This window comes from Shewanella gelidii, from assembly GCF_014647855.1.
GTDB lineage: Bacteria > Pseudomonadota > Gammaproteobacteria > Enterobacterales > Shewanellaceae > Shewanella > Shewanella gelidii.
On sequence record NZ_BMPZ01000006.1, the window covers coordinates 57672 to 173014 of the forward strand.

Annotated in this window: 105 protein-coding genes, 11 tRNA genes and 4 pseudogenes (2 of these 120 cut by a window edge); 67 read left to right on the forward strand and 53 right to left on the reverse strand. The window is 42.8% G+C overall.

The window, feature by feature from the left end:
- The 6 genes from IEY18_RS11690 to ruvB all read left to right on the forward strand — a co-directional run.
- Window positions 1–146, forward strand: partial view of a transporter substrate-binding domain-containing protein gene (locus tag IEY18_RS11690; protein WP_188921034.1) — the 3' portion only. The gene continues 2656 nt to the left of window position 1, outside the view; the window shows 146 of its 2802 coding nt (coding positions 2657–2802); the start codon falls outside the window, past its left edge; its stop codon occupies window positions 144–146.
- Window positions 147–323: 177 nt separating this feature from the next.
- The gene (gene aspS / locus IEY18_RS11695; protein WP_188921036.1) at window positions 324–2111 is read left to right on the forward strand and encodes an aspartate--tRNA ligase; all 1788 of its coding nucleotides are present in this window, start codon (window positions 324–326) and stop codon (window positions 2109–2111) included.
- 73 nt (window positions 2112–2184) lie between these two features.
- Window positions 2185–2931 carry a YebC/PmpR family DNA-binding transcriptional regulator gene (locus IEY18_RS11700; protein ID WP_188921038.1) on the forward strand — a complete coding sequence of 249 codons (747 nt, stop codon included), beginning with the start codon at window positions 2185–2187 and terminating at the stop codon, window positions 2929–2931.
- A 2-nt stretch (window positions 2932–2933) separates the two neighbouring features.
- The gene (gene ruvC / locus IEY18_RS11705; protein ID WP_188921040.1) at window positions 2934–3455 is read left to right on the forward strand and encodes a crossover junction endodeoxyribonuclease RuvC; all 522 of its coding nucleotides are present in this window, start codon (window positions 2934–2936) and stop codon (window positions 3453–3455) included.
- The gene (gene ruvA / locus IEY18_RS11710; protein ID WP_188921042.1) at window positions 3452–4069 is read left to right on the forward strand and encodes a Holliday junction branch migration protein RuvA; all 618 of its coding nucleotides are present in this window, start codon (window positions 3452–3454) and stop codon (window positions 4067–4069) included. Before ruvC ends, ruvA begins: the two co-directional genes overlap by 4 nt.
- 19 nt (window positions 4070–4088) lie before the next feature.
- Complete coding sequence (gene ruvB / locus IEY18_RS11715) at window positions 4089–5099, forward strand: Holliday junction branch migration DNA helicase RuvB (RefSeq protein WP_188921044.1); 1011 nt, start codon at window positions 4089–4091, stop codon at window positions 5097–5099.
- 78 nt (window positions 5100–5177) lie between these two features.
- Here the strand turns inward: ruvB and gloA are convergent, their stop codons facing one another.
- From gloA to IEY18_RS11785, 14 genes are all read right to left on the reverse strand, one after another.
- Complete coding sequence (gene gloA, locus IEY18_RS11720) at window positions 5178–5588, reverse strand: lactoylglutathione lyase (protein ID WP_188921046.1); 411 nt, start codon at window positions 5586–5588, stop codon at window positions 5178–5180.
- 105 nt (window positions 5589–5693) lie between these two features.
- Window positions 5694–6335 (reverse strand): endonuclease III, encoded by a 642-nt coding sequence (gene nth / locus IEY18_RS11725; protein ID WP_188921049.1) that lies wholly within the window; start codon window positions 6333–6335, stop codon window positions 5694–5696.
- Between the two features lies 1 nt (window position 6336).
- Complete coding sequence (locus IEY18_RS11730; protein ID WP_188921051.1) at window positions 6337–7038, reverse strand: electron transport complex subunit E; 702 nt, start codon at window positions 7036–7038, stop codon at window positions 6337–6339.
- A complete protein-coding gene (gene rsxG, locus IEY18_RS11735) occupies window positions 7031–7663 on the reverse strand; it encodes an electron transport complex subunit RsxG (protein WP_188921053.1) in 633 nt (210 codons plus the stop codon). The genes IEY18_RS11730 and rsxG overlap by 8 nt, the downstream gene beginning before the upstream one ends.
- A gap of 15 nt (window positions 7664–7678) precedes the next feature.
- The gene (rsxD, locus tag IEY18_RS11740; RefSeq protein WP_188921055.1) at window positions 7679–8728 is read right to left on the reverse strand and encodes an electron transport complex subunit RsxD; all 1050 of its coding nucleotides are present in this window, start codon (window positions 8726–8728) and stop codon (window positions 7679–7681) included.
- Window positions 8725–11187, reverse strand: a complete 2463-nt coding sequence (gene rsxC, locus IEY18_RS11745; RefSeq protein WP_188921057.1) for an electron transport complex subunit RsxC — start codon at window positions 11185–11187, stop codon at window positions 8725–8727. The genes rsxD and rsxC overlap by 4 nt, the downstream gene beginning before the upstream one ends.
- On the reverse strand, window positions 11181–11750 hold the full coding sequence (rsxB, locus tag IEY18_RS11750) for an electron transport complex subunit RsxB (RefSeq protein WP_188921059.1): 570 nt from the start codon (window positions 11748–11750) through the stop codon (window positions 11181–11183). The genes rsxC and rsxB overlap by 7 nt, the downstream gene beginning before the upstream one ends.
- Before the next feature lies 1 nt (window position 11751).
- Entirely contained in the window at window positions 11752–12330 is a 579-nt protein-coding gene (gene rsxA, locus IEY18_RS11755; protein WP_188921061.1) for an electron transport complex subunit RsxA, read from the reverse strand.
- Between the two features lie 106 nt (window positions 12331–12436).
- Window positions 12437–14356: an EAL domain-containing protein gene (locus tag IEY18_RS11760; protein WP_188921063.1), complete on the reverse strand. Its 1920-nt coding sequence runs from the start codon at window positions 14354–14356 to the stop codon at window positions 12437–12439.
- A gap of 324 nt (window positions 14357–14680) precedes the next feature.
- Window positions 14681–14756, reverse strand: a tRNA-Asn gene (locus IEY18_RS11765).
- Between the two features lie 25 nt (window positions 14757–14781).
- Window positions 14782–14857 (reverse strand) — tRNA-Asn (locus tag IEY18_RS11770).
- A gap of 30 nt (window positions 14858–14887) precedes the next feature.
- Window positions 14888–14963, reverse strand: a tRNA-Asn gene (locus IEY18_RS11775).
- A gap of 33 nt (window positions 14964–14996) precedes the next feature.
- Window positions 14997–15072 (reverse strand) — tRNA-Asn (locus IEY18_RS11780).
- Window positions 15073–15128: 56 nt separating this feature from the next.
- Window positions 15129–15204, reverse strand: a tRNA-Asn gene (locus tag IEY18_RS11785).
- An 899-nt stretch (window positions 15205–16103) separates the two neighbouring features.
- Between IEY18_RS11785 and uvrB the strand changes: the two genes are divergently transcribed.
- On the forward strand, window positions 16104–18134 hold the full coding sequence (gene uvrB, locus IEY18_RS11790; RefSeq protein WP_188921066.1) for an excinuclease ABC subunit UvrB: 2031 nt from the start codon (window positions 16104–16106) through the stop codon (window positions 18132–18134).
- Window positions 18135–18590: 456 nt separating this feature from the next.
- Here the strand turns inward: uvrB and rrtA are convergent, their stop codons facing one another.
- Both rrtA and queC read right to left on the reverse strand, forming a co-directional pair.
- Window positions 18591–19196 (reverse strand): rhombosortase, encoded by a 606-nt coding sequence (rrtA, locus tag IEY18_RS11795; protein WP_229779845.1) that lies wholly within the window; start codon window positions 19194–19196, stop codon window positions 18591–18593.
- 4 nt (window positions 19197–19200) lie between these two features.
- Window positions 19201–19896, reverse strand: a complete 696-nt coding sequence (queC, locus tag IEY18_RS11800; RefSeq protein ID WP_188921070.1) for a 7-cyano-7-deazaguanine synthase QueC — start codon at window positions 19894–19896, stop codon at window positions 19201–19203.
- A 155-nt stretch (window positions 19897–20051) separates the two neighbouring features.
- Here queC and queE point away from each other — a divergent pair, with 155 nt between their 5' ends.
- Complete coding sequence (queE, locus tag IEY18_RS11805; protein ID WP_188921072.1) at window positions 20052–20720, forward strand: 7-carboxy-7-deazaguanine synthase QueE; 669 nt, start codon at window positions 20052–20054, stop codon at window positions 20718–20720.
- 11 nt (window positions 20721–20731) lie between these two features.
- Here queE and IEY18_RS11810 read toward each other — a convergent pair whose 3' ends face one another.
- The 4 genes from IEY18_RS11810 to IEY18_RS11825 all read right to left on the reverse strand — a co-directional run bounded on the left by IEY18_RS11810 (window position 20732) and on the right by IEY18_RS11825 (window position 22488).
- Window positions 20732–21787, reverse strand: coding sequence for a PLP-dependent cysteine synthase family protein (locus tag IEY18_RS11810; protein WP_188921074.1), 1056 nt, complete (start codon window positions 21785–21787; stop codon window positions 20732–20734).
- 373 nt (window positions 21788–22160) lie between these two features.
- A tRNA-Tyr gene (locus IEY18_RS11815) sits at window positions 22161–22245 on the reverse strand.
- Between the two features lie 43 nt (window positions 22246–22288).
- Window positions 22289–22373 (reverse strand) — tRNA-Tyr (locus tag IEY18_RS11820).
- A 30-nt stretch (window positions 22374–22403) separates the two neighbouring features.
- A tRNA-Tyr gene (locus tag IEY18_RS11825) sits at window positions 22404–22488 on the reverse strand.
- 125 nt (window positions 22489–22613) lie between these two features.
- Here IEY18_RS11825 and IEY18_RS11830 point away from each other — a divergent pair.
- From IEY18_RS11830 to IEY18_RS11840, 3 genes are all read left to right on the forward strand, one after another.
- Window positions 22614–23093 (forward strand): VC2046/SO_2500 family protein, encoded by a 480-nt coding sequence (locus IEY18_RS11830; RefSeq protein ID WP_188921076.1) that lies wholly within the window; start codon window positions 22614–22616, stop codon window positions 23091–23093.
- Window positions 23094–23210: 117 nt separating this feature from the next.
- Window positions 23211–23498 (forward strand): DUF406 family protein, encoded by a 288-nt coding sequence (locus IEY18_RS11835; protein WP_188921078.1) that lies wholly within the window; start codon window positions 23211–23213, stop codon window positions 23496–23498.
- Between the two features lie 168 nt (window positions 23499–23666).
- Window positions 23667–25826 carry a sensor domain-containing phosphodiesterase gene (locus IEY18_RS11840; RefSeq protein WP_188921080.1) on the forward strand — a complete coding sequence of 720 codons (2160 nt, stop codon included), beginning with the start codon at window positions 23667–23669 and terminating at the stop codon, window positions 25824–25826.
- Between the two features lie 184 nt (window positions 25827–26010).
- Here IEY18_RS11840 and IEY18_RS11845 read toward each other — a convergent pair whose 3' ends face one another.
- Both IEY18_RS11845 and IEY18_RS11850 read right to left on the reverse strand, forming a co-directional pair.
- Window positions 26011–26508, reverse strand: a complete 498-nt coding sequence (locus IEY18_RS11845; protein WP_188921083.1) for a YchJ family protein — start codon at window positions 26506–26508, stop codon at window positions 26011–26013.
- Window positions 26505–27065, reverse strand: a complete 561-nt coding sequence (locus IEY18_RS11850; protein ID WP_188921085.1) for a YybH family protein — start codon at window positions 27063–27065, stop codon at window positions 26505–26507. Before IEY18_RS11850 ends, IEY18_RS11845 begins: the two co-directional genes overlap by 4 nt.
- 321 nt (window positions 27066–27386) lie before the next feature.
- On the opposite strand from IEY18_RS11850, the gene IEY18_RS11855 reads away from it, so the two are divergent.
- Together IEY18_RS11855 and smrA are read left to right on the forward strand one after the other, a co-directional pair.
- Window positions 27387–29105, forward strand: a complete 1719-nt coding sequence (locus tag IEY18_RS11855) for a hydrogenase maturation protein (protein WP_188921087.1) — start codon at window positions 27387–27389, stop codon at window positions 29103–29105.
- 63 nt (window positions 29106–29168) lie between these two features.
- Window positions 29169–29756 (forward strand): DNA endonuclease SmrA, encoded by a 588-nt coding sequence (smrA, locus tag IEY18_RS11860; protein WP_188921089.1) that lies wholly within the window; start codon window positions 29169–29171, stop codon window positions 29754–29756.
- An 88-nt stretch (window positions 29757–29844) separates the two neighbouring features.
- On the opposite strand, the gene IEY18_RS11865 is transcribed toward smrA, so the two are convergent.
- Window positions 29845–31716 carry a M2 family metallopeptidase gene (locus tag IEY18_RS11865; RefSeq protein ID WP_188921091.1) on the reverse strand — a complete coding sequence of 624 codons (1872 nt, stop codon included), beginning with the start codon at window positions 31714–31716 and terminating at the stop codon, window positions 29845–29847.
- A 223-nt stretch (window positions 31717–31939) separates the two neighbouring features.
- On the opposite strand from IEY18_RS11865, the gene psrA reads away from it, so the two are divergent.
- Complete coding sequence (psrA, locus tag IEY18_RS11870) at window positions 31940–32584, forward strand: TetR family transcriptional repressor PsrA (RefSeq protein WP_188921093.1); 645 nt, start codon at window positions 31940–31942, stop codon at window positions 32582–32584.
- Window positions 32585–32586: 2 nt separating this feature from the next.
- The gene (locus IEY18_RS11875; RefSeq protein WP_283103745.1) at window positions 32587–34866 is read left to right on the forward strand and encodes an acyl-CoA dehydrogenase; all 2280 of its coding nucleotides are present in this window, start codon (window positions 32587–32589) and stop codon (window positions 34864–34866) included.
- 73 nt (window positions 34867–34939) lie between these two features.
- Here IEY18_RS11875 and pyk read toward each other — a convergent pair whose 3' ends face one another.
- Entirely contained in the window at window positions 34940–36379 is a 1440-nt protein-coding gene (gene pyk, locus IEY18_RS11880; protein WP_188921095.1) for a pyruvate kinase, read from the reverse strand.
- A 180-nt stretch (window positions 36380–36559) separates the two neighbouring features.
- Window positions 36560–37414 carry a MurR/RpiR family transcriptional regulator gene (locus IEY18_RS11885; RefSeq protein ID WP_188921098.1) on the reverse strand — a complete coding sequence of 285 codons (855 nt, stop codon included), beginning with the start codon at window positions 37412–37414 and terminating at the stop codon, window positions 36560–36562.
- A gap of 314 nt (window positions 37415–37728) precedes the next feature.
- On the opposite strand from IEY18_RS11885, the gene zwf reads away from it, so the two are divergent.
- The 4 genes from zwf to IEY18_RS11905 are packed head-to-tail and all read left to right on the forward strand — an operon-like array spanning window position 37729 to window position 42409.
- On the forward strand, window positions 37729–39201 hold the full coding sequence (zwf, locus tag IEY18_RS11890) for a glucose-6-phosphate dehydrogenase (protein WP_188921099.1): 1473 nt from the start codon (window positions 37729–37731) through the stop codon (window positions 39199–39201).
- A 9-nt stretch (window positions 39202–39210) separates the two neighbouring features.
- Entirely contained in the window at window positions 39211–39909 is a 699-nt protein-coding gene (gene pgl / locus IEY18_RS11895; protein WP_188921101.1) for a 6-phosphogluconolactonase, read from the forward strand.
- Window positions 39910–39918: 9 nt separating this feature from the next.
- Window positions 39919–41760, forward strand: a complete 1842-nt coding sequence (gene edd, locus IEY18_RS11900) for a phosphogluconate dehydratase (protein ID WP_188921104.1) — start codon at window positions 39919–39921, stop codon at window positions 41758–41760.
- 1 nt (window position 41761) lies between these two features.
- Window positions 41762–42409, forward strand: a complete 648-nt coding sequence (locus IEY18_RS11905; RefSeq protein ID WP_188921105.1) for a bifunctional 4-hydroxy-2-oxoglutarate aldolase/2-dehydro-3-deoxy-phosphogluconate aldolase — start codon at window positions 41762–41764, stop codon at window positions 42407–42409.
- Between the two features lie 293 nt (window positions 42410–42702).
- On the opposite strand, the gene gap is transcribed toward IEY18_RS11905, so the two are convergent.
- Window positions 42703–43713: a type I glyceraldehyde-3-phosphate dehydrogenase gene (gene gap / locus IEY18_RS11910; RefSeq protein WP_188921107.1), complete on the reverse strand. Its 1011-nt coding sequence runs from the start codon at window positions 43711–43713 to the stop codon at window positions 42703–42705.
- Window positions 43714–43894: 181 nt separating this feature from the next.
- Window positions 43895–44689, reverse strand: coding sequence for a DUF2989 domain-containing protein (locus tag IEY18_RS11915; RefSeq protein ID WP_188921109.1), 795 nt, complete (start codon window positions 44687–44689; stop codon window positions 43895–43897).
- Between the two features lie 269 nt (window positions 44690–44958).
- Between IEY18_RS11915 and IEY18_RS11920 the strand changes: the two genes are divergently transcribed.
- From IEY18_RS11920 to IEY18_RS11935, 4 genes are all read left to right on the forward strand, one after another.
- Complete coding sequence (locus IEY18_RS11920) at window positions 44959–46392, forward strand: glyceraldehyde-3-phosphate dehydrogenase (protein ID WP_188921111.1); 1434 nt, start codon at window positions 44959–44961, stop codon at window positions 46390–46392.
- Between the two features lie 172 nt (window positions 46393–46564).
- Window positions 46565–48577, forward strand: a complete 2013-nt coding sequence (locus IEY18_RS11925; RefSeq protein WP_188921113.1) for a RecQ family ATP-dependent DNA helicase — start codon at window positions 46565–46567, stop codon at window positions 48575–48577.
- 9 nt (window positions 48578–48586) lie between these two features.
- Entirely contained in the window at window positions 48587–48862 is a 276-nt protein-coding gene (locus tag IEY18_RS11930; RefSeq protein WP_188921115.1) for a hypothetical protein, read from the forward strand.
- A 114-nt stretch (window positions 48863–48976) separates the two neighbouring features.
- Window positions 48977–49534 carry a GNAT family N-acetyltransferase gene (locus tag IEY18_RS11935; protein ID WP_188921117.1) on the forward strand — a complete coding sequence of 186 codons (558 nt, stop codon included), beginning with the start codon at window positions 48977–48979 and terminating at the stop codon, window positions 49532–49534.
- 56 nt (window positions 49535–49590) lie between these two features.
- Here IEY18_RS11935 and IEY18_RS11940 read toward each other — a convergent pair whose 3' ends face one another.
- From IEY18_RS11940 to eco, 3 genes are all read right to left on the reverse strand, one after another.
- Window positions 49591–49992: a hypothetical protein gene (locus IEY18_RS11940; protein WP_188921119.1), complete on the reverse strand. Its 402-nt coding sequence runs from the start codon at window positions 49990–49992 to the stop codon at window positions 49591–49593.
- A 63-nt stretch (window positions 49993–50055) separates the two neighbouring features.
- Window positions 50056–51663: a S41 family peptidase gene (locus IEY18_RS11945; protein WP_188921121.1), complete on the reverse strand. Its 1608-nt coding sequence runs from the start codon at window positions 51661–51663 to the stop codon at window positions 50056–50058.
- Between the two features lie 125 nt (window positions 51664–51788).
- Complete coding sequence (gene eco, locus IEY18_RS11950) at window positions 51789–52334, reverse strand: serine protease inhibitor ecotin (protein WP_188921122.1); 546 nt, start codon at window positions 52332–52334, stop codon at window positions 51789–51791.
- Between the two features lie 461 nt (window positions 52335–52795).
- Here eco and IEY18_RS11955 point away from each other — a divergent pair, with 461 nt between their 5' ends.
- Window positions 52796–53839 (forward strand): GGDEF domain-containing protein, encoded by a 1044-nt coding sequence (locus IEY18_RS11955; protein WP_373290744.1) that lies wholly within the window; start codon window positions 52796–52798, stop codon window positions 53837–53839.
- Window positions 53840–53906: 67 nt separating this feature from the next.
- On the opposite strand, the gene IEY18_RS11960 is transcribed toward IEY18_RS11955, so the two are convergent.
- From IEY18_RS11960 to IEY18_RS11975, 4 genes are all read right to left on the reverse strand, one after another.
- Window positions 53907–56600 (reverse strand): bifunctional acetate--CoA ligase family protein/GNAT family N-acetyltransferase, encoded by a 2694-nt coding sequence (locus IEY18_RS11960; RefSeq protein ID WP_188921124.1) that lies wholly within the window; start codon window positions 56598–56600, stop codon window positions 53907–53909.
- 136 nt (window positions 56601–56736) lie between these two features.
- Window positions 56737–56813: transfer RNA gene (locus IEY18_RS11965), tRNA-Val, on the reverse strand.
- 28 nt (window positions 56814–56841) lie between these two features.
- Window positions 56842–56918, reverse strand: a tRNA-Val gene (locus tag IEY18_RS11970).
- A 148-nt stretch (window positions 56919–57066) separates the two neighbouring features.
- Complete coding sequence (locus IEY18_RS11975; RefSeq protein ID WP_188921126.1) at window positions 57067–58413, reverse strand: MATE family efflux transporter; 1347 nt, start codon at window positions 58411–58413, stop codon at window positions 57067–57069.
- Between the two features lie 29 nt (window positions 58414–58442).
- Here IEY18_RS11975 and IEY18_RS11980 point away from each other — a divergent pair, with 29 nt between their 5' ends.
- Window positions 58443–59057, forward strand: coding sequence for a riboflavin synthase subunit alpha (locus tag IEY18_RS11980; RefSeq protein WP_188921128.1), 615 nt, complete (start codon window positions 58443–58445; stop codon window positions 59055–59057).
- 12 nt (window positions 59058–59069) lie between these two features.
- Here IEY18_RS11980 and IEY18_RS11985 read toward each other — a convergent pair whose 3' ends face one another.
- Together IEY18_RS11985 and IEY18_RS11990 are read right to left on the reverse strand one after the other, a co-directional pair.
- Entirely contained in the window at window positions 59070–59270 is a 201-nt protein-coding gene (locus IEY18_RS11985; RefSeq protein ID WP_188921130.1) for a CPXCG motif-containing cysteine-rich protein, read from the reverse strand.
- On the reverse strand, window positions 59267–60010 hold the full coding sequence (locus IEY18_RS11990) for a pteridine reductase (RefSeq protein ID WP_188921132.1): 744 nt from the start codon (window positions 60008–60010) through the stop codon (window positions 59267–59269). Before IEY18_RS11990 ends, IEY18_RS11985 begins: the two co-directional genes overlap by 4 nt.
- A 414-nt stretch (window positions 60011–60424) precedes the next feature.
- Here IEY18_RS11990 and thrS point away from each other — a divergent pair, with 414 nt between their 5' ends.
- From thrS to rplT, 4 genes are all read left to right on the forward strand, one after another.
- Window positions 60425–62353, forward strand: a complete 1929-nt coding sequence (thrS, locus tag IEY18_RS11995) for a threonine--tRNA ligase (protein WP_188921134.1) — start codon at window positions 60425–60427, stop codon at window positions 62351–62353.
- A gap of 3 nt (window positions 62354–62356) precedes the next feature.
- Entirely contained in the window at window positions 62357–62896 is a 540-nt protein-coding gene (infC, locus tag IEY18_RS12000) for a translation initiation factor IF-3 (protein ID WP_188921263.1), read from the forward strand.
- Between the two features lie 83 nt (window positions 62897–62979).
- Window positions 62980–63174, forward strand: a complete 195-nt coding sequence (rpmI, locus tag IEY18_RS12005) for a 50S ribosomal protein L35 (RefSeq protein ID WP_011496149.1) — start codon at window positions 62980–62982, stop codon at window positions 63172–63174.
- A gap of 18 nt (window positions 63175–63192) precedes the next feature.
- The gene (rplT, locus tag IEY18_RS12010; protein WP_188921136.1) at window positions 63193–63549 is read left to right on the forward strand and encodes a 50S ribosomal protein L20; all 357 of its coding nucleotides are present in this window, start codon (window positions 63193–63195) and stop codon (window positions 63547–63549) included.
- A 111-nt stretch (window positions 63550–63660) separates the two neighbouring features.
- Here rplT and trxB read toward each other — a convergent pair whose 3' ends face one another.
- Both trxB and ald read right to left on the reverse strand, forming a co-directional pair.
- A complete protein-coding gene (gene trxB / locus IEY18_RS12015; protein ID WP_188921138.1) occupies window positions 63661–64617 on the reverse strand; it encodes a thioredoxin-disulfide reductase in 957 nt (318 codons plus the stop codon).
- Between the two features lie 144 nt (window positions 64618–64761).
- Entirely contained in the window at window positions 64762–65874 is a 1113-nt protein-coding gene (gene ald, locus IEY18_RS12020) for an alanine dehydrogenase (RefSeq protein WP_188921140.1), read from the reverse strand.
- A 179-nt stretch (window positions 65875–66053) separates the two neighbouring features.
- On the opposite strand from ald, the gene lrp reads away from it, so the two are divergent.
- From lrp to serS, 6 genes are all read left to right on the forward strand, one after another.
- Complete coding sequence (lrp, locus tag IEY18_RS12025; RefSeq protein ID WP_188921142.1) at window positions 66054–66557, forward strand: leucine-responsive transcriptional regulator Lrp; 504 nt, start codon at window positions 66054–66056, stop codon at window positions 66555–66557.
- A 315-nt stretch (window positions 66558–66872) separates the two neighbouring features.
- Entirely contained in the window at window positions 66873–69476 is a 2604-nt protein-coding gene (locus tag IEY18_RS12030; protein WP_188921144.1) for a DNA translocase FtsK, read from the forward strand.
- Window positions 69477–69505: 29 nt separating this feature from the next.
- Window positions 69506–70150: an outer membrane lipoprotein periplasmic chaperone LolA gene (gene lolA / locus IEY18_RS12035; RefSeq protein ID WP_188921146.1), complete on the forward strand. Its 645-nt coding sequence runs from the start codon at window positions 69506–69508 to the stop codon at window positions 70148–70150.
- Between the two features lie 11 nt (window positions 70151–70161).
- The gene (locus IEY18_RS12040) at window positions 70162–71493 is read left to right on the forward strand and encodes a replication-associated recombination protein A (protein WP_188921148.1); all 1332 of its coding nucleotides are present in this window, start codon (window positions 70162–70164) and stop codon (window positions 71491–71493) included.
- Window positions 71486–71860 carry a fluoride efflux transporter CrcB gene (gene crcB / locus IEY18_RS12045; protein WP_188921149.1) on the forward strand — a complete coding sequence of 125 codons (375 nt, stop codon included), beginning with the start codon at window positions 71486–71488 and terminating at the stop codon, window positions 71858–71860. The genes IEY18_RS12040 and crcB overlap by 8 nt, the downstream gene beginning before the upstream one ends.
- An 18-nt stretch (window positions 71861–71878) precedes the next feature.
- Window positions 71879–73165, forward strand: a complete 1287-nt coding sequence (serS, locus tag IEY18_RS12050; RefSeq protein WP_188921151.1) for a serine--tRNA ligase — start codon at window positions 71879–71881, stop codon at window positions 73163–73165.
- 103 nt (window positions 73166–73268) lie between these two features.
- On the opposite strand, the gene IEY18_RS12055 is transcribed toward serS, so the two are convergent.
- From IEY18_RS12055 to punR, 6 genes are all read right to left on the reverse strand, one after another.
- Window positions 73269–73607, reverse strand: coding sequence for a TusE/DsrC/DsvC family sulfur relay protein (locus tag IEY18_RS12055; protein WP_188921265.1), 339 nt, complete (start codon window positions 73605–73607; stop codon window positions 73269–73271).
- Window positions 73601–73885: a sulfurtransferase complex subunit TusB gene (tusB, locus tag IEY18_RS12060; RefSeq protein WP_229779846.1), complete on the reverse strand. Its 285-nt coding sequence runs from the start codon at window positions 73883–73885 to the stop codon at window positions 73601–73603. Before tusB ends, IEY18_RS12055 begins: the two co-directional genes overlap by 7 nt.
- Window positions 73882–74238, reverse strand: a complete 357-nt coding sequence (gene tusC, locus IEY18_RS12065) for a sulfurtransferase complex subunit TusC (protein ID WP_188921153.1) — start codon at window positions 74236–74238, stop codon at window positions 73882–73884. Before tusC ends, tusB begins: the two co-directional genes overlap by 4 nt.
- Window positions 74238–74627, reverse strand: a complete 390-nt coding sequence (tusD, locus tag IEY18_RS12070) for a sulfurtransferase complex subunit TusD (protein WP_188921155.1) — start codon at window positions 74625–74627, stop codon at window positions 74238–74240. The genes tusC and tusD overlap by 1 nt, the downstream gene beginning before the upstream one ends.
- A gap of 75 nt (window positions 74628–74702) precedes the next feature.
- Window positions 74703–75362 carry a Bax inhibitor-1/YccA family protein gene (locus tag IEY18_RS12075; RefSeq protein WP_188921157.1) on the reverse strand — a complete coding sequence of 220 codons (660 nt, stop codon included), beginning with the start codon at window positions 75360–75362 and terminating at the stop codon, window positions 74703–74705.
- Window positions 75363–75577: 215 nt separating this feature from the next.
- The gene (gene punR / locus IEY18_RS12080) at window positions 75578–76480 is read right to left on the reverse strand and encodes a DNA-binding transcriptional activator PunR (protein WP_188921159.1); all 903 of its coding nucleotides are present in this window, start codon (window positions 76478–76480) and stop codon (window positions 75578–75580) included.
- Between the two features lie 338 nt (window positions 76481–76818).
- Between punR and IEY18_RS12085 the strand changes: the two genes are divergently transcribed.
- The 4 genes from IEY18_RS12085 to IEY18_RS12100 all read left to right on the forward strand — a co-directional run bounded on the left by IEY18_RS12085 (window position 76819) and on the right by IEY18_RS12100 (window position 79001).
- Window positions 76819–76908 (forward strand) — tRNA-Ser (locus tag IEY18_RS12085).
- Between the two features lie 78 nt (window positions 76909–76986).
- A complete protein-coding gene (locus IEY18_RS12090; RefSeq protein ID WP_188921161.1) occupies window positions 76987–77694 on the forward strand; it encodes a hypothetical protein in 708 nt (235 codons plus the stop codon).
- A 446-nt stretch (window positions 77695–78140) separates the two neighbouring features.
- Complete coding sequence (locus IEY18_RS12095) at window positions 78141–78551, forward strand: hypothetical protein (protein ID WP_188921163.1); 411 nt, start codon at window positions 78141–78143, stop codon at window positions 78549–78551.
- A gap of 120 nt (window positions 78552–78671) precedes the next feature.
- Window positions 78672–79001 (forward strand): hypothetical protein, encoded by a 330-nt coding sequence (locus IEY18_RS12100; protein ID WP_188921165.1) that lies wholly within the window; start codon window positions 78672–78674, stop codon window positions 78999–79001.
- An 81-nt stretch (window positions 79002–79082) separates the two neighbouring features.
- Here IEY18_RS12100 and IEY18_RS17535 read toward each other — a convergent pair.
- Window positions 79083–79346 (reverse strand): annotated as a pseudogene (locus IEY18_RS17535) (IS4 family transposase); the annotation flags it as partial.
- Window positions 79347–79398: 52 nt separating this feature from the next.
- Window positions 79399–79632 (reverse strand): annotated as a pseudogene (locus IEY18_RS17540) (IS4 family transposase); the annotation flags it as partial.
- A 213-nt stretch (window positions 79633–79845) separates the two neighbouring features.
- On the opposite strand from IEY18_RS17540, the gene IEY18_RS12110 reads away from it, so the two are divergent.
- The 8 genes from IEY18_RS12110 to IEY18_RS12145 all read left to right on the forward strand — a co-directional run bounded on the left by IEY18_RS12110 (window position 79846) and on the right by IEY18_RS12145 (window position 90241).
- A complete protein-coding gene (locus IEY18_RS12110; protein ID WP_188921167.1) occupies window positions 79846–80325 on the forward strand; it encodes a hypothetical protein in 480 nt (159 codons plus the stop codon).
- A gap of 326 nt (window positions 80326–80651) precedes the next feature.
- Complete coding sequence (locus IEY18_RS12115) at window positions 80652–82058, forward strand: TolC family protein (RefSeq protein ID WP_188921169.1); 1407 nt, start codon at window positions 80652–80654, stop codon at window positions 82056–82058.
- Entirely contained in the window at window positions 82055–83353 is a 1299-nt protein-coding gene (locus IEY18_RS12120) for an efflux RND transporter periplasmic adaptor subunit (protein WP_188921171.1), read from the forward strand. Before IEY18_RS12115 ends, IEY18_RS12120 begins: the two co-directional genes overlap by 4 nt.
- The gene (locus IEY18_RS12125; RefSeq protein ID WP_188921173.1) at window positions 83353–86553 is read left to right on the forward strand and encodes an efflux RND transporter permease subunit; all 3201 of its coding nucleotides are present in this window, start codon (window positions 83353–83355) and stop codon (window positions 86551–86553) included. The genes IEY18_RS12120 and IEY18_RS12125 overlap by 1 nt, the downstream gene beginning before the upstream one ends.
- Before the next feature lie 95 nt (window positions 86554–86648).
- A complete protein-coding gene (locus IEY18_RS12130) occupies window positions 86649–87353 on the forward strand; it encodes a response regulator transcription factor (protein WP_188921175.1) in 705 nt (234 codons plus the stop codon).
- Window positions 87353–88609 carry a sensor histidine kinase gene (locus IEY18_RS12135; protein ID WP_188921177.1) on the forward strand — a complete coding sequence of 419 codons (1257 nt, stop codon included), beginning with the start codon at window positions 87353–87355 and terminating at the stop codon, window positions 88607–88609. Before IEY18_RS12130 ends, IEY18_RS12135 begins: the two co-directional genes overlap by 1 nt.
- 196 nt (window positions 88610–88805) lie before the next feature.
- Entirely contained in the window at window positions 88806–89225 is a 420-nt protein-coding gene (locus IEY18_RS12140) for a VOC family protein (protein ID WP_188921179.1), read from the forward strand.
- An 83-nt stretch (window positions 89226–89308) separates the two neighbouring features.
- Window positions 89309–90241, forward strand: coding sequence for a YeiH family protein (locus IEY18_RS12145; protein WP_188921181.1), 933 nt, complete (start codon window positions 89309–89311; stop codon window positions 90239–90241).
- 446 nt (window positions 90242–90687) lie between these two features.
- Here the strand turns inward: IEY18_RS12145 and IEY18_RS12150 are convergent, their stop codons facing one another.
- The 3 genes from IEY18_RS12150 to IEY18_RS12160 form a co-directional block, all read right to left on the reverse strand.
- Entirely contained in the window at window positions 90688–93876 is a 3189-nt protein-coding gene (locus IEY18_RS12150) for an efflux RND transporter permease subunit (protein WP_188921182.1), read from the reverse strand.
- Between the two features lie 3 nt (window positions 93877–93879).
- A complete protein-coding gene (locus tag IEY18_RS12155; RefSeq protein WP_188921184.1) occupies window positions 93880–95085 on the reverse strand; it encodes an efflux RND transporter periplasmic adaptor subunit in 1206 nt (401 codons plus the stop codon).
- A gap of 310 nt (window positions 95086–95395) precedes the next feature.
- Complete coding sequence (locus IEY18_RS12160) at window positions 95396–95734, reverse strand: PBPRA1643 family SWIM/SEC-C metal-binding motif protein (protein WP_188921186.1); 339 nt, start codon at window positions 95732–95734, stop codon at window positions 95396–95398.
- Window positions 95735–95911: 177 nt separating this feature from the next.
- Between IEY18_RS12160 and IEY18_RS12165 the strand changes: the two genes are divergently transcribed.
- Window positions 95912–96832: a manganese-dependent inorganic pyrophosphatase gene (locus IEY18_RS12165; RefSeq protein WP_188921187.1), complete on the forward strand. Its 921-nt coding sequence runs from the start codon at window positions 95912–95914 to the stop codon at window positions 96830–96832.
- 179 nt (window positions 96833–97011) lie between these two features.
- Window positions 97012–97761 (forward strand): DUF4197 domain-containing protein, encoded by a 750-nt coding sequence (locus tag IEY18_RS12170; RefSeq protein ID WP_188921189.1) that lies wholly within the window; start codon window positions 97012–97014, stop codon window positions 97759–97761.
- 45 nt (window positions 97762–97806) lie between these two features.
- On the opposite strand, the gene IEY18_RS12175 is transcribed toward IEY18_RS12170, so the two are convergent.
- Window positions 97807–98427: a hypothetical protein gene (locus IEY18_RS12175; protein ID WP_188921192.1), complete on the reverse strand. Its 621-nt coding sequence runs from the start codon at window positions 98425–98427 to the stop codon at window positions 97807–97809.
- Window positions 98428–98775: 348 nt separating this feature from the next.
- Between IEY18_RS12175 and IEY18_RS12180 the strand changes: the two genes are divergently transcribed.
- The 4 genes from IEY18_RS12180 to IEY18_RS12195 all read left to right on the forward strand — a co-directional run bounded on the left by IEY18_RS12180 (window position 98776) and on the right by IEY18_RS12195 (window position 103704).
- Window positions 98776–100098, forward strand: a complete 1323-nt coding sequence (locus IEY18_RS12180) for a DEAD/DEAH box helicase (RefSeq protein WP_188921194.1) — start codon at window positions 98776–98778, stop codon at window positions 100096–100098.
- A gap of 101 nt (window positions 100099–100199) precedes the next feature.
- The gene (locus IEY18_RS12185) at window positions 100200–100862 is read left to right on the forward strand and encodes a glutathione S-transferase (RefSeq protein ID WP_229779848.1); all 663 of its coding nucleotides are present in this window, start codon (window positions 100200–100202) and stop codon (window positions 100860–100862) included.
- 254 nt (window positions 100863–101116) lie between these two features.
- Window positions 101117–102703, forward strand: a complete 1587-nt coding sequence (locus tag IEY18_RS12190) for a GGDEF domain-containing protein (protein WP_188921196.1) — start codon at window positions 101117–101119, stop codon at window positions 102701–102703.
- Between the two features lie 578 nt (window positions 102704–103281).
- A complete protein-coding gene (locus IEY18_RS12195) occupies window positions 103282–103704 on the forward strand; it encodes a GFA family protein (protein WP_188921198.1) in 423 nt (140 codons plus the stop codon).
- A 212-nt stretch (window positions 103705–103916) separates the two neighbouring features.
- Here IEY18_RS12195 and IEY18_RS12200 read toward each other — a convergent pair whose 3' ends face one another.
- Window positions 103917–104903: an ABC transporter substrate-binding protein gene (locus IEY18_RS12200; RefSeq protein ID WP_188921200.1), complete on the reverse strand. Its 987-nt coding sequence runs from the start codon at window positions 104901–104903 to the stop codon at window positions 103917–103919.
- 178 nt (window positions 104904–105081) lie between these two features.
- On the opposite strand from IEY18_RS12200, the gene IEY18_RS12205 reads away from it, so the two are divergent.
- The 7 genes and pseudogenes from IEY18_RS12205 to IEY18_RS12235 form a co-directional block, all read left to right on the forward strand.
- Entirely contained in the window at window positions 105082–105546 is a 465-nt protein-coding gene (locus IEY18_RS12205) for a beta-barrel domain-containing protein (protein WP_188921202.1), read from the forward strand.
- A gap of 186 nt (window positions 105547–105732) precedes the next feature.
- The gene (locus IEY18_RS12210) at window positions 105733–105924 is read left to right on the forward strand and encodes a hypothetical protein (protein WP_188921204.1); all 192 of its coding nucleotides are present in this window, start codon (window positions 105733–105735) and stop codon (window positions 105922–105924) included.
- Window positions 105917–106060, forward strand: coding sequence for a hypothetical protein (locus IEY18_RS12215; protein ID WP_188921206.1), 144 nt, complete (start codon window positions 105917–105919; stop codon window positions 106058–106060). Before IEY18_RS12210 ends, IEY18_RS12215 begins: the two co-directional genes overlap by 8 nt.
- 73 nt (window positions 106061–106133) lie before the next feature.
- On the forward strand, window positions 106134–106610 hold the full coding sequence (locus IEY18_RS12220) for a hypothetical protein (protein ID WP_188921208.1): 477 nt from the start codon (window positions 106134–106136) through the stop codon (window positions 106608–106610).
- Complete coding sequence (locus IEY18_RS12225) at window positions 106595–106975, forward strand: type II toxin-antitoxin system YafO family toxin (RefSeq protein ID WP_188921210.1); 381 nt, start codon at window positions 106595–106597, stop codon at window positions 106973–106975. Before IEY18_RS12220 ends, IEY18_RS12225 begins: the two co-directional genes overlap by 16 nt.
- Window positions 106976–106997: 22 nt before the next feature.
- Entirely contained in the window at window positions 106998–107642 is a 645-nt protein-coding gene (locus tag IEY18_RS12230; RefSeq protein ID WP_188921212.1) for a hypothetical protein, read from the forward strand.
- A gap of 141 nt (window positions 107643–107783) precedes the next feature.
- Window positions 107784–107990 (forward strand): annotated as a pseudogene (locus IEY18_RS12235) (ISAs1 family transposase); the annotation flags it as partial.
- A 36-nt stretch (window positions 107991–108026) separates the two neighbouring features.
- Here IEY18_RS12235 and IEY18_RS12240 read toward each other — a convergent pair.
- A pseudogene (locus tag IEY18_RS12240) lies at window positions 108027–108496 on the reverse strand (IS4 family transposase); the annotation flags it as partial.
- A 129-nt stretch (window positions 108497–108625) separates the two neighbouring features.
- On the opposite strand from IEY18_RS12240, the gene IEY18_RS12245 reads away from it, so the two are divergent.
- The 4 genes from IEY18_RS12245 to IEY18_RS12260 all read left to right on the forward strand — a co-directional run bounded on the left by IEY18_RS12245 (window position 108626) and on the right by IEY18_RS12260 (window position 112929).
- On the forward strand, window positions 108626–109270 hold the full coding sequence (locus tag IEY18_RS12245) for a hypothetical protein (protein ID WP_188921214.1): 645 nt from the start codon (window positions 108626–108628) through the stop codon (window positions 109268–109270).
- 107 nt (window positions 109271–109377) lie between these two features.
- Window positions 109378–110937 (forward strand): ankyrin repeat domain-containing protein, encoded by a 1560-nt coding sequence (locus IEY18_RS12250; RefSeq protein WP_188921216.1) that lies wholly within the window; start codon window positions 109378–109380, stop codon window positions 110935–110937.
- Between the two features lie 24 nt (window positions 110938–110961).
- A complete protein-coding gene (locus IEY18_RS12255) occupies window positions 110962–111252 on the forward strand; it encodes a hypothetical protein (protein WP_188921218.1) in 291 nt (96 codons plus the stop codon).
- Window positions 111253–111555: 303 nt separating this feature from the next.
- Window positions 111556–112929 carry a hypothetical protein gene (locus IEY18_RS12260; protein WP_188921220.1) on the forward strand — a complete coding sequence of 458 codons (1374 nt, stop codon included), beginning with the start codon at window positions 111556–111558 and terminating at the stop codon, window positions 112927–112929.
- A 506-nt stretch (window positions 112930–113435) separates the two neighbouring features.
- On the opposite strand, the gene IEY18_RS12265 is transcribed toward IEY18_RS12260, so the two are convergent.
- The gene (locus IEY18_RS12265; protein ID WP_188921222.1) at window positions 113436–113633 is read right to left on the reverse strand and encodes a hypothetical protein; all 198 of its coding nucleotides are present in this window, start codon (window positions 113631–113633) and stop codon (window positions 113436–113438) included.
- Window positions 113634–113999: 366 nt separating this feature from the next.
- Between IEY18_RS12265 and IEY18_RS12270 the strand changes: the two genes are divergently transcribed.
- The 3 genes from IEY18_RS12270 to IEY18_RS12280 form a co-directional block, all read left to right on the forward strand.
- Window positions 114000–114170: a hypothetical protein gene (locus IEY18_RS12270; RefSeq protein ID WP_188921224.1), complete on the forward strand. Its 171-nt coding sequence runs from the start codon at window positions 114000–114002 to the stop codon at window positions 114168–114170.
- 12 nt (window positions 114171–114182) lie between these two features.
- Window positions 114183–114779 (forward strand): hypothetical protein, encoded by a 597-nt coding sequence (locus IEY18_RS12275; RefSeq protein WP_188921226.1) that lies wholly within the window; start codon window positions 114183–114185, stop codon window positions 114777–114779.
- 556 nt (window positions 114780–115335) lie between these two features.
- Window positions 115336–115343, forward strand: the start of a protein-coding gene (locus IEY18_RS12280) for a hypothetical protein (RefSeq protein ID WP_188921228.1). Its footprint extends 304 nt past the window's final position; only the first 8 of its 312 coding nucleotides appear in the window; its start codon is at window positions 115336–115338; its stop codon lies off the right edge, out of view.

Genomic DNA, 115343 nt, shown 5'->3' on the forward strand with positions numbered 1-115343 from the left:
ATCGTCCGCTAGTGATCCGGCCGTGTATTGGAATCGCTGTGTTCCCGAGCGATACGGATAACCCTAACGAGTTACTTGAATGTGCTAAATCGCTTAGCCAGCAGGTTAAAAGCGAAGCAGGAATGGGTTACCAAGTCAGCCAATAGTAAAAATATTGTATCTCTGGGGCATTGAAACCACCTTAAAGCGAAATAATTGCACGATACTTCACCGACTAATGGTGAAGTACTTTGGTAATTGCGCTTAATTCTCTATAATGCCGCTTACAAAAAAGTGTCACATTGCCAATTTTGCCGGAATCCGGATTAAAGGAAAGAGTTTAAATGCGTAGTCATTATTGTGGAGACGTGAACAAGTCTCACGTTGGAGAAGAAGTAACCCTTGTTGGATGGGTCAACCGTAGTCGTGATTTAGGCGGGGTTATTTTTTTAGATCTTCGAGATCGTGAAGGCTTAATCCAAGTGGTTTACGATCCAGATTTGAATGATGTATTTGAGCTTGCTAGTACGCTTCGTGGCGAATTCTGCGTACAGGTTAAAGGTCTTGTTCGCGCACGCCCTGACAGTCAAATCAACAAAGATATGAAAACTGGCGAAATTGAAATCCTCGGCAAAGATCTGACGATTATCAACACAGCCGCGCCTTTACCATTAAGCATGGATAATCATCAAAATAACAGTGAAGAGCAGCGCCTTAAATATCGCTACCTTGATTTGCGTCGTCCCGAAATGGCTGAACGACTCGTGTTTCGCTCAAAGATTACCAGTGCTGTTCGTCGTTTTCTGGATGGCAATGGCTTTTTAGATATCGAAACGCCAATTTTGACCAAAGCAACACCAGAGGGAGCGCGCGACTATTTAGTACCGAGCCGTACTTATAAAGGTCAATTTTTTGCGTTGCCACAGTCTCCTCAGTTGTTTAAGCAATTGCTGATGATGTCGGGTTTTGATCGCTATTACCAAATCGTGAAGTGCTTCCGAGATGAAGATTTACGTGCCGATCGCCAACCTGAGTTTACTCAGATTGATATTGAGACATCTTTCATGACCTCTGACCAAGTGATGGCGAAAACAGAGGAAATGGTGCAATCGCTATTTAAAGAATTACTCAGTGTCGATTTGGGTGAATTCCCACGTATGACTTATGAAGAAGCGATGCGTCGTTTTGGTTCTGATAAGCCTGATCTGCGTAATCCGCTGGAGCTGGTTGACGTAGCAGACCTACTGAAAGACGTTGATTTTAAGGTGTTCCAAGGCCCTGCGACTGATCCTGACGGGCGTGTTGCGGTCATCCGTGTCCCTGGTGGTGCTAGCTTATCACGCAAGCAAATAGACGAATGTACTAAGTACGTTGGTATATATGGTGCGAAAGGCTTAGCTTGGATGAAGGTCAATGACCTTGATGCGGGTATGGAAGGTGTCCAGTCGCCAGTTCTGAAATTCCTGAATGAGCAAGTCGTCAGTGACTTGCTTCAGCGTACTGGCGCGCAAAGTGGCGATATCATTCTCTTCGGTGCTGACAAAGCAAATGTTGTCGCGGAAGCGATGGGAGCACTCCGCCTGAAGTTAGGTGAAGATTTCAACTTGGTCAGTGATGAGTGGCGTCCGCTTTGGGTTGTCGACTTCCCAATGTTTGAAAAGATTGATGGTGGCTACCATGCCGTTCATCATCCATTTACCGCCCCTACGGGTGTTACAGCTGAAGAATTAGAAGCAAATCCAACAGAAGCGCTATCAGATGCTTACGATATGGTACTGAATGGTTGTGAGTTAGGTGGCGGTTCTGTTCGTATTCACAATCAAGAAATGCAATCAGCAGCATTTAGAGTGCTGGGGATTAGTGACGAAGAAGCGCAAGAGAAGTTTGGATTCCTACTGGAAGCACTTCGTTATGGAACGCCACCACACGCAGGTCTTGCTTTTGGTTTAGACCGACTCGTCATGTTGATGACGGGTACACAGTCAATTCGAGACGTAATGGCATTTCCAAAAACCACCACTGCGGCATGTCCATTAACGAATGCGCCCGGATATGCTAACCCAGTTCAGCTTGCTGAGCTCGGTGTTGCCGTTATCGAAAAAGAAAAAGCGAAAGACGAACCGACAACTTAAATTAAATCGAGTGAATAAGCCGAGCAATGTCTCGGCTTAGTTTTTTGGGGAACTCTATTCAGAGGGAGTAGTTATGGCAGGTCATAGTAAATGGGCCAATATCCGGCACCGTAAAGCCGCACAAGACTCTAAGCGCGGCAAGCTATTTACCAAGTTTATCCGTGAATTAACTGTCGCAGCGCGTGAAGGGGGCTCAGATCCTGATTCTAATCCACGCCTTCGCGCAGCCATTGATAAGTCGCTTTCTAATAATATGACCCGCGATACTGTGGAAAGAGCGATCAAGCGCGGCGCCGGTGAACTCGATGGACAAGTTCTAGAAACAATCATGTATGAAGGCTATGGTCCTGGCGGAACAGCTGTGATGGTTGAAACCATGACAGATAACCGTAACCGCACAGTGTCAGGCGTCCGCAATGCGTTTAGTAAATCAGGCGGTAATTTAGGGACTGACGGCTCGGTTGCTTATTTGTTTGAAAAGCGCGGCGTGATTTCTTTTGCGGAAGGGACGGATGAAGATGCCGTGATGGATGTCGCATTGGAGTCAGGCGCTGAAGATGTGGTGACTAATGAAGACGCTTCTGTCGATGTTTATACAACCCCAGAAGATTTTGGTGCAGTTAAAGATGCCCTTGATGCAGCAGCGCTTAACGCAGTCAATGCAGAAGTGACGATGGTGCCGTCTACAAAAGCTGAGCTTGATGCCGCAACAGCGCCTAAGTTTTTACGACTAATTGATAATCTTGAAGATCATGACGATGTGCAAGAGGTCTATCATAATGCTGAAATTTCTGATGACATCATGGAAAACTTAGAATAACCATGGCGATTATTCTCGGGGTTGATCCAGGGTCTCGAATAACTGGCTATGGGGTTATTCAGTGCCAAGGCCGGCAGCAAATTTATTTGGGTAGCGGTTGTATTCGCACCTCGTCTGAAGATTTTTCGATTCGTCTGAAACAGATCTTTGATGGGTTAAGCGAAATTATTCGGCAATATCAACCCACTGAATTTGCAATTGAGCGCGTTTTTATGGCGAAAAACCCCGACTCTGCACTAAAGCTAGGTCAAGCGCGAGGTGCGGCGATAGTTGCTGCGACCCACGCAGATTTACCTGTAGCGGAATATAGTGCGACGCAAATTAAAAGTGCAGTAGTGGGCACGGGGCGCGCTCAAAAAGCACAAGTCCAGCACATGATTCAACAAATTCTTGCACTCCCTGCAGCGCCGCAAGCGGATGCTGCTGATGCGTTAGGAGTTGCAGTATGTCATTATCATACCTGTCAAAGTCTAGTGTCACTTGGCGGCCGAGCCAGTGCCAGAACCTATGGAAGATATAAATGATTGGAAGGCTAAGAGGCACACTGTTAGAAAAACAAGCGCCTGAAATATTGATAGAGGTCAATGGTTTAGGTTATGAAGTGCAAATGCCGCTCACAAGTTTTTATGAGTTACCCGAGCTTCATCAAGAAACTATCGTGTATACACACTTTGTTGTCCGTGAAGATGCACAGTTGCTCTATGGGTTTATTACTAAGCAAGAGCGGGCACTTTTTCGGTTATTGATTAAAACAAATGGAGTCGGACCGAAACTTGCTTTAACCATTCTTTCGGGGATGACCGCAGCAGAGTTTGTCACTTGTGTTGAGCGAGATGATATTGCGACATTGGTTAAGTTGCCAGGCGTGGGTAAAAAGACCGCTGAGCGCTTGTTGGTCGAAATGCGCGATAAGTTAAAGAGTTTAATGGAAGCTTCTCAAGGATCAGAGCGTGAGTTCGTGCTCCAAACAGAATATAAACCTGCGCCGGTTGCGAATACCGCAGAAGAAGATGCTATTAGTGCGTTATTAACGCTAGGATACAAACCCGCGCAAGCGAGCAAAGCTGTGTCAGCCGCATTTGAGGATGGGATTGACTCTGAATCACTGATTAAAGCGGCTTTAAAGTCGATGTTATAAAGCGCAAAAAGGAAATGTCATGATTGAGGCCGACAGGCTGATCCAGCCACAGGTACAAAGTGGTGGTCAAGATGAAGCCGTTGACCGCGCTATGCGCCCCAAATTGCTTGACGAATACACGGGCCAAGATGATACGCGTAGTCAGCTTAAAATATTTATCGAAGCCGCCAAAAAGCGCGGTGAAGCGCTAGATCATATGCTGATCTATGGCCCCCCAGGTCTTGGTAAAACAACCCTGGCGATGATCGTTGCGAATGAAATGGGCGTAAATATAAAGTCAACGTCTGGGCCTGTGCTTGAAAAAGCAGGGGATCTCGCCGCGCTACTCACTAATTTAGAGCCCCATGACGTTTTGTTTATTGATGAAATCCATCGATTAAGCCCCGTGGTCGAAGAGATATTGTATCCAGCGATGGAAGATTATCAGCTGGACATAATGATAGGTGAGGGACCAGCAGCCCGGTCTATTAAGCTGGACTTACCGCCGTTTACTTTGGTTGGTGCAACGACAAGAGCGGGTGCTTTGACTTCGCCGCTCCGTGCTCGATTTGGTATTCCCCTTCGCTTAGAGTTCTATAACGTCAAAGATCTGAGTACGATTGTGGCGCGCTCAGCTAAAGTGATGGAGCTAGACATCGATGAAGCAGGAGCCGTTGAGATAGCCAGACGTTCTCGAGGCACACCGCGTATAGCGAACCGTTTATTGCGTCGAGTAAGAGACTTTGCTGAAGTTAAACACGATGGCAATGTGACTCAAACGATTGCTGAGCAGGCATTAGATGTACTGGATGTCGATGCAGAAGGTTTCGACTACATGGACAGAAAACTGCTGTTAGCAATTATTGATAAGTTTATGGGTGGGCCAGTTGGGCTGGACAATTTAGCTGCGGCGATTGGTGAAGAGCGAGAAACCATAGAAGATGTGCTTGAACCGTTTTTGATCCAACAAGGGTTTGTACAAAGAACACCAAGGGGACGTATCGCTACGCCACGTTCCTATCAGCACTTTGGTTTGATTAAACCTGAGTAGTACGAATAGCGATGAAAAAAAGAAGCCGTGAAGGCTTCTTTTTTATTTGAGTCTTATTGATTTAAATGGAGCTGTCGCTCATCCGAGACCTTGTTCGGCTGATTTCATTTGAATAAATTCAATTTTATAGCCATCGGGATCTTCAACAAACGCTATTTCAGTGCGACCGCCAGCAACGGGACCGGGGGCTCTTGTGATGATCCCACCAGCAGCTTCAATTGTGGCACATCTTTGATAGATATCTTCTTCGCCAATAGCAAGATGACCAAAGCCTGTCCCTAGATCATATTCGGTTGTATCCCAGTTATAGGTTAATTCAACCACGGCTTGCCCGCTTGATTCTTCAGCAAAGCCGACAAACGCGAGTGTATAGCGGTATTCTGGGTTTTCCGATTTTCGCAAAAGCTTCATGCCAAGCACTTTCGTATAGAATTCGATGCTTCGTTCCAAATTTCCAACTCGAATCATAGTGTGAAGTAACTGAGCCATTTGGGTTCCTTAATTTTATTAGAAACTATCGTTGTTATATGGGTTAATTTAACAAAATCAATCCATTGCACAAGATGAGTTGTTGTAGTTTTCCGTAATAATTAACTATTCGTCTGGATAAACTTTATCTTTGTATTCACATAAATCTTCGATAATACAACTGCCACATCGAGGTTTACGCGCGATGCAGGTATAACGTCCATGAAGAATGAGCCAGTGGTGAACATCAACTTTGAACTCTTTAGGAACAACCTTAAGTAGTTTTTGTTCGACTTCTACCACGTTCTTACCCATGGCAAATTTAGTGCGGTTTGAAACGCGGTCGATATGCGTGTCGACAGCAATTGTTGGCCAGCCAAACGCGGTGTTCAGTACAACGTTTGCTGTTTTTCGTCCAACGCCCGGCAGTGCTTCTAAAGCTTCTCGGTTTTCGGGGACTTGCCCTTGATGTTCTTTGAGCAAAATTTCACAGGCTTTGACGACGTTTATTGCTTTATTGTTATACAGACCAATGGTTTTAATATATTCCTTTAGGCCATCGACACCTAAGTCAAAAATTGCCTGAGCTGTATTTGCAACAGGAAATAGTTTATCTGTCGCCTTGTTGACACTCACATCTGTGGCTTGTGCGGAAAGCGTTACAGCAACTAACAATTCAAATGGACTTGAGAAATTAAGCTCAGTCTCCGGTTTTGGATTGTTATTTCTAAATCTTGTGAGTATTTCTAATCGTTTTTGAGCATTCATGTTAGCTTACCTTGGTGATCCGAGCTCGGGTAATAACAGGTGCTGTTTCATCTTTGTTTTTACGACGCTTTTCAAGTCGTTGATCGATGATGTTTTTAACTGCGATTAAAAAGCCCATGGCAAAAAACGCACCTGGGGGGAGCATGGCAATTAGGAATGGCGTATCGACTTGCCATACCTGAATTGTCAAGCCAGCAGCCCAAGGCCCTAGAAGAAGATCGGCTCCATCAAAGAGAGTGCCTTGTCCTAATATTTCTCGAACAGCGCCAAGGGCAAGCAATACAAGGGTAAAACCAATGCTCATCATTAATCCATCATAAGCCGACTTCGCTACAGTATTGCGGGATGCAAAAGCTTCAGCGCGTCCAATGATGACGCAGTTGGTAACGATTAATGGTAAAAAGATACCTAAAGACAAGTAAAGGCCATAGGCATAGGCGTTGATAAGTAGCTGTACCGCTGTTACAAGTGCTGCGATGATCATCACAAATACCGGAATGCGAATTTCTTTTGGAACATAGTTTCGTATTAAAGAGACCGAAATATTTGAGCCAACTAGAACCAGCAAAGTTGCCAGCCCAAGACCAAGCGCATTAGTCACAGTTGCAGTTACAGCAAGGAGTGGGCATAGACCTAATAACTGGACTAAGCCTGGGTTATTCTTCCAAAGGCCTTGCCATGCAATTTCTTTAAACTCACTCATAATTTGCCTCGCAGTTTGGCGTTTGTGCAAATAATAGATTCTTATTGGTGTCAAAGTAATTTAGGGTTCGGTAAATTGCTCCAACATATGCGCGCGGTGTAATGGTGGCACCGGTAAACTGATCAAAGTCGCCACCGTCTTTTTTAACCTGCCACTGTTCTTCTGATGTGTTGGCTAGTGAGCGTCCAATAAAATGATTAACCCAAGACGATTTTCTAAGGTCAATTTTGTCACCGAGGCCTGGGGTTTCTTGATGTGATAGCGTACGAACACCAAGAATTTCACCTTGAGCTGTGATGCCAATAATTAATTTGATTTTGCCGTTATAGCCGTCAGGTGCGATGGCTTCCATTGCGATAGCTGTGGCCTGGGATTGATGAGTAGCTATATATGCTGACAATGGTTGTTGTTCACTAGGTTCAACATTAAAACGGATGCAGGCTTTGAAAGGCTCATTATCAAAACTCTCACTAGGTATTAATTGAGAGAGGGTTGAGATCAGTTGTTGCCTCTCTTGTAGTTTGATTTGGTCTTTTGTTGATTCAAAAACAATGGCGACTAGCGCAGTGCATATCAACGCAAAAATCCCTAGTAAAAAACCATTTTTAAGCATGGATTGATTCAATTGCTTCTCCGTTACTTAATAATTAATTCTATGGCCGTATGTCTTCGGACGGACATAATGGTCAATGAAAGGCGCACATAGGTTTGCGAGTAAAACTGCGAAAGCGAATGCATCTGGGTAGCCACCAAAGGTGCGAATGACATACACCAGTATTCCAATAATTGCCCCAAAAATAAGCCGTCCTTTGTTGCTCGTCGCGGCTGTAACTGGATCCGTTGCGATAAAAAAAGCGGCAATCATAGTTGCACCAGAAAACAAGTGGATCAATGGACTTGGATGGGTATCAGGACCGAACATGAAACCAAGGGTTGAACAAATTGCAAGCGAACCGATTCCTGCGGTGCTGATCTGCCAGCGGATCACTTTTAATTTTATCATCATGATGCCACCAGCTAAGTAGGCTAGATTGACATAAAACCAACCTTGGCTGACACCATTCATAAAGAGTGGTTTAGCAAGGATTTCTGTACTTGTTAGCCCCATCGTGAGATCGGTTTTAAAAGTATCTAATGGTGTTGCCATGGTTACACCATCTATCCCTTGACTAAATTGCGCGACAACCAGCGCTTTGAGCTCAAATATAACTTGTAACGTTTCCATCAAGCTTGGGGAGGCGAGGGCAATGTTGGAGGGTGCGACCCAGCTGGTCATTTGTACTGGAAACGACACTAATAAAAGAACATAAGCCGCCATTGCAGGATTAAACAAGTTGTGGCCAAGCCCGCCATAAAGGTGTTTTACGATAACAATGGCAAATGCGATACCAATGGCCATTAACCACCACGGTGCAAGAGGAGGTAAAGCAAGGCCAAGTAATAAACCGGTGACGATGGCGCTGTAATCTTTCAGGCTTATCAATATTGGACGATTACGCAGTTTGAGGATACAAGCTTCGAAGCCGACAGCAAGTGAAATAGCGAGTATCACTTGAATGAGGTTGCCCCAGCCAAAGCATACAATTTGAGCCAACAATCCGGGAAGCGCACACAAGATCACGCGTTGCATGACCGTGCCGGTTTGCAGCTGTACTGAAATGTGCGGAGATGACTTAATTTTAAATGTCATGACTCGGCGTCTCCATTGTCGATTTGGCTTGAAACCTTTTTTGCTTTGGCTTTTGCAACAGCAGCAGCGATACGGGCTTTCTTACGTTGTTCAGCACTTTGTTTTGCCGCGTCTTCCGTCTCGACAGTTGTAGTTCCATGATGGGGATGCTCGTCTAATTGGTTTTGCTGTTTCTTCGCTTTCGCTTTAGCTACTGCGGCTGCAACTCGTGCTTGTTTATCGATATTATTGGTTTGCTTTGACTCTGAATCCAAATGTGGCAGCTCTGTCTGAGCATCACTTTCAATTTCATCGCCCTCTGGTTCCACATCAACTTGGCTGATTTGTTTTTTGGGCTGAGCTGTATCTGCAGCGGTCTTTTTCGCTTTTGCTCGCGCTACGGCAGCGGCAATTCGAGCTTTTTTGTGTTCTTTTTCTTCAAAGTCAGTACTTTTATCGCTGGCGTTAGACGTTACGACTGGCTCTGCGAGCGCTGAAGACCCTGTGTGTGTTGTTTCAGCATCCGGGACCGTTTTGGCGGAATTTTTGGCTTTCTTCGCTTTTGCTCGCGCAACCGCAGCTGCAATTTTGGCTTGTTTAGAGCTCGCCTCATCAGTGTTCGCTTCCCCAAAAGCCGCTGGCGTGTTTGTTATAGAATTATTTTGGGAGGTTTGTATCCCTCCGCTGCTTTGCGCTTTTTTGGCTTTAGCCCGAGCGATAGCCGCTGCTACCTTTGCTTTCTTATCGTTGCTGCCATTCAGCTGAATATCTATATTACTTTCTTCTGACGATTTGGTTTCTGTTGGCTGTGAAGCTGTTTCTAGGCCTTTGTGTGGCCGATGCTCTGCTTGTTTTGCTTTCTTGGCCTTAGCCCGTGCAATTGCGGCTGCCACGTTTTGCTTTTTATCAGTTTTGGGCTCCGAATCTACAGGCTTTAGCTTCGCTTGTTTGTTCTTTATTCGTGCCATTGCTTCTGCGACTTTGTCCTTGTCATTGCCGGACATTGAAGCTTGACGTTTTTCTGCTGCCTTTTTCGCTTTTGCTTCTCGTTCTTGTTTCTCAGCTTCAAGCCGTTTGAGTCTGGCCTCGAAATGTATTTTGGCTTGTTCTGCAGCCGCTTTTTCTTCGGTTTGAAGTTTTATTGCAGCTTTGGCCTTTCGGTAATATTCCACAAGTGGGATGTCACTTGGGCACACATAGCTACAGCTGCCGCATTCTATACAGTCTCTTAAATTGTAAGAGCTGGCTTTATCGTATTCTTTAGCTTTGGAGTGCCAAAAAAGCTGTTGAGGTAAAAGGCGTGCTGGGCATACTTGCGCACACTCACCACAACGAATACATGCTTGTTCACTACTTTCCGTTGCAATCTCATCTGGCCCGGGGACTAAAAAGCAATTACTTCCTTTTACGACCGGAACATCTATGCCTGGTAGCATGTGTCCCATCATTGGTCCTCCAGCAATTACTTTGTGCAATTGCTGGCCTTGCTCAATTATGCCGCAATGCTCAATAAGATGGGGGAGTGGTGTACCGACGGGAACCCAGTAGTTTCCAGGGGCTTTAACGCCATTGCCGGTGACAGTGACAACTCTTTCAATCAGAGGTTTGCCAACATTCACTGCTTGGTGAATGGCAAATGCAGTCCCCACATTTTGCATTACGATACCAAGTTGTGCTGGTATCGCGCCTGAAGGTACTTCTTGGCCTGTAATGATTTGAATGAGTTGTTTTTCACCACCTGAAGGGTATTTTGTGGGAATGCTGGTAACACGCACTGCTTTTTTCGGTAATTGGCTTTGTTGTACCGCACGCTGCATCGCTTGAATCGCGTTCGGTTTATTATCTTCGATAGCGATAATAATCCGTTTGGGTTGCAGTAAACGGTGGATAATTTCAATACCACTTTGAATTTCGTTAGCATGTTCTTGCATTAAACGATCATCTGCGGTGATATAAGGCTCACACTCAACGCCGTTGATGATAACCAATTCAATGTCGCTACTCGGGTTTAATTTGATATGAGTCGGAAATGCTGCGCCACCTAAACCGGCAACGCCACTAAGTCGAATCCTATCTAGGATTGTATCTGTGTCTGCAGCATCTAAATCGATCGGTTCAAAGTTCGTTTGTTGTTGCGTGTCATCACTTTCAATAATGCAACTAATGACAGGAAGGCCCGATGGGTGATTTGCTCGTATTTCTTTTACAGCAGTGATGGTGCCAGAGCAGGGCGCGTGCACCGGTAGATATTGCGGGTTGATCCCAGCGGTTAGTTGCTCACCTTTCAATACCCGGTCACCAATATTAAACTTAAGGGTGCAAGTATCTTGTAACCCTGGCACAGGCACCCAATATTCTTTTGCTAATGGCAGCGTTTGGATTTCACTCTGACTGGTGAGGGCCTTCGTTTCGGGAGGATGGATGCCACCTGGAGAACGCCAAAGGTTACCTTTATCTATCTGTTCAAGTAGCGTTAACACGTTTTTTCCTCAAGAACGACTTTCACCGGAATTTGATTGAGTTGCCAATCCCAATTGTTGATAGTGGTTTTTACCGGGATCATATCAATACAGTCAACAGGACAAGGTTCGACACATAAATCACAACCTGTACAGTCTGCCGTTATCACCGTGTGCATTAATTTCCCAGAGCCGACAATGGCATCAACAGGACATGCTTGAATACACTTAGTGCAGCCGATACATTCATCTTCTCGAATGTACGCCACTTTCTTTGTCAGCATTTCTTCAGAAGCATCTAAAGGTTCGGGATCGACTCCCATTAACTCCGCGAGCTTTTCCATCGTGGCAGTACCACCAGGCGGACACTTATTGATATGCTCGCCATTGGCAATGGCTTCAGCATATGGTCGACACCCTGGGTAGCCGCACTGCCCGCATTGTGTTTGCGGTAAAACAGCCTCTAACTGGTCGACAATCGGGTTACCTTCAACTTTAAATTTTTGCGCGGCAAAGCCTAAAACTAAGCCAAAAATTGTAGCTAAGATGCCTAAAATGATAATGGCAGTAAAAATCGCGCTCATGTTATTTAACTAGCCCCGTGAAGCCCATAAAGGCCAGTGACATTAATCCTGCGGTAATCATAGCAATAGCTCCTCCCCGAAAAGGCAGAGGGACATCAGCTGCAGCAAGCCTTTCTCGCATAGCTGAAAAAAGGATTAGAACCAGAGAGAACCCAACAGCGGCGCCGAATCCGTAGATGGCTGACTCAATGAAATTGTGCTTCTCATTGACGTTTAGAAGTGCGACACCTAAAACGGCACAATTGGTTGTTATGAGGGGGAGGTATATCCCAAGCGCCCTATGCAAAGATGCACTTGTCTTTTGTACCAGTAGTTCTGTGAATTGAACTACCACGGCGATGACTAAGATGAAGCTCATTGTTCGTAAATAGCTTAACTCAAAAGGGATGAGTAGATACTGATTGATGAGGTAACTTAAAACTGAGGCAAGCGTCAGCACAAAGGTTGTCGCCATAGACATACCGATTGCGGATTCAAGTTTACTGGAAACACCCATAAATGGGCACAAACCGAGGAATTTTACTAATACAAAATTATTGACCAGCACAGTGCTGATCAATAAAAGGAGATATTCACTCATCTCAGATCTTGGTCAATTGATTCTGCAGGCTATTATCGGCTTTTCCAAGTCCATAAACAACATATAGAATGCAGGGTTAACCATAATTGGCTAAATATAATACGAACTATGATTGCTTTTCAGCTTTCTTGCTTATCGGAACGATTGCTTGGGGCTGTGCAACGTAGTAACCCTGAAGTCCATCAACCAATAATTTTTCAAGGACTAGCTTTTCTTCTTGTCTTTCAACGCTGGTTGCGATGACCTGAATATTAAGCCTTCGCGCAATATCAACAATCATGCGGACAAAGAATTTGTTGTTGGTATCTTGATCGATCGATTCAGAATAGCTACCGTCCAGTTTGATGTAATCTGGTCGAACTTCTCTAAAGAATTTAAATGAGGCAAAACCCATTCCGAAGCGTTCGACACTCACCCGAGATCCTGCTCTATGAACCGCTCTGACGAAATTGTAACTGCCAATGATATTGCCTTGCATGCCGGCTTCATTCACTTCGAATACAATTCTCGATGCGATGGCTTGTTGTTTGGTAAGAATGTCCGTTAGCCAAGCGACAAAGGCCTCTTGATGTGCAGAAACGGTACTGATATTAACACCGAATACGCCAGTTAAATGGGGCGATTCATGTAACATCCTGATGGTATTTAAAATGACAATTTTATCTATTTCAGTTATCGCGCCATGGCGCTCTGCCATTGCGATCACAGTTGCGGTCGGAAGGAATTTCCCTTCACTGTTATAGAACCTTGAGAGTAACTCGTTGTATAACTTAACTTCGCTTTGACATGGCTGAATCGGTTGATGATAGAATTTGATCGCTTGGCGTTTAATTATATCCTCAATAGCAATTCTCCAGCCATCATCTCCAAATAAATTATCGCCATTTAGTTTTTCTAATACGTGGAAGCTATTAGGACCTAATGTTTGTGCGATACCAATCGCTGTTTCCGCCAGGCTAAGAATATGAACAGGATCATCGCCACTTTTAAACGGAACCAGCCCTGTATAGGCAATAGAGTCCGATTTTATTTGTCCCTGGTATTCGTCAAATAATACCTTCAATTGATCTAGGAAGCGTGTTGCTTCTTTCAAGGCAAGACCATGAATAAAAATAACAAAATCTGAACTTGAGACACGGTAACAATCGGAGTCAGGAAAGTGTTCTAAGGCTTTACGAATACAGCTCACTACTTTAACTAAATAGTCATCTCCTGAGTTCCTACCATACAGTTGGTTGATTTGGTTTAACTCAGTTGCCTTAATTGTCGCCATTACACCGATAGCTTCTTTATCAATATTTGAAATGCTCTCTAATTTTTCGGTAAAACGTACACGAGTCCCAAAGCCGGTAACTGGATCTTGGAATACAACTCGCGTGAGTTTTTCGTTTTCATGGGTGATTTCGTCAAGTTTAGCTTTGAGTTGGGTGCGGCATTCGGTTAATGCTGTCGTGACTGGTCTAAGCTCGCCGTTGAGTTTAGACGCTTGAATTGCTTGAAATGAGAATTCAGGGATTGAATGAATATAGTCGGCTGCATATCGAATTGCTTTTCTATGTTTTAAAGACAGCACACCAAACACGATGGCTAAAAATAAGTAAATAACGCCGATAACGCCAATTTGTATTGCAAGATCTTCGATCGCATTCTTGCCATATATTTCACAATCTAATTTAACTTGTAAACGTGCATTTTCGAGCTCAACACTGTTCGATAGCGTCAGTGGGAACAACTTTGAAAATAAGCTGGGTTCACTATTGATTAAAGCACCGTGAGTGAAATTAAGTGTGCCGTCTTCAACGTGTATATATTGAAAAAACTGAAAAGAAAACTCATCTGTGAGTTTGTCATAGAGTGGGGAACCGTGATCTGCCCAACTTTTATATTCGTTGATTGTCGTTTTATAGCGAGCTAAATCAGCATGAGCATTCTGGGTAATTTCATCGCGTTTAAATAGGTAGGCTCCGGCGGCAAGACCGAAAAAAAGTACAAACAAAAATATTTGGTAAGATCTTGAGATGCCCATATCGATTCCATTCTGACTAGCATTTAAGTCAGCCATCAAACAACATTAAAACGTTGCACAATAGAATATAACTTCTACCGAGATAACTAATTCAATTATTTTAACTTTTTTAGCTTAGCACAAGATGCAAGTGCAACTCGAACAATCGTTGATGATCTTGCGATATTATCGGCTTCTCAAAATGATTTAAGATTTTGATCTAGAACGCCGTACTTTAGTTTAACGTGTTAGGGATAAATGCCAAGGAAAAAGCTTATAAATCAATCTTTGAGATTAACTTGAAGTTGTGGAAGTGTGCGGTAGGTCAATAAAGAATGCTTGAATTGGCTCCCCAGACTGGACTCGAACCAGTGACATACGGATTAACAGTCCGCCGTTCTACCAACTGAACTACAGGGGAATCGCATAAGATAATTGTTCTAGAGTGGCTCCCCAGACTGGACTCGAACCAGTGACATACGGATTAACAGTCCGCCGTTCTACCAACTGAACTACAGGGGAAGTGCTCTAAAACTACATGATAACAAAATTTGGCTCCCCAGACTGGACTCGAACCAGTGACATACGGATTAACAGTCCGCCGTTCTACCAACTGAACTACAGGGGAATAAATTTTAAACTTACTATCAAGCTAACGTATTGGCTCCCCAGACTGGACTCGAACCAGTGACATACGGATTAACAGTCCGCCGTTCTACCAACTGAACTACAGGGGAATCGTTATACGTTTACTATTTACTAAGTAACTGTTATCACGATATTTAATTAAGGTTGGCTCCCCAGACTGGACTCGAACCAGTGACATACGGATTAACAGTCCGCCGTTCTACCAACTGAACTACAGGGGAATAACTCTTAATTACGTCTCGATGAGAACGGAGCGCATAGTAAATCGGTAACACAAATGAGTCAACTCGAGTTACAAAAAAAAGTGTAAAACTGTCGTTGATTGCTCATCTAATGGTCATCGTGATGGCAAAACCATCATATCCAGTCGTTTATACCTAGGGGTTACAAAAGATTATGGCGTTTTTTTGATGGTTTCTAATATGTTGACGCTTGTTTGACTCGATGCTCTTTTGTTTGGTGGGTTAGTATGAGAACGGAGATTCACCTTCCTGACAGCAAAATGGTAAAAACACAACGCTTAATATTAAAACTTGAGATATCCACAGTGATTTTTGTCGGGTTTAGTTATGGAAACGACGGCAGTAAAGGGATGCACAGTTTGGCGTGAAAAAGTATGGATTGTTCTTAATGTAATTCAATTACCAAATTCACAAATTACCGTTTTTAGTGCTTGACTATCGTCGAGTACCCGTAAGACGGGTATTTGCAGCACTTATCCACTATTTCTGTGGATAACCTTGTGAGTTGTCTATTTAGATAGACTCGAAATACAGCATTCACGGGCTTTCTAGGAAGATGGGGCTTTAAAATTCGAAAAATAGTATATCTCTAAAAATCAAGTAGATAGCTCTTGCCATGATTGTGTGCTGTGATTGTTTATGATTGGCGATAAATTGTAATCTTTGGTCATTTTTTGTCTGTGCATTATTCATGGGAAGAAAGAATAGACTAGTGTTTAAAACGCTAAAAATTTCATGGTGGGCTCGATGTTTGTCATTTTCAGTTTTACTTATTGATATCTCCATAATTTAGAAAATGTTTCTATAAAGTGTGTTTAAGTGGAGCTTACTCGATGACTTGATTACAATGCGTTAGCGAGATTTTAAAAGGGCTTTTTGTGAATAATTCTGAATTTAAACTGAACTCAAATTTTAAACCCGCGGGCGATCAACCAGCGGCGATTGATCAATTGGTCGATGGTATCGAGTCAGGCTTAGCATGCCAAACGCTGCTCGGGGTAACTGGATCAGGGAAAACGTTTACGATTGCTAACGTGATTCAGAAGCTTGCGCGTCCCACCATCATTATGGCACCGAACAAAACGCTTGCTGCGCAACTCTATGGTGAGATGAAAGAGTTCTTTCCTCAGAATGCCGTTGAGTATTTTGTTTCTTATTATGACTACTACCAACCTGAAGCATACGTGCCTGCTTCGAATACCTTTATTGAAAAAGATGCGTCTGTTAATGCGCATATCGAGCAGATGCGTTTATCTGCGACGAAAGCTTTGCTTGAACGCCCAGATGTTATCCTTATTGCCTCTGTATCTGCCATCTATGGATTAGGTGATCCAGACTCTTATATGAAAATGCTGCTACACCTTCGGCAGGGCGATATGATGGGGCAGCGGGATATCCTAAAACGGCTAAGTGAGTTGCAATATACTCGTAATGACATGGATCTTCAGCGCGGGACATATCGCGTTCGCGGAGAGGTTATCGATATTTTTCCTGCAGACTCTGAGCGAGATGGCATTCGAGTCGAGTTGTTCGATGATGAAATTGAACAGGTCAGTGAGTTTGACCCCTTGACCGGACAAGTCACTCGTCGGTTAGCGAGGACAACTATTTATCCAAAATCTCACTATGTCACGCCTCGTGAAAAGATTCTGGAAGCTACAGAATATATTAAAGAAGAGTTACGCGAACGAAAAAAGCAACTGCTAGAGAATAACAAGCTGATAGAAGAGCAGCGAATTACGGAGCGAGTCCAGTACGATCTTGAAATGATGACGGAACTTGGTTATTGCTCAGGGATTGAAAACTACTCGCGCTACTTATCTGGGCGTCGACCCGGTGAAGGGCCACCAACCTTGCTCGATTATTTACCTGCAGACGGCCTTCTCATCATAGATGAGTCTCATGTCACTGTGCCGCAAATCGGTGCGATGTACAAAGGTGACCGTAGCCGTAAGACGACTTTAGTTGAATATGGGTTTAGATTACCTTCGGCTTTAGATAACAGACCACTAAAGTTTGAAGAGTTTGAGGCCCTAATGCCGCAAACTGTGTATGTATCGGCAACTCCAAATGATTATGAAATCGAAAAAAGTGGTCACGAAGTTGCGGAGCAGGTCGTGCGTCCGACTGGATTGTTAGACCCTGAAATTGAAGTGAGGCCTGTTGGTATCCAAGTTGATGACCTATTGTCGGAAATTCGAAAACGGGTCGCTGTCAATGAAAGAGTTCTGGTGACGACGTTAACCAAGCGGATGTCTGAAGACTTAACTGAATATTTGGATGAGCATGGTGTCAAAGTGAGGTACTTGCACTCTGGCGTCGATACGGTTGAACGTGTCGAGATTATTCGTGATTTGCGGATGGGGCTATTTGATGTCCTTGTCGGCATTAACCTATTAAGGGAAGGGCTCGACATGCCAGAAGTCTCACTGGTATGTATTTTTGATGCGGATAAAGAGGGATTCCTGCGTTCGGAACGCTCGCTCATTCAAACGATTGGCCGTGCAGCGCGTAATATTAATGGAAAAGTCATTCTGTACGCCGATCGCGTAACCAAATCTATGGCAAAGGCTATTGGAGAAACAGAACGTCGTCGGGCGAAACAGCACCAATACAATCTAGACAATAAAATTACGCCAAAGGGTGTTAGCAAATCGATAACAGATGTTATGGATGTTGGCGACAGCAATCAGGGGCGCAATCAATATTCACGTCAAGGGCAGCAGCTTAAAGTCGCAGAGAAGCAGTCGAGCTATGAACCAACAAATCTTTCAGACTTAAGTCATTTGATTGATCAATTAGAAAAGCAAATGCATGAACATGCGAAAAATCTAGAGTTTGAAGAAGCAGCAGCAGTGCGGGATCAAGTGCATCAATTACGACAAAAGCTCATCACTATAGATTCGTAAGCCATTTACTCCTGTCTGTGCAAGCTGGAAGATGTATTCGGCTTATCATTGGACGGCTAACACGAAGCATGTATCAATTGTAAAAATGGATATAGTGCCGCTACAAGTTGAAGAAAGAAAAACAGGGAGACTAGGCGTCTCCCTTTTTGCAGGTTTTTTATGCGTGTTTTAATTCGTAGCAGTCCCTGAACAAATGAGTGTTTCGATTTTGAAACCCAGAAGCGTGCCTTTCATTATTCACTTCGTTATCGTTTTGGATTTTTTATTGAAAGACGTTGGGAAATCAAAGTGAGATCTGTTTTGCGCAGGAATTGGGGCGGGGTATGGCTGGGCTAACGATACAATTTGTTCAAGTTGTCAAAGTTGTCCAAGCGAAATAAGTTCGCGCTATACAACTTTTTGTTCTGATTATTATGTGCGAAAAATATACGAATACGATTTTGTATTGCTTAGATTTTAGCGTGATTTAATCTTTTTCACACAAGTCCAAAACACCGCGAATATAAGTCCAGTAGCGAGTCCTACTAAATGAGACTCTGTGGATACCCTGGCACTGATTAAAGCCTCTAGGCTCGGTGTTGCGCCATAGGTTTGCTCAAAAACGACTTTGGCGACAATTCCAGCAAGTAATAAATAGCCTTGCTTGATCCCAGCTAAACAATCTTGAATTGAACCAAATGCTAATAAGCCATGTAGAACACCACTAAGTCCGACATAGGCAAGAAGATCTGGGTAAAACCAAAAAAGCCCTAAGCCTTCACCGAAGAAAAGGCCAGCAAAAAGCAACATCAACCCCTTGATTTGATAATGCATACTATGAAGTAAATAGATGACCCATAATCCAGCTATATTCATTACTAAATGATATGTATTGGTATGTAACAAGTTGCCAGTGACCAGCCGCCACCACTGTTGCTGTTGAATTTTTTCTCGTTGGTATTCTGCAAGTTCAGTGAAAGGAAGAAAATGCAAAACAAGGCATATAATTGACAGCCCAACGATAAACCCCAGTGTTCCCGAAGGGGCAAGCGGTTTTGGCTGTTCTTGAGGTTGCTTGGTCACTGTTTTATTCATTCGCAGTGAGTTTTTCTTCCAGATCAGCCATGATTTTTTCAGGCTGGTGCAGATATTCTTCCAAGCCGTTCTGGCGCAATTCACAAGAAGGGCAATCACCGCAGCCTGGGCCTATGATTCCGTTGTAGCAGGTTAATGTATGATCTCTGATCAGCGCTAAACTATGATACTTGTCGGCCAAGGCCCATGTTTGAGCTTTATTTAGCCACATTAACGGTGTATTTATTTCTAAAGCTTTGTCCATACCTTGTACAAGAGCAGATTGCATTGCCTTAATAAAATCATTGCGGCAATCTGGGTACCCAGAAAAATCAGTTTCACACACGCCGGTAATGATGACGCTTGCACCAACCTGATATGCATAGATGCCTGCTAAGGTTAAAAATAGGATGTTACGACCGGGAACAAAGGTATTGGGCAAACCATTATCCATGAGTTCATGGGATACCGAGATTGCGTCTCTCGTTAAAGCCGAAATAGCAAGTTCATTGAGTAAAGATACATCCATGACTTTATGACTTGCGACGTTTAACTGGCTCGCCAGTGATTTGGCAACTTCAATTTCTTGTGAATGACGCTGTCCATAATCAAATGTAATGGCATGAACAGTATCAAAATCTTGTAAAGCTTGGATTAGACAGGTGGTAGAGTCTTGACCACCACTAAATACGACGACCGCTGTTGACATTGGATATTCTGTTTTAAGTTAGGTGGATGTATTTTACCTGAGCGTTTATCGAATGCCTAGCGGACACAATAAACTCAAGCTGTGACTCTGCTTTATCTTGCGTTTTTATTGCGATTCCACTATAAATGCCGGCCTATCTGTTGAGAGGCTATGGTATGTTGTACCCAGTTAATGAAGTATTTGAAACCATCCAAGGTGAAGGTTATTTCACGGGCGTCCCTGCAATTTTTGTAAGGTTACAAGGTTGCCCTGTCGGGTGCAGTTGGTGTGATACGCAACAAACTTGGGAGGTTCTAGCGGATAAGCGAGTTGAACCGAATCAGGTTATTCAAGTTGATGGTTCCGTTGGGCGATGGGCAAATCATAGCGCGGAAACCTTGATTGCAGCGTTTGTTGAGCAAGGTTTTAGTGCAAAACATGTCGTCATTACCGGCGGAGAGCCTTGTATCCATGATTTATCTGAATTGACGACTCAATTAGAAGCGCGCGGTTACCGAACGCAGATTGAAACAAGTGGTACATTTGAGGTGATTTGCTCTGATGAGTGTTGGGTGACCGTTTCTCCAAAAATTGAGATGAAGGGCGGATATCCTGTGCTGGAACAAGCTTTGAACAGAGCGGATGAGATTAAACACCCTGTTGCGACAGAAAAGCACGTCGAACAACTTGATCAATTACTCGAGAGTATTGATTGCCAGTCTAAAGTGATCTGTCTACAACCAATTAGTCAAAAGCCCCGAGCTACCGATATGGCGATGCGAATTTGTATTGAGAGAAACTGGCGTTTATCGATACAAACCCATAAATATTTAGATATCGATTAACCAACGCTATTTTAAGTTTTCGCCCGAGAGAATTGCTCAAGAAACTGACTGTGTTGTTGATGATGACCAATATGACTTTGGACCCATTCGGGATTGTAGTAGGTGTCAAGGTAACGTTCTCCCGAATCACATAGTAGCGTGACGATAGAGCCCGCCTTTTTCATTTGTTCCATTTCTTTTGCGATTAACAGTGCGCCATATAAGTTTGTGCCAGTTGATGGACCTGCTTTGCGGCCTAGTAAGCTCTCGAGCCAAAGCATTGTTGCAATAGATGCAGTATCTGGTACTTTTTCCATTCTATCGACCACACCGGCAATAAAAGAGGGCTCAACAACAGGACGACCGATCCCTTCGATTAGGCTATTTTTTTCGCAAGTCAATTCTGTTTGACCGGTTTTAAAATAGTCATAGAAAACTGAGTTTTCTGGGTCAACAACGCATAATTGTGTGTTTAGTTGTTGGTAACGAATGTAGCGGCCAATGGTGGCTGACGTACCACCTGTTCCAGGGCTCATGACAATCCATGATGGGATAGGGTGGGCTTCTTTTTCCATTTGTTGGAAGATGCTATTGGCGATGTTGTTATTTCCTCGCCAGTCGGTAGCGCGCTCAGCAAAAGTAAATTGATCAATAAAATGCCCATTGAGCTGGTTTGCTAATCGTTTCGCTTCTTGGTTCATCTCATAACCATGCTTTACAAAATGACATTGCCCCCCATAAAACTCGATTTGTTCGATTTTTCTTTTCGCGGTGGTTTCTGGCATCACAGCAATAAAAGGCAAACCAATTAGTCTGGCAAAATATGCTTCTGATACAGCAGTGCTTCCAGAAGATGACTCAATAATCGGCATGTCTTGCTGGATCCAGCCGTTACATAAGCCGTACAAAAACAGAGACCTTGCAAGACGGTGTTTTAAGCTGCCTGTTGGATGTGTGCTCTCATCTTTTAGATATATGGTTATGTTTTTTAAAGAGGGTATGTCGAGTGGAATCAAATGCGTATCAGCACTCCGCTGAAAGTCAGCACTTATTTTTGCAATTGCTTGATTGACCCAAAGTTGATTCATAGCACACCAAATTATATATAATAACCAAACGGAATATACCAGATACAAAAACGACAACCCAATGCCAATATGTATCAAGCTATTACGGAAGATTATTTTCACTTGCTATCAAATATATTGATGCTTGCGATAGCGTCTTTGCATGCTCAAGGTGGGCTTGTGAGTATATTTGTGGGTTTTAAAGTGAATAACTTTGGGCTCAATGACAACTAATGTTGGGATAGTTGTCAACAGTTCGATCTGCACTGCTGATGTCGTCAGTGGAACCAGTCGTTAGTCGAAATAGCAAAAACATACCACGAGGAACCACGCATGAGTTTATGAAGTGCAGTGGCTTAAAGGTATATGAAGTGCAGAGGCTTAAAAAAGGAAATGGTGGAGGGAGAAGGATTCGAACCTTCGAAGGCTGAGCCGTCAGATTTACAGTCTGATCCCTTTGGCCACTCGGGAACCCCTCCACGGGGATGTTGCTTTAGATGTACCAACAGTTGGAATAAAGAATGGTGGAGGGAGAAGGATTCGAACCTTCGAAGGCTGAGCCGTCAGATTTACAGTCTGATCCCTTTGGCCACTCGGGAACCCCTCCGCGAATATCTTTAATCTAATTGTACGCAAATGGTGGAGGGAGAAGGATTCGAACCTTCGAAGGCTGAGCCGTCAGATTTACAGTCTGATCCCTTTGGCCACTCGGGAACCCCTCCTCAATTGCGGCGGCAATAGTAGTCAGAAAAATTTTGCTTGTAAAGCCCAATCGTTAAAAAATATCTAAAGTTATTTACTGACAGGTCGATTAAATAACAACGAACTGTTTTTATGACGTTTTTTTATGCAAATCGATGTTCAATTAATCAATGAGTCACAATTAGGCAGACGCCTAAACCATGCGATAGAAAATAATCGCCGTGGTGAATTTGGCTTGTTGTTATCTATGCTGTCGATTGATGCTCGAGATATGTCACAGTTTCAATTAGATAATGAAACTGATGAAACAAAGCGCCTTAGAAAACAGTTCCAACTTGGTCATCAACAGGCCTTAATCGAAGTTTTAAACTCGGATCACGACCCGACGGATCATTCGCAGCTTTTCATACAAGAAGGGAGCTGTAGTTTTCGATTACATCAAGCAATGAAGCCCGAAGCGCTGGTGATCCGTGGTCAACAATCCATGTCGATGAATCAAGTGCTAAGCAATTGCGATGCGGTCACTAAACTAAGACACCTTAAGCAAATACAAACGCCGCTCACAGACACCGAGCATTTGTCGGAACAACTTTCGAAACAGCGTCAATTTGAAATTGCAGTTTAGCCATACTAAACGCTTAATTTTTATCATAAGTCATAATCGTGAGCTTCGACATAGAGCTTTGCAGGCGACTTACCTATAATTGATTTTTCAACGAGCACTTTGCATTTAGGAATTACCATGAAATCAATTAGAGAAAGTCAGTCACCAAACGTTAATGACACATGTACGGATTGTGGAAGCTTCGCCGATATTGGTGCGGTGATTGAAGAGAACGATACATTGCTTGAAGTTGAGCTATTTGGTGAAACTGCAGAGCAAAAGGCAGAAGAATTAGTAAATTTGGCATTGAAGAAATTTGATGGTGTGACTTCATCAATCGAGAAACTAGAAGATAAAATCCTTCTTAAGCTGGATTTTGGCTTCAGTGCTGAAAAAATGATTTTCCAAATGCAAAACAATCTATAGAACTGTATAACTGAGATTACAATTTCTGTTGTTTATGCATTTTTGAAGGATAACTCATTAGCCCTGAGAGTGTGGTTAATGAGTTATTTTAAATTTGAGGCATAAATACACTCCGGTGGTATATGTATTGGGTTGATCGGCTATCAGATCACACTGGAAGGTATTGAAGTGGAAACGTTTAATAATCAATCGGTCATTGAGTCGATAGTCAATTCCGACGCAAAACAGCAGGGTGATTATACTCAAACCGCTGAATTAGCATCAGAGTTACTATTTGAACACCTGGCGGTCTCGCAAGTCAGTATCTGGTCATTTTCCCAAGACCAAACCCTTCAGTATCAAGTGGCGCAATTTGGCAATCAGCCGTCAACAGGTTTGTGTCGTCCAGTCCACATCAGCGCACTCAATAAATATTGCCATGAACTAAAAATCAGCCGAATTATTGCTGCGAACAGCTGCCTTAGCGATCCTCGTCTCGATGAACTCGTTGAAAGCTACTTCAAACCCAATTCAATCGCTTCGTCATTAGATATTGCAATTCGGATTAACGGCCATCTCGAAGGTGTTCTCTGTATAGAGCGCGAACACTATCTTACTGATTGGTGTGACAAAGAAATCCAATTGGCTAGCCAGGTTGCAGATCAATTGGCTTTGACAATCGCTACACGGGAAGCCTATAGCAAAGAAGAGCAGTTGAGTTTGTTTAAAAGCTCAGCGGAACAGGCTGACCATATCACCATGCTCGTTAACCTACATTCAGAAACTGTCGAATATGTTAATGCAGCACACAATAAAATCACTGGTGTTGCCAAAGAAAAAATCATTAATAAGCCTATCTCAGCACTAGACTTTTTTAAACAGCACCCTAAAGCTGCAAGTCGTGCCATGGCCAACCTGCTTAGGGGGGAGTCAACTCGAGGAGAGGCAAAGCTGCAACGCTATGACGGCGCAGATTATTGGCTTAAATATCATGCAAGCCCGTTTGTGACGGACCGCGGTAATCACTATGTGCTGATGACAGGAGAAGATTGTACTGAGCAGCATAATCATCAACAGGAACTCGAAACGCTTGCCTGGAAGTGTAACCTAACAGGTTTGTGTAACCGAACTCGATTCAATCGAGTGCTTGAGAAAACAAAAGAGGGCCAACTCTTTTCTATCGATCTGATCGGTTTTAAGCGATTTAACGATACTTATGGTCATCGACAAGGCGATGCACTACTGGTTGAGCTGGCTCGACGACTCACTCATTTTAATTGGTTTGGACAAAATGCAGAAATAGCGCGTGTCGGAAGTGATGAGTTTGCAGTGTTACTTCATCACCCATTTGAAGATCTAGAAACTGAATTGCTGGTTAATCGTTTATATCAAACTTTGATCGCACCAGTTCTCATTGGGCGCGAGCAAATTCACCCTAAACCATCGATTGCGGTCGTTAATGTTGCGTCAGTTGCGGAGTTAGTTGCACCAATGACGTGTGCCGATATTGCATTGCAGCAGGCCAAAACTAAAGTTGGCAGACCGATACAATTTTTTACCCGACAACTGCTGAATACTTTTAAAGAAAATGCACAGATTGAACGGGATCTGCAAACAGCAATTAAAGGGCGACAATTAGAGCTTTATTATCAGCCTTTGAAAGATTTACAGTCGAACACTTTTATCGGTGCCGAGGCACTAATTCGCTGGCATCATCCTAAAAGAGGGGTGCTTTATCCAGGCTCTTTTATCGATATAGCAGAGCAAACAGGGCAAATAAACGCTATTGGTAGCTGGGTGTTAGAAGCCGCTTGTCGCCAGCTAAATTTGTGGCAGCATCAACAGTCTGGCTTGGTGATGCATGTGAATGTTTCTGCTCGCCAATTTTTTTCTGGCAACTTATTTGAGCAAGTTTGGCAATTGTTAACGCGCTACCGGTTAAAGCCAAACACTCTTATTCTAGAAATCACAGAAACAGAGTTGATGGAAGACATTAAATCGGCAACGAATTTATGCCATGAACTCGCGGATTTAGGTGTAGGTTTGGCAATTGATGACTTTGGAACCGGCTATAGTTCGATGCGCTATTTAAAACAATTCCCAATTAGCAAATTGAAAATTGACCGCTCATTTATTTCTGATCTCACGGTTAGTCGCGAAAGCCAGGAAATCGTTAGTGCAATTATTGCTATGGCTTCAGCATTAAATATTTCATTAACCGCTGAGGGTGTTGAAACGCGTGAACAAGAGGATTTTCTCGCAAGTCATCGTTGTCATCATGCCCAAGGATACCTTTATAGCCCTGCGATACGCCAAGCAGATTTTGAAAACTTCATTCAAAATAAATGATGGTACAGCATTTGTGGGTTATCCAGTCTTTTGCGGGCGCTCTTAACTATTTGTGTTTTAACGATAATGTCACTCGTTTATGCGTGATAAATACTGATGGGAATAAATGCTTTGTGTGAGTCACCGTAATGTTTTGATTCATTTCGTTGTAAACGGCTTCTAGATGGATTTGATTAGATACCGACTACAAAGTCGCTAGACAGCACTTCTTATATTTTTTTCCGCTTTGGCAAATACAGTGCTGGTTTCGTTCGGGCATTGGGCAATCAAATTGTACGCCTTGCGTATAAAACCAGAATCCATTTTCTAAAATAAAATCAGAACATTCAAAGATTGCATCGAAACGAGCTTTAGATGAATCCGCTGTTTTATACCACGCTTTAAAGGTTACTTGCCCCTGATTGTTTTGCTGTGTTGGTGCGGCAATAATTTGTAGACCGATCCATTGCTGAGGTGCCCCATGTGCTAAATCGTTCGCAGTTAAACCGTTCAAATAACGTGGGTGATGGGTTGCTATTAAATAGTCGTATTCTTGTTTTACAAATGCACTATAGCGCGAACGCATCAGTTGCTCTGGGGATTTCGCGGCTGTTTCATTAAGGTGCAACGGTTGGCAACAGAGTTGGTAACTGTTTTGTGGGTCACATGGGCAAGTATGTGTCTGTGTGTTTTTTGTTGTCATTTGTGGCTTGGGATCGGGTCGAACTGCTTACCAAAATAGGCTTGGTTTGTTGGCTCAGCCTGTTGGTAGAAGCTTGGTTCCGCTTTGTTGTTGGTATCGACAGTAAGGTACCATTTGCCATCGCTATTTTGGCTTGAGACCGTCACGAATTTGCCTGCAAACTCGCTAATGGGCTCTTCGGTTTCTTTGGCTGGATGGAAGCGAATGAGATAATAGCCAACATCGGTAGCACTATTGCCGTCAATTTTACGGTTAATCACTCTAAAGTCGACTTCAATTTTGGCATTCTTATGCTTAATTTTTCCAAAAAAAGTTTCATATATTGAAATGATTTTTTGTCGACCGTGGGTGATTTCATTGCTTTGGCCTGCCGGTATATAACAAGCATTCTCTGCATAGACGTCTTCGACCAATCCGATATCTAGTTGACTAAACGCATCCGCAAATCTTTGGTAAGTTTTGTTTAGTTCATCGTGAACATTGGCATTGTCTGCATGGGTTGTCGCGGTAAATCCAAGGCTGGCAACAATTATAAGGATAAAAAACAGCTGGCGCATCGAAACAGACTTCATTTGATAATATTAGAATTAACTATAATTGATGGCTTTAAGGAACTAAAGATTTAGATCTTTACAAACTGTGTCAGCTAACGGATTTCATCTAGAACCCATTTCAGTTCACAAAATTTGTGTGGCTTATCGAGAGAATATCACAAACTAAAAATTTACTATAAAGATATATTTTATATGTATGTAATATGTGGTTTATTGACTTGTAAACAAGGAAAGCTAGGTTGTCGAATATGCATTGTTCACGTGGTGACAACGAGACAAAGGAAGGGTCGTAGATACTTTTTTTCTCTGCTTTCTAGGTGTGCCATGAAAATTCTAATACTAATGACGTCGTTTAACGGCCTATCTCAAGCCGTTTTTGAATCCTTAATTCAAAAAGAGTGTCATAGTATTAAGCTTGCATTTGCAGGTAATGATGAAACGTTGCGTGAAGATGTTTGTGCTTTTGACCCAGACCTTATTTTATGTCCTTTCTTAAAACAACGAATCCCCAATGATATATGGCAAAAATATTTATGTATCATTTTGCACCCAGGAATTAAGGGAGATCGCGGTCCGTCTGCAATCGACTGGGCATTGATGCAGTCGCAACCGCTATGGGGAATGACTGCTTTGCAAGCTGACCAAGAAATGGATGCTGGTGCGATTTGGGCGAGCTTCGAGTTTGAAACACGATTGACTACAAAAGCTAGCTTGTACCGAGATGAAGTCACACAGGCTGCAATTCAGTGTGTCGATCAAGTCATCGACCAGTGCTTTCAACAAAGCTATGAGCCTCAACCTCTAGACTATTCTAGCCCTTCAATTATTGGTCGGTTGCAACCTTTGATGAAGCAGCATGATAGAGCAATCGATTGGCAGCGGGATAATGCGTTAACCATCGTCAGGAAAATCAACGCGGCAGATAGCTTTCCAGGGGTACGAGATAATCTTTTTGGTATTGAAGTGTCACTTTTCAATGCTTCTGTTATGGAAACTGTCACCACACGCGAACCCAAACAACTTGTTGCACAATCCAATGGTGCGATTGCTTTGAGTACAATTGACGGTGCGATATGGATCGGCCATTTAAAACAAGTGGGCGACCCATATTTTAAGTTACCCGCGGCATGGGTACTAAAGGGGCACCTCAGTGGAGCGCTTAATTTTGACTTAGCTGCGAATTCGGCATTTGATTTAATGGGGTTCGAAGAACTTCAATACCGTAGGGAAGGTGATATTGGCTATTTGCAGTTCAATTTCCACAATGGTGCGATGGGGACTCAGCAGTGCCGTCGTCTCTTAGCTGCCTATCAGCAAGTTAGCTTAACGGATGTCAAACTAATCGTACTCACCGGCGGTCGTGAATTTTGGTCGAACGGTATTCATCTGAACCACATTGAGGCCGCTGCGGATCCTGCTGCAGAATCTTGGAAAAATATCAATGCGATTAATGATATTGTAGAAGCGATTTTGACCAACCAGAAGCAATTAACAATTGCGGCTCTTGGAAGCAATGCTGGGGCTGGCGGCGTAATGATGGCATTGGCTTGTGACCATGTCGTAGCAAGAAAATCGGTGATGATGAATCCTCATTATCAATCTATGGGCTTATATGGTTCAGAGTATTGGACCTACAGCTTACCAAAACGCGTTGGGCAAAGTTTGGCCAAAGCGTTGACGACAGAATGTTTGCCAATTGGCGCGGTAAGGGCGCAAGCGATAAACTTGATTGACGCCTACCTTGATAGCAGTTATGAAAAGTTCGAAGGCCGCGTTGCGGCTCATTTGGCAGAATGGTTAGACAGCCTTTGTTTTGATACTCGTTTGCAAAATAAAAAACTAGACCGCGCTAAAGATGAGGCAGCAAAGCCTTTACAGCAATATCGAAATGAAGAACTCAAAGAAATGAAGCAATGTTTTGCAAGTGCTGAATATCATGAAGCTAGGCAAAGTTTTGTTTTTAAGCGAAGCTGTGGTCGTTTGCCTGCCCATTTACGTAAAGTTTTTGGGGTAGAATTAAGTCAAGTTAAGAAACTCGCCTAGTAAAATTTCGGTCTGCATCGTCCGTTAGGAAAAGGTCACAGCGTGAGTTATAGGGAGGTTGTTATGCATGATGAGCTGAATCTATTTTTAAATGAAATGGCTGACGTAAAACCATTGAAAGCAGATGAATTGCAGCCCGATATTCATCGAAATCAACTTGACGGAAATCTTGAGCAACGCCGTGCACAGGCTCAAGAAAGTGAATACCTAGCTAAGTTAACTACCGACATTGGTATGATAAAACCGGTAGAGCCGGATGCAATATTTGCCTATCAAGAGCAAGGCGTGCAGGGTGCCGTGTTTCGTAATTTAAAAAATGGTCACTATAAGTTTGAAACGCAATTAGATGTTCATGGCTATAAAGTGAAACAAGCCAGAGCAGCGGTCATAGACTATATTCTGAATATGAGTGAATTGGGGCAACGTTGTGCCTATATTATTCATGGTAAAGGTTATAAAAGTCAGCCTTTCCCTGGGGTGCTGAAGTCTTTTGTTTGTCATTGGTTGAGCGAAATGGAAGAAGTTCTTGCTGTACATTCTGCGCTTCGACAACACGGCGGAACCGGCGCAGTTTATGTCATGTTAGCCAAATCAGCGCAATCAAAAATTGATACGCGCGAGCAGAACCACAAGGGTGTTGGCTTTCGCTGAGTTTTAGTGATAATGAAAAGACCACGATAAAAAAGCCCGGATTGTACCGGGCTTTTTGCGTCTTTAATTGTGCTACCTGCTTACTGCTCTACCAACCACATTGGCGATTGGCAACCGTGTTTTGCTCATCTAACCACTTTTGCAACGGCTCGAAATAGTCAAGAACAGCTTTGGCATCCATTTCTTTCGTGCCGGTAACCGTGGCTAGAGCCTCTGGCCAAGGCTGGCTTGCGCCCATTTCTAGCATCGTATTCAATTTGGCTCCCGCTTCTTTATTCCCATAAATGCTGCAACGATGTACAGGACCTGTGTCGCCTGCAATATCACACAAAGATTTGTGGAATTGGAACTGAAGAATATGTGCAAGGAAGTATCGAGTGTAAGGTACATTGCCGGGTACATGATATTTTGCACCGGGGTCAAAGTCAGTCTCGCTACGAGCGACTGGAGCACTCACACCCTGATATTTTTCCCTTAGTTCCCACCATGCTTGGTTATATTGCTCTGGCGAAATTTCGCCGCTGAACACTTTCCACCGCCATTGGTCAATCATCAAGCCAAACGGTAAAAAGGCCACCTTGTCGAGTGCTTGCTTCATTAGTAACCCGATGTCCTTCGAGGCATCAGGAACCTGCTCGAGTAAACCAATTCTCTTTAAATATTTTGGTGTGATCGACAAAGCGACAACATCACCAATGGCTTCATGAAAACCGTCATTGGCGCTGTTTTTAAAGATAAATGGCTGGTTTTTATAAGCTCGTTGGTAGAAGTTATGGCCAAGTTCATGATGAATGACGGTAAACTCTTCTGCTGTTTTTTGAATACACATTTTAATGCGAATATCATCGGCATTATCTAGATCCCAGGCTGACGCATGGCAAACAACGTCGCGGTCTTGAGGTTGTATAAACAATGACCTTGTCCAGAATGTTTCTGGGAGTGGTTCAAAGCCAAGAGAAGTAAAGAAGCCTTCTGCTTGCTTGACCATCTTTTTCTCATCGTATTGATGTTCAGCAAGCAGTTGAGTCACGTCATATCCAGGGTCACCGTTTTCTGGAGCAACGGTCTCGTATATATTTCCCCAGCTTTGTGCCCACATATTTCCTAATAAGTGCGCTGGGATGGTGCCTTGATTGGGGGCAATTTCATCACCATATTCTTCATTGAGTTCACCACGAACATAGCAATGCAACGAGTCGTATAATGGTTTAACTTGGCCCCACAGACGGTCTAGCTCTGTAGAAAAAGCATCGGGATCCATGTCGTATTGGCTGCGCCATAACTCTGAAAGATTTTCGTAGCCAAGATCTTTGGCGCCTTCATTGGCAAGTTCAACTTCTCTTTTAAACAGTGGTCGCATTGGTTTGGATATTTCACGCCAGCCTTGCCAAACGCTTAAGAGTTCCTGCGGATCTTTTGATTTCGCCATAATTGCGGAAAGTTCGGGCAGTGTTAGGCACTTCCCATCTTCGCGGCAAAGCTTTCCTTTGCCATAAAGTCCGTTTAGATCGGCACTGATACTCGCGAGTTCTGCGTTCTTTACTGGATCAAGTGGCGCTGGTAATACTAATGAACTTCTTAGTTTGTCGAGTTTTCGTGCGTTAATTGGGTCCAATTTGAGGTGCGCATACTGAGAGGCTTCCGTGGCAAGCTTTACTGAGGCAGCAGTCACTTTTTCGCCAACAGACGCTGCTAAACTTGCAGTGTCTTCGGTAATAAAATTGCTATAAATCCATTCTGCTCGATTGGCTTCAATCGATAATTGCGCTAACTCTTTTTCGGCATTATTGATAAATGCCAAGGCATCATCCTTGGTTTTTGGTATTTGCGTTTCAACTGCTGACTTTAAAGGTTGAGGCTTGGTGACTTGTGTTGCTTCCTCATTACCGCACGCAGATACTGCGACTGATAGTGCAACGATGACCGCCAATTTTTTTGGCGCTGTAGTTATTGTTTTCATGAAAACATTCCTTGGTTTGTTGACGCAGGCATTCTAAATGAATTGTGTTCACTTGTAATCTTTCGCTAGGTTACAAACGGGACGCAGTATAAGAGAACGGAACTCACAATAAAGGGTACTTAGCTGATTCGTCTTACACTTGTAACGGATTTGGTTTGACATCATTTAGTGTAACGTTTAATTTAAACGAGTGTTTTAATCAAACTAATATATAGGGTGACAGATGGCTAGCCGCTCAGATACAAAAACTAGAATATTGGACGCAGCTGAGAAACTGTTTGCTGAAAGAGGGTTTTCAGAAACATCGTTACGACTCATAACCAGTAAAGCTGAAGTGAACCTTGCTTCAGTAAATTATCACTATGGCTCTAAAAAGGAGCTTATTCGTGCAGTATTGGCTCGGTACCTAGACGTTTTTATGCCGTCAGCGCAAAGGGCTATTGCTGATATGCCTAAAAACGGGCAGACAATGGACGATATCTTTGGTGCCCTTGTTCAGCCATTACTCGAGTTGAATAAACTAAGAGCTGATGGTACGACGGTATTCTTACAACTGTTAGGGCGAGGTTATATCGAAAGCCAAGGCCACCTGCGCTGGTTTATTACAACCCATTATGGTGGACACCTCGACTTCTTTGTCAAAGCCGTAGCATCGTGTGTTCCCCACGTACCCCAAGTAGATATTTTTTGGCGATTACATTTCACACTCGGCACCGTGGTATTCACAATGGCATCGGCTGATGCACTAAATGAAATTGCTGCTGCAGATTTTGATGAACATAATGATATTGAAGCTGTTATCCGTAAAGTTATCCCTTATATTGCTGCGGGTGTTAGTGTGCCTGCTCCGAACGCAATCCTGGAGTGATTATGACTATTTTCTTAGTACTATTGCTGTGTGTGGTTGTGATATTTACAGTCCGCAGTATTCGAATGCAACTCATTACTCAGCCGATATTTAAGTTTTTCAAAAAAGTGCTTCCGCCATTATCTAGTACAGAGAAGGAAGCAATGGAAGCAGGGGATGTATGGTGGGAAGCTGAGCTGTTTAAGGGGAAGCCAAAATGGGAAACACTTCATGCCTATGGCAAACCTGCTTTAACCGAGGAAGAGAAAGATTTCATCGATAATGAAGTGATGACTGCTTTAACGATGATTGATGATTACGATATCAATCAAAAGCGTAAAGATTTGCCTCCCAAGTTATGGAAGTACTTTAAAAGCAAGGGCTTTTTTGCGCTTATCATTCCGAAGAAGTATGGCGGTAAAGAGTTTTCTGCGTATGCGAATTCAACCATCGTCAGTATGCTTGGTAGTCGCAGTGTTACAGCAGCAGTCACGGTTATGGTGCCAAATTCTTTGGGGCCTGGTGAGCTTCTTACCCATTACGGCACCCAAGAGCAAAGAGAACGTTGGTTACCTGCATTGGCGTCCGGTGAGGAAATTCCATGCTTTGCTTTGACTGGGCCTGAAGCGGGTTCGGACGCTGGCGCGATTCCAGACATCGGCGTGGTTTGCAAACAAGATTACGAAGGGGAAGAGGTACTCGGATTAAAACTAACTTGGGATAAACGCTATATTACTCTTGCGCCAGTTGCGACTGTACTCGGGTTAGCTTTTCAAATGAGAGACCCTGACGGCTTACTTGGAGATAAAGTTGAGCTGGGTATTACCTGTGCACTGATCCCAACGGCTCATGATGGTGTTGAAATAGGTCGACGTCATAACCCATTGAACATGGCCTTTATGAACGGGACGACAAAAGGTAAGGATGTATTCATTCCTCTTGATTGGATCATTGGTGGGTCACAATATGCCGGTAAAGGCTGGAGAATGCTTGTTGAATGCTTATCTGCTGGCCGCGGAATTTCACTCCCAGCATTAGCGACTGCATCTGGCCATGTTGCGACGAAAACCACAACGGCTTATGGCTATGTTCGCAAACAATTTGGGTTATCAATTGCTAACTTTGAAGGTGTACAAGAAGCGCTCGCTCGGATTATTGCGAATACATACCAGCTTGAAGCCGCTCGCCGTTTGACGACGACAGGCATAGACTTAAAGGTGAAACCGTCAGTTGTAACAGCCATTGCAAAATACCATATGACTGAGCTTGGTCGTGATGTAGTCAACGATGCCATGGATATTCAGTCGGGTAAGGGCATACAGCTTGGGCCGAAAAACTATTTAGGGTATGGCTATCAAGCGCTTCCCATTTCAATTACGGTCGAAGGTGCAAATATTTTAACCCGTAGTTTAATGATTTTTGGACAAGGCGCGACTCGATGTCATCCTTATGTCTTGGCAGAAATGGAAGCTGCTGGAATGACTGATGAACAACGCGGTCTAGAACGGTTTGACGATTTACTGGTCGGTCATATTGGGTATGCGGCTAGAAATGCGTTGAGTGCTTTCTTGAATGCATTGACCGGGAGCCGATTTGTCAGCACTCCCGTGGCTGGCGAAACGCAAAGTTATTATCGACATATGACTCGTTTTTCGGCAGCGCTTGCATTGCTGACCGATACTTCAATGCTGATGTTGGGTGGAGATCTGAAAAGAAAAGAGATGCTTTCCGCTCGAATGGGTGATGTACTCAGTCAGCTATATTTAGGCTCTGCCACATTAAAGCATTTTGAAGATAATGGGCATCAACTGGAAGAGCTGCCAATTGTTAAACATGTCATGGAGACTCGATTGCACTTGGCTGCGCAAGCATTGCAAGAAACGATTCGCAATTTCCCAAATAAAGCCGTGAAATTGTTATTGCGCGTTTTAGTATTCCCACTTGGGAATCATTTCAAAAAGCCTTGTGATAACAGCGTGACAAGCGTTGTTAAATCAATGTTGAAACCAGGACCGACACGTGACCGCTTAACTCATCTTTGTCCTGAATTTGACGGAGATAAAGGAGGGATTGCTGAAGTTGAAAACGCGTTCATTGCACAATATAAATGTCGCCACATTCAACAAAAAATTAAAGAAGCGCAGAAGCAGGGGCGTCTCGCATCCAAAATGGTGACTACTGATTTGTATAACGCTGCGTTAGATTTGAAACTTATCGATCAAGCAGAGCTTGAACAACTCTTACAGGCCGAAGCACTGCGCAAAGAAGCTGTTTTAGTTGATGATTTTGAGAAGTTAAAGTAACAATATATCATTGGTGTTGAGACACAAAAAAGGTACGCATTTGCGTACCTTTTTTTGTTGAGCAAATTAGGATTTACGCAACGATCAGTACTTTACAAGTGTTGGTTCCACCAATGGTTTCCATTGCGTCACCTTTCGTCATTAAGACCATATCACCTGTTTTCAAGTAACCCTGTTCAACAACGGCTTCAAGTGCTTTTTTAGCAAGCTCATCTGCAGAGTGAACGGTTGAGTCAAAGTATACAGGTTGCACACCACGATAGAGTGCCATTTTAGCGAGTGTTGTTTGATGTCTAGAAAGTGCCAAAATCGGTAGCGCTGAGCTGATGCGTGACATTAATTGCGGTGTTGCACCTGATTCAGTCAAAGCTACGATAGCTTTAACGCCTTCTAAATGGTTTGCGGCATACATAGTCGATAGTGCAATCGTTTCTTCTACAGAAGAGAATTGCTGATCAAGTCTATGTTTTGACACTTGTACACTTGGGTGTGCTTCTGCGCCAATACAGACATTTGCCATCGCTTTTACAGTTTCTTCAGGGAAGTCACCTGCAGCTGTTTCCGCGCTGAGCATCACTGCGTCAGTTCCATCGAGTACAGCGTTAGCGACATCCATAACCTCTGCACGAGTTGGCATTGGGCTGGTAATCATTGACTCCATCATTTGAGTCGCTGTAATTACACTTTTATTCAGTTGACGAGAGCGGCTGATCAATTTCTTTTGCACGGCGACTAATGCAGCATCACCAATTTCGACACCTAAATCACCACGGGCAACCATGACAGCGTCAGATGCAATGATGACGTCATCCATTGCTTCATCACTAACTACGGCTTCTGCGCGTTCTACTTTAGATACGATAAGGGCTTTGCTTCCGGCGGCAACAGCTAGCTCACGTGCATAATTAAGGTCTGCGCCACTGCGCGGAAAAGAAACGGCTAGGTAATCAACACCGATCTGAGCAGCGGTTAAGATGTCACGCTTGTCTTTTTCTGTTAAAGCTGCAGCCGATAAGCCACCACCTTGTTTGTTAATGCCTTTATTGTTCGATAAAGGACCTGCAACAGTTACGGTGGTGTTTACTTTTTTGCCTTCGACGCTATCAACACGTAGTTGTACGCGGCCATCATCAAGCATAAGAATGTCACCAATAGAAACATCAGAAGGCAACTCTTTATAGTCGATACCAACTTGGTTCTCGTCTCCTTCGCCTTTTTCCAGGTCGGCATCAAGAACAAAGGGTTGGCCAAGATCGAGGTGAACTTTCTTATTATCTTTGAAAGTTGAAACTCGAATCTTTGGTCCTTGTAGATCACCTAAAATTGCAACATGAACACCAAGCTCTTTTGCAATTGCTCGGGTTTGATCTGCACGTAGTTGATGGTCTTCAGGGGTACCGTGTGAAAAGTTGAGTCGAACAACATTAGCGCCAGCTTTGATAATGCGGCGTAAATTATCGTCACGATCGGTCGCGGGGCCTAGCGTAGTTACGATTTTGGTTCTGCGGAACATGATTTACTCCGTTAAGTTTAAATAATTCTGAGCTCATAATATCAGACATTACCCCAAAGTGTAGGAAACTTACCAACAAAGTGATCTATCTCAATGTTTGTTTTTGTGACGTACCGCTTATTTAAGAATGTAATAACGGAGACATAGTCCATATGTCTCCAGTTACAAACAGGAAGAGAATTACAAAATTGGATCTTTGTTAATGCGAGATTCCTTTAAAACTTCTTTGACACGTTTCAAACTGTCACGGAAACGTGGCCCACGGCGCAATGTAAAGCCTGTTGCTAACACATCGATAGTGACGAGTTGCGCTAAACGTGACGCCATAGGTAGGTACATATCTGTGTCTTCAGGGACTTCCATCGTTACAGGCAATGTACATTCGGTAGATAAAGGCGAATTGCGTGCTGTAATGCCAATAACGGCTGCGCCGTTCTCTCTAGCAAGGCGAGCAATATCAATGAGAGACTTTGTTCTACCTGTATGCGAGATGAGTACGACGACATCACCTTCATTACTGTTGATACAGCTCATACGCTGCATGAGAACGTCATCAAAACAGATGACAGGGACATTAAATCGGAAGAACTTGTTCTGCGCATCATGGGCAACAGCTGCTGACGCTCCAAGGCCGAAAAATGAAATCTTTTTCGCTTGAGTCAAAATATCAACCGCTTTGTTAATTGCAGCAGTATCAAGGCTTTGTCGCGCAGTATCTAGCGAAGCCATCGACGACTCAAAAATTTTTGTCGTATAGGAGTCTGGTGAGTCATCTTCTTCGACGTGACGACTCACATATGGAGTACCATTAGCGAGGCTTTGCGCCAAGTGTAATTTAAAGTCTGGAAAGCCTTTAGTATCTAGTCTGCGACAAAAGCGATTCACCGTAGGTTCACTGACATCTGCCATTTTGGCCAGGGTCGCAATGCTCGAGTGTATCGCTGTTTGGGGGGATGCTAAAATGACTTCAGCGACTTTGCGTTCTGACTTACTAAAGTGGGTGAGGCTCTTTTGAACCTTTTCTAGGGTATTCATACGCGTGTGTCCGCTCATCTCGTAAATGTAGTTATAATGGTGTAAGAGGGTAATACATTAATAATAGGGTAAAAATTTTGTTGTATTGTCTCTTCTCGTAAACTTTTTATACAAAATTTACGAATGTTATTACTGCGAACAGTAATTTAGGCACAAAAAATAATAACAGATCTTGGTTGAGGATGACTAGATAGTGTTCGTCAGCAAAATTACAAAAATTGATGCATTTCGCATTTTCTGTTGTTATATTACAACAATTGCAGGCATTTCTTTATATTAACGAAGCGCACCATCAATTAGGAGAGTGTAAGGCAATGGGCAAAGCAACATTAGAGTCTAAAGCATGTGACTTTGTGCTTTTTGGCACCAAAGGTGATCTTGCAAGGCGTAAGTTGTTACCTTCTTTATACCAGCTAGATAAAGCAAATTTACTGAATGCTCAAACTAAAGTTATTGGGGTTGCGAAAGACCCATTCACCACCACTGATTTTAGAGGGATTGTTGAAACTGCATTAAAAACATTTGTAAAAGACGAGCTCTGTGAAGATACCGTGGCGCGATTTCTTAAGCGCTGTCATTACGTTGGTACAAACTTCACTGAGTCTGAAGGCTATCAAGCATTTCACCAGTTGTTAAAGCCTGAAGAGCGCGTGATGGTGAATTACTTTGCCACTCCCCCAGCCATCTTCGGTGACATTTGTCGTTGTTTGAGTGAACAAAACCTCATCCACTCTGATACCCGTGTGGTACTCGAAAAACCGATTGGTGCAGATTTAGCCTCATCTAAAGTCATTAATGATCAAGTCTCAACTTACTTTAATGAAAACCAAGTCTATCGAATCGATCACTACCTCGGAAAAGAAACCGTTCAGAATTTGATTGCCCTGCGTTTTGCAAATTCGCTTTTTGCTTCGAAATGGGACAATCGAACCATAGATCATGTGCAAATTACGGTAGCAGAGGAAGTTGGGATCGAAGGCCGCTGGGGATATTTTGATAAAGCAGGCCAAATGCGCGATATGATTCAGAATCATTTATTGCAAGTGTTAACACTGGTGGCAATGGATCCGCCAGTGAACCTCGATGCGGACAGTATTCGTGACGAGAAGGTAAAAGTGCTCAAGTCCTTGAGACCGATTAATGAAGATAACGTTTACGAGAACACAGTTCGTGGCCAGTACACCGCTGGCTTTTTGAAGGGAGCGCCGGTACCGGGCTACCTAGAAGAAGAAGGCGCGAACTTGAAGTCTCATGCCGAAACGTTTGTAGCCCTCCGAGTTGATATCGATAATTGGCGTTGGGCTGGTGTTCCTTTTTACCTTCGAAGTGGTAAAAGAATGCCGTTTAAGAGTTCGGAAATTGTGGTGTACTTTAAGAACCCACCACACAATCTTTATAAATCAAATTATCGCAACCTTCCTGCAAATAAATTGACGATTCGTTTGCAGCCGCACGAAGGTGTTGAAATTCAAATGATGAATAAAGTTCCTGGCCTTGAGCAGAAGCAAAGATTGCAGACCACGAAACTCGATTTAAGTTTTTCGGATACCTTTAAGAATGAACGGATTGCAGATGCTTATGAACGTTTATTACTTGAAGCCATGCTTGGAAACCAAGCTCTATTTGTCCGCCGAGACGAAGTCGAGCAAGCATGGACATGGGTTGATGGCATCATTCAATCTTGGGATGAGAGTAGCGAAAAACCAAAGCCTTACCCCGCAGGAACATGGGGTCCCGTCGCATCTGTTGCATTAATTGCCAAAGATGGCCGTTCTTGGGACGAGTAGGATAAGAACATGATTAAAGAATCCGTATTTAAATCTTTTGATAACGCGCAAGCACTTGCTGATAAGCTTGCAGACAAAATAGCACAACAATTGCAAGAAGCAGTCGACAAACGCGGAAGCGCCAGCCTTGTCGTTTCTGGTGGTTCGACACCAATATTGCTATTTAAGGCGTTATCTAAAAAGGTAATCGATTGGAATGAAGTTTATGTCACGTTAGCCGATGAGCGTTGGGTAGACATTAACGATGACGCGTCTAATGAAGCCATTGTTAAAGAATATTTAATTAGAAAACGAGCCGCGAGCGCCAAATTCCAAGGCTTAAAGAATATGTTTGTGTCTCCTGAAACCGGTTGCAAAATGGCAGTAGATAAACTGTCGCATATTCATCAACCATTTGATGTTGTCGTGCTTGGTATGGGAAATGACGGTCACACCTGTTCTTGGTTTCCCTGTGCTGCTGAAATAGATGACGCGCTACAAACTAAAAGCCAATGTGTCGCTGTAAACCCAACCACAGCTCCCCATGCAAGAATCAGCTTATCGAAATCAGCGGTACTGAACAGTAAGCAAATATATTTACATATTGTCGGTGAACAAAAGTTATCTGTATACCGAGAAGCTCTTCAAAACGAAGATGCGAAACAGATGCCGATTCGAGCCGTTTTAGCCCAGCACAAAACACCTGTTGACGTGTTTTGGAGCGTTTAAGGAGGCCTTATGAATACGGTCGTACAAGAAGTCACCGATAGAATTATTGCAAGAAGCAAAGCCAGTCGTGCTGTGTATTTGCAAGCGTTAGAAGAAGCCCGAGCACAAGGTGTTCATCGCTCAGCGTTAAGCTGTGGTAATTTGGCACATGGTTTTGCAGCGTGTCAGCCAGATGATAAAAATGCTTTAAGGCAACTAACTAAATCTAATATTGGCATCGTTAGTGCGTTTAATGACATGCTATCGGCACATCAGCCTTATGAGAATTATCCGCAACAGTTAAAAGAAGCTTGTGCAGCTGTCGGTAGCGTTGCACAAGTTGCAGCTGGTGTTCCTGCGATGTGTGATGGGGTGACCCAAGGTCAGCCGGGCATGGAGCTTAGTCTTTTAAGTCGAGAAGTCATTGCAATGTCTACGGCGGTTGGCCTTTCACATAACATGTTTGACGGTGCTTTGTTATTGGGTATATGCGACAAAATTGTCCCTGGATTACTTGTCGGCGCCTTAAGCTTTGGTCATTTACCTATGTTATTTGTTCCGGCCGGGCCAATGAAGTCGGGGATCCCAAATAAGCAAAAGGCTGCGGTTCGCCAGCAATTTGCACAGGGAAAGGTTGACCGTGCTGCTTTATTAGAAGCGGAGTCGGCGTCCTACCATAGTGCGGGTACGTGTACCTTTTATGGTACTGCAAATAGCAACCAACTGATGTTAGAAGTGATGGGGCTGCAATTGCCTGGATCGTCATTTGTAAACCCAGATGACCCATTGCGGACAGCGTTAACTGAAATGGCGGCAAAGCAAGTATGCCGACTCACGGATGCAGGGACACAATATACACCGATCGGAAAGATCGTCGATGAAAAAGCTGTCGTTAATGGTATTGTGGCTTTGCTTGCAACCGGTGGTTCAACGAATTTAACCATGCATATTGTGGCTGCGGCCAGAGCTGCTGGAATCATTGTAAATTGGGACGATTTTTCAGAATTATCTGCGGCGGTTCCTTTACTCGCTAGAGTGTACCCAAATGGTCAAGCTGATATCAATCACTTCCATGCAGCGGGAGGGATGGCATTTTTGATCCGTGAACTGCTTGATGCGGGGCTGCTCCATGAGGATGTCGAGACAGTTGCTGGTTTTGGGCTTTTGCGTTACACCCAAGAACCAAAGCTGATTAATGATGAGCTAGTTTGGGTCGATGGGCCTAAGAAGAGTTTAGATCATGAAGTCTTAACTGGTGTAACAACCCCTTTTCAGGTCAATGGTGGTTTAAGCTTGTTAACTGGTAATTTAGGTCGTGCTGTGATTAAGGTTTCAGCAGTACAGCCAGAGCATCGGATTGTAGAAGCACCAGCGGTTGTTATTAATGATCAGAATGAGTTGGATGCATTATTCAAACAAGGCAATTTGAACAAAGATTGTGTTGTCGTTGTAAAAGAGCAGGGGCCTAAAGCGAATGGCATGCCTGAGCTGCATAAATTAACACCTATCCTCGGAACCATTCAGGATAAAGGTTTTAAAGTTGCGTTATTGACAGATGGTCGAATGTCGGGAGCCTCAGGGAAAGTGCCTGCCGCAATACACCTTACGCCTGAAGCGATTGATGGCGGATTAATTGCAAAAATACAGGATGGCGATTTGATTCGGATCAACGCTGAAACTGGAGAATTAACTTTGCTTGTAGAAGAGCGAGAGTTAACGCAAAGAGTTGCCGCTGCATCACAGCACCTAAGAAATCATGTTGGTATGGGAAGAGAGTTGTTTAGTGCGCTTAGAGCAAATTTAAGCAGCCCAGAAACTGGTGCGCGTTGCACACATACTGTAGATGAAAAATATGAGCCTGAAGGATACTAGAATGGAAAATAATAACTGGAAGGTACAACCTCAGGATATTTTTAAACGCAGTCCAATTGTGCCAGTGATGGTCATTCATAAAATAGAGCATGCAGTGCCATTAGCGAAAGCCCTTGTTGCCGGTGGTATTAGCGTACTTGAAGTAACACTGCGAACGCCTTGTTCTCTTGAAGCGATTTCTAAAATTGCCAAAGAGGTTCCAGAAGCGATAGTTGGTGCTGGAACAATTTTAAATGAGTCTCAGCTGGCAGACGCCCAAGAAGCAGGCGCACAATTTGCTATAACTCCGGGTGCAACTGAAGAGCTTTTAAAAGCAGGCATTGCTGGCCAAGTACCATTAATCCCCGGTGTTGCAAGTATTTCTGAGGTGATGGCTGGTATGTCTCAAGGCTATAGTCATTTTAAATTCTTTCCTGCTGAAGCATCTGGTGGTGTAAAAGCTTTAAAAGCATTTTCAGGCCCTTTGGCAAATATACGTTTTTGCCCAACCGGTGGGATTACCCCAAGTAACTATCGAGACTATTTAGCATTAGGCAATGTCGACTGTATTGGTGGCAGTTGGATTGCGCCTACAGATGCGATGGAGATTGGCGATTGGGAGCGAATTACTCAGTTATGCAAAGATGCCGTAAATGGTATCAAAGCATAAGTCATGGGTTTGATTGGCTCAGCGATTTAAGTAGAGAAGTCCGCATTTAGCGGACTTTTTTGTTAACGGTTTTTAGATGCCAAACATTAAAAGAAAAGAGATTAGATTATTGAATTGGGCTGCCGGATCTTTCTTGCACCACGTGTGCAGCTGACGTTAATTCTAAAGAAAACTAAAACGGAAAAGGGTGTGCTGAACAAGAATTATAACTGTTGATGTAAACTTGGTGAGCCCATCTTAAATCCATTAAAAAACCGCCATCAGGCGGTTTTTTAATTGGGAACTAGTGATGATTATTTAGCGTTCATCAATGCAACGGCATTATCTAGCATACGGTTGCTGAAGCCCCACTCGTTATCGTACCAAGCCATCACTTTAATCAAACGACCGTTGACACGTGTTTGTGTGGCATCGAAGTTTGAAGAGAATGGGTTATGGTTAAAGTCAATTGAAACCAATGGCTCTTTGTTAACCGCAAGCACTTCACTCATCGGCGCTACTTGTGCTGCTTTTTCTATAATTGCATTCACTTCTTCAACGGTGGTATCACGCGATGCCACAAAAGAAAGATCAACTAAAGATACATTTACAGTTGGTACTCGAACGGCTAAACCGTCGAACTTACCCTGCAACTCTGGAACCACCAATCCAACAGCCGCCGCCGCACCTGTTTTGGTCGGGATCATCGACATTGCCGCTGCACGGGCACGTCGTAAATCTGTATGGTAAACATCAGATAGACGTTGATCGTTTGTATAAGCGTGAATGGTTGTCATGAGACCTGATTCAATACCAAGCTCATCATTCAGAGGTTTTGCGAATGGCGCAAGACAATTGGTGGTGCAAGAGGCATTTGAAATCACGGTCATTTCAGAGCTTAAAACTTCATTGTTTACGCCATATACGACTGTTGCATCAACATTTTTGCCTGGGGCTGAAATAATTACTTTTTTGGCGCCTGCGTCAAGATGTGGCTGAACAGATTCTTTCGAAGTGAATATGCCTGTACACTCAAAAACAACGTCTACATTTAATTCCGCCCAAGGAAGCTTCGATGGATCGCGCTCTTGGAACGTTAAGATTTTGTCATCATTGACGTAGATCGCTTCTTCGTCATGATCAACTTTAGCATTGAAACGACCATGTACAGAATCGTACTTGGTCAAGTGAGCGTTAATCGACGCATCACCCAAGTCGTTTAATGCAACGATTTGGATTGGGTAATCCTTTTCGCTCTCGTATAGTGCTCTAAGTACGTTTCTACCAATACGGCCATAACCGTTAATTGCAACACGGATAGTCATCTCATATCCCTCAAGTAAAGAAAAAAATCATCTGGTAGTAAAATTACCAAATTGTCAGTGTTCGTCAAGCTGATTCGCAAATATCGCTGATTTATTGTCTTTATTTTGGTGTTTTTACAACATTGATCGCATTTTGGCTGGTATTTGAATTCCAAAAGTCTAATTTTGTAATTCGAATTACTTATAGTTTGTGACTTGTGTCTTGAAAAAGTTGCTTGGATGAACTGCTCGCAAAATTGCCGTTTTGAAGGGATTGAATGAGATCCAGGGCCTGTTGATCTAGGTGTGCCGCCAGCTTACGATTTCCTTGAACTAGCGCCATCATTTGTGGCTCAGAAACTTTTTTGCCACTCAGCAAAATACTTGCTCGAGTGGTTAAATAGCTCATTTCAAAATCTTGCTGTAAACGGTAGGTGTCGGCAAGACCGAGTAACCAACTCGAATCTATTTCATGTTCACTTGAGTTCATGAGTGCCTGAAGATAAATGTTTTGGGCTCGCCTTGGATTGAACTTTAAATAATAGGCTGCAAGATGACCCAAAATCATTGGGTTCTTGATTTGTTTATTATTTTCAAGTGTTAACAATTGATCTAACGCATCTAAATCATTGAGCCTCGACCAGTGATAGTAAGCGAGTAATGGACTTGAGCTATTCTTGGTCGATTGTTGAAGTTGTTGCAAGTTTTGTCCACTAATGCCGTACGCCTTTAGCCGGTCATTGGTACGCTCCGTGTGGATGATATGCTGCACACCAGATGCAAGCCCCATACAAGCATTGTAGTTTTCTAGATTGATGAGCAGTTTGTATTTGTCTTCGTCATTTGGGTTTTGAGTCTTTTTGATTTGTAATCGGTGGCGGATCAGGTCACCGCGCTCAAATCTGCACCAACTGTCTTTGTGAAGATCAGAACATAGCTCTGGATTTTTATTACAAATAATATTTGTATTACGACCATTGTCGCATCCAAAAAGCACTATTAGCAGCGAGAATATTAGAAATGATTTAAATATTACAAGATTATTGGTCATATTCAGTTTAATCATGAATTTTATTAAATAATACTACAGCTTTACTGCGAATATCTTACTGGCTAGAGCCGATTTATTTCATTACAATAGCGCCGACCAAATAGAGGGTAAACCCCCAATTTTAAGAAGAGTCCGTTAAGGATTATTGGTCTTTTCAATTTGTTACTCAAACCTTTCTACTAACAGATGTAGAAAAATGAGATAAAGGATCTGTAATGAGCGCTGATAAACACCTACAAAGTTGGCAAGAACGTTTCGAGATGGCTGAGGCAATGCAGCCATTACTAGGGAAACTATATAGAAATCAGGGCGTAGAGGTCATGATCTTTGGTCGACCATTATTGAATGCGTCTACTATTGATATTATTAAAGCGCATCGTTTGGTTCGCCGTCATGTCGGCAACAAGTTACGCCTTCGTGAAAGCTTCCCTTTTGTAGAGGCGTTAAGCAAGCTCGCGGTGAAGCAGTGTAAAGTAGATATCGGTAAACTTGCAGTTAACTACTGGGAGAACCATAGCGATGTAAGCGAAATTCAAGCTTATATGGCTGAGCAGTTAGAACAAGCGATTGACGAAAGCGATGCCACTGAAGAAAGAGATGTTGTCCTCTACGGGTTTGGTCGTATTGGACGTTTGTTAGCTCGCCTGCTCATTGAAAAAACAGGTAAAAGCAACAAAATGCGCCTGAGAGCAATTGTGCTTCGTGGTGGTCGTAAGGGCGATTTGGAAAAACGTGCGAGTTTGCTACGTCGCGATTCTGTCCACGGTCCATTCAATGGCAGCGTTGAAGTCGATGAAGAAAACAATGCAATCATTGCGAACGGTACCTACATTCAAGTGATCTACGCAAACTCTCCGGACGAAGTCGACTACACAAAATATGGCATTAACAATGCACTTGTTGTCGATAACACTGGTATTTGGAAAGATGAAGCCGGTCTAGGCTTGCACCTGAAGTCTCCTGGCGCATCAAAAGTTTTGTTGACTGCACCAGCTAAAGGTGAAATTAAAAACGTCGTACTTGGTGTTAATGACGGTGATATTTTAGATAGTGATGCGATAGTGTCTGCTGCAAGTTGTACAACCAACGCAATCACGCCAGTGTTAAAAGCTGTGAATGATAAATATGGCATTGTGAACGGCCACGTTGAAACCATTCATTCATACACTAACGATCAAAACTTGATTGATAACTACCACAAAGCAGATCGTCGCGGTCGTAGTGCACCACTAAATATGGTGATCACAGAAACGGGTGCTGCAAAAGCTGTGGCTAAAGCGCTTCCTGTATTGGCAGGTAAGTTGACGGGTAACGCGATTCGTGTTCCTACGCCGAACGTTTCTATGGCGATTATCAGCATTAATCTAGAATCGGATACGAGCAAGGAAGATTTGAACGAGTATCTGAAGAATACAGCGCTGCATTCTCCGCTACAGAATCAAATTGATTTTACTGAGTCGACAGAAATCGTATCGAGTGATTTAGTTGGTTCGCGTCATGCGGGTGTCGTTGATTCAAAAGCGACAATTGCTGATGGTAACCGAGCTATACTTTATGTTTGGTATGACAATGAATTTGGTTATAGCTGTCAGGTTGTGGGTGTCATGCAAAAAATGCTGAACTTAAACTGCCTATCGTTACCTGCGTAACCTTTTATGGCATAAAGTCAGTACAATGCTGACCTTTAAGTAAACTGAAAGGGCTGTTCATCTGATGAATAGCCCTTTTTTTTGACTGGCTGGATAAGTTGCAAGGTTATTTTCATAACTGTCAGTAAATCTCTGTTAGACTTTTATGTTCCATGATTTATAGGAATATAAAGTGCTTGCCCATCATACTTCTCAACTCAACACACTTTTTGGTTTTGATGAATTTCGAACCGAGCAATGGCAGGTTATCGAGCGGTTGTTGGCCGGTGAGTCTTGCCTCGCCGTTTTTCCAACTGGGGCCGGCAAATCATTGTGCTACCAATATAGTGCGACTCAGTTAGTTTCATTAACTTTAGTTGTGTCTCCGTTATTGGCGCTAATGAAAGATCAGCTTTCTTTCCTTTGCTCGAAAGGTATTCCAGCGGCAAGTATTGATTCTTCCATGACGCCAGACCAGGTCCGGCAAGTAATGCATCAGGTAAAATCAGGTGCAGTCAAAATCTTAATGGTTTCGGTCGAACGATTTAAGAATGAAAGGTTTAGGCAGTTTATTCAAACTGTACCAATTTCAATGCTCGTGGTTGACGAAGCTCACTGTATTTCAGAGTGGGGCCATAATTTCAGACCCGATTATTTGAAATTGCCAAATTTAAGGCAAGCCCTAAAGATCCCGCAAGTTCTTTTACTCACAGCGACAGCGACTGATAAAGTGAAAGCAGACATGGCCGAGCGTTTTTCAATCTCCTCAGAAGCCATCATTCAGACCGGGTTTTATCGTCCTAATTTGTCTTTAGAAATTGTTCCAGCAAACCAACAGGAGAAAGAGGAAAGGTTAACATCTTTATTGTTAACGCAATCCCAGCATGCGGGCATTGTTTATGTTACTCAACAGCAAACTGCCGAAAACGTAGCAAAAATGCTTATCGAGAACGGTTTGGTCGCGGCAGCGTATCACGCCGGTTTGCCTCTTGAAGTTCGTGAGAATATTCAAAACCAATTCATGCTGGGCCAAGTAAAAATCGTGGTCGCGACGATTGCATTTGGAATGGGAGTGGATAAGTCAAATATTCGCTTTGTTGTTCACTATGATTTACCTAAATCTATAGAAAACTATAGTCAGGAAATTGGAAGAGCAGGGCGAGATGGCTTGCCGTCGCAGTGCGTCATCCTAGCCAATTTGGATGGGCTAACAACGCTGGAAAACTTCGTCTACGGGGATACTCCCGAACCGCAAGCGATACAACGCCTGATTACGTTAATTCAGCATGAGACTGTTGAGAATGAATGGGAATGTCAGCTGAGCACATTGTCAATGGAAACCAATATTAAGCAATTACCATTAAAGACATTATTGGTTCAAATGGAGCTTATGGGGGTACTCACTCCCAAATACACTTATTTTGCTGACTTTAAATACAAATTCATTGCTGAACAATCACACATTCTGTCAAAGTTTCAGGACGAGCGGCGCACATTCTTAATGCATATCTTTGAGCAAACAAATTTCAAACGGGTGTGGGGAACGCTTTCTGCCGAGGGGCTATATAGTCGCTTTGGTTACCCTCGTTCTCGAGTTGTTGCAGCTTTAGAGTATCTAAATGAAAAAGGTTTCATTGAAATTGATGCAAAAAAGTCAACCGATGTTTTTGGTGTTGATCTAAGCTTACTGGCTGATAAATCACAAAGTGATGGCAAACTTGATTGTGCTAACGTTGCGCATTTAGGCGTCGAGATGAATGCAAGCAATAGTGTCTTTGAACTCTTGGTTCGTTATAGCGAGCACAAAGAAATAAAAGAGCTTCAGCGATTAGAGCAGCTTGTTAATATGTTTCAATCTAAGCATTGTTTAAGTCAGGCATTTGCGAATTACTTTGGTGATTATCAAGTGTCAACTGAATGTGGCCATTGTAGCGTCTGCTTAGGAAATGTGGCTACACTTGGGTATTCACAGCTTCATGCTTGGCCCACGGATACCGAGTTGATTGCCAAAATTGAAGCCGTACACGGTTTAATAGGGCAAAGGCATTACAGGTTTAGCAATCGTGCCAAAGCATTGTATTTAGCAGGTTTAAGTTTACCTCAGTGGCGGAAACTGGGGATAACTAAGCTTGCAGGCTTTGCGAGTTGTCACCAGTTACGATTTGCTGAGATAGTCAAAAAAGTAAATCAGTTATTTCCCCTTTAGGAGGATTTCGTGAAAACAGATGTTGATAAAATGCTAGAAAAGCACGAACAGCTGACTCATTCGGAAGGGATGAAGGTTGTCTCTCATACGCAAAGAGAAGAGGGTGACTGGGTATTGCAAACTCTGATGATTGAAGGGTGTAGTGCACCGTTTAAGTATAAAAGAACGAAGCGCTTTCGTTCGCTTGAAGGGCAAAAAGTGAATCTAACTTATTATCCGAGTACGCAAACGGTTGCTGGTTTTGATGTGGAAGTGATGAACGTTGTCCGTGTAAAGCGATTTTAGAGGCTATATTTAAAAGGTCTGTATTGAAAAGATAACCTTGTCATTCTCGAAGTTGAGGTGTTGAACCACATCTAACTTCTACAAGATTTTACTCAATATCATCAAGAGATCCATATGCTCATTAGACCTTTGGCTGAAAAAGACTATCAAGCGGTCACCTCCCTTGCGAATCAGGTTCATGGTCATGGCTATTTTACAATTGAATCCTTACATGAAATGCATCTGCAGGGCGTTTCTCATTCAATTAGCGCATGTTTTGTATTAGAAATGAATCTTTCTGTAGTTGGTTTTCGAATTACTTTCGCTCCCAAGCAGTGGTTTATCGATCAATGGTGTTCCCCTGAGCTGTGGGGGCTTGAACCAGAGAGCGTGTGTTATTTTAAATCAAATACACTTCACGAATCCGTTCGGGGTAAAGGCTATGGGCAGCAATTATTACAGCGTTCAATACAAGCCGTAAAGCTGCAAGGTGGTAAGGCCGGGATAGGGCATATATGGTGTCAAAGCCCAAACAATGCAGCAATTCGATACTTTGAGCGCGCAGGTGCTGCTCACATTAAAACACACAAAAACCGGTGGCACGATCCCAAAGAATATCAAGGGTTCAATTGCCAAGTTTGTCGAGGGCAATGCCACTGTAGCGCAGAAGAAATGCTACTGCGTTTTGAGTGAGTTTCGTCGGCACTGCTACACATTCCCTGTCATAACAAGAGAACAGGGATTCAAGACTATTCATCTCTTTTAGTTATCTGGCATTGGGCATGGAGCAATGCTATTGATTCGTTAGTTTTTGTATTGATTAAAATGCAGGTTTCAGAAGCTTTGAGCAAATGAAATATAGTTGGTTTTTCCATCACCCTGCCTTGTAAAAGGTGTCCGTCTGGACCTACTTTGGGTTCTCGTTCTATTGCTAGAATATGAGAGTTCTGGAAGGCGCTATTGCCTATATATACTCTTTGTCCTCCCATGAGTTGACTGACCGACTGTTGCAGCTCCGTGTATGCTTTTTGCGTAATAGCTGACATGTGGGCAGGTTCTGGCGCTTGGATTAGTTGGCAACCCATCATTCCAATCGTTAACGCTGCAAGGATAGATAGTTTAGCTGTGATTTTTGGGGTTTGTTCAGACATTGTGCTTCCTCCAAATGGCTTGTAAGCACGAAGGTTACCGTGCCTACAAGCTATTGAATGTCTTTATTTGTTTGGCAAATAGACTAAGCGGTTCGAATTAATTTTAGTTTGCGCTCGGCGATCTTCGAGTGCAAGGTTTGCATCGCTGGTATTTTGTTGTGCACTGCGGCTGATGAACGCTTTGGCGCCTGTTGGGCTAGGGCAGGTGGTGTCAATTCTGTACTGCAAAGCTGACGCTAGCATATGTTCTGCAGGGTCGCCCAGTTTATGAGAAAAATCATCTGCTACTGCACACCCAGGAACTCTTACCCCTTCAGTGACTGGCATTGTCATAGGTGAAAATCCACTTGCATAATCGCCAAATTCTTTATGGTTTTGTCCTTGGAACTGAATCGTGAAATAAGTTGTTCCGCAATTGTCTGTTGGGTAAAAGCCATAAGGCTTTCCGCAAGTCGTGCCACCAATTAATATGACCTCAACATCAATTCCTCGGAGTCCATTGATAATCGCTTCACTAGCCGAGCAAGTATTATCTGTACTCAAGATAAAAATACGATTCAAATTGAGTGATGGTAGGGGCGTTCTTTCGGTTAAAGAAAAGCCAATACCTTCATCGATAAACGGGAAGGGTTGCAATGTTTGCCCTGTCACAGGGTTGACGGTTGGATGCTTGTCATTAAAAGATGTTGTTTCAAATATTTTGTTTGACGTTTGTTGGTCTCCAGCAACCATATAACTCAGTTGGCTAGCGATAGCCAGTAAACCGCCGCCGTTGTAGCGCACGTCGAGTACTAGGTCATCAACATTTTCAGCTTGTAACGTATCAAACGCATTTTTTAGTGCCAATTCTGCCGTTGCAATATGGGAGTTAAACTGAAAATAACCAACCTTGCCTGATGTTGTTTGAATGGTTTTTACATTGTGAACGGGCGAGGAGGTGACGGCTTGAGGTGTTAAGACAACGTTGCGAGTGGCCGTTGAACCCACTTCTTTTAGAGTAAATGTATAGCTTTGGCTGTCGTCACTGGGAAAAAGTGCCGAGTTTAAAACGTTGATCTCCGCGCCATCAATTGTAGAGACAGCATCTACGCCATTAATCGCGATAATTTCTTCGCCTCTTACAACAGATGCAAGTGCTGCAGGAGAATCAGGCTCTGTGTATGCCACGACAATTTTTCTCGGTGGTGTAGCGGCAACGATTTTAAATTCCATGCCATAGCCAAGTTGAGTCCCTGATTGCGATTGTGCTTGCCAATCAACGGTAGGCATTTGGAAGTGGAAGTTATCTTTGGCTGCTCCATTAGCGTCCAATTCATTTGTTTTAAGCTGCTCAAAGTAGTTTGCGACCGTAAAGCCTGCCGGATCGCGGTCGACAACTTCGTCATACCAAAGGTAAGTATTATTACTCCATGAGCGCATCCACATCTTCTCGTCAAACGCTGAGCCTAGTAGGTCTGGATAGGTGCGTCCGGTTTGTGGATCGATACCCACTCTCGGTGTTTCACATTGCGCTGCAAATCGGCTGTCTTCAATAAATTGACCTTGGACCCAAATAGGTCCTTCTGACGGAACCAGAGTTGACGAACTAGAATCAGAGTCAGAACCACCACAGGCCGATAAAAAGAGACTGCTTGAGATAACAAAATAAATAGGGATGCGAAACGGCTTCATTATAAACTCCATTTTTAAAGCACTGTCAGATGCATATAATCTATAACATACTCAGCATAAAAGGCTATTTAGATCTCAAGGATATTTATACACATCGAATTATGAGGCCTTTTTGAAATATACCTTTATTCACTATGTTGAAATTCGGCCGTAGTTGTCCATAGTCTGTATCTGATTTGAATGTCTGAAGGGGTATAGATGACGATGGGTAACTGGCTATTGTATGGCACGAAAAGCGAACGAGGTAGGAACAAAAATTTGTTGGTTGTCGCCTTGTCAAAGCAAGCCATCATCGTGCTGGGGCCTTGCTGAACATTCTCCACAACATAATACTGAAACCCCCATCCTTTTAGGGTTTCGTTATTTACAGTGCCCATGAGGCTGTGCTTGTTACAATCGACGGCTTGGGTTCGTCCGATTTGAATTTCAATTTTTAGTGTTGCTTCTTCGGCGTTTTTTGCAAGGGTTAAAACATGTTGAGTATGCTCAGGTGTAGGGTTTGGGTACCTTAAGATATTTTGCTCACGACTTGCTTGATCAGCGTAATAGCGATCATAAGTGATCATGTTTGGATTGATGGTTGTTGCGTTTGCAATTTGAACGAAACCAAGCATTAAGCACATTGTAATCATGAAGTGCCAAGGGGTGATGCTCGCTAAGCGATTTCTCATAAGTGACGACCTCCGAGTCGACTAGCCGATATTGACGGAATTGAAAGCATATTCGCTGAACATGCTAGCCTAAACCTTCTGTTTACGACCTGAATATAGAATCAAAAATACGAGTTTCAATTGTCATTGCGATAGAAGTTGACTGTTTCTGTTGCAACAAGCGCGTTTAGCGTTTCGATTTTGTTTTTGTTTTTGTTTTTGTTTAGGTCTATCGAATAATCTAGCAAATGTGGCGGTTTATTGTCCTTTTTTTAAGCTAGAAATCTATGTTTTGTGGATGTTAATTAATTGTTTGCTCAGCGACCACACTATAAAGTCGCATTAATCCAAATTTCTGGTAAGCTTAGTTCGGTATATTTACCAAACAAAGCAAAAAATTAGACCAATATCCTATTTGGATATTTAGCAAAATCATATAATTATAAATTACTGACGCGTTGCAATGTGTAACGCAATTTTAAATGGCATTTACAATGGCTTTAGCAGAAAAACTCGAAAATGTAGACCTGTCAGCAGACATTTTAAGGCGCGCTGTGCCTCAAATGTCTTCATTAGGAATTCCTGTCACCCCTGATAACTACGCAGTGTGGTACGAGTACTTTTTAGAGTCCGACTTAGATCTGAAAAGAGCAATTGACAGATTAATTAGCAATAAAGTTGAATTTACTCCTGAGGTAAATGCGAGCTTATACAAAAATTTCCTGCAAGAACAATCGCCTGAAGCCATTCAAAATATTCAAATTGAAACCCAAATCCTCATTAACAGTCTCTTGAATAAGGTGGGGCAAATGAGTGATGGTACTAAAGGCTTTTCAAGTACCCTGAGCACCTTTGAAGAGGATCTTGCAGCGACCCCAGACATCGAAACGCTGGAAAAGATGATTAACGGTTTGATGAATGAAGTCGAGACCGTCATTAAAGTTAACTCCGAGATGGAAGAAAACCTCAATGCAATGACAAAAGAGGTGAATGTACTCAAAGATGAGATGGAAAACCTCAATGTCGTAGCAATGACTGATCAGCTGACTTCTTTACATAACCGACGCGCTTTTGATTCTGAGATCCAGCATCAAATTAGTCATTACGAAGAAACCCAAGAACGCTGCAGTTTGTTGATTGTTGATATTGATAATTTCAAACCATTTAATGATGTTCACGGCCATTTAGTGGGAGACAAGGTGCTGGCTTATGTAGCGCTCGCGCTCAAACAAGCGGTAAGGGGGGATGACTTTGTTGCACGGTATGGTGGTGACGAGTTTGTCGTATTACTCCCGAATACTCACTTCCATGATGCGTTACAGGTTGCCAAAAACTTAAGAGCGCGTGTCGCTGAACGAAAGTTAAGTATAGGTAAAGACAATAAGTTATCCTTAGGCGCCGTAACGGTATCCATTGGATTAACCTCTCTGCACGAAGGTGATACGCATAAGAGCTTTTTTGATCGCGCAGATCACGCGTTACTACAAGCTAAAAACGACGGGCGAAATTGTGTTCGTGGTGAGTAAGCCAATGGTTTTCTTGCGAAGTTAGTTAAAAAGCCTCCGTCATGGAGGCTTTTGGTTTTTATAAGGCTTATTTGTCCAAATCCATATGCATTTTTATTAGATGCTCTTCCATATCAAACTCGACCTGAAAACCTAAGTTCTTAGCGAGGTTTGCCATGCTTCGGTTCTCAAACATCGTAAATCCAGTTAATACTTTAGTGCCCGTTGTTTTGTAGTAACGAGTGAGCTTTTCGAGCAGTAAGCGCCCAAGACCCTGACCTTGGTAATTTCCCCTGACGGCCATGGCAAACTCGGCTTCTGTATTGTCTGGATCAATAGAGGCTCGAACAGCGCCAAGTGTTACTTCTTCTCCGTCTTCATTGGTAACGGTTGCAATAAAAGCCATCTCTCTTGAATAATCTATTTGTGTTAATACCGCCATTTCTTCGTGGGTCATGCGTGAACGTACGCCGAAGTACCGTTTGTAACGATCTTCATCAGACAAAGAGTTATCAAAGGCCATATGTTTGGGCTCATCTTCAGGCAAGATGGGCCGCAACATGACCTGCTGGCCATTTTTTAACTGAGCATACTCTTCTAGTTCTTTTGGATACGGTTGAATGGCAAGCCTTGTCGAATTGTCGACGACGTGATTCGTAAGCTCTAGATGAATATCGAGGAGGGTAATGTTGTCTTTCGCGACGAGGATTGGGTTTAAATCCAGCGAGGCTATTTCTGGGCAATCAATGATTAAATGCGAAAGTTGAGTCAACATCGCGCAAAGAGAATCCATTTCAATACCGAGAGGTTGGTGTCGGTCTCTAATTTTTTGGGTTTTTAATGCTTGGATAAGCATGTAGCGTGATAATGCCATATTCAATGGTGGCAGCGCGACTACTGCGTCCCTGCTAGGGTCCCATTCAGACCCTCCTTCACCTAAACAAATCGCGGGTCCAAACACTGGATCATTGATCACTGCGATTCGTATTTCCTGCGCCCCGGCTGTAAGCGCCATTTTTTGCACAATCATACCTTCTATAAGGGCGTCAGGGTTAGCCAAATGGACTCGGTTGATAATAGCGCTCGCTGCTTGTTCAACTTCCTCTACCGTATAAAGGTTGAGCATGACACCATGCACATCAGATTTATGGAGAATGTCTGGAGATTGCACCTTTAATGCCACGGGAAACCCGACATCAGCGGCCACTTTCATTGCCTCGGCGGCGTCTTTTACGAACCAAGTGTCAATAGTATCAAGGCCATAAGCCTTTAAAATACTGCTTGCTTCGTGGGTTTCGAGAATGTTTTTATCTTTCTGTTGAGCAAGATTTATTAGCCGTCTCGCTTCGTCTGTATTCTTTGTCAATCGCGTCAGCATTGATTGAGGAACTTCTTGAAGTAGCTTTTGGTTACGGCGATATTCAACCATATGCATAAATGCACCAACAGCGCCTTCAGGAGTTCGATAGGTTGGAATGCCAGCTTCTGAAAACTTTTTTCGTGCCACGTAGGCTGCTTCTTCGCCACTCCAATTGGTGAGAATATTTAGTCGACTCTTCTTCGGGTGAGACTTTATGGTGTCTATGATGGCATTACAAATTTCAACACTATCGGCCAGCGCTGATGGGGAGTGCAATACTAAAATGGCATCAACATCATCACTGTCCATGAGTGTTTTTAGGGCCTGGGAATATCGCTTTCCTTTGGCATCACCGATAATATCTATTGGGTTTTGACCGGACCAAGTGCTAGGTAGCAATTGATCAAATGCATGAGTGGTCTCCGAGCTTAGCTTGGCGAGTTTACCGCCTCTTTGTAATAGCTCATCAATTGCCAACACTGCAGGGCCACCCCCATTACTGATAATGCCAAGACGTTCGCCTTGCAGTGGGTTCGAGTGTGCTAGGCTTTCGACTGCGGCAAAGAGCTCAACGAGATCGTTCACTCGCAACATCCCTGCACGCCGGAAAGCTGCTTCGTATACAACGTCACTTCCGCATATACCGCCCGTATGTAACTTTGCTGCTTTTGCACCTTCTTGGCTGCGTCCAGATTTGATAACCAATATTGGTTTATTGCGGGATGCCGCTCGAGCTGCGGATAGGAAATGCCGCTTTTCATGAATCGAGTCGATATACAGCAAAATTGCGCTGGTTCGTGAATCCCTGCCTAGATAATCAATTAACTCGTCAAAATCTATGTCTGTGGCATCACCTAAAGAAATAAATGAAGAAAAACCGATGCCCTTATTATTCGCCCAATCTAAAACTGTGGTGCAGATAGCTGCAGATTGGGAAACAAACGCTATTTTTCCGGGGAGGGCACTGGTATGTGCGAGCGTAGCGTTAAGTCCAATATTGGGGAGCATCATGCCAAGGCTATTGGGGCCAAGTAGACGCATTCCATAACGCTTTGCATTCTTTTTCGTCTGAGTTAATAACGACTCAGCACCGCCATCTGCTTCATTACTCATGCCAGAAGCCATGATGATGGCAACTTTACAGCCAAATTGAGCAAGGGTTTCCACGATTGCAGGGACCTTGCTTGCTTGAGTACAGATGACTGCTAGATCGGGTTTTATTGGAAGCGCTTCAATATTTGGATAGGCCAATACACCTAACACAGCTTTGTATTTTGGCGTTACTGGCATGATTGGCCCAGAAAACCCACTGGAAATGAGGTTTTTCATAATGACGTTGCCAGCGCGGTATTCGGTATTTGACGCGCCGATAATTGCAACTGAAGTGGGTTTAAACAGGGTATTCAACGTTCGCTGGCTCATGCTCAATCCTATCCAATGGATGCCTGAGGACAGTGTACAACAGCTGTGGACATTTCAAAGCAATAATCTGCTTAAACAAAAACAGACATTCGTCGAATAAGTTGGAAGCGCGTGAGATTGAATAAGATGTAAAATATGGTACAACCGAGTGGATTCGAACCACCGACCCCCACCATGTCAAGGTGGTGCTCTAACCAACTGAGCTACGGTTGTATATTTAGAATGCTTATGGCTGCGAAATTGGTACAACCGAGTGGATTCGAACCACCGACCCCCACCATGTCAAGGTGGTGCTCTAACCAACTGAGCTACGGTTGTATAATTTTGCTATCGCGTTGAAGCGAGCGATATATTACGAGTGTTTAGGTAATGCTTGCAAGTAAAATTATCAAATTTCTAACTGACAGGCGATTTGCTGCACAAATCGCTATAAGTTTCTGCAAACCATATGCAAATAATGCCGCGATTAGACCGATAACCTTTGTTGGATTACTTTTAAACGTATTGCAAATAATACAGCCGCGCTTGCGAGACCGGCGACTAAACCGATCCAGAAACCCATCGCGCCCATTGCTGGAACGATTAAACTTGTTTTGGCAAGTGTATAACCAAGGCTTAAGCCAATTCCCCAATAGGAGATAAGTGAAATATAAAGAATGCTTTTGGTATCACTGTAACCCCTCAAAGCGCCCGCAGCAACAACTTGAATTGAATCGGATATTTGATAAATTGCCGCCAATAGCATTAGGCTAGACGCAAGAGTGATCACTTCAACGTCCTTATTATAAAGTTCTGCGATCGGATAACGAAATACGACAGTAAAAATCGCTGTGATAATAGATAAACCAAAAGAAATAAGAATTCCAACTTTGGCGACCAATGCAGAAATATCAGGACGGTCTCGTCCTAAATAGTAACCAATCCGAATGGATACAGCGATACCGATAGATAATGGAAGCATGAAAACGATAGAAGAGAAGTTCAATGCTATTTGATGGCCCGATACGACGGTTGCTCCAAGGGGCGCGAGTAGAATCGCAATCACTGAAAATAGGCTTACTTCTACGAATAAGGAAACTGCGATCGGCGTTCCCAGTTTGAGCATGGCGCCGATTTTAGGTAAATCCGGTTTATAAAAGGTTGCAAATAAATGTATATCTTTGAACTTTGGATGTAGATACATATATAGACCCATCGAAATACACATCGCCCAGAAGACCAATGCTGTTGCAACACCGCAGCCTGCGCCACCAAGTGCCGGCATACCAAAATGTCCGTATATAAAGATGTAATTTGCTGGGATATTGACCCCAAGGCCAATAAATCCAATGATCATGGTTGGCAGCGTGTATGAAATACCTTCACTACACCCTCTAAAGACCTGATAGATGACGAAAGCCATTGTTCCCCAGCTAATGGCAAAGATATAATCCTCGGTGAGTTGTAAGAGTTGTGGGTCTAACTCCATTGTTTTTAATATAGCAGGCGAGAGCCACAGAAAGGCCATAATCCCAACGCCGCCGAGTAGCGCAATATAGAGTGCTTGAAAAGCGAGCGGTCGGATAGATTTCGTGTCATCTGCGCCGTGATGATGAGCAAATACCGGGGTAAATGCCATAAGCAGGCCTTGTACTAAAAGCATAATGGGCAACCAAAAGCTTGTACCGACAGCGACTGCTGCCATATCAATTGCGCTGACACGACCAGCCATGACCGTATCAATAAATCCCATCATGGTTTGGGTGACTTGAGCGACAAGTACAGGTAGAGCTAATTGGATTAGACGCTTGGCTTGAAAGCCGCCGTGTTTCATATAAAAACCTTAACCAAAGAGAAAAGCGAATGTTTACAGGTATCGTGCAAGCAAATTGCGAACTAATTTCTGTCAGGGAGCAAGAAGGATTAAAGACCTTTGAGGTGAAACTTCCGGACAATTTAACACAAGGGCTTGTCGTAGGTGCCAGTGTTGCAAACAATGGTGTTTGCTTAACGGCAACTAGAGTTGAGCATGATAGGGCGTTTTTTGATGTAATGGAAGAAACCTTAAAATTGACGAACCTAGATTCACTTCGTGTCAATGACAAGGTAAACATAGAGCGCTCGCTGACGTTTGGTAGTGAAATTGGCGGACATATTATATCCGGACATATACACACCAAAGCAAAGGTCACTGAAGTCAGTAATACAAATAGCCATTTTGATTTAACACTGGAAGTCGAACCTCAGTGGATGAATTATATTTTTTACAAAGGCTTTGTTGGGGTGAATGGCTGTAGTTTAACTGTTGGTGCGGTGACTACGAATAGCTTTAAGCTTCACCTCATCCCTGAGACATTGAATTTAACCAACTTAGATCAATGTAAAGTCGGAGACGAACTGAATATTGAGATTGATAGTCAAACCCAAGCTATCGTTGAAACCGTTGAACGAGTGCTCGCGGCAAAAGGATTCGCTTAATCGTTGTTTGTGTTAGTAGAGCTGTTCGTCGTCAGAGTCGATAAACAGTTCTATTTTTTTATTCATCTCATCAATATGTAGCCGCATATGTATCGGGTTGCAGCAAATGCGGCAATCGTCAAAGTATTCTTGATTACCCAAGGTTGCATCAATATCTACCTGTTGATGATGACCGCAATGGGGACAAGCGATAGTACGAGTTTGATATTTCATGACTTTGCTCCTTGATAACCACAAATACTACGACCACCATCAACGGTAATGATTTGGCCAGTGATATAGCTGGCATTCACTAAAAACTTAATAGCATTCGCGATGTCGTTTGGGCTTCCAAGTTTATTCAATGGAATTTGTTCTTGAATTTGGCGCTGTACTGCAATTGACGAATTTTCTGGCCATAAAATAGCGCCAGGTGCGACCCCATTCACACGAATATCCGGTGCAAGTTCTTGTGCTAAAGACAGTGTTGCCATTTCAAGACCAGCTTTTGAGATTGAGTATAGCCCATGATCTTGAAGAGGCTTCTTGGCATGAATATCAACCAGATTTATGATAGTCCCTTGGTTGTTAGATAAAAGGTGGCGTAGACCAACACTTAGCAAGTAAGGTGCGACTAAGTTCGTTGTAAGCGTTTGTTGAAATGTTCGGAAATTACAGTGTTCGATAGTTGTTTTATGGAAACTAGAGGCATTGTTTACAAGTATGTGAAGTGAGATTGCTAAGGATTCAATAGCATCAATAATTTGTTTGATGTCTTCTTCAGAATCTAGACTACTTTGCAGTAATAATGCTGAGCCATCTCTTCGCTGATTGAATTTATCACATAGCGCTTGTGCCTCCACGCCTGAATGATGGTAGTGGATTACGATATTAAAGCCATCTTGGTGAAGTTGCTCTGCTATTTCTGCGCCAACACGCTTGGCTGCGCCGGTGATTAAAGCCCACTTATCCATACGTATTTTCCAAACCTATATCGTGAGTTAAGCACATACGTTATGCCAACAGCATTGACCGACACAAGTAAATATTCTTAGAACGATTTGATAAAAATGACTAGAGAAAGAAGATGACAATCCGTTTAATGGTTTCCCCTTGTGTTTGGTTCAATATTATAAGCGGTGAATGCCAACAAACGGCAATGATTTGATATTGGTTAATAACAACATCAATGGGCTAAATCCTTTGATTTTTCCTGATTTACTCGTCACTGCGAATTTGTTTTCTAGTCGTAGATCACGTATCATGTCCGCCGCGATTTTGGAGTTACAAGGCTTCAGTGTGCTTTGACCCAAGTATTGCATAAACTAACTGATTTTATTAAAGCCATGTGGCCCTTCGTGTGGGTCACCACTGGACAAGGAATTTTCATGCCTGTTATTACTCTTCCTGATGGAAGCAAACGAGAGTTTGCAAACCCTGTTTCAACATTAGATGTTGCTCTTGATATCGGTCCCGGACTCGCGAAAGCCTGTATTGCTGGACGCGTAAATGGTGAGCTGAAAGATGCTTGCGATATTATCGAAACAGATTCTGAGTTATCCATCATTACCGCGAAAGACGAAGAAGGTCTTGAAATCCTTCGTCACTCTTGTGCTCACTTATTAGGTCATGCGATTAAGCAGCTATGGCCAGAGACAAAGATGGCGATCGGTCCTACCATTGATAATGGTTTCTATTACGACATTGATTTGGACCATAAGCTGACGCAAGAAGATATCGACGCGCTTGAAAAGCGGATGCTGAAGCTGGCTAAAACCAACTATGATGTTGTCAAAAAGGTCGTGAGCTGGCAAGACGCCAGAGATGCATTTGAAGGCCGAGATGAGCCTTACAAGATGATGATCTTGGATGAAAATATTAGTCAGGACTCAACACCTGCGCTATATCATCATGAAGAATATACGGATATGTGTCGTGGCCCACATGTGCCGAACATGCGCTTTTGTCATCATTTTAAATTGATGAGTATTGCGGGTGCGTACTGGCGTGGTAGCTCCGACAATAAAATGCTACAACGGGTTTATGGCACTGCATGGGGTGATAAGAAAGCACTGAAAAGCTACCTCACTCGTCTAGAAGAAGCAGCAAAGCGTGACCATCGTAAGATTGGTAAACAACTTGATTTGTATCATATGCAAGAAGAAGCACCCGGTATGGTGTTTTGGCACAATGATGGTTGGAGTGTATTCCTAGAACTTGAAAAGTTTATTCGTCGCAAACTTGGACAGTACGATTACCAAGAAGTGAAAGGTCCGTTAATGATGGACCGCGTACTTTGGGAACGTTCTGGTCACTGGGACAAATATGCTGAAGCTATGTTCACGACAAGTTCAGAAGCTCGCGAATATGCCGTCAAGCCAATGAACTGTCCTGGCCATGTTCAAATTTTTAACCAAGGTCTTAAATCATACCGAGATTTACCGTTGCGTATGGCTGAGTTTGGTTGTTGTCACCGAAATGAACCATCAGGCTCTCTGCACGGTTTAATGCGTGTGCGCGGTTTTACTCAAGATGATGCCCATGTATTTTGTACTGAAGATCAAGTACAAGAAGAAGTTATTGCTTGCATTAAGATGGTTTACGACACTTATGCCACATTTGGCTTTAACGATATTGTTGTCAAGCTATCTACACGCCCTGAAAAACGTATTGGCGATGATGCGATGTGGGATCGTGCTGAAGAAGCACTAAAGGAAGCTTTGGCTGCAAATGATATTAAATATGAAATCCTTCCAGGTGAAGGCGCTTTCTATGGCCCCAAAATCGAATTTACATTACATGACTGCTTAGATCGTGCATGGCAATGTGGTACCGTCCAATTGGATTATGCGTTACCAAATCGACTGGGTGCAACTTATGTCGCTGAAGACAACAGCCGTCAAACACCGGTCATGATCCATCGCGCTATTCTAGGATCATTGGAGCGCTTCCTTGGTATTTTGATTGAAGAGTACGCAGGCAAATTCCCAACTTGGCTAGCCCCGCAACAAGTGGTTGTTATGAATATTACAGATAAACAATCATCTTATGTCGAAGAAGTGGTAAATAACTTCAAAGAACTGGGTATTAGAGCTGGTAAAGACTTGAGGAATGAGAAAATAGGCTTTAAAATACGCGAACACACTCTAAGACGTGTGCCTTACCTATTGGTCGTTGGTGATCAAGAAATGGATAATAAGGAAGTCGCGGTTCGTACCCGAGATGGTGTTGACTTAGGCAAAATGAAGTTCGAAGACTTCGCTGCCAAGATCAATCAAGAAATTTCGAACCGTAGTCTCAATTTGTTGGAGGAATAGGTCATAAAGATCAAGAAAGCAGGGCGTCAGTCGGCCCCAAATAGAATCAATGAAGAAATTACTGGCGTGCAGGAAGTACGTTTATCTGGAATTGATGGCGAAGCCCTCGGTGTGGTAAGCATTAGAGACGCGCAAGATTTAGCCGATGAAACTGGTGTTGATTTAGTTGAAATCAGCCCGAATGCTGAACCTCCAGTCTGTCGTATTATGGACTACGGAAAGTATCTTTTTGATAAAGCGAAAGCACAAAAAGAACAAAAGAAGAAGCAGAAACAGATCCAGGTGAAGGAAGTTAAATTCCGCCCTGGTACTGATGAAAACGACTATCAGGTAAAACTACGCAACCTGACTCGTTTTCTGGAAGACGGAGACAAGGCGAAAGTTACGCTGCGTTTCCGTGGTCGTGAAATGGCTCACCAAAACCTAGGTATGGATCTTTTGAACCGTATCAAAGGTGATTTGGAACCAATCGCGATAGTTGAGTCTTTCCCTAAAATGGAAGGCCGACAAGCAATCATGGTGCTTGCACCAAAGAAAAAATAGTAAGGCCCTAATAAAGTAGCGGGAGTCGTTATGGCTTTCGCTCGCCTTGCGTTTTATTAATATCCCAATGCGGAGTTTTTGTAATGCCAAAAATGAAAACTGACAAGGGTGTAGCGAAGCGTTTTAAGAAAACCGCCAATGGTTTCAAGCGTAAGCAAGCTCATTTACGTCACATCTTGACCAAGAAGAGCACTAAGCGTAAACGTCACTTACGTGCTAAATGTTTAGTAGCTAAGTCTGATGTGCCAGCAATTGCACGTCAACTACCGTACGCTTAATTAGAGGAGTAAAGAACAATGCCTAGAGTTAAGCGCGGTGTAACCGCTCGTGCTCGTCACAAGAAAGTACTTAAACTAGCCAAAGGTTATTACGGAGCTCGCTCTCGTACTTACCGCACAGCAATTCAAGCTGTGACTAAAGCTGGTCAATACGCTTACCGTGACCGTCGCCAGAAGAAACGTCAATTCCGTCAACTTTGGATTGCACGTATCAATGCGGCTTCTCGTCAAAATGGTCTATCTTACAGCCGTTTCATTAATGGCCTTAAGAAAGCGTCAATCGAAATCGATCGTAAGATTTTGGCTGACATCGCTGTATTCGACAAAGTTGTATTTGCAGTTTTAGTTGAAAAAGCGAAAGAAGCTTTAGCTTAATTAGTAGCTAATTCAGAGAAAGGGACCTTCGGGTCCCTTTTTTATGTCTTTCTTTTAATTTAAAAATAAAAAAAACAGGCATTAAGCCTGCTTTTTAAAGAACTTTGTAGTTTATGACTCTAAAGCGTCTAGATAACGCTCGGCGTCAAGTGCAGCCATACAGCCAGTACCGGCAGATGTGATTGCCTGACGGTAATGCTGATCCATCACATCACCAGCAGCAAAAACACCAGGAATGCTGGTTTGAGTTGCATTCCCTTCTAGACCACTTTGGATTTTAATGTAGCCGTGGTTCATTTCTAGCTGTCCTTCAAACATCCCCGTGTTTGGACTGTGTCCGATCGCGACAAATACACCTGCTACTTCAAGATCAGTGATTGCGCCATCTTTCGTACTCTTCTTTTTAAGGCCGGTGACGCCCATTTGATCACCAACGACTTCCTCTAAAGTTTGGTCAAGGTGAAGAATGATATTTCCACTTTCAACTTTATCCATAAGTCGTTTGATCAAAATCTTTTCTGATCTAAAAGTGTCACGGCGGTGAATTAAGTGAACTTCCGAAGCAATGTTACTTAAGTATAGTGCTTCTTCCACAGCAGTGTTTCCGCCACCAATTACAGCCACTTTTTGGTTTCGATAGAAAAAGCCATCACAAGTCGCACATGCTGAGACACCGCGCCCTTTAAAGGCTTCTTCACTTTCAAGACCAAGATACTTTGCCGATGCACCGGTTGAAATAATCAAAGCATCGCAGGTGTATTCGCCGTTATCACCTTTAAGCTTGAATGGGCGCTCGTTAAGGCTTACTTCATTGATATGATCAAACAAAATTTCGGTTTCAAACTTTTCAGCATGCTTCTGCATACGTTCCATTAGCGCAGGGCCTGTCAGATCATCGGCATCACCTGGCCAATTTTCAACTTCAGTGGTTGTTGTAAGTTGTCCACCTTGCTGCATACCAGTAATCAATACTGGCTTTAAATTGGCTCGAGCAGCGTAAACTGCTGCTGTATAGCCCGCTGGACCTGAACCTAGGATTAGCAAATCGCTATGTTTTACATTACTCATTTAGTGGATTCCAAAATTTCTAATTGTTGCGATTGTATGGAAAATAGATGTGTCGGTAAAGCGACTTTAGCAGATGAGTTTAATCGAAAAAAAAGGAGCATCGATGCTCCTTCTTTTAAATGAATGTCACACTGCTATAAAGCCTTAGAACAAGCTAGTTGGCTCAACAACGTCCATATCTAATGCCTCACCAACTTCTTTACAAGTTAGTTTACCATGCATAACGTTTAGACCGTTCATCAAGTGCTTGTCTTTCAATAACGCTTCTTTATAACCTAGATCTGCTAGTTTGATGATGTAGGGCAGGGTGGCGTTATTCAGTGCAAACGTTGAAGTACGTGCGACGGCACCAGGCATGTTTGCTACACAATAGTGAACAACATCATCAATGATATAGGTTGGATCTTGGTGAGTAGTCGCGTGAGACGTTTCAGCACAGCCCCCCTGATCAATGGCAACATCGACAATTGCACTACCAGGCTTCATGCGGGCAATATGATCGCGAGTCACAAGCTTTGGTGCGGCAGCGCCTGGAATAAGCACACCACCAATGACGAGATCCGCTTCAAGAACGTGCTTTTCGATTGAGTCAGCTGTTGAGTATATCGCTTTCACACGGTTATCAAATTGCACATTCAGGCGACGCAATGTATCAATGCTGCGGTCAAGAATAACGACATCAGCCCCCATGCCTACAGCCATCTGCGCGGCATTTGTACCAACCATACCTCCGCCAATAATGACGACTTTAGCTGGTTCTACACCGGGTACGCCACCCAGTAACATCCCACGTCCGCCTTTCGATTTTTCAAGCGCCATTGCTCCCGCTTGAATCGACATACGCCCAGCCACTTCAGACATTGGCGCAAGTAAAGGCAAGCCGCCACGCTCATCCGTAACGGTTTCGTAAGCGATACACACCGCGCCACTCTTGAGTAAATCTTCTGTTTGAGGAAGATCAGGGGCTAAGTGTAAATAAGTGAATAGGATTTGATCATGACGTAACATCGCACGCTCAACAGCTTGCGGTTCTTTTACTTTAACGATCATCTCTGCTTTAGCGAAAACATCAGCAGCAGTTGGGAGAATTTCTGCACCAGCAGCTACATAATCTTGATCTGAAAAGCCAATGCCATTACCTGCAGTCGTTTGCACAAAAACTTGATGGTCTTTTGCTGTCAGTTCACGAACACTCGAAGGGACCATGCCTACACGGTACTCGTGATTTTTGATTTCCTTTGGAATGCCTATTATCATTGTTGAGCCTCAGTTATAGTAAAACCCACCTCGAAGTGGGTTTAATTGTTATTGACAATGAGTCTGATACGTCACGTACAGATATAACTAGTATAGTATTGCTTTGCTAGTTTATGATGCTAAAATGCAGTAATAATTAGCGTATTATGTCGTATTTTAAGGCTAGCTGAGGTAAATGTATGGCCATCTCCCGTAACAATTCCCTAAAAGATTTAGATAGAATTGATAGAAACATTCTTAATGAATTACAAATCGACGGCCGTATTTCCAATGTTGAGCTTTCAAAACGAGTTGGACTTAGCCCCACACCTTGCTTAGAGCGAGTCAAAAGGCTGGAAAAACAGGGTTTCATTAACGGATACACTGCGTTAGTGAATCCACATTTTTTAGGTGCCTCTTTACTGGTTTTCGTGGAAATCACCCTGAACCGTGATACACCAGAAGTATTTGATAAGTTCAATCGCGCTGTGCAATTACTCGATGATATACAAGAGTGCCATCTAGTCTCTGGTGATTTTGACTATCTGTTAAAGACCCGTGTGGCGGATATGTCTGCCTACCGCAAGCTATTAGGCGAAACTTTACTTAAACTGCCTTCGATATCAGACTCTAGAACTTATGTTGTGATGGAGGAGGTTAAGCAAACCAATCGGGTTGCCATCAGTGTTACGACGGATTACTAATCATTCGATATATCGAGGCTGCGGTTCATTTTCCAAAAAGGAGTTCGAAGCTTGCCTAATGTTAGTGGCCTCGAAGTGTTAATTCATCAATGTAAGTACATTGCTCGAAACACTTATTCCTTTCGTTTTTACTGTCAAAAGTTAAGCGCATTATTCGTCGTGTTTTGTAAGAAATCCCTTTAGTTTAAAAGAAGTTACTTGAACACACGCTGAACTTGATTTATCACTAATTTTCAGTTGATTACAGCTGCACTAATGCTTTGAATCTGCTATTGTATCGCCTAACTGTAATTCCCTTAAGACGGACTTTTTAGTTTGACTCAGACTAATTCTTTAAAAACATTGAACGGACTTCAACGCGCTAAAGAAGCGGGTATTTTTATTACCTGCATGCTGTCGCTGTATTTGTTGTTAGCACTTTGTAGTTTCGACCCCGTAGATCCAGGCTGGAGCCAGAGCAATTATCAAGGTGAAATTCAAAACCTTACTGGCGCTGTTGGTGCTTGGCTCGCTGATATCTCGTTTTATTTCTTCGGCTTTAGTGCATTTCTAATTCCTGTTGTTTTTTCTGCTGCCGGCTGGATTGTCTTTAAACAGTCTTACAAACTTGCTGAAGTGGATTACTTTTCCGTTGGATTACGCCTCATTGGCTTTTTATTGATCGTGCTCAGCCTTGCTGCGCTATCGAGTATGAATGCGAATGATATATATGAGTTTTCTGCGGGCGGAGTTACCGGTGATGTCATTGTCGAAGCCATGCTTCCCTATTTCAATCAGTTGGGGACGACACTGTTACTCCTTTGTTTTGTTGGTGCGGGTTTTACATTACTAACAGGCATCAGTTGGCTCACCATCGTTGATACCACAGGTTGGGCGACGCTGTGGGTCTTGAGAAAAATCGCAAGTATTCCTAGTTTGTTTCGCCGCTCAGGAGATAGCCAAGATACAGAAGGCTTTATGTCCGTTGTTGATAAAGTAAAACAACAACGTCAGCAAGCCGCAGAGTCTCTTCCTGATGAGTCTTCCGAAGAATCACTGAATGTCGAAGACGACAATGATGAAGTTGCAGAAAGGTTCGCCGAAACACCGATTGCAGAGGCCAAAGAGTCACTAGAGCAGCAAGTCTCGGATGAGTTTTCGGAGGCCTTAGGCAGCAGTCAAAGAATTGAACCTAAAATCTCTTTTGCAGATCAAGAGCAAACGATTGCCCCGCCTTGGTCAGAAGCTGATGCTGGCTTAGATATTAAAACAGAAACCTTAGAGGACGACTCGGCTGAGATTCATTTTGACAGTGAAGAATCTAAAGGCGCATTAAGCCAAGTTGAACGAGAGAAAAACGCTGAACAAAAAGCCCGAATAGAAGACGGTATTGTGATTTTACCGGGTCAAGAAGGCCTAGATGCACAGGTAACATACACAAAAGCACCACTGCCAAGTATTTCTTTGCTGGATGTGCCAAATCGTAAAGAGAATCCAATCAGCAAGGATGAGTTGGATCAAGTGGCGCGATTAGTTGAAACCAAATTAGCAGATTTCAATATCACTGCCCAAGTGGTTGGAGTATTTCCCGGCCCAGTGGTGACAAGGTTCGAACTTGAACTAGCGCCGGGTATTAAAGCGTCTAAGATCACCAATCTTTCAAGGGACCTCGCTCGCTCATTGTTGGCAGAAAGCGTCCGTGTAGTCGAAGTGATCCCGGGCAAGGCCTATGTCGGTTTAGAACTTCCTAACAAATTTAGAGAAACAGTCTTCATGCGTGACGTTCTCGACAGTCATGCTTTTGAACAGAGTAAATCAAAGCTCTCTATGGTGCTTGGGCAAGATATTGCCGGAGAACCAGTCGTTGTTGATTTGGGTAAGATGCCACACTTGCTGGTTGCCGGTACCACTGGATCGGGTAAATCTGTTGGTGTAAACGTCATGATTACCAGCTTGTTATATAAATCTGGCCCGGAAGATGTTCGCTTCATTATGATTGACCCTAAAATGCTGGAACTCTCTGTTTACGAGGGGATCCCGCATCTTCTTTGTGAAGTGGTCACCGATATGAAAGAAGCGTCCAATGCACTGCGCTGGTGTGTTGGTGAAATGGAGCGACGTTACAAATTAATGTCTGCGATGGGAGTTCGTAACCTAAAAGGCTTCAATGCCAAGGTTGAGCATGCCAAAGAACAAGGAAAGGTACTAACCGACCCGACTTGGAAATCAACTGACGGCATGGAGGAGTCTGCGCCAGAATTGGAAAAATTACCTGCAATCGTGGTGGTGGTTGACGAGTTTGCCGACATGATGATGATTGTCGGTAAAAAAGTTGAAGAACTTATTGCCCGCATTGCGCAAAAGGCGAGGGCAGCAGGAATTCATTTGGTGCTCGCGACACAACGTCCTTCAGTGGATGTTATTACAGGCTTGATTAAAGCGAATATTCCAACCCGTATGGCGTTTCAAGTATCCTCAAAAATCGATTCACGTACCATTCTTGATCAGCAAGGCGCCGAGACGTTATTAGGCATGGGCGATATGCTATATCAACCGCCGGGTTCATCAGTGCCAGTTCGAGTTCACGGCGCATTTATAGATGATCATGAAGTCCATAAGGTCGTTGCCGACTGGAAGGCTCGCGGTAAGCCTCGCTATATCGATGAAATCCTTCAAGGTGCGAGTGAAGGCGAGCAGGTCTTGTTGCCTGGTGAAACTGCTGAGTCAGATGAAGATACCGATGCACTGTATGATGAGGCGGTCGCGTTCGTCACTGAAACGCGTCGTGGCTCGATTTCAAGCGTGCAACGAAAGTTTAAAATTGGCTATAACCGTGCCGCTCGAATTATTGAGCATATGGAATCACAGGGTGTAGTCAGTACTCCTGGGCACAATGGTAATCGGGATGTATTGGCACCACCGCCACCGAAACCATTTTGATATCGGCAGCCTTTATTTTTGGAGTACCCATGAAAAATAAGATAAATCACAAAACTTCATGTCTGCTTAGTTTGCTTCTGACATCTTTTTTATCACTACCAAGCAGCGCGAGTGCGGATGACCGAGAGAATTTAAGGGTAAAGCTTGATGCACTTAATAGTGTACAAGCGGACTTTTCGCAAAAGGTTACGGATATCAATGACAAATTGATTCAAGAGGGACAAGGTCAATTTGCGCTGGCTCAACCTAATCAATTTTACTGGCATTTGACCCAGCCTGATGAGTCATTAATCGTCGCTGATGGTGAAGCGGTTTGGATCTATAATCCGTTTGCAGAAGAAGTCACGGTGTTAGATTTAGATGATGCCATTAAAGCATCTCCTATCGCCCTCATGGTAAACAAAGACGAGAAAACTTGGGCGAAATATACGGTCAAGCAAACGAATGAATGCTTTGTGATTGCACCGAATATTTCAGAAGGGCAAGTGACCGATGTAACCGTTTGTTTTGATGGCTCAACATTAACTCACTTTAGCTTGGCCGATGAACAAGGTAATTTGAGTGAGTTTAAACTGACAAACCAGCAACCGGTTACTGCAACGCAGTCGACTCTATTTTCTTTTACAATTCCTGAAGATACTGATGTAGATGATCAGCGTCGCGCTCAAAACTAATTAGGTCATCAGTGTCTAGTCTCTCTTTTGATTTCGCGCCCGATTTTAGGCCGCTCGCCGCGAGAATGCGGCCACAAACCATTCAAGAATATATTGGCCAAGAGCATTTATTGGGCGACGGACAACCGCTACGTTTAGCTTTAGAGGCGGGTAAAGCCCACTCAATGATGTTTTGGGGGCCTCCTGGCACAGGAAAAACTACGTTAGCCGAATTAGTTGCTCATTATTCTAATGCCCATGTTGAGCGGATCTCTGCGGTTACCTCGGGTGTAAAAGAAATTCGCGCCGCCATCGAGCATGCAAAGAATGTCGCTCAATCACGCGGCCAACGCACATTGCTATTTGTTGATGAAGTGCATCGTTTCAACAAAAGCCAACAAGATGCCTTTTTACCATTTATTGAAGATGGCACGGTCATTTTTATTGGGGCAACAACAGAGAACCCATCTTTTGAAATCAATAACGCACTCCTTTCGAGAGCCCGCGTTTATCTAATTAAAAAGCTAAGCGACAACCAAATAATTCAGGTCGCTAAGCAAGCCCTCGCCAATGTTGAGCTGGGGCTGGGGAAACGAAATCTATTATTACCGGATAATGTTCAGCAAAAACTCGCTTCTCTGTGTGATGGTGATGCACGTAAGTGCCTAAACTTAATCGAGCTTATGTCTGATATGCTTGCGGACGGTGAATCATTTACGGAGCAAATGCTGGCGCAAGTCGCCGGTTATCAAGCCGCAGGCTTTGATAAGCAAGGTGATAAATTTTACGATCTGATTTCAGCTGTACATAAGTCGATACGAGGTTCTGCACCTGATGCCGCTTTGTATTGGTATTGCCGTATCTTGGAAGGCGGCGGCGATCCCCTCTATGTTGCGCGACGCTTGTTAGCTATCGCATCTGAAGATGTAGGCAACGCGGATCCACAGGCAATGACTGTGGCGATAAACGCATGGGAATGCTTTCACCGAGTTGGGCCAGCCGAAGGTGAGCGTGCGATTGCGCAAGCTATCATTTATCTGGCAAGTGCGCCAAAAAGTAATGCCGTCTATACCGCCTTTAAAGCCGCAAGAATTGCGGCACAGCAAACCGCACATGAAGATGTACCGAACCACTTAAGAAATGCTCCAACAAAAATGATGCAAGAAATGGGCTATGGGGATAGTTACCGTTACGCGCACGATGAGGAAAATGCCTTTGCTGCTGGGGAGAGCTATTTTCCTGAAAAACTTAAAGATCAGCGTTATTATCATCCAACGGAACGCGGTTTTGAAAAAAGAATCAAAGAAAAACTGAATCAATTACAGCAGCTCGACCAACAAAGTAAGCTTAAAAGATATGAATAATATTCTATTTGTCGCATTGGGCGGTTCAATCGGTGCGGTTTTACGCTATCTGATCTCATTATTTATGATTCAGGTATGTGGTAGTGGATTCCCTTTTGGTACACTAGTCGTCAATATTGTGGGCTCATTTTTGATGGGTGTCGTTTATGCCTTAGGGCAGGTTAGTCACCTGTCTCCCGAAATTAAAGCGCTGGTAGGCGTTGGATTACTTGGGGCACTTACAACATTCTCAACCTTTTCAAACGAAACCCTTTTGCTGATGCAAGGTGGTGAGTTTTTAAAAGCAACCCTAAATGTGGTGTTGAACCTAAGTCTGTGTTTATTCATGGTCTATCTAGGGCAACAGCTTATTTTTTCACGTGTTTAACTATTAAGAAAAGACAACATGTTAGATCCTAAATTTCTCCGTAACGAATTAGAAACAACAGCAGAGTTGTTAGCCAAACGTGGTTATATTCTCGACGTCGACAAACTGACCAAGCTCGAAGAAAAACGCAAGTCATTGCAAGTCGCAACAGAAGAGTTGCAAGCATCACGTAACGCTATTTCTAAATCCATCGGCCAAGCAAAGGCTCGCGGTGAAGATATCGCGCCTATCATGGCCCAAGTCGGTGATTTAGGCGCACAGCTTGATAGCAAGAAACAAGAATTAGCCGAATTACTTGAAGCCATTAATGCCATTGCGTTAAGTACGCCAAACTTACCCGATGAAGCAGTACCTGCTGGCCGTGACGAAAGTGAAAACGTAGAAGTTAGAAGCTGGGGAACACCTCGAGAGTTCGACTTCGAAGTAAAAGACCATATTGATTTGGGTGAGCAACTTGGCGGACTCGACTTTAAGAGCGCGGTAAAAATCACCGGTTCTCGCTTTATTGTCATGAAAGGTCAAATCGCCCGTTTAAACAGGGCATTAGGCCAGTTTATGCTTGATTTGCATACAACTGAGCATGGTTACAGCGAAGCCTATGTACCTTTCTTGGTCAATGAAGATAGCTTATACGGTACCGGTCAGTTGCCTAAGTTCGGTGAGGATTTATTCCACACGAAACCTGCGACCGAAGAAGGGCAAGGGCTAAGCCTGATCCCAACAGCAGAAGTACCGCTTACAAACCTAGCGCGCGATACCATCATCGACGAAGCAGAGCTTCCAGTGAAACTCACAGCGCATACGCCATGTTTCCGAAGTGAAGCGGGTTCGTACGGACGCGACACGCGTGGAATTATTCGTATGCATCAATTTGATAAAGTCGAATTGGTTCAATTTGTGAAGCCTGAAGACTCCATGGACGCGCTCGATAGTTTAACGCTTGATGCAGAGAAAGTTCTGCAAAAACTTGGGCTACCATATCGCACCATGCTGTTGTGTACTGGTGATATGGGCTTTGGTTCGAGCAAGACCTTTGATTTAGAAGTTTGGCTACCAGCACAGAATACATACCGAGAAATCTCATCATGTAGTAATATGAAAGACTTCCAAGCACGCAGAATGCAAGCAAGATACCGTGCTAAAGGTGAGAAGAAGCCCGCATTGCTCCATACGCTGAATGGTTCGGGTTTAGCTGTAGGGCGTACACTAGTCGCTGTTCTCGAAAACTATCAGAATGCCGATGGGTCAATCACAGTACCTGAGGTGTTACGTCCATATATGGGTGGCTTAGAAAAAATAGGCTAATGCCTTTTGGCGTATTAAAAACTAAGAACTAAATAAAAAGCCTAAGTTTAACTTAGGCTTTTTTGTTGATGTTGCTGCAATGCAAACTCAGCAGGGCGTGATTTTAAATGCACTTCGCGGGTTTAGGTAAACCAGCAATTTTTGTCGCTTGTTTTGCCGGACCCAATGGAAAAAGCGTATAAAGATACTTAGAGTTACCTTTATCTGGGCCCATCGCTTGCCCAATAGCTTTAACTAACACACGGATCGCAGGACTCGTCTTAAATTCCAAATAGAAATTACGCACAAAATGGATGACCTCCCAGTGCGCGTCCGTCAGCTCTATATCTTCACCCGTAGCAATAATTTCTGCCAGTTCAGGTTGCCATTGTTGAAAATTCTTTAAATAGCCTTGGGGATCCGTTTCAATATCTGAACCACCAAAATTGATTACATTCACCAGCTAATTACCTTGTTATGTTGAAATGTAAGCGTGACAAACGCTTGATAATCTATCAGCTCAAAACCGTTTGCCTGTTGAGTCAATCCTCGGGCTTTGACATCTTCCTCTAAAACCAACACTTGAAAGCCCTCAAGCAATGTTTTAGATGGCTTATGCATCAGTGTATTTACGGCATTACCAACCAATAAAATAGTGTCGTCTTTCGTTGCGTAACGAAGGCAGCATTTTAAAGCTTGATTTTCAAAAGGTGAGTGCTGTATTTGATGTAAAATAGTCAAAATACCAATACCTCATTTGCCACAGAGAGCTGTTGGCTTATCTCTTTAGCAAGCAACGGTTGTGCGTTAAACCTAAGCGCAGCAGGATCTAGGCTTAAATCCATGCAACTTTGTTGGCATGCGTATACCTCTTCAATATCGTAAAGCGGCAGTGCTTTTAAAGTTGCAATATAATCTTTGGTGCCAATCAGCTCGCTATCTTGATTGTCTATAAGATGGAGCACGCCTTCATCCACAAAAATGAGTCGAACGGTTTGTTCAAAACTGGCACTTAGTAGCGCAAGATCCAGCCCTTCTCGGCCATGAGCCGTACTATGGGGAGCGTGACGAAATAGTATAGTTAAAGATTTCATTAAAAGCTTACCATACGCTCAGACGCCTCAATACCGGTAACAAGCTCACCCAAACCACCCATTTGAAATCCCTTGGCGAGATTATACTGTTCTTTTTGATTTTCTTGCGCATCCTGCGCTGACAATACACCGCGTCTTAATGCAGCTGAAACACAGTTTACAAGTTCAACGTCATGAGCTTGCGCGAGTTGCTGCCATTCTTGCACCAGATCAAACTCATCGGAAGCAGGGCTGACCAGTGCTGACGTATTATAAACACCATCTTGATAGAAAAAGACCCGAGTGATCTCATGTCCTTCTGTTAAGGCGGCTTGGGTATACTTTAAAGCGCGTCTGCTGGCGGTTGCGCCATAAACACTGCCATTAACAACGATAATTATCTTACTCATATGGTTACCCAAAAACAAAATGGCCCCTGAAGGGACCATTTTAACCTAATTTAAAGGTTTGCTGAGATCTTATCTCTAGTCGTCTCCACCCATACCCATGAGGTTTAGAATGGCGATAAACAAGTTCAAAAAGTTTAGATATAGAGACACAGTGGCGCGAATGTAATTGTTCTCACCGCCATTCACCATACGGCTAGTATCAAACAAAATGAAACCAGTCATCAGTAGTGCAATACCTGCATTCATAGCCATATGTAGCATTGTGCTACCGACGAAAATATTGATTAACATCAAGCCAATCATCACAAACAGTCCTGCAATCAAAAAACCACCCATGAATGAGAAGTCTTTCTTCGTTGTCAGGGCGTAGCCAGATAGCGCGATAAAGACTACTGACGTCAAGCCAAGAGCTTGCATAATCAGCATTGGGCCGCCATCAAAGCCAGCATAGTAGTTTAAAATTGAGCCAAGAGACGCGCCCTCTAAACCCGTAAATGCAAATACCCAGAATAGTCCAGATGTTGAATCCGCTTTACGCAAAGTAACAAATAGTAATACAAAGCCACCGATACCACAGCCCAACGACATCATCGGTGAAATACCCATCGCCATCGCAATGCCTGCACAAACAGCAGAAAATGCGAGCGTCATTGAGAGCAACATATACGTGTTACGCAGGAGCTTATTCACTTCCGTTGTAGAAGCTCTGGTTGCATATAGTGTTTCTTGGTTCATATCATTCTCCGCTGATATTTAAATTTAAATAATTCTGTAAAGTTTTAACCAATACGTTTGGTATTTCAATAAAGTTTAGACGTTGTATCTCATACGAAGTTCCGCATAATCAATGTTCAATACTAACCCAGCAATCGACTCGGATAAAGATATCAACATCTCTTTCTGACGAATCAAAACAGGAATGGTTGAATAATGAGCAAGGCAATTTGTATTTAGCTCAACCAATCTTTATGGAGCTTCTCAGTATCCCCTAAATATTGGATAACCCAATCAATAGCTTGTGAATGTTTCTTGCCGTTCCAAGCCAAACAACAAGGGCTGTTTTTTACCGGATTCTCAAGTTGCTTTTCAATGAGGGCGCCTGACTTCACAAACAAACCTGCAACGTGTGCGGGCATATAGCCAACACCAAGGCCATTGATATAGCAATTGAGTGCACGCACCCAATCAGGTACGAGAATTCGCCGTTGATTATTGAGTCGCCAAACCGAGCGTTTGGGGATATCCCGTGCAGTATCTTCAATGCAAATACTGGCATAATCGGTTAACTCAGAATCTGCTAAATCATGCTCTGCTTTGGCGAGTGGGTGGTTTTTACTAACTAAAAAGGACCACTCAATATTGCCCATGTCTTTGTATTTATAGTCGCCGCCGGTAGGAATGGCCGTAGTTGCGCCAATTGCGATATCACAACGGCCTGTTGAAAGCGCCTCCCACACCCCGTTAAATACCTCAATATGGATATCTAACTCAACATCTTTAAACGCTTTATAAAAGTCGGCAATAAAAACGCTGATTTTGTCAGGTCTTACAATGTTATCAATCGCGATCGACAGTTTTGGCTGCCAACCATTGGCTATTTGTTGCGTTCCGACTTTAACTTGTTCCATTTGCGCAAGGATTTGTCTTGCTTCTTTTACAAAATGTTCCCCAGCAACAGTCAGGCTTACACTACGATGATGGCGTTCAAACAAAATCACACCAAGTTCATCTTCGACCTGCTTAACGGCATAACTAACCGCAGAAGGAACCTTGTGTAATTTATTGGCTGCTGCGGTAAAACTTCCTACTTGAGCCACAATATCAATAAGTTGAAGAGCTTGTGCTGAGAACATACTGAGCCTTCCGTTGCGTTGAGAAGAATTGAACGATGAGGGGATTATCTGATCTATAACGTCGATTATCAAGTGATGATAGTGTCTTATGGATAAGTGTTAACCTAAAACTGGTGTCACCATCCAAGAACATATAGCGTGCATCAATTCAGCCTGTGCTCAATGGAAAATGTGTTTGCAGGTATGGGGCGGGGATAAAAAAACAAACAATAAGCACTTCCTATTTAGCGAGCGATTGCCTGAAAACTGCGAGTGTGTGCATTACTTGGTCAGTCAACTTTAATTTTTAAAATAGTACTTTACAGAGGAAAGGGAGAAAGATAATATGCGTCTCGTTCGGAGGGGTGGCAGAGTGGTCGAATGCACCGGTCTTGAAAACCGGCAACGGTTTACCCCGTTCCAGGGTTCAAATCCCTGCTCCTCCGCCACATTAGAAAAGTGAAAAAGCCGTTGATTATCAACGGCTTTTTTGCGTTTCAGGAGGTCTTAAATCAGTCACTATAGGATTGACTGAGACAATTTACCTATTTAGAGCACCGAATTGCACCTACTATACGCGCATCTGTTTACCAAAATACTTAAAAGTCAGAGGGTACCGCTTTGACGTTAAGGTTTCTCTTCTTACCAAAAACCGCACATTAGCGATTTCACGCAATTTTGACGTTGCGAGCCGTTTACGGCAGTTGATTGATTCCGTAACTGAAACTGTTCAGGCTGATGAGTTCACAGATTTGGTGAATAAAACGGTTGATGAGATCAGAGCAACGTTTGATTGTGCGGTAAATGAAGTTCAAACAACGCCAAATCGTGTTCAATCGGCTGTGAAAGCTGCTCGAAGTGCACCTGCTTTGCCTTCAATGACGCTTATATCGGCTCAAGCGCAGTTTATTGCGTCTAAGTCTAAAGAGTCCATCAGCTCTGCTTCAGTTAAACAGTTGCTGCAAAGAACAACACATTTCATTCAAAGCACTGAAGTTTCATCCGTATCTGATGTTTCAAGTGCCCATGCACTGGTCTATCGAGGCTTATTACTCACCGAAGGAAGAAGTCATAAATCCAACAAAGATTACTTAGCAGCGGTATCGCAGTTTTTTAAGTGGTGCAGACAGATGCAGCTCACTCAAGTAAACCCGTTTGGTGACATTAAACTGAGTCAGCAGAATGCCTCTGATCCCGATTCATCGCGCCAGCGATGGCAAAAAACAGACCGTTAAATGATTAAGCTTTTCTATTTTAAGGCTATATCGCTTCGTTCTTAAATGGTTACGGATGGATTCGATGAATGGTGATTTACTCATTGGATGACACTCACACTGTGTCTGTGTATACATACAGGTATAATGTGAAACCTGAAAAAATTCAAAAACTACTTCCTACTATGTAAATTTGTTGTTCTCGTTTTGATTTGCACGATGTTAGTATGTAACTGATAAATATGAAGTAAATATTTATTCTAACTTATTTAATAGGAAGCATACCAAGGCTAGATAAATCAAGGCTCGTTTTTTAAGTTGCACTTCGGAGGAACTTGCATTAACGGGTGGTTTTTTGCTATAAAATTCAACAGATTAAAATTCAAGTTGAAGGCGTTTATTAGAATGTGGTGATTTTCATATACGGCATGCTCGCTAATAAGCGTTAGGCAAATAAGGAGTTTAAATTGCGCAAGTTGTTTTTTGGGGTTTTGTTGGTGATTATATCTAATATATCGTATGCAAAAATCTGCACCAATAAACTGCAAGAAGAAGCTAATGTATTTGAGCTCAATTGTTTATTGGATGCTAAGTTATGCATGGTCACGGGCTATTTTACCCATCCCAAATATGTAGATGGTTACAGTGGATTGGTAGCTATACTTCAACCTACACCAGACAAGTTGAAACGAAGTGGTTCGCAACTCACTATCAGTACATTCCGTCATGGCGAAGCGAAGGTTGAAACTCCGACGGGCTACTTTGTTGCATTAGCCAAGGCAGAGCGTATGCTCATGAATGAGCGAAAACCAAGGCTAATTTATTTTGACGCTTATACAGGGAAAGAAACGCAAAGCCCCGAACTGCTTTGTGAGTAATTTGCCTAACAAACGCTTTAAATCTGATTCGCAAACGCGTGCCGAACTCGCTAACGCTCAAACATGGCACGCGTTCACTCACAGTTTAAGCGGGCGTTATAAGCCTCTGGGAATCAGAATATGAGCACTCCTTACAATATGGCCTTTGCTTGCTTGGATTGTCACTCTTCGTTTAAAAGAGAGCTTAAGTTAGCGCCCTGTGATTACCCCAAGCAATTAACATGTCCAAATTGCGGAGGTGTAGCGCACAATTACGGTCGTCATTTTAAAGCTCCAAAGAAGTCCGATAAAAAGCAATGGGAGAAAGTAAAATTCTTACATGAGCATGGCTTTCGGTTTCATAAAATACGTATTGGGTCAGGCCATCATGATGTTGTGCCTTACCCAGAAACATTAGAGCAGGCAAAGGAATTTGTCGTTAAATACAAGAAGTATGCGGTACAAACGTAGTTCTGCTTATAACAAGTGGGGCAAAATGACTCCAAAAAGTTGCGATTTTTTCCACATATTACCCAAGCGCTGGGGGATCCCTCAAAATTGAGGTCTTCCAGCAGTGTGAACCAACTTGATGTATTCATGCATCGCCCAGCGTAAATGTTGCTCTGTTATCTTGTAGTTTTTCCTCTTCCGAACTTCTTTCCCTAACCTCACAATCGACAACACTGGCCGATGCCGGATTGTATTGGCTTGAAAGTGCTTTTGCCATCCTAAATGAAGGGCGATAATACCGATTAACCATAGTGCAATTTCAGCAAGCATGGCGATGAGTAGTAGTACGTCTAGCCGCCTTGGGCATCAGCTTTTATTATTAAGAGAGTGCACCACAAAGGTGAAGTAGGTGCTATTAATATATAGCCATTCGGTCATTATTAACGTGGTGATTACCGAGTAATCGGTCAATGCGCTTAATGCTGTGCTTAGCCGCCACATTGCCCGAAATGTTACGGCCTAGCTGCGTTAATGAGAGTTGATTACCATCGAGTAATGACTTAGTTGCAACTATCAGAGAACTAAGACGTTTTTTGTGAATTGTTGGGCATTGCATCGCTAGCGATTGATGTAGTATGTTGATGTCGTGCATGGTGTTGTTCTAGTTTGTTTTTGGCGAAATTGATTAGATCAAACAGCACCATGCGTGTCTACTTATTGATTGTAAAAGAAATTATCTGGGGATTCTCTAGAGCAAGGCGTTAATATTGATTCCAAAGGCGTTCGGGTTTCGCTTCGCTCACCATTATGGCACACGGTTGTCACACCTTAACGTAGCGTTTGAAATTAATTCTTGGAGTGTAAGTTGATTAGATTATTCAAATCTTTAATAACATCCAGTTTAGTTATCGTTATGATTAGCGGTTGTAGTGATGAAATAGAGAAAACAACGTTAACGGATGAAGAAAAACAAAAAGTCATTCATATTCAAAACCCGTTTACCGACCCCGTTATCAAATTGTCACCTGTGAATAGTGAAACGCCATTAGTTTTTGGTATCCAAAGTTGTAAAGTCTACGAGGCAAAGGTGATTCAGGGGGTTATTGTTGAATGGGAGCTTATAATCAAGCCTGATTTTTACCCTTTTGGTCATCGTTGTACTCGTCAAAAAATGCACCTTCTTAAAGATGATGAACTTTTTGTAGAAACTTGCACTCAGGCGTTTGGAGCTGGAGGAGGTTGTATTACATCAGGAAAATATAGGACGACAGATGGTATTCATTGGGAAAGAGAGAGTGATAGTGGAGAGTGGGAGGTATATAACAAACACAATCACTCGGAGTAATTTTTAGTTGTTCTTCAAATGATCCTGGGGCGCGCTCGCTTGTTACCTTCATGGGTTGCCCAGTGCAAATGATGTTTGGTTATTGTGTGATTTCTGCTCTTCCGAAGCTAATTTCACAACCGCCAAAACAGCTCGATGGCTGATGGTGTTCGCTAAAAAAAATTTTTCGCCATGCTAAAAACCGATTGTCAATCCGCTTCACTCTCAAGCCATTTTTGCGATCATGGCTCAAACAAATCATCTATAGAAGCGCGAAATTTCGGCTCTTAACCCTGCCTTAACCCCTAACTCATTATGCTTATCCCATTCAAAGCGGGAGAGCATTCATGACACTTCGATACACTCTTATTGCCATCGCCATTACGACCCTCATCGGTTGTTCAGCAAACGGGAATGGTAATTATGCCAGTCAGGCGATAGATAATCGTACTCAAACCTTACAACGACTGATTGAAGAGGTGAGCGGAAACACGACGAGTAAACTCAATGCTAGCAATCGTTCAATCAGCCCCCCCGAGGTGTTGCTGACCGATCTATTGAGTGTTCCGGCATTGACGAACTATCTTGATGCCGCGTTGAAAAACAGTCCGAGTCTGCAACAAAGTGTTATTGCACTCAAAATTGCCTACGCACAACATGGCGTGACTTCTTCTGAACGGCTACCAAGCGTTAATGCTGGGTTTGATGCTCAAAACGAAGAACAAAGCGACGAATCCTACAGCGCTGATGTTTCGATTAGTTGGGAGCTTGATATTTGGCAGAGAATTGCGGATAGCTCTGCTGCCGCTATAAAGGATATTGAAGCCTCTCAAGCGAGTTTGAACGCTGCAAAAAATTTACTTACCGCAAACATAATGCGTGGCTGGTTAGAGATTCATGTGAATCAGCAACTGTTAGATATTGAACGTCGACGCCTCGATATTCTTGCGCAAAATGAATCCTTAGTGCTTGAGCGCTATCAAGCCGGACTTGGTTCTTTGGAAGAGTTGGATAACGCTAAAAGTAACACAGCTGCGGCAAGGGCGACTGTGGCTCAGTACCAAGAAAACTTGTTACAGAGCAAGCGCAGCCTAACTCTACTTACGGGTCAATGGCAGCCACAAAATGACACACCTTTGATTGACAACGAAAGTGAGTTTCCGCTGGTGTTGAATCCATTAGAAGCGGTTCCGGTACAAACTTTGGCGGGTAGACCAGATTTACAGCAGGCCTTTCACAACATTGAAGCCGAATCGTTACGAACCGATGCGGCCTATAAGGCGATGCTTCCCTCCTTTAGTTTATCTGCAAGTCTGACCGATATGGCACAAACACCAAGTGAAGCTTTGTTTACGAACCCACTTTGGAGTGTGTTAGGGCAAATGTCAGCGCCATTATTTCAAGGGGGGAAGCTCAAATCCCAAGCGGAAATTGCTCAATTGACCACCGAGCAAAGTTTTTGGGCCTATCAAGAAACCCTATTGACTGCGATCAATGAAGTTGAAAATGCCATCGGTCAAGAAAACGCATTAACGCTACAGCAATCTCACCTAGATGATGCTTTTCTCAGCGCCCAGCGAAGTATCGTTAGTTACGAGCAAAAGTATCGCCAAGGTTTAGTCGACATTTTGGACTTACTGACTGTCCAGCAACAGGCTTACGACATCGAAGCGCAGTTAACAAATACCACTTATCAAAGGTTATTGAACCGAATTGAATTAGGCCTAGCATTGGGTTTAGGAGTCTCTGCATGAAACAAGTACTATCCCGTCGTTTAAAAAAGAATGCTTTCACTATCGCGATCACCTTGGCTGCTGCTGGTTCTGTTTTTGTGGTAACAGCCTACAACGGCAGCCAAATGGGGACGCAGGCAAACAGAAATAACCCCTCTATGGCAGCGCAAACGCCCCAAGATGGCAAAGAGCAACCCATCGATACGCGTAAGGTCAACGCCAAGGGCGCGTCTGATCGACCAGAAAATAGAAAATCGACGGCACCAATGCTTTCGCAAGTTGCTGTGCAGCCGACCCTAACTGCGACTTACCAAGCGCAAGTCACAGGTTATGGAGAAACCAAACCACGTTATGAGCTGAGTTATACCAGCGAAATCAGTGGGCGAATTGCATGGTTAGCTGAATCTTTTGAGTCTGGTCGAGTGGTCAAAAAGGGTGAATTATTGGCGAGACTCGACGACACCAGTTATCAGCAAGCTGTTTCACAAGCAAAAGCTGATGTCGCTACTGCTAGGCTTGAACTTTTAGAAGAGGAGCGTGAAGGCGAACAAGCCAGAAGTGAATGGCAGCGCTCTGGTTTAAGTGGAGAACCCAGCTCACCATTAGTGTTACGCAAGCCCCAACTCGCGAGTGCTGTTGCGGCGCTTGAAAATGCGCAAAAAACGTTAGAAAAAGCTCAGCGCGATTTAAATTTTACTCATATTCAAGCGCCTTTTGATGGTGTGATTGTGAGTCGTCAGGTGCAACTGGGCAGTTTTATTAACGTTGGGGGGGAGGTCGCTATGCTCTATAGCGTTGATCGCATTGAGATTGAAATCCCGTTATCAGAGAAGCAATGGGCGAATTTACCCCAAGCTAACGTCAGTGAAACAAGCAACCGCAAGTCATGGACAGCAACCATTGCTACGACGGGGAGTGAAACCAATAAAGGCCAGCAATGGTCGGCATATGTGGAGCGAGTTCACCAATATGTCACGCAAGATACACGTCAGCGTTCATTGGTGCTTGTGGTCGAAAACCCTTTAGCACTCGATAAACCGCTATACCCTGGAACCTTTGTTGAGGCGACCATTGAAGGTGTCGCAATAGATGAGCTTTGGGAGTTGCCTTCTTCGGCGCGTTCCCAACAAGGAGAAATCTGGACCGTTGATACCAAAGGCCTACTGCAAAAGTCAACCGCGAACACCTTGTTTGAACGTCAAAACAAAATCTATGTCAGGCCAACGAACGAGGACTTAGTCGTGCAAGTTGTTAAACGACCTTTGAGTAACTTCAAGGCAGGTATGAAAGTTGTCGCGAAGGTTGAGGAGCTGTAATGGGTAGTCATTCTAATCACAACGATACACTTCCAAAGGGCATGATTTCGTGGTTCGCACAAAATCCAGTTGCAGCCAATTTGCTGATGCTTGGTGTCATCATTGTCGGGCTGTTTTCATTTAATGATATTCGTAAAGAAGCATTTCCAAGCTTAGAGCCTGATTTGGTATCCGTATCCGTTACCTACGACAGTGGTGATCCGATCCGTGCTGAAGAAAGCATCGCGATGAAAATTGAAGAAGCACTAGAAACTGTATCGGGTGTAAAGCGGATTACGTCGACATCTGATGCTTCAGGTAGTCATGTATCGATAGAGAAAGAAACTAACTATGACCTAGATACCTTGCTAACTGACGTAAAAACCAAAGTTGATGCAATTAATAATTTACCAAGCGAAGCAGACAATCCTGTTATTGATAAAGCCCGACGCCAAGAGCACGCCATCTGGGTGCAGCTATACGGGAATGCTGACCGCAAAACACTGCAGGATTTAGCGGAACAACTTAAGTCAGATTTATTGCGCCAAAGTGCAATTCGTGACCTATCGATTAGTGCGACTCTCGACCCAATGATTTCGGTCGAAGTCAATGAAGTGAAATTGCAGGCTTATGGCCTTACATTGACGGATGTGTCTAATGCCATCAATGCAGAGTCGTCTAGTAGCATTGTCACGAGTTTACGTAACGCCGAGAAAACGGTGCGGCTCAAGGTATCACAGCAAGCTTATGAAGTAGAAGATTTTAATAATATAGCCGTATTAACCCATGCTGATGGCAGTCAAATTCTGTTGTCAGATATCGCAATTGTGACCGATACATTCGAGGAAGACACCTTTAGCTTATCCCGTTACAACGAACAAAGTGCAATGGGAATTCAAATTGTAATGGATGAATACAGCGATGTGGTCAACATTGTTGAACAAGCCAAGCAAGTCATTGAAACGTGGCGGAGCAGCAATATTCTGCCAGAGAATGTAAACATCGAAAGCTGGTACGACAAAAGTGATTTGATTACTGAACGTTTATCCTTACTCGCTAAAAATGCTTTAAGTGGTATTGCATTAGTATTCATTGTACTGGCGCTGTTTTTGAATATACGGGTAGCATTTTGGGTTGCAGCAAGCTTGCCGTTTGTATTTTCTGGCACCTTATTTTTTATGACGGATACTTTTGCTGGTTTTACTTTAAATGAGATGACGACATTTGGTTTTATTATGGCACTCGGCATTGTTGTCGATGATGCTGTTGTCATCGGTGAAAGTGTATATACAACGCGTAAACAGCAGGGGGACTCTTTAAGAAGTACCATTATTGGTACCCATAAGGTCGCAGCGCCTACTGTGTTTGGCGTATTAACGACTGTGGTCGCATTTTTATCTATTGCCACGATCGATGGCAAGTTGGGTCAGATTTATGCTCAGTTTGGCATGATTGTTACGATTTGTTTATTGCTCTCTTTGGTTGAATCCAAACTAATTCTGCCGGCGCATTTAGCCCATATTAATACCCAGAGAACGGAAAAAAAAGGCGTTTGGGCTGTGATTCAACAGGGCGCAGATAACGGTTTAGAATGGTTTAACCAAACCATTTACAAGCAGATTATCAAGACAGCTTTGAAACTCCGCTATGCCGTAGTATTCGTCTTTATTGCGCTGTTTGTTCTGGTAATTGGTATGCCGTTTACTGGTGCCGTAAGAGTAGCATTTTTCCCGCAAATTGCAGGTGACACGGTACGCGCAGAGATCCGCATGGTCAACGATAGCAGCTATGGCCAAACCCAAGAAAATTTAATGCGCCTTGAGTCCAATGCCATCCAACTGGATAAAAAGCTGCGCTTACAAGCTGGTGAAACCGTAAGTGAGAGTACCGACAAAAGTGAATCTGATATCAAGAGCATACAGGTTATAGCAAGTGCAGATAAATCGGGTTCTTTGATCATTGAGCTCGCGAGCGATGCCGCGTACAGCGCTCGAGATTTTGCCAATGCATGGTTATCAATGTCAGAACAAATGGAAGGTGTAAGTAAACTCAAAATATTATCGATGAGGGAAATGGTAGATAACTTCAAAGTGGAGCTAAAAGCAAATGACGATGGCTTATTAACCGAAGCAGCGAATAAACTAAAAAGAGAATTACAAACCATTGATGGTGTGAGTGGTATCGATGACAACTTAGATTTAGGTGAACCCCAATATCGATTTGAATTAACCCCGCAGGGGAGAGCTCTCGGCCTAGATACTGCAGACTTAGCCAAGCAAGTATTGCAGGCTTTTGGTGGGGATATTGTACAACGCTTTCAACGGGGTAAAGATGAAGTTAAGGTTCGTGTTCGCTACCCAGAGGAGCATCGACAAACATTTGCCGATGTCCAGCAAGCTAACGTTCGCACGCCCGATAACCTCGTCGTACCTTTGATTTCGGTCGCGAATGTTTATTCTGATTATCAACAATCAGAAATTACTCGAATTGATAATCAGCGTGCAGTGTATATTACTGCCGTAGTTGATAAAGAGGTGATCGCTTCGAATGAGTTGGTCGCACGATTGCAACAAAGCATGGTACCGCAACTGAATGCAGACTATCCCACGGTAAAAATTGATTTTACTGGCGAAGCAGAACAGCAAAAAGAGTCAACAGATTCGATGAAGTCGACCTTTGTATTAGCGCTAGTATTAATTTTTGCATTGCTCGCGATCCCGCTAAAATCGTATGTCCAACCGGTGATTATTATGATTGCGATCCCGTTTGGTATTGTCGGGGCAATTTTAGGGCACTGGTGGAATGATTTAACCATCAGTATTTTGTCGCTCAATGGGATATTGGCTTTGAGTGGTGTCGTGGTGAATGACAGCTTATTGTTAGTTTCGCGGTTTAATGAGCTTGTGCGTGAAGAGTCAATGCCAATTAAAGTAGCGATTCAAGAGGCTTGTACAGGCCGTTTGCGTGCGGTTTTACTCACGTCAGTAACTACATTTGCTGGGCTTGCGCCTTTGCTGAGTGAAACATCCATGCAAGCACAGTTTTTAATCCCTGCTGCTGCAGCGTTAGGATATGGTATCTTGTTCGCTACGGTCATTACCTTAGTTTTAACACCATCATTATTGCTGATCCAAACTGATATCGGATTCGCACTAGAGAAAATAAAGAACATTATTTTTAAAAAGCATGAACATTCTGAAATCGGCGAGTCTCCCGTTTAATTTAAAGAGCGAATCAGGTTGTTTGGCGTTTATATCGATAGCGCCCCCTGTTTTATAAACGCAACAATTGAAATATCAGTTTATGAGGACACAGCATGTCAGATAACTTGCAGTTACTTTTGGTCGAAGATGATATTGATCTGGCAACCGCCATCATCGATTACCTAGAAATTGAAGATATTCACTGTGATTATGCTGCCAATGGTGCGGTTGGGTTAAACCTCATTCAAACGAATCAATATGATGTGGTCGTGCTCGATTTAAATCTGCCAAAAATGAATGGGCTTGAAGTGTGTGAAAAGATCCGAGCGCAGGGTATTGATATGCCCATATTAATGCTGACTGCACGGGATACATTAGAAGATAAATTAGTTGGGTTTTCAAAAGGCGCTGATGATTACCTTATTAAGCCCTTTGCCATGGAAGAGTTGATAGTTCGAGCTCAAGTCCTTTCTCGCAGGCGAAGTGGTCAAATTAAACAGCTGAAGGTGGCTGACTTAGCATTAGATATAGAGAGCAAGTTGGCCACGCGTGCCCTGCAACAGCTCAAGTTGTCGCCGACTGAGGTCAAATTACTTGAATGCTTGCTCCGCCATAGCCCAAAGATAGTTTCTAGGGAGAAGTTGATGCGAAGTGTTTGGGGGGATGAGCAGCCAGACAGTAACAGTTTAAAGGTCCATATGTTCAATCTACGCAAAGCCGTTGACGGAAACCGAGACGCTGACCAAAAGCTAATATACACGATCACAGGCCGCGGTTTTGTGTTGAAACCTTGCGCTTCAATCACGGATGCTACCTGATGAAAATTAGACCCAGCATCAAAATCTACTTTTTAATTGCTATGTTGTTAACGGGCACTGTGACCATCATGGGAATGTCGGCCGTAGCAGTGAGCTACTTTTTCTCGGGTTTAGATGTGGCCACGAGTAACTTTGTGCGCTCACAGGCTACGGACGTTAAATTGGATGGGGATAACCCTTTAACCATCGGTAAGCTCACGATAGCCACGCGCTGGGAATCTTTGCCACGAGTAATCCAAGATAATATCGACGTCAATGACTTGGTACCAAATCAATTAATTAAAAAAATAGATGGGCTACCGATTATTGAACAGCCGAAACGCGCGTTGTTTGCAATGAAGGTAACTGCTGAAGATCAAGTGCGTTATGCCTCGGTCATACTCAGTAAAGGAGACAAAGGAACTGGCAAACATAAGCCTCCTAAGTTTTTTTATATTTTATTAGTAGGGCTTATCGCAATAGCGTTGTTTTCTCTAGTGCTATTTTTATTGCTACGTAAAGTCGCTAGTCCCGTTGAGGGACTAAAAGAGTGGGCGAAGTCGTTGGACGAAGAAAAGCTCACGCAACCTCGACCCAATTTTCATTATAGTGAGTTAAATACATTGGCTGAGATCGTACAGTCAAGCTTGAGCTCTGTACAAGAAAGCTTAGACAGAGAAAAACGATTTTTAGGTTACGCAAGTCATGAGTTGCGTACACCGATTGCAGTTGCACGAACTAATGCTGAGTTGTTGAGAAAAATGATAACCAAACAAATGGTTCAGGAAAAACAACTCGCAGCACTTGATAGAATTGAGCGAGCAGGGCTCACGATGACAGATTTAACGGAGACTCTATTATGGTTAAACCGTCAAGAGGGGAAGTCATTACCGGTTGCTGATGTAAAAATCGGAGAGCTAGTTACGCAAATTAGCGCTGAACTCGAATACTTATTAAAAGACAAACAAGTTGCGGTGACTTTGAATACTGATGAAACCCTTGTTGCCGTATCGCCAAGTCTATATCGGATTGTCGTAACCAACCTCATTCGCAATGCTTTTCAGCATACCTACCGTGGAGAGGTGGTTATCAATCAAACCTTGCATCACTTATCCATTACCAATCAAAATACAGACGCAGCGGATCAATCGACTGCGGATGAGCTTGGGTTTGGCTTAGGGTTAGAGTTAACAGAAAAATTAGTAAAGCAAAGTGGTTGGCACTATCAAGTTATTGAGGTTGATGGCGGGCGTAAAGTTGATCTCACATGCGAATAAAAAAGTCACTGTGAACAGCGATGTTGGGTGCTCAGTGACTGTTTAACATCGCCAGCGCTTTAAATGATGTGCGATCGCTATCTGAATTCAAAACAAATATCCCAACCTGTTAAGAAGTTAAGCATTGAGCTGCCCACAGCAATATATTGAAGCTTGGGAACGTCATGCTTTTAGAACTACGGAAATAGGCTTTTCGATGCAAAAAAATATTGTCCAAAAAATTGGGAATGTCGCTTTAGTTGTGAGTAACTATGATGAGGCGATTGCTTTTTATACCCAGAAACTTCGGTTTAATTTAGTTGAAGATACTGATCTTGGCGATGGTAAGCGGTGGGTGCTTGTCTCTCCGCCGAACTCCAATGGCACTAATCTGTTGCTCGCACAGGCAAAAGGTGAAGAACAAATAGCTGCCGTTGGCGACCAAGCTGGAGGAAGAGTATTTTTGTTTTTACAAACCAATGATTTTTGGCGCGATTATGAAGCAATGAAAGCCAACGACATAACTTTTTTAGAAGCCCCTAGAGTCGAGGCATATGGCACTGTGGTTGTGTTCCAGGATCTGTATGGCAACAAATGGGATTTATTGCAGCTCAACAATGATCCCTCTGTTGGGTAATTCGTGTCCTCGCATTTAATCCATGGCAGAACTAATTGAAGTCGATATAATATGTATTCTTATCTCTTAAACGAACATTAGCATTGAAGTCTCACCTATCTAACGCTCACCAGTGGCTATTTATACTGTTTGCTATTGTTTGCCTTTGGCCTGCGGTTAGTTCTCCAATTGCGCTAATTTTGGGCTTTGCTCTCGCAAGTTTCGGGCTCGTTCCACAGCATCTTGATATTCAACGGTGGACAAAGAGGCTTTTATCTTTGTCTATCATCGGCCTTGGTTTTGGTATTAACCTTGAAATGGCCATTGCTGCCAGTCAAAAAAATCTAGGTTTTATTATTGCATCAATCTTTTTAACCATAGGTTTGGGCACGCTTCTGACGCGATGGATAGGGTTGGAAAGAAAAACTGGGCACCTTGTTGCTGTGGGTACGGCAATTTGTGGTGGTAGTGCAATTGCTGCAGTATCCCCAGCGATCGAGGCAAAAGCTGAACAAAGTGCGGTTGCTTTAGCCTGTATTTTTGTTTTGAACTCGGTCGCATTGTTTGTGTTTCCAACAATTGGTCACCTATTTGAGTTAAGCGAATACCAATTTGGCGTTTGGGCCGCAATTGCGATCCACGATACTTCTTCTGTGGTTGGTGCTGCATCGGCGTATGGGGATGAGTCGTTAAAAATTGCAACGACTTTAAAGCTCGCCCGAGCTTTGTGGATCGTGCCTGTCGCACTGTTTAGCGCCTGGCTGTTTGGAGGGACAAAGAATAGATTGGCGATCCCAAGCTTTATCATTTTTTATTGTATTGCAATATTCATTGCATTTGTCTTCCCACAGGGGCAAGCCGTTTACGAGCAACTCTTTTTTATTTCCAAACGCCTGCTTGTCGTGTGTCTATTTTTGATCGGTTGTGGAATTACGGTATCAAGAATGCGAAATAGTGGACTTAAGCCAATGGTGCTTGCGTTGCTGCTGTGGGTCGCTATCGGTGGCGGTTCTTTAGTCGTCATCTTGCAGGGCTAGTGTTCATTGAACCCTTACCGTTGTTGCTGCAAGGTATTGTTTATTTGGACGCCTTATAGGCGCGATAGATGAGTAGGCTCAGCAAGAGTGAAAATGCACTTAAATCAAAAACTGACCGTAATAACCCCTCGCTAAAAAACGAAAGACCTACGAGTACAGCACATAAACTAATGACCCAGTAATTCATAAAAGCCCCGCTAACTGAAGGCTACATCATAATCAACAACGTCAGTATTCAACCAATATCTGTTTTGTATAACAAATATCTCATTGTTCTAGTTTTTGGATGACTCTCACTTCCGCGTTTGTTTAGATATGCCATACACTTGGCTGAGTACAATCTCGGTAGTTTCAACTGCCATTCACCATGAAAAAGCCAGCAGATGAGGCTGCTGGCTTTAAATCGGTAACGAACAAAAATAAGCGTTTTAATTACGCCATCTAAATTATATCTTTCTGGCCTTTGCGATATCTTGCTCTTCGTCTGTGCCAAAAATCGAATGCCACGCTTTGCGAAGAAAGGCTTTGATATCTTCGATAAACAGGTACAGACAAGGAATCAGCAACAAGGTCACGATGGTTGCAAATAACACCCCAAATGCGAGAGAAACAGCCATCGGGATGACCATTTGTGCTTGCATGCTGGTCTCCGTCATGATCGGCACTAAGCCGATAAAGGTGGTTAGAGAAGTTAGCAAAATCGCTCGGAAACGCTTGCAACCGGCATCGATCACCGCTTGACGCATCACGATGCCTCGACGACGTGCGTTATTGATATAATCAACCATGACCAGAGAGTCGTTCACGACAACACCAGCCGCTGCGATAATACCAAACATCGATAGGGCACTCAGATCTAACCCCAATACCATGTGCCCGAGTACCGAACCAATAATACCAAACGGGATCACCGCCATTATCATCAATGGTTGGGAGTATGATTTTAGCGGTACCGCGAGCAAGCTATAAATAATCAGCATCGAAATTACGAAATCGCGAAATTGCGTATCAGCGCTATCTAATTGCTCTTGGATATTCCCTGATACCTCACTACGAACTTTTGGATATTTGGCGAGTAGTTCGGGCATAAAGTTATCCCGAATGTCTTTCGCAATTTCAAAAGGCTCGGCTTGTGCTGCATCAACTGAACCCCAAACATTAATTGTTCGATTACCATTCTCACGGCGAATACTATTTACGCCTTTCGTCAGCTTAGTATTTGCGACTTCAGATAGTGGTATCTCAGCCCCGTCTCTGGTTTGAATTAATACATCCTGAACCTTGGCGATAGAATTCCGCTGTGATTCTGGATAGCGAACCATGACTTTAATTTCTTCACCATTACGAATAATACGTTGAGCTTCAAGGCCGTAGAAACTATTGCTGACTTGGGACGCGATATCAGCTAAAGATAAGCCCAAGCTTTTTGCTAATGGTTTCAGCTCAAACTGGATTTCTTTTGCACTCGATTGACGGCTATCGTTGACATCACCCACACCTTTCAGCGTATTGAGCTTATCCTTTAACGCTTGAGACGCCGCGATGAGTTGAGCTTCATCTTTCCCTTTTAGTCGGAAACTAATGTCACCATCATCACGACCACCACCGAATAGGTTATCTTGAATTTTGAAAGACTTCATGCCAGGTATACGCGGCATGGCTGCACGCCACAATTCAGCAAGCTCGAACGTGTCTAAAGGACGGATTGCCGGGTCAACCAGCTTGGTCATCACTTGCGCTGAGGTTCGGCCACGCAGATCCACTTGCATATCAGAAATCATGCCTTGGCCGTATTGCTGCTCGAGACTTCTATCGACTGTATATAGTGCTTGCTCAATTCTCATCGCAGCCTCGAGCGTCGAACGCTCCGAAGCATCGACATTCATTTCAAAACTGATCCGAGGGAAATCATGAGGGATTTTTGGCTGCCCCACATAACGAACGAGGCCACCTGCATACAATCCACCACAAATCATTGCAAAAGCAATAAAGCCCATAATGACGGTATAACGATATTTTAAGCCAACCGTTAGGGAAGGGCGGTAAACCTTTTCAATGTACCACTGTAAGCCACGGTCGACCTTTCCTTGGATGAAGTTCACACCGTTTCGTAACCAGTCAACCGGGTTTCTTGAGCCAGGTTTAACGATGGTTTTATGTTTCATTCGCGCTAAGTGAGCTGGCAAAATCAGTTTGGATTCAACCAAAGAGAACAGCAGGCATAGAATCACAACAAAGCCAATCGCTTGCCCAAATGCCGAAGAAGGGCCCGAATCCATGGTAATGGGTAGGAATGCGGCTATCGTGGTTAAAACACCAAAGGTTGCTGGCATAGCGACTCTTTGCACCCCCCGGATAACGCTGTCCAGTGATAGTCCTTTCTCTTCACATTCCGAGTGGGCGCTTTCGCCCATCACAATGGCATCGTCGACAACAATCCCCAGCACCAGAATAAACGCGAACAAACTAATAACGTTTATCGTCACGTTGATCATACCTATTGGCATAAAGAGCAAGGTACCAAGGAAACACACCGGCAGGCCCATCATCACCCAGAATGCAAGGCGTACCCGTAGGAATAAAGCAAGCATAATGAAAACAAGTACTGCACCTGACTTCATACTATCGAGCATTAAGTTGAGGCGTCCTTCAAGGTAGTAGGTCATATCAACCCAGGTTTCTAACTTAATTCCTTCTGGTAGTGCTTGTTGTTTTTCAGCGACGTATTCTTTCACGATGTCGGCAACATCAGTCATACTTTGGTCATTCGCGGCGCCGATAAAAAATGTCACAGAGTTCTTGCCATTAAACTTCGAATATTGGATCCCTTCTTGGAAGTCATCCTTAATCGTCGCGATATCGCCTAGCATAATGACGCTGCCATCACTCAAGGTGATCACGGGAATATCTTCAAACTCATAGCCTAAATACGCCTGATTTTGCACGCGAAGGTTGATATAACCGTTTTCTGCTCGAATTTGCCCCGCTGACATATTTCGGGAGTAACCACGAACCGCTTGAGCAACATCATTGAAACTCAGGCCATACTCTCTTAATTTGTTTTTGCTGACTTCAATTGCGATCTCATAACCTAAGCCACCATAAAATTCGGTTATGTTTACTTTTGGTAATTGAATCAATTCGTCGTGGATTTTATTCCCAAGCTCTTTCAATTGCCTTGGGGTCATGTCACCAAACAGGCTGATATACATGACTTCCTGTCGAAGTTTAATTCTTTCTACCGTCGGCCGTTCCATTCCCGAAGGAAAGCTCGAAATCGAATCGATCTGCGACTTTACTTCATTCAAAACAACTTCCGGATCATAAGAGTCTTCAACACGAAAGTAACCGTTAGAAACATTTCGATTTGAATAGGTGATCACGCGTTTTAGCCCTTGAACGGTTTCAAGCGCCTCCTCGATTTTAATGGTGATACCTTCTTCAACTTCTTGTGGCGCAGCGCCTGGATAGACGGCACTAAATTCAAGCCAGTTAATTTCAACTTGTGGGAAAAACTGTTTACGAATGGTGTTGGCAGTGAGCAACCCACCAATAATGATAATTATCATGAGCAGATTTGCTGCGACACTATTGCGCGCAAACCAAGCAATAAGGCCTTTTCTCGTATCTTCCATGGCTTATTCCTTGTTTCCAGCGTCAGCTATTTTAGTGTCTGATTCTGAAGCTTCACCTTCACTTTGTTCTTCCCTTAAGATTTTGTCTTCTGGGAGCGCTAAAGCCATTCCTTCAATCGGATAGTCAAGCGCTGAAGTAATCACTTTATCGCCGGCCTTTAAACCCGAGGAAATAACAACATTAGAATCGATTTGACGGACCACATTGACGGGCACAAATTTGAGCTGCTTTTCTTCGGTCATCACCGCGACTTTTCCATCGACGACTAAATGCCTAGGTTGCACCGTAACTTGGCCGGCAAAGTCACCCTCAATACGCGCGGTCACATAACTACCAAATCGTAATTCGTTTTTGGGTTGATTTAGGCCATAGGGGTCAGAAATTTCAGCGACAAGATAAGTCATTCGGCTGCGACTATCGATGACACCTTCATTACGTACGATTTTTCCAACCCACTCTTGTGGCTGACCTGCGTATTCACCCTGTATCGTAACCACAGCATTATGGCCACGATTACTTAGGTATTTAATTTCTTTGTCAGCGACGGGAAGACGAACTTCAGCAACAGAAACACTAAGCAGCTTTCCAATAGGGGAGCCGTTGTTAACGTAAGAACCTTGGCCAATTGCTCTACTTTCGATTAAAGCATCGTAAGGGGCACGTATAGTTGTGCGCTCCAAGTTTCGACGCGCTCTTTTTAAACCGGCTTCCGCAGATTTTTGCTTTGCAAGTTCTTGGGCAAGTTGAGGCTTACGTAAACTGAGTGCTGTTGGTTTGCCCTGTTTGATGCGAGACCACTCATCCTCAGCTACTTTACCGAAGGCTTTCTCTTGTACGAGCGCCGCATTGGCTTGGGCTAAATTTGCTTCTGCATCCGTCAAAGCGGCTTCATAATCACTTGGATCAATTTTTGCGAGAATATCGCCTTTTTTAACAAACCCACCTCGAATAAAGCTTTCGGATAAATAAACGATTTCACCGGCAATTTGCGAAACCAAATTCGTTTCGTATTTAGCACTCACGACCCCATGAGACCGTACGTTAAATGTACGTTCATCGTAAGTAACATCTTTTACCGCAACAATGGGAGTATTATCGACGATTGGCTTTTCTTCTGGTGGTTTTTTCATCGCTTTGAAACCGGCAAACCCAGCGCCGCCAATGGCTAGTATCAAAATAGGCAGGATAATTTGTTTCTTTGTGGCCACGAAGACTTCCTCTTGCTGAAGTAGCTTTTTATTATTTATGAATGAGTTAGAAGCAATTTAAATGTTAGGGTTAACATTTAAACAACAAAAATGCTTTACTTTAAGAATATGTTAAAGGATATGGGGTTGAGATACAGTTTGATAATGTAAACTAGTGTGTCATGAGAAACATATTATGGCTTTATTGCGCTTTAAAAATGAACAGCTCAACTTTTAAGTGCAATGACCTCTATACGGGTGGAGTCAAATTGGGGGGGCTGGCTGAGCATTGAAAGCCACAGCCGCTGATGTACATCCCAATAAAGTGCTCTCAACGACCACAGCAGGCCTTAAACTTTTTCCCACTGCCGCAAACACAAGGGCAATTACGACCCACCTTCGCTTCGGCTTTAACTGCAACTGGCTTTTGGTTAAAGAAAGTCCATTGCTCAATATTTTCTTCTGTGTCTGCATTCACAACTATTGTGGCGAACATCGTTTGCGCTTCAATTAGTTGCTGTAGCTCATCGGCTCTTTGTTGAGTCTGTACAGACAATTCAAAAGGGTGCTCTTTGGTTCCGATTTTTTTAGTACGGTTGGTATTGTAACCAAAGCTTTGGTGCTTGGGTTTGGGGGTTTTACGCCCTTTAAAAAAAAACTTGTCTGACATCGTTGCATTCACTCATTTAAAATAGCTGGCGAGGATATAACAGAATGCTGTTACTTGCATGGCTATTTAGCGTATTCAATAAACTTTAGCCGAAAATCCCTTGTTTAGACTAAATAAGGTGTCGAAATCATCTCAACATTTGCTAAAATGCAGCCAAATTTTTTTATAGGAAATTCCATGTCTACTTATACCCTTGGCCATAAAATCCCTGATAGTGATTCAATTATTGGTGCAATTGCACTGGCATACCTTAAAAATCAAATCGGTGAAGAAGCGACTGCGGCTCGCCAAGGCGATATTACTCCTGAAACTCAATTCATCTTGGACCGCTTTGAGCTTGAAGCGCCGGTTTTAAAAACAAGTTTTGCAGGTGATAATCTATATTTGGTGGACTTTTCTGATAGAGCCCAAGGCCCTGATGACCTTGATGAAGCGACGGTTCTTGGCATTATTGATCATCACAAACTTGGCGACATTACTACCACTGTGCCGCTCGAGTGCTGGATCCGACCTGTAGGGTGCAGCAATACCATCATTAAAATGATGTATGACTTCCATAATGTGGAAATTCCACAAAATATTGCAGCAGGCATGTTGTGTGCAATTTTAAGCGATACCGTTATCTTTAAATCACCAACCTGTACGACGGCTGATATCCGTTGTGTTGAAGCATTAGCTGCGATTGCTGGTGTTGCGGATTTTGAAGCCTTGGGTATGGATATGTTTAAGGTTAAATCTGCGGTTGAAGGTACACCAGTTCGTGACCTAGTAACGCGTGATTTTAAAGATTTCAATATGAACGGTAACAAAATTGGTATTGGACAGCTTGAAGTAATCGATTTATCAGTGTTTGACGAGATTAAGCAAGCGTTGGCTGCTGACATTGTTGCGTTAAAACAAGAAGGTGAGCGCCACTCTGTTTTGTTACTGCTGACCGACATCATGAAAGAAGGCTCAGAGCTTCTCATTGTTTCTGATGACGAGAATCTAGCACAGCGTGCATTTTCGGTTGCAGAGACTGACGGTAACATTTGGTTAGACGGTGTTTTAAGCCGTAAGAAGCAAGTTGTACCACCTCTGGAAGCTGCATTAGCTTAACCGCGCACCCATCAGGCAGCGGTTCGCGATTTATCACATCTGTGTTTGTATAAATCCAAATATTTTGAAAGCCACTCGTTATTGAGTGGCTTTTTTGTTGAACAAATACAAACTTGTATTCCGGTTTTACAGGCGTATGCTAAAACTTAGAACCATGGAACGACTAAAAGGAATTGCGCATGAGCAAACTAAAAACCATATATACATTTTCTATTGCCTTACTCATTACAGCGCTGCCCACTGACACTTATGCCGATTCTTGGTGGGAAACTGCAAAATCAATTTTGTCTCAGGAAGAAACCAAAGATATAGCGAGTGCATTACCGTTAGAAAACAGTGAGATTGAGCAGGCATTTCGTCAGGCCCTTTCACAGGGCGCTAAAGATGTTGTTGCTCAAGTGAGTCAACCAGGGGGATTTAATAATGACCCTTCTATCCATGTACCACTCCCCCCAGAACTTAAACAAATTCATGGCATTATGGATAAGTTTGGTTTTGCATTTTTGCTCGATGATTTGGAGTCCAAACTGAATTTGGCTGCGGAAAAAGCATCGCCCAAAGCGCAGGCCTTATTTGTTGATGCAATTGAAAAAATGAGTTTTGAAGATATTCAGCGGATATATCAAGGGCCGAGTGATTCAGCAACTCAATATTTTAAAAAAGTGATGTCTGAGCCGCTTGGCAATCAAATGCGCCCTATAATTGATGCGAGTATACAGGACGTTGGTGCAGTTCAGGCGTTTGACAAGGTAATGAAAGAATACGAACAACTGCCCTTTATGCCGGACGTGAAAGCAAATTTAACCGATCATGTGGTCGAGAAGGGCATGGCAGGTCTATTTTTGTATATGGCGCAGCAAGAAGCAGAGATCCGCGAGAACCCAGCGAAACACACAACGGATTTATTGAAAAAAGTATTTGGTGAATAGCCTTTAATAGAATGCAGGGCACAGAACATTTTGTTGGCTTGTGCCCTAAGCTATTTTAGTGATGTTCTGGTTATATAAATCTGCGTATTTCGTTTTATGCTGCGTAAAAAGAAATCGTCTTAGTAGTTCTCGATCTTCCGATAACGCGGTAATCTTAGCCGCCATAACACCATTTTCATTGCGCACTGGCTGATACTCTAGTGCGACTTTTTCGCCATCAGGTAAAATCAAATGTGCAGATTTTGGGGACTCATCCGCTGCATTTTCTAGAGATTTGAAGGTTAGGCCTGATGCAGATAAAGACAGGACGTCGATTGACTCTTCCGTTTCACTATCGATTACTTTGACATCTGAAACATTGGTTAAACGCCAACTGCGTTCATTACCGCTAATATCGACAACTTCAGGTATACCCAGTGTTGGCACGATTTGGCCCAAATCATCGCGATTTAACATGAGTGGAAACCACAAACGGTAATGACTAATCTCAGCTAATAAGGTTAATTTGGATTTACCGAGGATACTTGTAAGCATTTTAGGCACGTCAGCAGTTACGCTCACGATGCGGTGGGCACTATTTGGATCATTAATCGCAGGATCTGATTCAGTAGCAGAAAACAGATCACTGAAAAGAGCAAGCTCTTCTTCAGTTAACTTACTTTTCATCGAATCACTCCTTAACTGATGCAAAAGTAGTACAAATTTACCACAGCGTGGTATGAGTAACAAACAATATGCAGCAATCTATACTTTTTATAATGAAGTTAATCAAACAATTACTTAAAAAGACCGAGTTGATCAGCTAAAAATTCCCTACATCAAGGTAAAAAAGTTCCACATTTTGTTTTCCTATTACAAAAATTAGCTCTTAGTAAAGGCAAATTACTGATTGTTTTATCGTTTTTACTGCAGTTTTTGTCGATCTATTACTACAAATTGAATCACCTAAACCATTGCCAATTTTGTTGTGAGAGCTGCTATAATACGCCGCCTCGCGTTAACAGAGAACTGACCATGCCGTTTACTCAATTGGGCCTGAATAGCCAATTAGTCGCTAATCTAAAACAAATTTCTTATCAGCAGCCAACGCCCATTCAGAGCAAAGCTATCCCTGCCATATTCAAAGGTCGCGATCTCCTTGCAGTCGCCGAGACCGGAACAGGCAAAACAGCGAGTTTTGTGCTGCCTATATTAAATCAATTGATGAAAGGCCAAACCCAAAAGCGTAAACGGGTGAGGGGGCTTATCCTCGTTCCGACTAGGGAACTTGCAAATCAAGTCGAACAAAGCATCCAAAGTTATGCAAAAAATACGTCATTAACGAGCCTAGCCATGTACGGCGGTGTCGAGAGTCAAACGCAGAAAAAAGCTTTAATCGATGGATGCGATATCCTCGTCGCGACACCGGGTCGATTGTTAGACATGTACACCCAGCGCGCGGTTTACTTTGAAGAGATAGAGTTTTTAGTGCTAGATGAAGCAGACCGTATGCTAGATATGGGTTTCATTGAAGACATCAATAAGATCATCGATAAATTACCTCTTGAGCGACAAAATTTGCTTTTTTCGGCGACCTTATCAAAAAAGGTAAAAGCGTTAGCGAAAACTGCTATCCAAAACCCGATTGAAATTAATACCACGCCAAAGCAAAAGTCGATACAAATTGAGCAATGGTTAACTACTGTAGATAAAGATAAAAAATCGGCCTTATTGAGCCATCTTATTCAACAAAACCAATGGCAGCAGGCTTTAATCTTTATTGAAACCAAACAAGGTGCAGCCAAGCTGGTTAGTCAGTTAGAAAAACGAGATATAAAAGCAGACTGTATCCATAGTGGTAAAAGTCAGTTGATCCGAGAACAAATACTGGCAGACTTTAAAGCAGGCCGGATACAGTACCTTATCGCTACCGGTGTCGCAGCTCGTGGGCTAGATATTCAAGGATTAGAACTGGTCATTAATTATGATTTACCCTTTCCTGCTGAGAATTATGTACACCGCATTGGTCGGACTGGTCGAGCAGGACAGAAAGGACAAGCAATTTCTCTCGTTTCAAAAGATGACTTTAAAAATTTATGCATGATTGAAAGCCTTGTTGGCCACCTAATTGAGCGCAGGGTGATTGAAGGGTTCGAACCCAAAAAAATCGTGCCGATTTCTGTGCTAAATTTTGTGCCCAAGCACAAGCGGAATACCGCTGAATCACAAAATAAAGCAACGTCTCAAAAGGCAAACAACCACATTAATAAAAAACCACGCTCCGAAGCGAAAGCGAACGCAGCAAAAGAAAAAAATACTAAAAAGGCCACGGATGATTTAAACCCTTGGAATTTATAGACTAAAGTCAGGTATGAGACCATTTTATCTTTGTCCATGACAGGCAATATTTTTCGAAGCCGTATTCGACAATGAGCAATGGTAAGCAATGAGGAGGGTACGTGACAGCGTTTGTTCAACAACCGATCTTGTATTCTCTCAAAAACTGCCCTTATGCCATGCGTGCGCGTTTAGCGATTTATACGTCGGGAAATCAAGTTCGCTTACGAGAAGTTTCGCTTAAAAATAAACCATCAGCAATGCTTAGCATGTCGGCAAAAGGGACCGTACCGGTGCTTGTGCTTTCAGAGTCGCGGGTTATTGATGAAAGTATACAAATCATGCGCTGGGCATTTGAAAATTCATGTAACGATGCTTTGGGCTCTGAAAACTCGCAAGAATACCTCAACGGGATAACAAAGCGGATGATTGAATTCGACACGGCGTTTATTCCTTGTTTAGAGGCCTATCGCAGTGCAAAGCGCTATCACGACGCAACGTTATTACAAACCCGTCAGGCATGTGAAGTATTTATTCAAGAACTAGAAAGCCAGCTTACACGCCATCAGTTTTTGCTTTCGAATACTCAAAGTTTGCTTGATTTAGCCGTTTTACCTTTCATCCGACAATTCTCACGTGTTGAGCGGCAGTGGTATTTGCAATCGCCTTATCCCAATTTGCGACGATGGCTACAAAGCTATTTGCAAAGCCAATTGTTTAGCAAGGTCATGGTGCACCAAAATTTGTGGCTTGATACCAAAGAGGAACTGATTTTTGGCCAATAAAAGTCAGGAAGTTTTGCGCGCTTCTTGCAAATTCGTCAACAAATTATTAGGGATGCATTTGCTGTTAAATCTGGCTTTATGAAAGGAAATCAACAGACAAAGCCACATTCACAAATACAAATCGCACAAAATAACTCCAATTAAAATAAAAACAGTAAAACTGTGATGTATTGTCCTTGACCCTACTAGGGTTCAAGCATCATGCTTAACTTGTCCTAAACTGTACTCAGTACTGCATTCAATCGGGAAACAACGTGGCTACAAACCAGCTTGATAATGGCAAAAATATTGTAATACGCACCCTAAAAACAATGGCAAAAGTCGATGCCAATTTGGCGACGGATGTCGAGCAAGTGATTACGCTGCTCCAGGATGAAAAGAACCCGAAAACAATAGAGCGAACGTTACAGAATTTTCAAATGACCATTGTCAATTCTAAGAACGCAGAAGACGTCTCAAAAAGAGCTGCACAAAAGAAATTTAAAAAATTATTAGAAAAACTAGCCAATAAATCAGATTTACCGGTCCACTTTTCTCAGTCTTTAAAGACCATACTTAGTACAAACTTAGCAGACAGCACTTCTATTTTAGAAGAAGTAGGACAAGCCTTCAGTCAAATTACCACCGAGTTGGCATTATCTGGAGAAGAAGGTCACGTCGAGTCAAAGGGCAAAAAGAAAGACCTCAATAACTTCACTGCCGCGGATTTTAGTTGGACTGGCCGCTCCATTTTAAGTGGCATTAAGCCAATTTTAAAATCATTAGCAAACCAATACCCTGAAAACAGCGACGTGAAAGGGTTGCAGCATAAATGTACACAACTCGAAAAGAATTCAAATCTAGACGTTTTCCAAGTCGTAGAGCTGATGGAAGGCACATCAAATTTGGTGACGGTATTATCGAGTGCGCAAGCCAATCGCGACACTTCATTTTTAGCTCAAATCAATAAAGATTTATTGCAAATTCATAGTGCGATGAACCAGCTTGAGTCCACTCAAAATGAATTTAGTCAGAACCAAGGTAAAAGCCTACAAGAGCTAGAGAATAGCCTAAAGCATTTCGAAAAATTAAGTGAAGACGCTACCAACCTGCCACAACTTAAAAAAAGCTTTGCTGAAAATATTGGCGCGATGAAAGGCAACATTGGAACTCTAGTACAACAGCATCAAGAGTACAAACAAGAACAAGAGGCCCGATTTAGTAAAGTTAAACAGCAACTAAAAACGTCTCTTAAAGAACAAGACAAATTGCGGATCAGTTTAGAAGTGTCGGAACAAGCCTCACTACTTGATGAGCTTACCCAAGTTGGCAATCGCAAGGCTTATCACAATGCTACGGTCGAAACCGATGAACAATACCAAGACGAATTCAACTCAGTTGTTTCTTCAATCATCATCTTAGACATTGATCGGTTTAAAGGGATTAATGATCAGTACGGGCATGAGCTTGGGGATAGGGTGCTCGTACGGATTGCGAATATATTGAAAAAACGTACTGAAACCTTGCGTAAAAAAGTTAATTGCCAGCTGTCTCGTTATGGCGGTGAAGAATTTGTTATTGTAATGCCAGCAACACCTACAAAAAAAGCTGCGCTCATTGCAGAGCTCATACGTCAGGAGATTGGCAGCTATGAGTTTGAAGATGACGATGGCGAACCCATCATTATTACTTGTACCTGCGGTGTAGCGGAATATAGCCCGCTATACAATAAAGCAGATGAAGTTTTTAAACTTGCTGATAAATGTTTATATCTCGGCAAGAGCTCTGGACGAGATCAAGTCCGCTATTTTCACCGTGGTGAAGCAGTTTTATACACAATAGCACCACAAAAATCGTCGTAATAACGCAACACCGCATGGATTTGTTTTACAAACTCGCTAAATGGCCGTCGTAAAATCTGTGTAACAAGCGTGCCGGAAATCGTTCAAGAAAATCCCATGATTTTTATACGAATATATTGGGTTTTATCCAAAAAACTGAAGTGCCGTTTAGTGAATATAAACGGCTAACTGTCGTGTCTCCCCAAGCGCAATGCGGTGTAGAATTATTGCTTGAACCAATCGCTTTCTAACCAGCTCAATTGTACCAAAAGGCTTTGAAAGAAGCTGGTATTCCCTAGACAACATTCGCTGTCGGCGTTATTAACGAAGAATACGCTCGACTAACAAAGCGTGGCGTTGAATTTTCAATTGTTCCGAAGGAAGCAGCAAAGGTTATCATTGCGGTATTGGATGATACGTGTGGTAATTACTTCCAAATAATGAAGCAACTATAAAAGTGTGAGTGGATAAGGATGCTCTTAATTACACCTATGTGTGCCTGAGTTATTTTTTAGTATGCGTTCAATGTGGTTAAATAGCATGCCTTACCTGCCATCAGCGCGACACGGGAAATCTGGAAAAGCTATTTGGAGTTCAATATGTCAAAAATAGACAAGAAATCAGGAAGTTGTATTTGTGGGTCTGTACGTATTACCGCAATAAACCCCAGTATTAAGGTTGGTGCATGTCATTGTGGAACCTGTCGAAAATGGGGAGGTGGGCCATTCATGGAAATTGATTGCGGGACAGACATATTGTTCGAAGGCGAAGAATATATCACAATCTTTAATTCTTCAATTTGGGCAGAACGCGGCTTTTGTAAAAAGTGTGGCAGTCATTTGTTTTATCGCTTGAAAGAAACTCAACAACACATGCTCGCCGTAGGACTCTTCGATGACCAGGAAGAGTTAGTTTTTGATAATCAGGTGTTTATTGATAGAAAACCTTCGTTTTACAGTTTCTCAAACAAAACAAAAAATTTGACTGAGAAACAAGTTTTCGAAATGTATGGCCCTTTATAAAAAGCCGCATAACAGGCATTTTTCTGAGAAGGAATAGCACATATTCGATTACCCATGCTTCTCAATTGTGACGACTATAGCCCAGAGCCTGATGCCCAGAGCAGCTTAGGGGGGTAAACTAACTTTACTTTATGGAACATTATGGTGTATCCCCAGTTCAAACTAAGAGTTATGTCACGGGACTTACATAAAGGCTTATTAACAGTGAATATCTACTCAATAAATTTGGCGCGTTTTTTCAACCTAGGAGATAGGGTAAGGCCCCAACGATACAATTCAGATTTACTGTAAATATATTCTCCTCTGATTGGCGTGGTAACCTTTGGTATTCTTCCCGTGGCAAGGCTTTCGTTTAAAATTAGCGCTGCATGTTTTCCCTGATCATATCCTCGCATCAATAAACCTCCTATCGCTTTACCCTTTCCTACGGAGTACTTCCAAAAGGCGAAAAGAGGAATAGAGCTATGTTGACTGGTCCACCGCGAAGTACTATCAAGAGGTACCTGCTTATCATTGTCATCTTTAAGTGCTGCGTAATTTGAAATTATAAGTGCATCATAATCTTTGTCAGAAATAGTATTGACCTTATTTTTCCAATCGCTGTAGCTATTGGTGAGGTATGTATCAACCACATAGTTACTGCGATGTATTGCACTTTTTCCATAAAGCGAGGTTTGAATAATGGCGTCTGATGTTACCCCATTGTCCATCATCAGTAAGATTTTCTTTGTTTTCGGAGTTAAGATATGAAAAATTGAAGCAGCTGAACGCTCTAACAGGGGCCTTTCTAGTACTCCGGTAACATTTAGTGGTAGAACGCCACTGGAGAAATAGAGCCTTGGATTATTATTAATCCCCATGAAAACCACAGGAATATTTAGTTTGCTAATTGAATCTCCCAGCAACCTTAAAGCATTGTCATCCATCAGCACAACAATATCAGGCTTTCGGCGTTGCACCTCGTCCAACGCCGATAGGGCCTTTTGTCTAAATTCGCTAGGAGGAATGCGCTTGGTGTCCATCTCAAAATAGTCGACGTCATGCTTTGGATCGACATGCTCGTCAAAGCCCTGCCGGCATTCTGCACTCCATGTGTAATCTGAGTGATAACTATTGATGATCAAAACCTTGTCCGCCGTTGAAAAAGGACTCCAGAACAGCAGGAAAATAAAATAATATTTAATATAATAGCGTCGCATGATACCCGCTCATAATATCTTGTTGAGCATGTCGATTCGTAAATGAGTTTTACAAGCCGATTCCGGAAAATGTAATTCCCCATGCCGATGTATTACTTCATTGTAGTTGAACCATATTCGTAACTGTAATGATTAAGCTATTTATGTCTTCATTTGAGTCAGCGACCTCGCCGCTGGAGTGTTGGTTTCACCTGTTGATGGCGTGGTCGAAGAGCTCGTTATCGCCTCCATTGGTGGTGTGGTGACGCCAGCTCAGGAGCTTCTTAAAATTGTACCCATTAGTGAACGAGGTAAACAGCAATTAGAAGTGGAGGCAGGACTGCTCAATAAAGATATTGGCTTTGATCATACTGGTCAAGTTGTTGAAATCAAAGTAGACAGTTTTCCTTTTACTAAATATGGGGTCATTGATGGTGAGGTTACAGATATTTCTGCCGATGCGAGTGAACATGAGCAACTAGGGTTACTTTTTCCTTTAAAGGCGTCACTGGCAACCGGCCGAATTAAGGTTAATGGTAAGTGGATCAATTTAAAACCTGGTATGTCTGTCACAGTAGAAATTAAAACTGGTACCCGACGTCTAATGGAGTTTTTATTAGCACCATTAATGCGTGGAGTGAGTGAAGGAGCGCGCGAGCGTTAAACTATCAGTCAACCTGCAATATATTTAGTAACCCTATATGCATTCGGGATGGTCGGCCATGGGCTACAATGGTGCGCCCTGGTACTTCGAATTTGTGATCGTGGGTATTGCAGTCAGCACGCTTGGCCTAATGCGTTTATTTCCTGTTTTCTGGCAGCTCAAAGCGCCAAAGGCGAGGGCAGAGCCATGATTGAATTTCTAGCCATTATCAAAGCGGGTGGGCTCACAGGGGGCGCAGCATTTGCCGCAGTGCTCATTCTGTGGAAAGTCCAATTTTCAATAGAGAAACAAGCCAAGGCGCTAACAAAGGTAATCACTGATATTGATAAACGTGTTGTTGCGCTTGAAGTTCGTACAGAGGTGAAAAAAGATGTTTGATAAATTACCAACGAACTATGCAGTTGACCTTCGAACACCAGATCCGGTTATCGTGAAGATTCAGCCCAGCAAAGAATTGCTGTTTGTCATACTCGCATTTGCCGCTGTCGGGGCAGCATGGGTAAAAAGCCGCTAACTAGAATCTTTTCTCGAACTATCATAGAATAAGATTGTTGACGCTATCGTCAATTAGCATTAGAGGCGACACAATGAGTGCAGCAATTATTGGTGAAACAGTATTAGGATTACTTATACCAGTTTCAACAATTAAGAGTGTTACAACGAATACCAAAGCTGTAAGCGCTAAAGCAAAGATTGATAAAGGTATTCGACATCTAACTAAAGGTATGGATTTAACTCTTAGTGGTGTTATTGACTTAATAGAGCTAGAAATAGACAAGTTACTTGATACAGAGACTAGCTCTTTGAGTGATGAAGAACTGGCTAATTTCAAAGAAATAGTCGATAAAGTGCACCCTTTGATCACTGGTTTAACTGGTTCAGATTTTCCAACTGAAACTTTAAATCTAATTTCAAAGATGAATGAAAGAATTAATCTTTGGCTTAATCTGGAACGCCAGATGAGGGATGGTCTTGCCGTTCCAAAAACAATTGACCTTCAAAAAATTGACAAGGCAGTCAACACTGGGAAAAAGGATTTTGGGGCGTCATGGGTAGAAGCATAAAAGTTTTTCATACAAGCCAGTCTTTCTGGAAAGACGAAGAAGTCTCAGTAGTAGTTGAGCAGTTCAAAAAATACAAATCAGAACAAAACACTCCTATTTCCTTTGGCAGAGACGCTCCTTTGGTTCGCCCAAGTGACGCTAAATATGCAGGGCTACAACACCTGCATTTAGGTAGTTTTAACGCAATCACTAATCAATATCATAGAACATCAGATAGCTGGCTAATCTATACGTCGGGATTTGATAACCCACATTTTTTTTTACTCATCGATATTTTGACACCAGACGCACATGAAGAAGCAAATAATATTGACTTAATGAATAGATACATTGCTTTTGCAAACTCATTTAGGCAAGAACACTAGCTCTTATTGGCCCACTACTAAAATGAATACTGCAGATATAGCTTACATCCTTGATTTTATACCGTTTCTTTTTAAAAGTATCGGAAGTAGTGAGTTGCTTTCGCTAGCTGGTGTTGTCGTTTCCATATCAGCTATGGCAATAGCAAGCTCAGCGCATAAACATAGCAAAAAAAGAAGCTTGTATGCGTCGTTAAGCAGTGTAAGAACACGGTTTGCAAGCTTAATGAACTCTGCAAATTCCGATGTTTTAACCTTGACTGAAGTCAGGCAAGAATTCGTAGATGTACGCAGAGATTGTCAATCAACACTTAAATTCGTTGATACGTTAGATCAGGACCTTGTTGAATTAGCAGAAGTTAAGCGATACTTAACTGAAATAATAGAAAATGCTGACAATAAAATGGCAAAATGCCAAGAGCTAATAAACCGTTTAGAAGAAAAAAGGGTAAATGTAGTTGAAGCCGCTAAAGAAGTAGAGCAGCTTTACCAAAATAGCAAACTTACTTCTCGAGATGTAGACAAGCATGAAGGCTTACTTTTTGGAATAGAGCTAAATTTTCACGAAACAAAAGGTGACCTATTAGTTTGGAAATCTGACATTAATCACGCCCACAGGTATTTAAGGGTGCATACAAGGCCGTTATTACGTTTGGACAACCCAGACTAGTCGTTACCATCTGTTAGGCCACATCTGTATCTTTTTATAAACACAGGTTCTCTGTCTCTATAAGGCTTATGATTCCTAGGCTTATCTATCAGTTTGGATGCACTAGGCATTCGTCCTAGAGCTTCACACATAGGCTCAATTATTATCTCTACTATCGAACCTGAGCAGTTCCATGAATGCTTCATCAGTTGGATGTTATCGGAACACACTCTGACAGAAGGCCAACTAGTGGCCATTGACGGGAAAACTATTCGTGGTTCGTACAACCGTGAAGATAGAACCAGCACCATCCATATGATCAGTGCCTATGCTTCCTCAAATAAACTGGTGCTGGGGCAGCTCAAAACCTAGCAAAAAAGCAATGAGGTAACAGCGATCCCTGAGCTGAGGTAAAACGTTTGCCAAATTTTCAAGAAAACGGTTGTGGCTGCGCGGTGAATTGCTATCTCTACAGGCTTAGCTTCAAACAAAAACGTGCGCTCGTAGAGAGTCACACTTCGACCTTGAACACTGATGGACGCACACAAAGTCATCAACCTCAATTGTTCACGAACATTGGCCCAATCAACGAGAATTATGGGCATAGGGTTGGCACCACAAAGATGGCGTGCATGCCATTGATATATAGCCATTCGGTCATTATTAAGGTGGTGATTACCGAGTAATCGGTCAATGGGTTTAATGCTGTGCTTAGCTGCCACATTGCCCGAAATGTTACGGCCTAGCTGGGTTAATGAGAGTTGATTACCATCGAGTAATGACTTATTTGCAACTATCAGAGAACTAAGACATTTTTTGTGAATTGTTGGGCATTGCATCGCTAGCGATTGATGTAGTATGTTGATGTCGCGCATGGTGTTGTTCTAGTTTGTTTTTGGCGAAATTGATTAGTTCAAACAGCACCATGCGTGTCTACTAATTGATTGTAAAAGAAATTATCTGGGGATTCCCTAGATTGGGGCGTTAGCTTTTTTGGAGGCACCATGAAATGTGTAGCAATAGGGTTCGTATTATTTGTCGTATCAAACTTTAGTTACGGAGCTCATATACAACTTCACAATGGCACTGAAATTGAAGTTTGCAAGGATATATTCAAACTTCGTCTTTCTAACACTACCAAGAACTTCTCCGAAGCTATTAACCTTATTGCTGATGAAAATGGGATACCAAAATGGGAAGAAGGTCTCCTTTTAAGAAACCCTAAATACCTAGAAAAGTCAGCATATTTTGATATAGATAATGATGGAATCGATGAAAGTGTCTCATCTTTATTTACATGGCTTTCTGGTAACCCTGGTGAATATTATAGAGTTATAGAACAAGATAAATTAAAAGCTTTTAACCGTTTCACAGAAAGAGATCTTTATTCCTTACCGGGTTTATATTCTTATCATCCTTGGCCTTATAGAGATTTAGGTGTTTTCTTCTTTTCAATAAGCCCTTTTAAATTCAAAGGAACTTTTTACCTAGGGTTAAAGGATAATAATTTCGGAAAAGAAGAGTTTATGGAAAGGAGCTTTTTAATTGTCAAATATTCAAATGAAATGCTCGACTTTGGTCAGAACAATTACGGTAAAACATCTAATATAGAGGTTGTTTGTAAATTTGTGTACGCAAATAAGAGCTAACAAGTCGTTAAAGCTGTACAAATAAAAGTTGGCTTTTGCTCCTTCGTCGCGTATTTTAGCCAACATATTCTTTGCCTCTTAACGAGGCGTTAAATGGAATCCAATTTATGAAGTACCTTTTCTTTCTCACAATACTTTTCCCTTACATTTCTCAAGCAAGCATTTCTCTTGTTGGAAAAGGTCACATCGCTCATACGCCTATTGAAATGCACTTAGAAGTAAGTGATAAAGGTGAAGCTACAGGGAGCTACTTCTATACCAAAACAAAAATCCCAATAGAGCTAAAGGGAAAGCTTATCGGGCGTGAAATTACTCTTGAAACTATTAATGTTCCAAAAATAAATGAGGTTTTTAAAGGAAACGTAATAATTTTTGAAGGTGAAATTTCACGTATTAGTGGTAAGTGGTTCGGGGCTTATTTGGGGACTTATGGTGGTTACGGGAATAACTCTGAGGGCTATGATTTCAAAGTTGAAGGTAGAACGAATCCATTACTCGACCGCAATCTAACGTGTAAAGAAATGGAGGAAGCCCCAGAATTGGCATTTGAGTTGGGAGATTTAGGCTCAGGCTACGGGTCTCCAAATGTTGTTGATTATGACTGCCCTAAAAGTCTGAGCCAATTAGATTTTCTTCAAAAAGTAATTGGGCAGGCAAGTGGTATACGAAGCCCCTCAAGTTTACCCCGATATTGCACAGGGTCTATTATTTATGCTCAATGGCGTTACTACCATTTCGACCTAGCAAGACTTGGGTATTACCCTGAAGGCTTCGCCTCAAGAAAGAGAGGAAAGACACAAGGTATGGAGTATTTTGAAGAGTGGAGTTATCACAGCTTATATAACCGAAGTGTTTACAAGGAGTATATGACTGAGTTAGAAAAAGTAAGGCCTCTATTGACGGATTGGTATATTGAAACGCACGCGATTGATCGTACACTTGCTCAGAAATATACAGAAAACGCTATGGAAAGAATCTCTAACTATGGATTTGGTAGCTACTTTTACCGCTGGAAACCTGAGGCGTTGGTTCCGTTTACCGACCAAGCAACGAATGGAAATTATACTAACTTTGTGCTTTCCATCAATAATGCTTCAGAAAATCAGAAAGCCAATAGTCTTCGTAGACTGTTAGCTCACAATACCAAGCGAGAAATTATTGAAAAGTTAGTTTTAGCTATACAAACACCCACCCAAAGAAAGAGATCTGAATCTATTATTTCAAATGCAGTATATAGCCCCAGTAATATTCAGATACTTTTAGATGCCGGATTTTCTCCAGATCATCAGAATGAATTTGGAAAAACCGCGTTATATTACGCAATTCAATTTAGTCAGCATGTTTCGGTTAGCGTACTATTAAATAGTGGTGCTAATGTAAATCATACATATCAATTGGAGAAAGAAAATAAATGGAGCTGTTCTAATATTGAGAGGTGGGGCAGGACTCCATTGATGCATGCAGCTCAACACTCTGATGTTGAAATGATTAAGCTATTGTTGGAAGCTGGCGCAGATTTACATGCCAAAGATGCCAAGGGTTCTAGCCCAATCGATTACGCAAAAGATAACCTTAAACAAGAGAATGTGAATTTCTTGTCCAAAGAATTAGAAAAAAAACCATTTAACAAATCACTGCAACGGAACTCTAAAGCGTCCGTTGAGTAATTCGTTATGCCTAAAGGATTGGTTGTGAGAGTTTTTGTGTTTTTGTTATTAGTGTGTTTAACCGGCTGTAGTAAAAACGTCGATACTGCGCTGACTGATGAAGAACTAGTAGCAGAGTTCTCTGAGCACGAACAGCAATACATACTATTGCGTAATATGATCACACATGACGCAAAGGTTCTTAAAAAATTTGAGATCGGAGATGACCGTCTAGGTGAATATCGGCTGTACGACGATGGTTGGGCAAAGCAGTATGGGAATCATGTCTCGCTTGAATCGGTTCTGTCCAGCCTAGAGCTAACCGCCACCTGCTAGCTCACCCATGCCCCTATACGAGTTTCATTGGGAAGCCTCTTAGGTAGTAACCCTGTCAGTTGGCTTAACTTTGCTAATCCATTATTGTCACAGGTTTCCTGCTTTCAACGATATCTCTGTGCCAATGCTCATTTTTCGTTTAAGAGTGCTCGTTCTTTTTGAGCAAGGCTGATAGAGTGCTTATGAGCCAATAGCTTTGCTAAAGCCTAGATTTAGATAATAGGCATTATTAAATGCGCATGCGCAGTATACAAATGTTATGCTCAAGAATAGGGAGCCATTTCAATATATGGATATTTATAAATGATTGGATTGCTTGTTTTAGGCCATCTTGCGCTTGTTATTATTTCCCTAGCTGTTGCCACGTCATCTTTGGTAGTGATTTTAAGGAAAGGAATAACGACCAAAGCAACTTCTACGTTTTTTATAGCCATGCTGGTATTTGTGTTTCTGACGTGGGAGCACTTGGTTGGTCTTGGGATTTATAAAGCACAATGCGCCTTGTTTTCTGGCTTCCATTTAAGCGAGCCTATTTATGCAGGCAATAAAGGCTATCTACTAAGTGATTCTAGAAACTGGGGGAGTAAACATGGATACAATGGATATGTGAGCAGAGCGTTTGAGGATTTAGTGACTGGTCGCATTGGTTTTTTTGAAGTGTATAGGTATGGCAGTAATCAAGTAAATAAATACTTTTTGACTGACAAAAAAAGTATCTCATGTGCTCCGATCAGAATAGTAAGAATGTTGATTGGTAGTATAGATAAAATTCCTAAATCAAAGTGCCTTGGAATGGAGGCGCTGGAAAGCCCATCATCTAGATATCTTGTCACGGGGTACAATAAGCGAGGCGCTGGTAGAAACCCATCTGTAACTGATACAAAGACTGGGGATGTAGTTAGTAAATTACGTTGGTTTTCACTCTCTACCAAACCATATATTTTATTCAGTAAAGGTGGAAATCAAAGTTGTCCGTCATCTGCACATTATCCTAAGCAATTAATTACTGCATTTACTTTTAAAGATAAGTTTGGCTTCATCTGGCCATGGAAGGATGACATAGAATTACCAAAAGAAATTAAAAATAGAAATGGAACATTTTCACCTAAAAAAAATAAAAATGACTATGACGTAAGCGAGGTGATTGAGAAGCCATGCTCAAATTTCATGAAAAGGATTAATGACACTGGTATTAGTTACAGTTTTCATAAAATAAAGGCTTACAGAGGTAACAAAGAGGTCAGTATCAATCTAGATAGACAAAGAAGTAAGTCCTCTGAAATAGATGTATTTGTGAACAAAACTGACAAGCCCATTATGTTGTATCTTACAGGCTACGATCCAATCATATGGAATATATATCAAGAGGAAGGCGCAAAAATACTTGGGATTTTTGCGGGGGGAAATCATGGTAAGGCTATTATTGGCCCTGATAATTCTACTAGAGTACTTATTCATACTAGCGAGTATAACCCTGGAGTTAATTGTTCGAGCTTTGATTTTTTTACATCATTTAGTAAAGAAACAAACATGCGCAGGGACTTCGACTCAGTAAATGATGTTAAAGTCGGCAATAGATTTGTGATTGGTGGCCAATATAAAAGAGCAGATGATTATAAGACATACAATGATTATCCGATTGAAAATTATTTATTCCTCAAAAAGCATAACAAATAAAGCCATAGTGACGCTTACACGCACATACTTTAGGCGTTACCAATACTTTTCCTAATCCTTCAGTCTACCTTTAGAGTGTTTGCGTTAACGCACTTCTGTCCAAAAGTGGGTTAGGGTTCCCAATTACTTGCCACCATCTTCACTTTTCTGCTATCTGTAAAACTTATTACTCTGGAAGCAGTGCTACGTTCTTGATTTCAAGTTCTGTCCGAAGTGATACGGCAGATTTCACGTAGATGCTCCAAACTCAATAATTCTCAATCATAGTTAGAGCAAATGTAGTATCTAGTCTTTTAAAAGGCATGATCCAGTGCTTAAATGCTAAAACCAACATGAGCACTTACTAATAGATCAGTTAAGCAATTGAAATAATGTAGGAATAAAATAACCCTTTAAGCTGGATCGATCCAAGTATAATTTGCTATTAACAAAATTACAGGAAGTGGCACTCGAACACACAGTGTATTTAACATAATATACAGAGTACGACTAAAAAAAGCCCAAAACTAAGAGGCGAGTGCTTCATAAGCTGCTGATAAATCAGGATCTTTTAGCTTAACTGCCATTGTCGCAAAGTGAGACTTTATTTTATCTTCACCCGCTAATTCAGAGATTTTAAAAAGAACTTCATCCGAAGGAAATTTGCCAGTTTCACGCCATCTAACGAACTCGCCTAGGCTTACGTCCGTAATACCTAATTTCATAGCAGCTTGTCGAATGCTTCCACGTGTTGATGCGCGGGAGATTGCGCGGGATAAAAGCTCATCGTAATGCATTGATAAAAATCCAAGTTTTGTAGTCACAAACCAAGAATAGCACTTGTCGCAAAATGAGACAAATACGCTCAATTCTTAGTCAAAAGCTCAAGCTGACCAGCTTGATACCAAGCTGTTCAGCTTGTATTGTTTTCCTGCCGTTGTTTTGTAGTCACACATGAAATAACAGCGTTCCATTAATTGGGTTGTCTCGGTGTTTTGGGGGGAGTGCACATCCCCTCAAAACATTACCCGAACAAACCCACGAACAGAGACAATACGATGATTGCACCAAGTATCAATAGCATAGAGAACATGAATAAGGGTTTAACGCCTTCGCCATGGTCAAAAGAATTCCTCCTATCTCAAGCCGATAAATACCAGCAGATTGCCGAATGGCACAGAATTAGCGGCAATGATTCAAATGCTGAAAAGTCACTGCAACTTGTGGCGACTTACCAGCGTTTAGCCAAGCAACATAGTTAAGTCTAGCGCACCATGAAGCATACGCCCCAAGCCCACAATAAAAGTCGCAGTGAACGCCCGTTTGCCGCGCTTAATCGTGCGCGTTGGAACCACTATTTAGAAAACCCTTCATCACAATTGATGCTGCAAACCAAGTGCGGCAAGGCAACACAGAAACGCTTTCTGGTGGATATTGCGGTTGTGATGGACACGTTAGTCAGTAACATGTGTTTGCGTACTCGCAAGGTCGGGACCATTGCCAAAAATGGTTTTTTCCTGTTTACATGGGACACTATAGCCAAAAAAGCAGGGCTTCCCGTTTGGCGTGTTAAGCAGTGTGCAAGCCGTATCATTGAAAATGGTTGGTTAGAGTCGACACAGCCAAGAGGGACGAACGCGAAGCAGGAATATGTATGCCTTGCTTCGATAAAGCGGATCACCTACAAGTACATTGAGCAAACCGGACTCAAAAAGGCGTTTATCGACGCACACGCAGCGGCTAAAAAGTCAGTCGAGAAGTTAGCCAAGCGTTACCAGACCAAAGTTAAGTACCTTCTAACACCTATCACTCTACTGGCAAAATTCGAAGCCAGACGCAGCACACAGCGCCCCGTAGCACCGCCAAGCTAGTACCAGTTCATCAAATACGCCGCTTAATTGCGGATTTTCACGTTTTACACCTATCAATTGTGCTCATTATTTAGTCGTTTTCACCCTTGTACATTAGAATAATCATATGTACAGCCAAGCAAAACGGATCATGTGATCCTAAAAAGTGGTCATTATTCACACGTTCTGTGGATAAGTGTGTGTGTAAGCTGTGACACCGCTTCTAGACTACTCCAAGGGTCTACACCAAGTAATTATTCCTCATAGTATGGCTACTAGTGTCTTATCTAAAGATAAGAAGAAATACTTATTAGTGCTTTACCCTTGCTTCGCTGTGGGTAAGCATATAATGCTTGTCCATTTCCTAGCTTTCGCTAGGGGACAATCGCCTTCGGTGCTGATAGTTGGCTTTCCCTAACGGGCTTTGAACTTCGTTTGGATGCATAGCTTGGTATCCCTGCGGGGCTTATCGCTTCGCGATGGCCTAGCAAGAAAGAAAAGCAAAATTGAAAACTGATTAAGTGCTTGTTAGACTCGCAAGCGAGACAACCCTCTTTTAACTCAAGAGGGTAACAGCGTGAAAGA

Excerpts from the sequence above, each read along its gene's own strand:
- aspS (WP_188921036.1), top strand. The coding sequence starts at position 324 with ATGCGTAGTCATTATTGTGGAGACGTGAACAAGTCTCACGTTGGAGAA.
- IEY18_RS11700 (WP_188921038.1), top strand. The coding sequence starts at position 2,185 with ATGGCAGGTCATAGTAAATGGGCCAATATCCGGCACCGTAAAGCCGCA.
- ruvC (WP_188921040.1), top strand. The coding sequence starts at position 2,934 with ATGGCGATTATTCTCGGGGTTGATCCAGGGTCTCGAATAACTGGCTAT.
- ruvA (WP_188921042.1), top strand. The coding sequence starts at position 3,452 with ATGATTGGAAGGCTAAGAGGCACACTGTTAGAAAAACAAGCGCCTGAA.
- ruvB (WP_188921044.1), top strand. The coding sequence starts at position 4,089 with ATGATTGAGGCCGACAGGCTGATCCAGCCACAGGTACAAAGTGGTGGT.
- gloA (WP_188921046.1), bottom strand. The coding sequence starts at position 5,588 with ATGGCTCAGTTACTTCACACTATGATTCGAGTTGGAAATTTGGAACGA.
- nth (WP_188921049.1), bottom strand. The coding sequence starts at position 6,335 with ATGAATGCTCAAAAACGATTAGAAATACTCACAAGATTTAGAAATAAC.
- IEY18_RS11730 (WP_188921051.1), bottom strand. The coding sequence starts at position 7,038 with ATGAGTGAGTTTAAAGAAATTGCATGGCAAGGCCTTTGGAAGAATAAC.
- rsxD (WP_188921055.1), bottom strand. The coding sequence starts at position 8,728 with ATGACATTTAAAATTAAGTCATCTCCGCACATTTCAGTACAGCTGCAA.
- rsxB (WP_188921059.1), bottom strand. The coding sequence starts at position 11,750 with ATGAGCGCGATTTTTACTGCCATTATCATTTTAGGCATCTTAGCTACA.
- rsxA (WP_188921061.1), bottom strand. The coding sequence starts at position 12,330 with ATGAGTGAATATCTCCTTTTATTGATCAGCACTGTGCTGGTCAATAAT.
- IEY18_RS11760 (WP_188921063.1), bottom strand. The coding sequence starts at position 14,356 with ATGGGCATCTCAAGATCTTACCAAATATTTTTGTTTGTACTTTTTTTC.
- queC (WP_188921070.1), bottom strand. The coding sequence starts at position 19,896 with ATGTCAACAGCGGTCGTCGTATTTAGTGGTGGTCAAGACTCTACCACC.
- queE (WP_188921072.1), top strand. The coding sequence starts at position 20,052 with ATGTTGTACCCAGTTAATGAAGTATTTGAAACCATCCAAGGTGAAGGT.
- IEY18_RS11810 (WP_188921074.1), bottom strand. The coding sequence starts at position 21,787 with ATGAATCAACTTTGGGTCAATCAAGCAATTGCAAAAATAAGTGCTGAC.
- IEY18_RS11830 (WP_188921076.1), top strand. The coding sequence starts at position 22,614 with ATGCAAATCGATGTTCAATTAATCAATGAGTCACAATTAGGCAGACGC.
- IEY18_RS11835 (WP_188921078.1), top strand. The coding sequence starts at position 23,211 with ATGAAATCAATTAGAGAAAGTCAGTCACCAAACGTTAATGACACATGT.
- IEY18_RS11845 (WP_188921083.1), bottom strand. The coding sequence starts at position 26,508 with ATGACAACAAAAAACACACAGACACATACTTGCCCATGTGACCCACAA.
- IEY18_RS11850 (WP_188921085.1), bottom strand. The coding sequence starts at position 27,065 with ATGCGCCAGCTGTTTTTTATCCTTATAATTGTTGCCAGCCTTGGATTT.
- IEY18_RS11855 (WP_188921087.1), top strand. The coding sequence starts at position 27,387 with ATGAAAATTCTAATACTAATGACGTCGTTTAACGGCCTATCTCAAGCC.
- smrA (WP_188921089.1), top strand. The coding sequence starts at position 29,169 with ATGCATGATGAGCTGAATCTATTTTTAAATGAAATGGCTGACGTAAAA.
- IEY18_RS11865 (WP_188921091.1), bottom strand. The coding sequence starts at position 31,716 with ATGAAAACAATAACTACAGCGCCAAAAAAATTGGCGGTCATCGTTGCA.
- psrA (WP_188921093.1), top strand. The coding sequence starts at position 31,940 with ATGGCTAGCCGCTCAGATACAAAAACTAGAATATTGGACGCAGCTGAG.
- IEY18_RS11875 (WP_283103745.1), top strand. The coding sequence starts at position 32,587 with ATGACTATTTTCTTAGTACTATTGCTGTGTGTGGTTGTGATATTTACA.
- pyk (WP_188921095.1), bottom strand. The coding sequence starts at position 36,379 with ATGTTCCGCAGAACCAAAATCGTAACTACGCTAGGCCCCGCGACCGAT.
- IEY18_RS11885 (WP_188921098.1), bottom strand. The coding sequence starts at position 37,414 with ATGAATACCCTAGAAAAGGTTCAAAAGAGCCTCACCCACTTTAGTAAG.
- zwf (WP_188921099.1), top strand. The coding sequence starts at position 37,729 with ATGGGCAAAGCAACATTAGAGTCTAAAGCATGTGACTTTGTGCTTTTT.
- pgl (WP_188921101.1), top strand. The coding sequence starts at position 39,211 with ATGATTAAAGAATCCGTATTTAAATCTTTTGATAACGCGCAAGCACTT.
- edd (WP_188921104.1), top strand. The coding sequence starts at position 39,919 with ATGAATACGGTCGTACAAGAAGTCACCGATAGAATTATTGCAAGAAGC.
- IEY18_RS11905 (WP_188921105.1), top strand. The coding sequence starts at position 41,762 with ATGGAAAATAATAACTGGAAGGTACAACCTCAGGATATTTTTAAACGC.
- gap (WP_188921107.1), bottom strand. The coding sequence starts at position 43,713 with ATGACTATCCGTGTTGCAATTAACGGTTATGGCCGTATTGGTAGAAAC.
- IEY18_RS11920 (WP_188921111.1), top strand. The coding sequence starts at position 44,959 with ATGAGCGCTGATAAACACCTACAAAGTTGGCAAGAACGTTTCGAGATG.
- IEY18_RS11935 (WP_188921117.1), top strand. The coding sequence starts at position 48,977 with ATGCTCATTAGACCTTTGGCTGAAAAAGACTATCAAGCGGTCACCTCC.
- IEY18_RS11940 (WP_188921119.1), bottom strand. The coding sequence starts at position 49,992 with ATGTCTGAACAAACCCCAAAAATCACAGCTAAACTATCTATCCTTGCA.
- IEY18_RS11945 (WP_188921121.1), bottom strand. The coding sequence starts at position 51,663 with ATGAAGCCGTTTCGCATCCCTATTTATTTTGTTATCTCAAGCAGTCTC.
- eco (WP_188921122.1), bottom strand. The coding sequence starts at position 52,334 with ATGAGAAATCGCTTAGCGAGCATCACCCCTTGGCACTTCATGATTACA.
- IEY18_RS11955 (WP_373290744.1), top strand. The coding sequence starts at position 52,796 with ATGGCATTTACAATGGCTTTAGCAGAAAAACTCGAAAATGTAGACCTG.
- IEY18_RS11960 (WP_188921124.1), bottom strand. The coding sequence starts at position 56,600 with ATGAGCCAGCGAACGTTGAATACCCTGTTTAAACCCACTTCAGTTGCA.
- IEY18_RS11975 (WP_188921126.1), bottom strand. The coding sequence starts at position 58,413 with ATGAAACACGGCGGCTTTCAAGCCAAGCGTCTAATCCAATTAGCTCTA.
- IEY18_RS11980 (WP_188921128.1), top strand. The coding sequence starts at position 58,443 with ATGTTTACAGGTATCGTGCAAGCAAATTGCGAACTAATTTCTGTCAGG.
- IEY18_RS11985 (WP_188921130.1), bottom strand. The coding sequence starts at position 59,270 with ATGAAATATCAAACTCGTACTATCGCTTGTCCCCATTGCGGTCATCAT.
- IEY18_RS11990 (WP_188921132.1), bottom strand. The coding sequence starts at position 60,010 with ATGGATAAGTGGGCTTTAATCACCGGCGCAGCCAAGCGTGTTGGCGCA.
- thrS (WP_188921134.1), top strand. The coding sequence starts at position 60,425 with ATGCCTGTTATTACTCTTCCTGATGGAAGCAAACGAGAGTTTGCAAAC.
- rpmI (WP_011496149.1), top strand. The coding sequence starts at position 62,980 with ATGCCAAAAATGAAAACTGACAAGGGTGTAGCGAAGCGTTTTAAGAAA.
- rplT (WP_188921136.1), top strand. The coding sequence starts at position 63,193 with ATGCCTAGAGTTAAGCGCGGTGTAACCGCTCGTGCTCGTCACAAGAAA.
- trxB (WP_188921138.1), bottom strand. The coding sequence starts at position 64,617 with ATGAGTAATGTAAAACATAGCGATTTGCTAATCCTAGGTTCAGGTCCA.
- ald (WP_188921140.1), bottom strand. The coding sequence starts at position 65,874 with ATGATAATAGGCATTCCAAAGGAAATCAAAAATCACGAGTACCGTGTA.
- lrp (WP_188921142.1), top strand. The coding sequence starts at position 66,054 with ATGGCCATCTCCCGTAACAATTCCCTAAAAGATTTAGATAGAATTGAT.
- lolA (WP_188921146.1), top strand. The coding sequence starts at position 69,506 with ATGAAAAATAAGATAAATCACAAAACTTCATGTCTGCTTAGTTTGCTT.
- crcB (WP_188921149.1), top strand. The coding sequence starts at position 71,486 with ATGAATAATATTCTATTTGTCGCATTGGGCGGTTCAATCGGTGCGGTT.
- serS (WP_188921151.1), top strand. The coding sequence starts at position 71,879 with ATGTTAGATCCTAAATTTCTCCGTAACGAATTAGAAACAACAGCAGAG.
- tusC (WP_188921153.1), bottom strand. The coding sequence starts at position 74,238 with ATGAAATCTTTAACTATACTATTTCGTCACGCTCCCCATAGTACGGCT.
- tusD (WP_188921155.1), bottom strand. The coding sequence starts at position 74,627 with ATGAGTAAGATAATTATCGTTGTTAATGGCAGTGTTTATGGCGCAACC.
- IEY18_RS12075 (WP_188921157.1), bottom strand. The coding sequence starts at position 75,362 with ATGAACCAAGAAACACTATATGCAACCAGAGCTTCTACAACGGAAGTG.
- punR (WP_188921159.1), bottom strand. The coding sequence starts at position 76,480 with ATGTTCTCAGCACAAGCTCTTCAACTTATTGATATTGTGGCTCAAGTA.
- IEY18_RS12100 (WP_188921165.1), top strand. The coding sequence starts at position 78,672 with ATGAGCACTCCTTACAATATGGCCTTTGCTTGCTTGGATTGTCACTCT.
- IEY18_RS12115 (WP_188921169.1), top strand. The coding sequence starts at position 80,652 with ATGACACTTCGATACACTCTTATTGCCATCGCCATTACGACCCTCATC.
- IEY18_RS12120 (WP_188921171.1), top strand. The coding sequence starts at position 82,055 with ATGAAACAAGTACTATCCCGTCGTTTAAAAAAGAATGCTTTCACTATC.
- IEY18_RS12125 (WP_188921173.1), top strand. The coding sequence starts at position 83,353 with ATGGGTAGTCATTCTAATCACAACGATACACTTCCAAAGGGCATGATT.
- IEY18_RS12130 (WP_188921175.1), top strand. The coding sequence starts at position 86,649 with ATGTCAGATAACTTGCAGTTACTTTTGGTCGAAGATGATATTGATCTG.
- IEY18_RS12135 (WP_188921177.1), top strand. The coding sequence starts at position 87,353 with ATGAAAATTAGACCCAGCATCAAAATCTACTTTTTAATTGCTATGTTG.
- IEY18_RS12140 (WP_188921179.1), top strand. The coding sequence starts at position 88,806 with ATGCAAAAAAATATTGTCCAAAAAATTGGGAATGTCGCTTTAGTTGTG.
- IEY18_RS12150 (WP_188921182.1), bottom strand. The coding sequence starts at position 93,876 with ATGGAAGATACGAGAAAAGGCCTTATTGCTTGGTTTGCGCGCAATAGT.
- IEY18_RS12160 (WP_188921186.1), bottom strand. The coding sequence starts at position 95,734 with ATGTCAGACAAGTTTTTTTTTAAAGGGCGTAAAACCCCCAAACCCAAG.
- IEY18_RS12165 (WP_188921187.1), top strand. The coding sequence starts at position 95,912 with ATGTCTACTTATACCCTTGGCCATAAAATCCCTGATAGTGATTCAATT.
- IEY18_RS12170 (WP_188921189.1), top strand. The coding sequence starts at position 97,012 with ATGAGCAAACTAAAAACCATATATACATTTTCTATTGCCTTACTCATT.
- IEY18_RS12175 (WP_188921192.1), bottom strand. The coding sequence starts at position 98,427 with ATGAAAAGTAAGTTAACTGAAGAAGAGCTTGCTCTTTTCAGTGATCTG.
- IEY18_RS12180 (WP_188921194.1), top strand. The coding sequence starts at position 98,776 with ATGCCGTTTACTCAATTGGGCCTGAATAGCCAATTAGTCGCTAATCTA.
- IEY18_RS12195 (WP_188921198.1), top strand. The coding sequence starts at position 103,282 with ATGTCAAAAATAGACAAGAAATCAGGAAGTTGTATTTGTGGGTCTGTA.
- IEY18_RS12200 (WP_188921200.1), bottom strand. The coding sequence starts at position 104,903 with ATGCGACGCTATTATATTAAATATTATTTTATTTTCCTGCTGTTCTGG.
- IEY18_RS12210 (WP_188921204.1), top strand. The coding sequence starts at position 105,733 with ATGATTGAATTTCTAGCCATTATCAAAGCGGGTGGGCTCACAGGGGGC.
- IEY18_RS12215 (WP_188921206.1), top strand. The coding sequence starts at position 105,917 with ATGTTTGATAAATTACCAACGAACTATGCAGTTGACCTTCGAACACCA.
- IEY18_RS12220 (WP_188921208.1), top strand. The coding sequence starts at position 106,134 with ATGAGTGCAGCAATTATTGGTGAAACAGTATTAGGATTACTTATACCA.
- IEY18_RS12225 (WP_188921210.1), top strand. The coding sequence starts at position 106,595 with ATGGGTAGAAGCATAAAAGTTTTTCATACAAGCCAGTCTTTCTGGAAA.
- IEY18_RS12230 (WP_188921212.1), top strand. The coding sequence starts at position 106,998 with ATGAATACTGCAGATATAGCTTACATCCTTGATTTTATACCGTTTCTT.
- IEY18_RS12245 (WP_188921214.1), top strand. The coding sequence starts at position 108,626 with ATGAAATGTGTAGCAATAGGGTTCGTATTATTTGTCGTATCAAACTTT.
- IEY18_RS12250 (WP_188921216.1), top strand. The coding sequence starts at position 109,378 with ATGAAGTACCTTTTCTTTCTCACAATACTTTTCCCTTACATTTCTCAA.
- IEY18_RS12260 (WP_188921220.1), top strand. The coding sequence starts at position 111,556 with ATGATTGGATTGCTTGTTTTAGGCCATCTTGCGCTTGTTATTATTTCC.
- IEY18_RS12265 (WP_188921222.1), bottom strand. The coding sequence starts at position 113,633 with ATGAAATTAGGTATTACGGACGTAAGCCTAGGCGAGTTCGTTAGATGG.
- IEY18_RS12270 (WP_188921224.1), top strand. The coding sequence starts at position 114,000 with ATGAATAAGGGTTTAACGCCTTCGCCATGGTCAAAAGAATTCCTCCTA.
- IEY18_RS12275 (WP_188921226.1), top strand. The coding sequence starts at position 114,183 with ATGAAGCATACGCCCCAAGCCCACAATAAAAGTCGCAGTGAACGCCCG.